Source organism: Acetobacterium wieringae (assembly GCF_023700225.1).
GTDB lineage: Bacteria > Bacillota > Clostridia > Eubacteriales > Eubacteriaceae > Acetobacterium > Acetobacterium wieringae.
Window position 1 is genome coordinate 1 of record NZ_CP097897.1, and the last position, 115,343, is coordinate 115,343.

Annotated in this window: 113 protein-coding genes, 1 tRNA gene, 4 rRNA genes, 3 pseudogenes and 2 riboswitches (1 of these 123 running past the window's edge); of the genes and pseudogenes, 87 read left to right on the forward strand and 34 right to left on the reverse strand. The window is 45.5% G+C overall.

The genetic code is table 11. The features are described from left to right. Positions 1–82: 82 nt before the first annotated feature. From dnaN to CHL1_RS00125, 25 genes are all read left to right on the forward strand, one after another. Positions 83–1,195 carry a DNA polymerase III subunit beta gene (gene dnaN, locus CHL1_RS00005; protein ID WP_070370648.1) on the forward strand — a complete coding sequence of 371 codons (1,113 nt, stop codon included), beginning with the start codon at positions 83–85 and terminating at the stop codon, positions 1,193–1,195. A gap of 221 nt (positions 1,196–1,416) precedes the next feature. Continuing rightward, positions 1,417–1,656, forward strand: a complete 240-nt coding sequence (locus CHL1_RS00010; RefSeq protein ID WP_070370647.1) for an RNA-binding S4 domain-containing protein — start codon at positions 1,417–1,419, stop codon at positions 1,654–1,656. Then, a complete protein-coding gene (recF, locus tag CHL1_RS00015; RefSeq protein ID WP_228881780.1) occupies positions 1,638–2,753 on the forward strand; it encodes a DNA replication/repair protein RecF in 1,116 nt (371 codons plus the stop codon). Before CHL1_RS00010 ends, recF begins: the two co-directional genes overlap by 19 nt. A 16-nt stretch (positions 2,754–2,769) precedes the next feature. Continuing rightward, positions 2,770–4,686: a DNA topoisomerase (ATP-hydrolyzing) subunit B gene (gene gyrB / locus CHL1_RS00020; RefSeq protein WP_070370645.1), complete on the forward strand. Its 1,917-nt coding sequence runs from the start codon at positions 2,770–2,772 to the stop codon at positions 4,684–4,686. A 29-nt stretch (positions 4,687–4,715) separates the two neighbouring features. Beyond that, the gene (gene gyrA / locus CHL1_RS00025) at positions 4,716–7,217 is read left to right on the forward strand and encodes a DNA gyrase subunit A (protein ID WP_276520508.1); all 2,502 of its coding nucleotides are present in this window, start codon (positions 4,716–4,718) and stop codon (positions 7,215–7,217) included. Between the two features lie 216 nt (positions 7,218–7,433). Then, positions 7,434–7,886, forward strand: a complete 453-nt coding sequence (locus tag CHL1_RS00030; RefSeq protein WP_070370643.1) for a PTS sugar transporter subunit IIA — start codon at positions 7,434–7,436, stop codon at positions 7,884–7,886. A 55-nt stretch (positions 7,887–7,941) separates the two neighbouring features. After that, entirely contained in the window at positions 7,942–8,592 is a 651-nt protein-coding gene (gene rpe / locus CHL1_RS00035) for a ribulose-phosphate 3-epimerase (RefSeq protein WP_070370642.1), read from the forward strand. 27 nt (positions 8,593–8,619) lie between these two features. Next, the gene (locus CHL1_RS00040; RefSeq protein ID WP_070370641.1) at positions 8,620–8,904 is read left to right on the forward strand and encodes a PTS sugar transporter subunit IIB; all 285 of its coding nucleotides are present in this window, start codon (positions 8,620–8,622) and stop codon (positions 8,902–8,904) included. Between the two features lie 126 nt (positions 8,905–9,030). Beyond that, complete coding sequence (locus CHL1_RS00045; RefSeq protein WP_250934273.1) at positions 9,031–10,446, forward strand: MATE family efflux transporter; 1,416 nt, start codon at positions 9,031–9,033, stop codon at positions 10,444–10,446. A 231-nt stretch (positions 10,447–10,677) separates the two neighbouring features. Next, complete coding sequence (locus CHL1_RS00050) at positions 10,678–11,436, forward strand: class I SAM-dependent methyltransferase (protein ID WP_250934274.1); 759 nt, start codon at positions 10,678–10,680, stop codon at positions 11,434–11,436. 132 nt (positions 11,437–11,568) lie between these two features. Beyond that, positions 11,569–12,549 carry a M14 family metallopeptidase gene (locus CHL1_RS00055; RefSeq protein WP_250934275.1) on the forward strand — a complete coding sequence of 327 codons (981 nt, stop codon included), beginning with the start codon at positions 11,569–11,571 and terminating at the stop codon, positions 12,547–12,549. An 84-nt stretch (positions 12,550–12,633) separates the two neighbouring features. After that, a complete protein-coding gene (locus CHL1_RS00060) occupies positions 12,634–13,575 on the forward strand; it encodes a LysR family transcriptional regulator (RefSeq protein ID WP_250934276.1) in 942 nt (313 codons plus the stop codon). A 114-nt stretch (positions 13,576–13,689) separates the two neighbouring features. Continuing rightward, complete coding sequence (gene nikB, locus CHL1_RS00065; RefSeq protein ID WP_250934277.1) at positions 13,690–14,628, forward strand: nickel ABC transporter permease; 939 nt, start codon at positions 13,690–13,692, stop codon at positions 14,626–14,628. Then, positions 14,628–15,509 (forward strand): nickel transporter permease, encoded by an 882-nt coding sequence (nikC, locus tag CHL1_RS00070; protein WP_148637015.1) that lies wholly within the window; start codon positions 14,628–14,630, stop codon positions 15,507–15,509. Before nikB ends, nikC begins: the two co-directional genes overlap by 1 nt. Beyond that, entirely contained in the window at positions 15,506–17,062 is a 1,557-nt protein-coding gene (locus CHL1_RS00075) for an ABC transporter substrate-binding protein (RefSeq protein WP_250934278.1), read from the forward strand. Before nikC ends, CHL1_RS00075 begins: the two co-directional genes overlap by 4 nt. Before the next feature lie 26 nt (positions 17,063–17,088). Next, complete coding sequence (locus CHL1_RS00080) at positions 17,089–17,871, forward strand: ABC transporter ATP-binding protein (RefSeq protein ID WP_250934279.1); 783 nt, start codon at positions 17,089–17,091, stop codon at positions 17,869–17,871. Between the two features lie 3 nt (positions 17,872–17,874). Beyond that, positions 17,875–18,630, forward strand: a complete 756-nt coding sequence (locus CHL1_RS00085) for an ABC transporter ATP-binding protein (protein ID WP_250934280.1) — start codon at positions 17,875–17,877, stop codon at positions 18,628–18,630. 90 nt (positions 18,631–18,720) lie between these two features. Then, positions 18,721–19,056, forward strand: a complete 336-nt coding sequence (locus tag CHL1_RS00090; RefSeq protein ID WP_148637017.1) for a metal-sensing transcriptional repressor — start codon at positions 18,721–18,723, stop codon at positions 19,054–19,056. A 189-nt stretch (positions 19,057–19,245) separates the two neighbouring features. Then, a riboswitch (cobalamin riboswitch) is annotated at positions 19,246–19,437 on the forward strand. Then, on the forward strand, positions 19,395–19,550 hold the full coding sequence (locus CHL1_RS00095) for a hypothetical protein (protein WP_250934281.1): 156 nt from the start codon (positions 19,395–19,397) through the stop codon (positions 19,548–19,550). (Overlaps the previous riboswitch by 43 nt.) Positions 19,551–19,650: 100 nt before the next feature. Then, positions 19,651–21,246: a nickel ABC transporter substrate-binding protein gene (gene nikA / locus CHL1_RS00100; RefSeq protein WP_250934282.1), complete on the forward strand. Its 1,596-nt coding sequence runs from the start codon at positions 19,651–19,653 to the stop codon at positions 21,244–21,246. Positions 21,247–21,286: 40 nt separating this feature from the next. Further along, positions 21,287–22,213, forward strand: a complete 927-nt coding sequence (opp1B, locus tag CHL1_RS00105) for a nickel/cobalt ABC transporter permease (RefSeq protein ID WP_148637019.1) — start codon at positions 21,287–21,289, stop codon at positions 22,211–22,213. 1 nt (position 22,214) lies between these two features. Next, complete coding sequence (opp1C, locus tag CHL1_RS00110; RefSeq protein ID WP_250934283.1) at positions 22,215–23,024, forward strand: nickel/cobalt ABC transporter permease; 810 nt, start codon at positions 22,215–22,217, stop codon at positions 23,022–23,024. Positions 23,025–23,103: 79 nt separating this feature from the next. Beyond that, positions 23,104–23,937 carry an ABC transporter ATP-binding protein gene (locus CHL1_RS00115; protein ID WP_070370630.1) on the forward strand — a complete coding sequence of 278 codons (834 nt, stop codon included), beginning with the start codon at positions 23,104–23,106 and terminating at the stop codon, positions 23,935–23,937. Next, positions 23,930–24,694, forward strand: a complete 765-nt coding sequence (locus tag CHL1_RS00120) for an ABC transporter ATP-binding protein (RefSeq protein WP_250934284.1) — start codon at positions 23,930–23,932, stop codon at positions 24,692–24,694. The genes CHL1_RS00115 and CHL1_RS00120 overlap by 8 nt, the downstream gene beginning before the upstream one ends. Positions 24,695–24,959: 265 nt before the next feature. After that, positions 24,960–25,706 (forward strand): TMEM165/GDT1 family protein, encoded by a 747-nt coding sequence (locus CHL1_RS00125; RefSeq protein WP_148637023.1) that lies wholly within the window; start codon positions 24,960–24,962, stop codon positions 25,704–25,706. Positions 25,707–25,800: 94 nt separating this feature from the next. Here CHL1_RS00125 and CHL1_RS00130 read toward each other — a convergent pair whose 3' ends face one another. Continuing rightward, positions 25,801–26,604, reverse strand: a complete 804-nt coding sequence (locus CHL1_RS00130; protein ID WP_070370627.1) for an HAD-IIA family hydrolase — start codon at positions 26,602–26,604, stop codon at positions 25,801–25,803. A 230-nt stretch (positions 26,605–26,834) separates the two neighbouring features. On the opposite strand from CHL1_RS00130, the gene CHL1_RS00135 reads away from it, so the two are divergent. From CHL1_RS00135 to CHL1_RS00155, 5 genes are all read left to right on the forward strand, one after another. Further along, a complete protein-coding gene (locus tag CHL1_RS00135; RefSeq protein ID WP_070370626.1) occupies positions 26,835–27,119 on the forward strand; it encodes a hypothetical protein in 285 nt (94 codons plus the stop codon). A gap of 153 nt (positions 27,120–27,272) precedes the next feature. Then, complete coding sequence (gene thiS / locus CHL1_RS00140; protein ID WP_070370625.1) at positions 27,273–27,467, forward strand: sulfur carrier protein ThiS; 195 nt, start codon at positions 27,273–27,275, stop codon at positions 27,465–27,467. Between the two features lie 77 nt (positions 27,468–27,544). Then, a complete protein-coding gene (locus CHL1_RS00145) occupies positions 27,545–28,309 on the forward strand; it encodes a thiazole synthase (RefSeq protein WP_070370624.1) in 765 nt (254 codons plus the stop codon). Between the two features lies 1 nt (position 28,310). Then, positions 28,311–29,465: a 2-iminoacetate synthase ThiH gene (gene thiH / locus CHL1_RS00150; RefSeq protein WP_084633540.1), complete on the forward strand. Its 1,155-nt coding sequence runs from the start codon at positions 28,311–28,313 to the stop codon at positions 29,463–29,465. A gap of 76 nt (positions 29,466–29,541) precedes the next feature. Then, complete coding sequence (locus tag CHL1_RS00155) at positions 29,542–30,126, forward strand: thiamine phosphate synthase (protein WP_250934285.1); 585 nt, start codon at positions 29,542–29,544, stop codon at positions 30,124–30,126. Positions 30,127–30,193: 67 nt separating this feature from the next. On the opposite strand, the gene CHL1_RS00160 is transcribed toward CHL1_RS00155, so the two are convergent. Next, positions 30,194–33,031 carry a bifunctional diguanylate cyclase/phosphodiesterase gene (locus tag CHL1_RS00160; RefSeq protein WP_250934286.1) on the reverse strand — a complete coding sequence of 946 codons (2,838 nt, stop codon included), beginning with the start codon at positions 33,029–33,031 and terminating at the stop codon, positions 30,194–30,196. Between the two features lie 165 nt (positions 33,032–33,196). Next, a riboswitch (FMN riboswitch) is annotated at positions 33,197–33,312 on the forward strand. A gap of 146 nt (positions 33,313–33,458) precedes the next feature. Between CHL1_RS00160 and ribD the strand changes: the two genes are divergently transcribed. Genes ribD through ribH form a run of 4 tightly spaced genes read left to right on the forward strand, consistent with a single transcriptional unit; the run spans position 33,459 to position 36,927 of the window. After that, positions 33,459–34,547 (forward strand): bifunctional diaminohydroxyphosphoribosylaminopyrimidine deaminase/5-amino-6-(5-phosphoribosylamino)uracil reductase RibD, encoded by a 1,089-nt coding sequence (gene ribD / locus CHL1_RS00165; protein ID WP_476723732.1) that lies wholly within the window; start codon positions 33,459–33,461, stop codon positions 34,545–34,547. Positions 34,548–34,550: 3 nt separating this feature from the next. Beyond that, entirely contained in the window at positions 34,551–35,213 is a 663-nt protein-coding gene (locus CHL1_RS00170) for a riboflavin synthase (protein WP_250934287.1), read from the forward strand. Positions 35,214–35,244: 31 nt separating this feature from the next. Further along, positions 35,245–36,447: a bifunctional 3,4-dihydroxy-2-butanone-4-phosphate synthase/GTP cyclohydrolase II gene (locus CHL1_RS00175; RefSeq protein ID WP_250934288.1), complete on the forward strand. Its 1,203-nt coding sequence runs from the start codon at positions 35,245–35,247 to the stop codon at positions 36,445–36,447. A 12-nt stretch (positions 36,448–36,459) separates the two neighbouring features. Further along, positions 36,460–36,927, forward strand: coding sequence for a 6,7-dimethyl-8-ribityllumazine synthase (gene ribH, locus CHL1_RS00180; RefSeq protein ID WP_070370619.1), 468 nt, complete (start codon positions 36,460–36,462; stop codon positions 36,925–36,927). Between the two features lie 44 nt (positions 36,928–36,971). Here ribH and CHL1_RS00185 read toward each other — a convergent pair whose 3' ends face one another. Beyond that, positions 36,972–37,601: a DUF975 family protein gene (locus CHL1_RS00185; protein WP_070370618.1), complete on the reverse strand. Its 630-nt coding sequence runs from the start codon at positions 37,599–37,601 to the stop codon at positions 36,972–36,974. Between the two features lie 111 nt (positions 37,602–37,712). On the opposite strand from CHL1_RS00185, the gene CHL1_RS00190 reads away from it, so the two are divergent. The 3 genes from CHL1_RS00190 to CHL1_RS00200 all read left to right on the forward strand — a co-directional run bounded on the left by CHL1_RS00190 (position 37,713) and on the right by CHL1_RS00200 (position 40,880). Continuing rightward, on the forward strand, positions 37,713–39,221 hold the full coding sequence (locus tag CHL1_RS00190) for a Sapep family Mn(2+)-dependent dipeptidase (RefSeq protein WP_250934289.1): 1,509 nt from the start codon (positions 37,713–37,715) through the stop codon (positions 39,219–39,221). A 96-nt stretch (positions 39,222–39,317) separates the two neighbouring features. Next, positions 39,318–40,298, forward strand: coding sequence for a biotin--[acetyl-CoA-carboxylase] ligase (locus tag CHL1_RS00195; RefSeq protein WP_250934290.1), 981 nt, complete (start codon positions 39,318–39,320; stop codon positions 40,296–40,298). 12 nt (positions 40,299–40,310) lie between these two features. After that, positions 40,311–40,880, forward strand: coding sequence for a biotin transporter BioY (locus tag CHL1_RS00200; protein WP_250934291.1), 570 nt, complete (start codon positions 40,311–40,313; stop codon positions 40,878–40,880). A gap of 53 nt (positions 40,881–40,933) precedes the next feature. On the opposite strand, the gene CHL1_RS00205 is transcribed toward CHL1_RS00200, so the two are convergent. Then, positions 40,934–42,292, reverse strand: coding sequence for a sensor histidine kinase (locus CHL1_RS00205; protein ID WP_228881858.1), 1,359 nt, complete (start codon positions 42,290–42,292; stop codon positions 40,934–40,936). Then, positions 42,289–43,008 carry a response regulator transcription factor gene (locus CHL1_RS00210; RefSeq protein WP_250934292.1) on the reverse strand — a complete coding sequence of 240 codons (720 nt, stop codon included), beginning with the start codon at positions 43,006–43,008 and terminating at the stop codon, positions 42,289–42,291. Before CHL1_RS00210 ends, CHL1_RS00205 begins: the two co-directional genes overlap by 4 nt. A gap of 146 nt (positions 43,009–43,154) precedes the next feature. Between CHL1_RS00210 and CHL1_RS00215 the strand changes: the two genes are divergently transcribed. The 18 genes from CHL1_RS00215 (at position 43,155) to rrf (CHL1_RS00300) (ending at position 59,767) form a co-directional block, all read left to right on the forward strand. Next, entirely contained in the window at positions 43,155–44,069 is a 915-nt protein-coding gene (locus CHL1_RS00215) for an ABC transporter ATP-binding protein (protein WP_228881861.1), read from the forward strand. Then, positions 44,066–44,818 carry an ABC transporter permease gene (locus CHL1_RS00220; protein ID WP_250934293.1) on the forward strand — a complete coding sequence of 251 codons (753 nt, stop codon included), beginning with the start codon at positions 44,066–44,068 and terminating at the stop codon, positions 44,816–44,818. Before CHL1_RS00215 ends, CHL1_RS00220 begins: the two co-directional genes overlap by 4 nt. A 3-nt stretch (positions 44,819–44,821) precedes the next feature. Then, positions 44,822–45,556 (forward strand): ABC transporter permease, encoded by a 735-nt coding sequence (locus CHL1_RS00225; protein ID WP_228881863.1) that lies wholly within the window; start codon positions 44,822–44,824, stop codon positions 45,554–45,556. Positions 45,557–45,980: 424 nt separating this feature from the next. Then, entirely contained in the window at positions 45,981–46,220 is a 240-nt protein-coding gene (locus CHL1_RS00230; RefSeq protein WP_070370610.1) for a biotin/lipoyl-containing protein, read from the forward strand. A 12-nt stretch (positions 46,221–46,232) separates the two neighbouring features. Further along, entirely contained in the window at positions 46,233–47,099 is an 867-nt protein-coding gene (gene lipA / locus CHL1_RS00235; RefSeq protein WP_250934294.1) for a lipoyl synthase, read from the forward strand. Continuing rightward, a complete protein-coding gene (locus CHL1_RS00240) occupies positions 47,086–48,066 on the forward strand; it encodes a lipoate--protein ligase (protein ID WP_070370608.1) in 981 nt (326 codons plus the stop codon). Before lipA ends, CHL1_RS00240 begins: the two co-directional genes overlap by 14 nt. A gap of 269 nt (positions 48,067–48,335) precedes the next feature. Beyond that, positions 48,336–49,820, forward strand: coding sequence for an arylsulfotransferase family protein (locus CHL1_RS00245; RefSeq protein WP_250934295.1), 1,485 nt, complete (start codon positions 48,336–48,338; stop codon positions 49,818–49,820). A 26-nt stretch (positions 49,821–49,846) separates the two neighbouring features. Continuing rightward, positions 49,847–50,218: an arsenate reductase family protein gene (locus tag CHL1_RS00250; protein WP_070370606.1), complete on the forward strand. Its 372-nt coding sequence runs from the start codon at positions 49,847–49,849 to the stop codon at positions 50,216–50,218. Between the two features lie 105 nt (positions 50,219–50,323). Further along, positions 50,324–50,524 carry a hypothetical protein gene (locus CHL1_RS00255; RefSeq protein WP_070370605.1) on the forward strand — a complete coding sequence of 67 codons (201 nt, stop codon included), beginning with the start codon at positions 50,324–50,326 and terminating at the stop codon, positions 50,522–50,524. Positions 50,525–50,875: 351 nt separating this feature from the next. Beyond that, positions 50,876–51,469, forward strand: a complete 594-nt coding sequence (locus CHL1_RS00260) for a TatD family nuclease-associated radical SAM protein (protein ID WP_070370604.1) — start codon at positions 50,876–50,878, stop codon at positions 51,467–51,469. Continuing rightward, positions 51,462–52,043, forward strand: coding sequence for a peptide arginase family protein (locus CHL1_RS00265; RefSeq protein WP_250934296.1), 582 nt, complete (start codon positions 51,462–51,464; stop codon positions 52,041–52,043). Before CHL1_RS00260 ends, CHL1_RS00265 begins: the two co-directional genes overlap by 8 nt. Next, positions 52,040–52,228: a hypothetical protein gene (locus CHL1_RS00270; protein WP_250934297.1), complete on the forward strand. Its 189-nt coding sequence runs from the start codon at positions 52,040–52,042 to the stop codon at positions 52,226–52,228. Before CHL1_RS00265 ends, CHL1_RS00270 begins: the two co-directional genes overlap by 4 nt. Positions 52,229–52,286: 58 nt before the next feature. Then, positions 52,287–53,087 carry a hypothetical protein gene (locus tag CHL1_RS00275; RefSeq protein ID WP_250934298.1) on the forward strand — a complete coding sequence of 267 codons (801 nt, stop codon included), beginning with the start codon at positions 52,287–52,289 and terminating at the stop codon, positions 53,085–53,087. Positions 53,088–53,137: 50 nt separating this feature from the next. Continuing rightward, positions 53,138–53,254: ribosomal RNA gene (gene rrf, locus CHL1_RS00280) — 5S ribosomal RNA — on the forward strand. Positions 53,255–53,664: 410 nt separating this feature from the next. Further along, positions 53,665–54,507, forward strand: a complete 843-nt coding sequence (locus CHL1_RS00285) for a pirin family protein (RefSeq protein WP_070370602.1) — start codon at positions 53,665–53,667, stop codon at positions 54,505–54,507. Between the two features lie 457 nt (positions 54,508–54,964). Next, a 16S ribosomal RNA gene (locus CHL1_RS00290) occupies positions 54,965–56,489 on the forward strand. 208 nt (positions 56,490–56,697) lie between these two features. Next, positions 56,698–59,561: ribosomal RNA gene (locus CHL1_RS00295) — 23S ribosomal RNA — on the forward strand. 89 nt (positions 59,562–59,650) lie between these two features. Next, a 5S ribosomal RNA gene (gene rrf / locus CHL1_RS00300) occupies positions 59,651–59,767 on the forward strand. The 16S, 23S and 5S rRNA genes sit together here, the layout of an rRNA operon. Positions 59,768–60,108: 341 nt before the next feature. On the opposite strand, the gene CHL1_RS00305 is transcribed toward rrf (CHL1_RS00300), so the two are convergent. The 3 genes from CHL1_RS00305 to CHL1_RS00315 all read right to left on the reverse strand — a co-directional run bounded on the left by CHL1_RS00305 (position 60,109) and on the right by CHL1_RS00315 (position 62,728). Further along, positions 60,109–60,603: a QueT transporter family protein gene (locus tag CHL1_RS00305; RefSeq protein ID WP_070371754.1), complete on the reverse strand. Its 495-nt coding sequence runs from the start codon at positions 60,601–60,603 to the stop codon at positions 60,109–60,111. A 158-nt stretch (positions 60,604–60,761) separates the two neighbouring features. Then, complete coding sequence (locus CHL1_RS00310) at positions 60,762–62,123, reverse strand: DUF2252 domain-containing protein (protein ID WP_070371753.1); 1,362 nt, start codon at positions 62,121–62,123, stop codon at positions 60,762–60,764. Positions 62,124–62,335: 212 nt separating this feature from the next. Further along, entirely contained in the window at positions 62,336–62,728 is a 393-nt protein-coding gene (locus CHL1_RS00315; RefSeq protein WP_070371752.1) for a pyridoxamine 5'-phosphate oxidase family protein, read from the reverse strand. A 126-nt stretch (positions 62,729–62,854) separates the two neighbouring features. On the opposite strand from CHL1_RS00315, the gene CHL1_RS00320 reads away from it, so the two are divergent. From CHL1_RS00320 to CHL1_RS00340, 5 genes are read left to right on the forward strand one after another with little or no spacing between them, the layout of a single operon-like run. Continuing rightward, positions 62,855–63,253, forward strand: coding sequence for a winged helix-turn-helix transcriptional regulator (locus CHL1_RS00320; RefSeq protein ID WP_250934299.1), 399 nt, complete (start codon positions 62,855–62,857; stop codon positions 63,251–63,253). After that, entirely contained in the window at positions 63,246–64,253 is a 1,008-nt protein-coding gene (locus tag CHL1_RS00325; protein WP_250934300.1) for a PLP-dependent cysteine synthase family protein, read from the forward strand. Before CHL1_RS00320 ends, CHL1_RS00325 begins: the two co-directional genes overlap by 8 nt. 37 nt (positions 64,254–64,290) lie before the next feature. Next, a complete protein-coding gene (locus tag CHL1_RS00330; protein WP_148636914.1) occupies positions 64,291–64,767 on the forward strand; it encodes a methylglyoxal synthase in 477 nt (158 codons plus the stop codon). Between the two features lie 12 nt (positions 64,768–64,779). Then, the gene (locus CHL1_RS00335) at positions 64,780–65,034 is read left to right on the forward strand and encodes a TIGR03905 family TSCPD domain-containing protein (protein ID WP_228881885.1); all 255 of its coding nucleotides are present in this window, start codon (positions 64,780–64,782) and stop codon (positions 65,032–65,034) included. After that, positions 65,031–65,234, forward strand: coding sequence for a YwbE family protein (locus CHL1_RS00340; protein WP_228881886.1), 204 nt, complete (start codon positions 65,031–65,033; stop codon positions 65,232–65,234). Before CHL1_RS00335 ends, CHL1_RS00340 begins: the two co-directional genes overlap by 4 nt. Before the next feature lie 63 nt (positions 65,235–65,297). Here the strand turns inward: CHL1_RS00340 and CHL1_RS00345 are convergent, their stop codons facing one another. The 5 genes from CHL1_RS00345 to CHL1_RS00365 all read right to left on the reverse strand — a co-directional run bounded on the left by CHL1_RS00345 (position 65,298) and on the right by CHL1_RS00365 (position 69,086). After that, the gene (locus tag CHL1_RS00345) at positions 65,298–65,771 is read right to left on the reverse strand and encodes a PH domain-containing protein (protein WP_228881888.1); all 474 of its coding nucleotides are present in this window, start codon (positions 65,769–65,771) and stop codon (positions 65,298–65,300) included. A gap of 116 nt (positions 65,772–65,887) precedes the next feature. Then, entirely contained in the window at positions 65,888–66,379 is a 492-nt protein-coding gene (locus tag CHL1_RS00350; RefSeq protein WP_070371746.1) for a hypothetical protein, read from the reverse strand. Next, positions 66,380–67,012: a TVP38/TMEM64 family protein gene (locus CHL1_RS00355; protein ID WP_250934301.1), complete on the reverse strand. Its 633-nt coding sequence runs from the start codon at positions 67,010–67,012 to the stop codon at positions 66,380–66,382. Between the two features lie 144 nt (positions 67,013–67,156). Further along, positions 67,157–68,200, reverse strand: coding sequence for an NAD(P)H-dependent glycerol-3-phosphate dehydrogenase (locus tag CHL1_RS00360; protein WP_250934302.1), 1,044 nt, complete (start codon positions 68,198–68,200; stop codon positions 67,157–67,159). A 40-nt stretch (positions 68,201–68,240) separates the two neighbouring features. Next, positions 68,241–69,086 carry a MurR/RpiR family transcriptional regulator gene (locus CHL1_RS00365; RefSeq protein ID WP_250934303.1) on the reverse strand — a complete coding sequence of 282 codons (846 nt, stop codon included), beginning with the start codon at positions 69,084–69,086 and terminating at the stop codon, positions 68,241–68,243. 302 nt (positions 69,087–69,388) lie between these two features. Between CHL1_RS00365 and CHL1_RS00370 the strand changes: the two genes are divergently transcribed. Genes CHL1_RS00370 through deoC form a run of 3 tightly spaced genes read left to right on the forward strand, consistent with a single transcriptional unit; the run spans position 69,389 to position 72,648 of the window. Then, on the forward strand, positions 69,389–70,441 hold the full coding sequence (locus CHL1_RS00370; RefSeq protein WP_250934304.1) for a galactitol-1-phosphate 5-dehydrogenase: 1,053 nt from the start codon (positions 69,389–69,391) through the stop codon (positions 70,439–70,441). Then, positions 70,442–71,947 carry an FGGY-family carbohydrate kinase gene (locus CHL1_RS00375; protein ID WP_250934305.1) on the forward strand — a complete coding sequence of 502 codons (1,506 nt, stop codon included), beginning with the start codon at positions 70,442–70,444 and terminating at the stop codon, positions 71,945–71,947. A gap of 35 nt (positions 71,948–71,982) precedes the next feature. Continuing rightward, positions 71,983–72,648 carry a deoxyribose-phosphate aldolase gene (gene deoC / locus CHL1_RS00380; protein ID WP_250934306.1) on the forward strand — a complete coding sequence of 222 codons (666 nt, stop codon included), beginning with the start codon at positions 71,983–71,985 and terminating at the stop codon, positions 72,646–72,648. Between the two features lie 244 nt (positions 72,649–72,892). Here the strand turns inward: deoC and CHL1_RS00385 are convergent, their stop codons facing one another. Genes CHL1_RS00385 through CHL1_RS00395 form a run of 3 tightly spaced genes read right to left on the reverse strand, consistent with a single transcriptional unit; the run spans position 72,893 to position 75,404 of the window. Continuing rightward, positions 72,893–73,690, reverse strand: a complete 798-nt coding sequence (locus CHL1_RS00385; RefSeq protein ID WP_070371739.1) for an ABC transporter permease subunit — start codon at positions 73,688–73,690, stop codon at positions 72,893–72,895. Between the two features lie 20 nt (positions 73,691–73,710). Continuing rightward, complete coding sequence (locus CHL1_RS00390; RefSeq protein WP_250934307.1) at positions 73,711–74,508, reverse strand: ABC transporter permease subunit; 798 nt, start codon at positions 74,506–74,508, stop codon at positions 73,711–73,713. Continuing rightward, positions 74,505–75,404, reverse strand: a complete 900-nt coding sequence (locus CHL1_RS00395; protein WP_250934308.1) for an ABC transporter ATP-binding protein — start codon at positions 75,402–75,404, stop codon at positions 74,505–74,507. Before CHL1_RS00395 ends, CHL1_RS00390 begins: the two co-directional genes overlap by 4 nt. Before the next feature lie 196 nt (positions 75,405–75,600). Between CHL1_RS00395 and CHL1_RS00400 the strand changes: the two genes are divergently transcribed. Together CHL1_RS00400 and CHL1_RS00405 are read left to right on the forward strand one after the other, a co-directional pair. Then, positions 75,601–76,275 carry an NAD(P)H-dependent oxidoreductase gene (locus CHL1_RS00400; RefSeq protein ID WP_250934309.1) on the forward strand — a complete coding sequence of 225 codons (675 nt, stop codon included), beginning with the start codon at positions 75,601–75,603 and terminating at the stop codon, positions 76,273–76,275. Between the two features lie 222 nt (positions 76,276–76,497). Beyond that, entirely contained in the window at positions 76,498–78,897 is a 2,400-nt protein-coding gene (locus CHL1_RS00405) for an HD domain-containing phosphohydrolase (protein ID WP_250934310.1), read from the forward strand. An 87-nt stretch (positions 78,898–78,984) separates the two neighbouring features. Here the strand turns inward: CHL1_RS00405 and CHL1_RS00410 are convergent, their stop codons facing one another. From CHL1_RS00410 to CHL1_RS00420, 3 genes are read right to left on the reverse strand one after another with little or no spacing between them, the layout of a single operon-like run. Beyond that, entirely contained in the window at positions 78,985–79,755 is a 771-nt protein-coding gene (locus CHL1_RS00410) for a sensor histidine kinase (protein ID WP_250934311.1), read from the reverse strand. Continuing rightward, positions 79,737–80,201, reverse strand: a complete 465-nt coding sequence (locus CHL1_RS00415) for a hypothetical protein (RefSeq protein ID WP_250934312.1) — start codon at positions 80,199–80,201, stop codon at positions 79,737–79,739. The genes CHL1_RS00410 and CHL1_RS00415 overlap by 19 nt, the downstream gene beginning before the upstream one ends. A 2-nt stretch (positions 80,202–80,203) precedes the next feature. After that, entirely contained in the window at positions 80,204–80,884 is a 681-nt protein-coding gene (locus CHL1_RS00420; protein ID WP_250934313.1) for a response regulator transcription factor, read from the reverse strand. A gap of 166 nt (positions 80,885–81,050) precedes the next feature. Between CHL1_RS00420 and CHL1_RS00425 the strand changes: the two genes are divergently transcribed. From CHL1_RS00425 to CHL1_RS00440, 4 genes are all read left to right on the forward strand, one after another. Beyond that, entirely contained in the window at positions 81,051–81,725 is a 675-nt protein-coding gene (locus CHL1_RS00425) for a polyphosphate polymerase domain-containing protein (RefSeq protein WP_250934314.1), read from the forward strand. Positions 81,726–81,953: 228 nt separating this feature from the next. Continuing rightward, the gene (locus CHL1_RS00430) at positions 81,954–82,625 is read left to right on the forward strand and encodes a DUF4956 domain-containing protein (RefSeq protein ID WP_148636901.1); all 672 of its coding nucleotides are present in this window, start codon (positions 81,954–81,956) and stop codon (positions 82,623–82,625) included. A gap of 13 nt (positions 82,626–82,638) precedes the next feature. Then, positions 82,639–84,678: a CotH kinase family protein gene (locus CHL1_RS00435; RefSeq protein ID WP_250934315.1), complete on the forward strand. Its 2,040-nt coding sequence runs from the start codon at positions 82,639–82,641 to the stop codon at positions 84,676–84,678. A 203-nt stretch (positions 84,679–84,881) separates the two neighbouring features. After that, a tRNA-Ser gene (locus CHL1_RS00440) sits at positions 84,882–84,971 on the forward strand. Positions 84,972–85,128: 157 nt separating this feature from the next. Here CHL1_RS00440 and CHL1_RS00445 read toward each other — a convergent pair. The 3 genes and pseudogenes from CHL1_RS00445 to CHL1_RS18455 all read right to left on the reverse strand — a co-directional run. Beyond that, the gene (locus CHL1_RS00445) at positions 85,129–85,488 is read right to left on the reverse strand and encodes a helix-turn-helix domain-containing protein (protein WP_084633667.1); all 360 of its coding nucleotides are present in this window, start codon (positions 85,486–85,488) and stop codon (positions 85,129–85,131) included. Beyond that, positions 85,481–85,843: a type II toxin-antitoxin system RelE/ParE family toxin gene (locus CHL1_RS00450; RefSeq protein ID WP_250934316.1), complete on the reverse strand. Its 363-nt coding sequence runs from the start codon at positions 85,841–85,843 to the stop codon at positions 85,481–85,483. The genes CHL1_RS00445 and CHL1_RS00450 overlap by 8 nt, the downstream gene beginning before the upstream one ends. Positions 85,844–86,025: 182 nt before the next feature. After that, positions 86,026–86,142 (reverse strand): annotated as a pseudogene (locus tag CHL1_RS18455) (helix-turn-helix domain-containing protein); the annotation flags it as partial. Between the two features lie 662 nt (positions 86,143–86,804). Between CHL1_RS18455 and CHL1_RS00455 the strand changes: the two are divergent. Next, positions 86,805–87,611, forward strand: a complete 807-nt coding sequence (locus tag CHL1_RS00455) for a hypothetical protein (protein WP_250934317.1) — start codon at positions 86,805–86,807, stop codon at positions 87,609–87,611. A 95-nt stretch (positions 87,612–87,706) separates the two neighbouring features. Continuing rightward, positions 87,707–88,333, forward strand: a complete 627-nt coding sequence (locus tag CHL1_RS00460; RefSeq protein ID WP_250934318.1) for a hypothetical protein — start codon at positions 87,707–87,709, stop codon at positions 88,331–88,333. Positions 88,334–88,683: 350 nt separating this feature from the next. Here CHL1_RS00460 and CHL1_RS00465 read toward each other — a convergent pair whose 3' ends face one another. After that, positions 88,684–89,109: a DUF3788 domain-containing protein gene (locus CHL1_RS00465; RefSeq protein WP_250934319.1), complete on the reverse strand. Its 426-nt coding sequence runs from the start codon at positions 89,107–89,109 to the stop codon at positions 88,684–88,686. 442 nt (positions 89,110–89,551) lie between these two features. Between CHL1_RS00465 and CHL1_RS18395 the strand changes: the two are divergent. The 3 genes and pseudogenes from CHL1_RS18395 (at position 89,552) to CHL1_RS00485 (ending at position 91,601) form a co-directional block, all read left to right on the forward strand. Continuing rightward, positions 89,552–90,201 (forward strand): annotated as a pseudogene (locus tag CHL1_RS18395) (SOS response-associated peptidase). A 70-nt stretch (positions 90,202–90,271) separates the two neighbouring features. Then, positions 90,272–90,640: an iron chaperone gene (locus tag CHL1_RS00480; protein WP_250934322.1), complete on the forward strand. Its 369-nt coding sequence runs from the start codon at positions 90,272–90,274 to the stop codon at positions 90,638–90,640. Between the two features lie 97 nt (positions 90,641–90,737). Next, positions 90,738–91,601, forward strand: coding sequence for a hypothetical protein (locus CHL1_RS00485; RefSeq protein ID WP_250934323.1), 864 nt, complete (start codon positions 90,738–90,740; stop codon positions 91,599–91,601). Between the two features lie 186 nt (positions 91,602–91,787). On the opposite strand, the pseudogene CHL1_RS00490 reads toward CHL1_RS00485, so the two are convergent. Beyond that, positions 91,788–91,990, reverse strand: a pseudogene (locus CHL1_RS00490) (type II toxin-antitoxin system antitoxin). A 4-nt stretch (positions 91,991–91,994) separates the two neighbouring features. Beyond that, a complete protein-coding gene (locus CHL1_RS00495) occupies positions 91,995–92,975 on the reverse strand; it encodes an SPFH domain-containing protein (protein ID WP_228877997.1) in 981 nt (326 codons plus the stop codon). A gap of 230 nt (positions 92,976–93,205) precedes the next feature. Here CHL1_RS00495 and CHL1_RS00500 point away from each other — a divergent pair, with 230 nt between their 5' ends. Next, positions 93,206–93,781: an exodeoxyribonuclease III gene (locus CHL1_RS00500; protein WP_250934324.1), complete on the forward strand. Its 576-nt coding sequence runs from the start codon at positions 93,206–93,208 to the stop codon at positions 93,779–93,781. Beyond that, positions 93,711–94,031: an exonuclease/endonuclease/phosphatase family protein gene (locus CHL1_RS00505; protein WP_250934325.1), complete on the forward strand. Its 321-nt coding sequence runs from the start codon at positions 93,711–93,713 to the stop codon at positions 94,029–94,031. Before CHL1_RS00500 ends, CHL1_RS00505 begins: the two co-directional genes overlap by 71 nt. Positions 94,032–94,160: 129 nt before the next feature. Here CHL1_RS00505 and CHL1_RS00510 read toward each other — a convergent pair whose 3' ends face one another. After that, entirely contained in the window at positions 94,161–94,961 is an 801-nt protein-coding gene (locus CHL1_RS00510; protein WP_250934326.1) for a 4Fe-4S binding protein, read from the reverse strand. Positions 94,962–95,066: 105 nt separating this feature from the next. Here CHL1_RS00510 and CHL1_RS00515 point away from each other — a divergent pair, with 105 nt between their 5' ends. The 4 genes from CHL1_RS00515 to CHL1_RS00530 all read left to right on the forward strand — a co-directional run bounded on the left by CHL1_RS00515 (position 95,067) and on the right by CHL1_RS00530 (position 100,657). After that, complete coding sequence (locus CHL1_RS00515) at positions 95,067–95,948, forward strand: helix-turn-helix transcriptional regulator (protein WP_250934327.1); 882 nt, start codon at positions 95,067–95,069, stop codon at positions 95,946–95,948. 111 nt (positions 95,949–96,059) lie between these two features. Then, positions 96,060–97,799, forward strand: coding sequence for an ABC transporter ATP-binding protein (locus CHL1_RS00520; protein ID WP_250934328.1), 1,740 nt, complete (start codon positions 96,060–96,062; stop codon positions 97,797–97,799). Continuing rightward, positions 97,796–99,652, forward strand: a complete 1,857-nt coding sequence (locus CHL1_RS00525; RefSeq protein ID WP_250934329.1) for an ABC transporter ATP-binding protein — start codon at positions 97,796–97,798, stop codon at positions 99,650–99,652. Before CHL1_RS00520 ends, CHL1_RS00525 begins: the two co-directional genes overlap by 4 nt. A 93-nt stretch (positions 99,653–99,745) precedes the next feature. Then, positions 99,746–100,657, forward strand: coding sequence for a helix-turn-helix transcriptional regulator (locus CHL1_RS00530; RefSeq protein WP_250934330.1), 912 nt, complete (start codon positions 99,746–99,748; stop codon positions 100,655–100,657). A gap of 117 nt (positions 100,658–100,774) precedes the next feature. On the opposite strand, the gene CHL1_RS00535 is transcribed toward CHL1_RS00530, so the two are convergent. Continuing rightward, positions 100,775–102,349, reverse strand: coding sequence for a hypothetical protein (locus CHL1_RS00535; RefSeq protein ID WP_250934331.1), 1,575 nt, complete (start codon positions 102,347–102,349; stop codon positions 100,775–100,777). Positions 102,350–102,619: 270 nt separating this feature from the next. Between CHL1_RS00535 and CHL1_RS00540 the strand changes: the two genes are divergently transcribed. From CHL1_RS00540 to CHL1_RS00565, 6 genes are all read left to right on the forward strand, one after another. Then, the gene (locus CHL1_RS00540; RefSeq protein ID WP_228877987.1) at positions 102,620–103,207 is read left to right on the forward strand and encodes a hypothetical protein; all 588 of its coding nucleotides are present in this window, start codon (positions 102,620–102,622) and stop codon (positions 103,205–103,207) included. 246 nt (positions 103,208–103,453) lie between these two features. After that, positions 103,454–104,173, forward strand: a complete 720-nt coding sequence (locus tag CHL1_RS00545; protein WP_250934332.1) for a DnaJ domain-containing protein — start codon at positions 103,454–103,456, stop codon at positions 104,171–104,173. 32 nt (positions 104,174–104,205) lie between these two features. Next, positions 104,206–104,559 carry a hypothetical protein gene (locus CHL1_RS00550; protein ID WP_250934333.1) on the forward strand — a complete coding sequence of 118 codons (354 nt, stop codon included), beginning with the start codon at positions 104,206–104,208 and terminating at the stop codon, positions 104,557–104,559. A gap of 402 nt (positions 104,560–104,961) precedes the next feature. Then, the gene (locus CHL1_RS00555; RefSeq protein WP_228877984.1) at positions 104,962–105,225 is read left to right on the forward strand and encodes a hypothetical protein; all 264 of its coding nucleotides are present in this window, start codon (positions 104,962–104,964) and stop codon (positions 105,223–105,225) included. A gap of 379 nt (positions 105,226–105,604) precedes the next feature. Further along, the gene (locus CHL1_RS00560) at positions 105,605–105,940 is read left to right on the forward strand and encodes a glutaredoxin domain-containing protein (protein ID WP_070371712.1); all 336 of its coding nucleotides are present in this window, start codon (positions 105,605–105,607) and stop codon (positions 105,938–105,940) included. A 25-nt stretch (positions 105,941–105,965) separates the two neighbouring features. After that, positions 105,966–107,675: an FAD-dependent oxidoreductase gene (locus CHL1_RS00565; protein ID WP_250934334.1), complete on the forward strand. Its 1,710-nt coding sequence runs from the start codon at positions 105,966–105,968 to the stop codon at positions 107,673–107,675. A gap of 89 nt (positions 107,676–107,764) precedes the next feature. Here CHL1_RS00565 and CHL1_RS00570 read toward each other — a convergent pair whose 3' ends face one another. Genes CHL1_RS00570 through CHL1_RS00585 form a run of 4 tightly spaced genes read right to left on the reverse strand, consistent with a single transcriptional unit; the run spans position 107,765 to position 108,872 of the window. After that, the gene (locus CHL1_RS00570) at positions 107,765–107,980 is read right to left on the reverse strand and encodes a hypothetical protein (RefSeq protein ID WP_070371710.1); all 216 of its coding nucleotides are present in this window, start codon (positions 107,978–107,980) and stop codon (positions 107,765–107,767) included. 1 nt (position 107,981) lies between these two features. Further along, complete coding sequence (locus CHL1_RS00575; protein WP_250934335.1) at positions 107,982–108,188, reverse strand: hypothetical protein; 207 nt, start codon at positions 108,186–108,188, stop codon at positions 107,982–107,984. A 10-nt stretch (positions 108,189–108,198) separates the two neighbouring features. Next, on the reverse strand, positions 108,199–108,654 hold the full coding sequence (locus tag CHL1_RS00580) for a hypothetical protein (RefSeq protein WP_070371708.1): 456 nt from the start codon (positions 108,652–108,654) through the stop codon (positions 108,199–108,201). 11 nt (positions 108,655–108,665) lie between these two features. Continuing rightward, positions 108,666–108,872: a helix-turn-helix transcriptional regulator gene (locus CHL1_RS00585; protein WP_070371764.1), complete on the reverse strand. Its 207-nt coding sequence runs from the start codon at positions 108,870–108,872 to the stop codon at positions 108,666–108,668. A 337-nt stretch (positions 108,873–109,209) separates the two neighbouring features. On the opposite strand from CHL1_RS00585, the gene CHL1_RS00590 reads away from it, so the two are divergent. Beyond that, positions 109,210–110,691 carry a carbohydrate-binding domain-containing protein gene (locus CHL1_RS00590; RefSeq protein WP_250934336.1) on the forward strand — a complete coding sequence of 494 codons (1,482 nt, stop codon included), beginning with the start codon at positions 109,210–109,212 and terminating at the stop codon, positions 110,689–110,691. Positions 110,692–111,284: 593 nt separating this feature from the next. Here CHL1_RS00590 and fdhD read toward each other — a convergent pair. From fdhD to fdhF, 3 genes are all read right to left on the reverse strand, one after another. Next, entirely contained in the window at positions 111,285–112,085 is an 801-nt protein-coding gene (fdhD, locus tag CHL1_RS00595; RefSeq protein ID WP_250934337.1) for a formate dehydrogenase accessory sulfurtransferase FdhD, read from the reverse strand. Between the two features lie 38 nt (positions 112,086–112,123). Continuing rightward, on the reverse strand, positions 112,124–113,731 hold the full coding sequence (locus CHL1_RS00600) for an FmdE family protein (protein ID WP_250934338.1): 1,608 nt from the start codon (positions 113,729–113,731) through the stop codon (positions 112,124–112,126). Positions 113,732–114,045: 314 nt separating this feature from the next. Continuing rightward, on the reverse strand, positions 114,046–115,343 hold the 3' portion of the coding sequence (gene fdhF / locus CHL1_RS00605) for a formate dehydrogenase subunit alpha (RefSeq protein WP_250934339.1). 1,396 nt of this gene lie beyond the right edge of the window; the window shows 1,298 of its 2,694 coding nt (coding positions 1,397–2,694); the start codon falls outside the window, past its right edge — the gene reads right to left on this strand; its stop codon occupies positions 114,046–114,048.

Below are 115,343 nucleotides of genomic sequence, written 5' to 3' on the forward strand. Positions count from 1 at the left end.
CCCCCTACTACTAATACTATTATTTTATTTAATATTATTAATATATAAAAGGGGTTTTTTAAAAAAATAGGAGGGATTATTTATGAAATTCAATTGTTCAAAAGAAAGTTTAATAGCTGCGATATCCATTGCTCAAAAGGCAGTTTCATCAAAAACAACCATGAAAATATTGGAGGGAATTCTTTTTAGTGCCTCTGATAATAAATTATTATTAAGAAGTACCGATATGGAAATTGGTGTTGAAGTTACGATTCCAGCTGAAGTAGAAAGAAGCGGTGAAATTGTTTTAACTGCCAACATCATTAGTGAATTGATTCGTAAAATGTCCGGTTCTGATATTTTCTTTGAAAGTGATGAGCACCATCAGATAAAAATAGAGTGCCTTTTATCAAACTTTACCCTTAAAGGATTGTCGGATGAAGAATTCCCGGAATTTCCCGAAGTGATCGATGACCATATTTTTACCATCGAAGCAAGTGTTTTAAAAGAACTGATTAAAGGTACCTTATTTTCGGTGGCTACCAATGAGAATATTCCGGTTTTAACCGGTGTAAAAATAGAACTGCATGATGATGACATTCATTTGATTGCGCTTGATGGCTATCGTCTGGCACTCAGAGCCGGGAAAATAAAAAATCCGGTGGCAGAAGACCTTAGTGTCATTATCCCGTCTAAATCGCTTTCTGAAATCAATAAGGTTCTGGTCAATTATAGTGGCGATGTGGTCGTTAAATTTTCAAAAAATCAGATATTTTTTGAAATGGACAATACTCAATTTACCTCCCGACTGCTGGAAGGGGACTTTATTAATTACAAGCAAATTATACCTGGCGAAAAAACGACTCAAGTTAAAGTCAATCGCCGATTATTACTCGAAAGCAGTGAACGGGCAGCGCTACTCGCTCGGGAAGGTAAAAACAACTTAATCAAAATGGATTTTAATCAGGATCAGCTGATTTTAACCTCCAATGCGGAAATCGGGGATGTGTTTGAAGTGATTCCCATCGAAAATCGGGGTGAATCTTTAAAAATTGCCTTTAACTCCAAATTTCTCATTGAAGCTTTGCGGGTGATTGAAGGTGAAGAACTGATGATTGATATGACCACTTCGGTTGGTCCGGGGGTTTTACTGCCGATGACAGGGAATGACTTTATTTATTTGATTCTTCCGGTTCGGATTGCAGAAGAGAATTAAATTATCAATAAGATAAAAATAAATAGTAGTATTAAAAGTAGTTTAAAAAATCAGAATTATGTAAATGATTCATTGAATTTTTAGACTATTTTTTATTTTTATGTTATAATAGTTTGGTTCATAGATAAACATATAAAAATTTAATCAATTTTGGTATAAATAAAGGGGATTCGTGTAATGCTCTTTCATTTTTGTCAAAAATGTAATGGGCGGGGAAAAATATGCAAATAATTGAAATTAACACGGAGTTCATAAAAATTGATCAACTGATCAAATATGCTGGCATTGTCGGTAATGGCAGTGATGTCAAATTGATGATTTTAGACGGCTTGATTCGGGTGAATGGGGAGTTGTGTACCCAGAGAAATAAAAAGATCAGAGATGGTGATCTGGTCGAAATAAAAGATTATGATACCCTGCAGGTAAAAGGGATCGGAAAACCATGTTTATCGAAGAATTAAAACTGATTCATTATCGTAATTATGAAAATGAATTAATTATTCCGAAGCGAGGAATCAATATTATTATGGGCGAAAATGCCCAGGGAAAAACAAATCTTATTGAAGCTATGTTTTTTTTATCCCGGGGTTACAGTCATCGTGCTTCAAATGTGGCAGAACTTGCCCAATGGGATCATGATGATTTTTTTATGAATGCCCGGGTTGTCAGCAAAGAGGTCAAACATACCCTTTCTGCTAAGAGTCACCAGGGAAAACGACAATTTTTACTGGATGGCAAGATCAAGAAAAGAGATAAGATCAATGGGATTTTTAATACCATTCTTTTTGAACCGGATGATTTAAAAATTGTCAAAGAAGGACCGGACAAAAGACGGCGGTTTCTTAATCAGGAAATATCCGGTTTCCGGCCAGAATATCATTATATTTTAAGAGATTATGAAAAAATACTGAATCAGCGAAATTCCCTGTTAAAAAATATTCATTATCAGCCCAGTTTGATTACCACCCTCGATGTTTGGGATGAACAACTGATGCAAACTGGAGTCAGGTTAATGAATCATCGGATTCACTATCTTCATCGGCTCAATCGGGAAGCAAATAATCTTCATCAAGTACTCAGTCATGGAAAAGAAACGCTTTCATTATCCTATCTGAATAATATTATTGATTCTCTGGAAGAACTGTCTGAAATAAAAAACCTTTATAAAAAAAAATTAGCAGCCAGCCGGGAAGAAGAAATTTCACGGGGGGCTACGATTTTTGGACCCCATGTGGATGACATGCTGATTCAAATTAATGGTAAAGATGCCAGACGCTTTGGATCGCAGGGCCAGCAGCGTTCTGCCGCCATTTCCCTTAAGCTATCTCAAATTGAGATATACTATGACAATACCGGGGAATATCCGGTGATCCTTTTGGATGATATCTTTTCAGAATTGGATGAACATCGTCGCAAAAGCATTCTCTCACTTTTAAATAAAACCCAGGCCTTTATCACCTGTACCGAAGATATTGTCAATGAAGGTGATGTTCGACCAGAAAATCAACACATCATCGAGATTGTAAAGGGCCAAGTAAGAAAAATAAATAAACTATAAAAATCAGGAGGAAAACATGCCAGAAAACAAAGCAGATAACTATACCGCTGATCAGATCCAGGTCCTCGAAGGCTTGGAAGCTGTTCAGAAAAGACCGGGGATGTATATCGGCAGTACCGGATCCCGGGGCTTACACCATTTAGTCTATGAGGTGGTCGATAACAGTATTGACGAAGCCCTGGCCGGTTATTGTAAAAATATCAGTGTCACCATCCATCCGGATGATTCCATCACCGTTGTTGATGATGGTCGGGGGATTCCCACCGGGATGAACCATGCCCAGGGTAAAACGGGGGTCGAGCTGGCCTTAACGGTTCTTCATGCCGGCGGAAAATTTGGCGGTGGCGGCTATAAGGTATCCGGCGGTCTGCATGGGGTCGGGGTATCGGTCGTTAATGCGCTATCGGAAAAACTGACCATTGAAGTCAAACAAAAAGGTCAGATCTTTTTTCAAAGCTATGAAAAAGGGAAACCAACTTGTGACCTGACCGTGACTGGAACCACCAATCGCACTGGAACCACCGTTTATTTTAAACCGGATAAGGATATCTTTGATGAAACCGTCTATGACTTTGATATTCTGGAGCATCGTTTAAGAGAGCTGGCATTTCTTAATAAAGGGGTATCGATCACTTTAATCAATGAAAAAGAGTCACCCAAACGGAAAGAAAATTATTGTTATACCGGCGGGATATATTCCTATGTCGAATATATGAATCGCAATAAAGATCCGCTGTATGATAAGATCACCTATTTTGAAAAAGAGCAGGACGATTATGCCCTGGAAATAGCCTTTCAATATACCACCGGTTACTCGGAAAATATTTTTTCCTATGCCAATAATATTAATACCCCAGAAGGCGGCACCCATCTCAATGGCTTTAAAAGTGCCCTGACCCGGACCGTCAATACCTATGCCCGTAAAAATGGCTTTTTAAAAGGGAATGACAAAAATCTCACCGGTGAAGATGCCAGAGAAGGCTTAACGGCGATTGTCAGCATCAAGCTACTGGATCCGCAATTTGAGGGTCAGACCAAATCAAAATTGGGGAATACCGAAGTGAAGGGAATTGTTGAAACCATTGTTGGCGATCAGTTATCAGCCCTGATGGAAGAAAACCCCGGAATTGCCAAAAGCATCATTGAAAAAACACTATCGGCCGCCCGAGCCCGGGAAGCCGCTAAAAAAGCCCGGGAATTCACCCGTCGAAAAAGTGCTTTGGATTCCACAGCCCTACCTGGGAAACTGGCTGATTGCCGGGAAAAAGATCCGGCCCTTTCAGAAATTTATATTGTCGAAGGGGACTCGGCCGGTGGTTCGGCTAAATCTGGCCGGGACTCTAAAACTCAGGCGATTCTGCCGCTGCGGGGAAAGATCCTGAATGTGGAAAAAGCCCGATTGGATCGGATTTTAACGACGGATTCCTTAAAATCGATGATCATTGCCTTTGGCACCGGGGTGGGCGATGAATTTAATGTCGAAAAGGCCCGTTATCATAAAATCATCATCATGACCGATGCTGATGTGGATGGGGCCCACATCCGGACCTTGCTGTTAACCTTCTTTTATCGCTACATGCCTGGTCTGATCGAAGCTGGCTATGTCTATATTGCTCAGCCGCCACTGTACAAAATTACCCGGGGTAAACAGGTGGATTATGCCTATACGGATCGGGATCTGGAGAAGAAACTTGAAGGCGTGGAAGATCGTTCGCGGATTGGTCTGCAACGCTACAAAGGTCTTGGGGAAATGGATGCCCATCAGCTATGGGAAACCACCATGGATCCCAGCGTCCGAACCCTACTTCAGGTTAATATTGAGGAAGCCTCCTATGCTGATGAAATTTTCACCATTTTAATGGGCGATAAAGTTCAGCCCCGTAAAGAGTTTATCGAACGGAATGCAAAAAAAGTCAAGAATTTGGACATCTAGTCAAGAAGGAGTACTGTTAAATGCAAGAAATAATTGAATTTGATCGGGTAAAATCGATTAATATTGAAGAAGAAATGAAAACTTCCTATATTGACTACGCCATGAGTGTCATCATAGGTCGAGCCTTACCGGATGTTCGGGATGGCTTAAAACCAGTGCATCGCCGGATTATCTTTGCCATGAGTGAGCTGGGTCTGACGCCGGACAAACCCTTTCGAAAATCAGCCCGTATTGTCGGGGATGTTTTAGGTAAGTATCACCCCCATGGTGATTCATCGGTTTATGATGCGATGGTGCGGATGGCCCAGGATTGGTCGACCCGTTATTTGCTGGTCAATGGTCAGGGAAACTTTGGTTCAGTGGATGGTGACAGCCCGGCAGCAATGCGTTATACTGAAGCCAAAATGGGCAAAATTACGGTGGAAATGCTGCGGGATATCAACAAAGAAACGGTGGATTTTGGTCCTAACTTTGATGAATCAGAAAAAGAACCGATGGTTTTACCCTCAAAGTTTCCAAATTTGCTGGTTAATGGTTCCTCCGGGATTGCCGTCGGGATGGCCACCAATATTCCGCCCCATAATCTGGGTGAAATCATCGATGGTACCGTGGCCTTTATTGATGACCCGGATATTAGTATTGATGAGCTGATGAAATATGTCAAAGGGCCCGATTTTCCCACTGCCGGAATTGTCCTTGGAAAATCTGGGATTAAAAGCGCTTATCGCACTGGTCGCGGCCGAATCAAAGTACGTGGCAAGGTCGACGTTGTTACCACTAAAAAAGGTAAAAAACAGATTATCATCACCGAAATTCCTTATATGGTCAATAAATCCAAGCTGGTTGAAAAAATTGCCGAGTTGGTTAAAGAGAAAAAGATTGAAGGGATTTCCGATTTAAGAGATGAGTCTGATCTTAAAAAAGGGATGTCAATCATCATTGATTTAAAACGGGACGCCAACGAAACGATCATTTTAAATCAATTATACAAACATACCCAACTCCAGGAAACCTTTGGGGTGATTATGCTGGCGTTGGTCAATAATGAGCCGAAGGTGCTGAATCTAAAAGAGATCCTCTTTCACTATGTCGAACATCAGAAAGAAATCATCACCAGACGAACGATCTTTGAACTCAAAAAAGCCGAAGCCCGAGCTCATATTTTAGAAGGTTTAAAAATTGCGCTCGATCATATTGACGAGGTGATTAAATTAATCCGAGCCGCTGCCGATGGCAAGGCTGCCAAAGAGCAATTGATTGAGCGGTTTAAGCTTTCGGAAATTCAGGCTCAGGCGATTCTGGACATGCGTCTCCAGCGTTTAACCGGTCTGGAACGGGAAAAAATTGAAGAAGAATATAAAGAAATCATGTTAACCATTGCCAAATTAAAAGCCATTTTGGCTGATGGTCAACTGGTTCTTAATATTATCAAAGAAGAACTGATTGAAATCAAAGAAAAATATGGCGACAAACGACGCACATCCTTTGATATTGACGTCGAAGATTTTGAAATCGAAGATTTAATCAAAGAAGAAGAAGTGGTCATCACCATGACCCATATCGGTTATGTGAAGCGCATTACGGCTGACAATTACCGGTCACAAAAACGAGGTGGTAAAGGGATCACGGCGCTGAGCACCCGGGAAAATGATTTTGTCGAACATCTCTTTACGACCACCACCCATCATTATCTGATGTTCTTTACCAACCTGGGTAAGGTCTATCGCTTAAAAGCCTTCGAAATTCCTGAAGGCGGACGAACCGCCCGAGGCACCGCCATTGTCAACCTGCTGCCATTAGAGGAAGGTGAACAGATTGCGACGATGATTCCGGTTAAAGAGTTTACCGCTGATAAATATCTGATTATGGCCACCAAACAGGGGATTATTAAGAAAACCGATCTGACCGAATATGACACCTCCCGTAAAAATGGGATCATTGCCATTAACCTGCGCGAAGGGGATGAGCTGATTAATGTGCGTCTGGTTGAACAGGACGAAGAAATCGTCATGGGAACCCAATGTGGCTATGCGATCCGCTTTAATTCCGAAGAAGTGCGACCAATTAGTCGAACCTCCATTGGGGTTCGGGGGATTGAGCTTCGGGAAGATGATGTGGTGGTTGGTATGGATATTGTCAAAGAAGAACTCTTTGTTCTTTGTGTCAGCGAAAACGGCTATGGCAAGCTGAGTGCATCGGATCTGTATCGTCCTCAGAAACGGGGCGGCAAAGGCGTTCAAACCTACAAGGTCACCAAAAAAACCGGGGAACTGGTGGGCTTTTGCGTGATCAGTCGGGATGGCGAGATTATGATGATTAATAATCAGGGCGTTGTGATCAAACTGGAAGGTAATGATATCAGTGCCGTGGGCCGTAATACCCAGGGCGTTCGTCTGATGAAATTAAGTCCGGATGAATCAATTGCGACGATTTCCAAAGTCTACAAAGAAGATCCGGTTGATGATCTTGAAGAAGATGGAGAAAATGGAGAAAACCAGATGACACTTGTCAATTCAACTGAAAAAGAATAAATTACTCAACACCCTGTTTTGATATTAATTTAAGTAAACAGGGTGTGTTTTTTATTAATTTGAGGTTAAAAAATTGCAAACGTTGTCCAGTGTTAATGGATCGAAAAAAGTGACAAAACGTGGATGGCATGATAAAATAGATCAAAAAAAGGAGAGAACTACGGTGAAAACCATTTTGAATAAAGAAAAAAAGACCGTGCCAGTTGAAAAAGAATAATGGGCTCATTAATCCAAGTCGATCGCATTCAGGTCAGTTGTCTGGTTAAGGATCAATTTGATGCCATTGCCTTAGCAGCCAAACCACTCTTGGAAAAGGGCTGTATTACGGAGGAATTTATTGATGCCGCAATCGAAAGAGAACGGATTTTTCCAACGGGATTACCAACAAAAATCGGCGTGGCGTTGCCTCATACTGAAGCGAAATATGTATTAAAAGAAAGTATTTCAATCTTAACGCTTAAAAACACCATTGTTTTTGCAGGTATGGGTAACCCGAAAGAAAGCATCCCGGTTCAGATTGTTTTTTTACTGGCCATCAGTAATCCTGAAAAACAACTGCGTATATTACAGACAATTATTACCATCATTCAAAATGAAAAAATGCTCAAAAAAATCAGGGATGCCAAAGAACCACGGGATATCTACAATTTAATTAATACATTTTTATAAAAATGTTGTGTGATGATTTATTGTGAAAATAACCAAACAGAGAAAGAGAAACTAAATGAATATAAAAATAGCACCATCGATGCTCAGTGCAGATTTTGCCAATCTGGAACGGGATCTTAAAGAAGTTGAGAAGAGTGGCGCCGACTATCTCCATGTGGATATTATGGATGGTCACTTTGTTCCCAATATTACCATTGGGCCGGATCAGGTGGCGCAGCTGCGAAAAACGGTAGACATTCCTTTTGATGTCCATTTGATGATTAGCGAACCGCTTAAGTATATTGACCGTTTTGCTGATGCAGGAGCAGATATCATTACGGTTCACGTGGAATCGGATGGAGAGATTCAGGCGTGTATTGACGCCATTGTCAATAAGGGTATCAAACCGGGCCTGGTGGTGTCGCCCGATACCCCTTTAGAGGTGATTGAACCCTACCTTGATCAGGTCAGGATGATTCTGATTATGTGTGTTTATCCTGGTTTTGGCGGACAACGTTATCTTCCAGCCAGTACCGAAAAAATAAGAGCGTGTCGCCAAATGATTGGTGAACGAGATATAAAACTTCAGGTTGACGGCGGGATTAATTTTGATACCTTAAAAGAAGTGGTAACAGCTGGAGCCGATGTCATTGTTTCTGGATCGTGTTTATTTAAAGGCGATATGAAAGAGAATATGCGACAATTTAGAAAAATCATTCAGGGATAAATTCTAAAATTGAAAGAGGGAAGTATAATGAAACTTGTTTTAGTTGCGTGTGGAACGGCCCTGGCAACATCAACTGTAGTTGCCAAAAAAATTGAACAAATTGCTCAGGAAAATGGGATTGAATGTCAAACCGTTCAAGCCAAAGCGGTTGATGCTTTTACAAAGTATCAGGAACTGCATCCGGATGCGATTGTCTGTACTTGTCAATTAGAAGGGGACATTGATATTCCAGTGATTAATGGCCGGGCTTTTTTAACGGGAATTAATTTACAAAGTACCATTGATCAATTGATTGAGATATTAAAAAAATAGAATTGACAATTGATAATAATTTAACGTATAATATTTCTGGTTGGATCTAAAAACGAAGAGGATAACATTTTTATTGATCTGAACATCAATAGAAAAAGCCATGAAGGTTAAGTGTGATTAACTTTCATGGCTTTTTTTATTAACAGTTTAAATGGATCAGCAAATAAGGAGGGTAAAGGTATAAAAAACAATAGTTTAACCAAAGGAGTCATTTGGAAGAAGTTACTATTTTTTGCCCTGCCGCTATTGGGAACCAGCTTTATTCAGCAACTTTACAATACCGTTGATCTGATCTACGTGGGTAATTTTTTGGGTAAGGAAGCAGCCGCTGCAGTCGGTGCCAGTACCTTATTTGTCACCTGTCTGGTTGGCTTTTTTTCGGGGATGTCGGTCGGTTCCAGTGCGGTGACCGCTTATGTATTTGGCAGTGGTAAGAGACGTGAATTAAAAAAGGTGATTCATACCACCGTCGGGTTGGCTTTTATCTGTGGTCTGATCATGATGGTGATCGGTCTGATCGGGGCACCCTATTTTCTTAAGATGATTAATACGCCAGATGAGATCATGGGTATGGCGGTCTCCTATGTCCGGGTATACTTTATCAGCATTATTGCAGTGGTCACCTACAACATGGCTTCGGGAATTATCCGGGCCTTGGGCGATTCAAAAACCACCATGCATATCCAATTGATTGGCGGTCTGGTTAATGTAGTGATGGATGCGGTTTTTATTTTCCTCTTTAAAAATGGTGTGGTCGGCGTTGCTCTGGCGACCCTGTTTTCACAGTCGGTGGCCGCCGGGTTGGCGCTTCTTTACCTGATGCGTCTGGAGCCGGAATCCCGGCTGGAGTGGAAAAAGATCCGGGTCGATGTCCAGTTGTTAAGCAATATTTTAAAAATTGGCGTTCCCAGTGGTCTGCAGGCCTTGGTTATTACAGTATCCAATGTTTTTATCCAATTTCATGTCAATAGTTTGGGGGTTGATGCGATAGCGGCCTTTACGGCATATTTTAAAGTTGAGCTCTTAATCTACCTGCCAATACTAGCCTTTGGTCAGGCGATTTCAACCTTTACCAGTCAAAATCTGGGAGCCAGTGAATATGAACGGGTTAAAAAAGGCACCCGGGTCTGTTTGGCCATGGGGATCGGGGTCACTGCCCTTATGAGCGCCCTGGTACTGGCTTTTGGCCGTCAGGCCTTCAGCGCCATCAATAGTGATCCGGGGGTCCTTGATTTGGGGGTTCAGATTATTTCGGTGACGGTACCGTTTTATTTTGTTTACCTGATTCTGGAAGTGCTGGGTGGCACCATTCGCGGAGCCGGTAAAGCGGTGCCCCCGATGGTGATTATTTTAACCAATATCTGTGTATTGCGGACCGTGCTGCTGTTTATGATTATGGCATCCAATCAGAGTATTACCGGGATTGCCATGACCTATCCGATTACCTGGGCATCCACGGCATTGGGAATGGCGATCTATTATTTTAAAGGCGACTGGATGGGTGAATTTAAAAGACTTAAGGCCCTGGAGGGTTTTGAATAAACCATAAAATACAAATTTTTTCTTTCTAAAATTACTATTCTGTAAAATTTGAAGAGGTTTGTCTTAGTTCCCAAAAGAATAGTCCTTGACAGAACAAGAAGATTATGAGAAAATACGGCTAAATTAAATACACGTATATACAAGAAAGTCATGAAGACTCATTTCGATCAGAAGATCGGCTTGTTTCTTTATGGCTTTTTTAATTGTATCAGGCAAAAAAGGGGAATAATAATGGAAAACATTCTTGAAAAAGTGGAAAATTATTGGGATAAACGTTCAGAAGGTTATTCTGAGGTCAATGTGGCGGAGCTGAACAGCTACAAAATGGATGTCTGGAAAGAACTGATCAATCGTCATAAGCCAGCCGTGATTGGCCGTAAGCTTAAAGTTTTGGATATCGGCACAGGCCCGGGTTTTTTTGCCATTACCATGGCCTCCTGCGGTTATGATGTAACAGCGGTTGACTACACCGATGCGATGCTTCATAAGGCTAAACAAAATGCTGGTTATTACCGGAATCAAATCAATTTTATGCAGATGGATGCTCACCACCTAAGCTTTGAAGACAATTGTTTTGATCTGATTGTTACCCGGAACCTGACCTGGAATCTGGAACGTCCCGACGACGCCTATAAAGAATGGCATCGGGTACTGGCTCCCGGCGGACGGATCCTGAATTTTGATGCCAACTGGTATCTCCATCTTTATGATGGAGAAAAACGACAGGAATACTTTAACGATCGGATTAAATCGGAAGAAGCGGGGGTTAATGACCACTATGTCAATACCGATACTAAAGCGATGGAAGAAATTGCCATGAATCTGCCGCTGAGCCGAACCATGCGGCCCCAGTGGGATGCCGCGGTTTTGATTAATACCGGTTTTAATAAGGTCATGGTTGAGCAGGGGATTGGTGCGGTAGTCTGGGATCAGGAAGAACAGATAAATTATGCGTCCACCCCGATGTTTATGATTTTTGCCGAAAAATAAATTGCGCTAAAATAAACTGGTGAGGCCGTAATTCCCAGAACGGAATTACGGTCTCGTTTTTAGATTAGATATTTTAAAAAGCTAAAAATGAGTTTATAAAGTATTTTTTATTTGACAAAAGGAGGAAGGCACTTGGAAGTAGTAATTAATAATCTGGTGGCAAAAAAGGGAACAAAGGTTTCCGGCTACGTGGCGGTTCCCCAAACGGAGCTTAAAATGCCGGTGACCATTATTAATGGCCAAAGTACCGGAAAAACCGTGCTGATTACCGGCGGAGTCCATAACGCCGAATATACTGGCATTGAAACGGCGATTCGTCTGGCTCAGGAAATCACACCAGAAGCAGTAGCTGGCTGCCTGATCATCATTCATCCGGTCAATATCAGCGGCTTTGAAAACCGGACGATGAGTGTGGTGGCCGAGGATGGAAAAAATCTTAACCGGATTTTTCCGGGTGATCCGGACGGCACAACCGGCGATAAGCTGGCGGCTTTTTTAACAGAAATGTTTTTTAAAAAGGCCGATCGCTTTATTGACCTTCATGCTGGGGATGGTTATGAGTCGCTGACCCCTTACGTTTATTATGTGGGTGCGGCCAAAGAGGCAGTCGTCAGTGAGGCTGAGGCCATGGCCGCGGCGGTACTAGTGCCCTATCGGGTTAAATCCTATCTGGCCACCAGCGGCGCCTATAATTATGCCGGTTCGATGGGGATTCCCGGTATTCTGATTGAACGGGGCGACGAGGCCCGTTGGTCTGAAGATGAGATTAAAAAATATCAGGAAGATGTTAAAAATGTATTGCGCTATCTAAAGGTTTTGGCTGAGCCGATGCGCTCGCCTGCAAGCAAACAGTTGGAGGTAGTGGATGTCGTTTATGAAGAGGCCGAAGTCACGGGATGCTGGTACCCCAATAAAAAAGCCGGTGAGTTGTTTTTAAAAGGCGAGAACCTGGGGATGATCAAAGACTATTTTGGCAAGGTGCTGCAAACCTGCATCGCTAAATATGATGGGATCGTTCTGTATCAGGTCAGTTCGCTGACCATTTTAAAAAAGAGCCCGATGATTGCCTATGGAAAAATAAAAAATGACGGGCATCATGCAAACGGGAAATAAAAAAAATAAAATGTGATGACAATTGATTTTAGCAGAAGGATGGTTTTTTAAATGAAGGATAATCACTTCAAAAAGGTGTGTGATATGATTGAACTTAAGCAACTGAAATATTTTGTGGTCTGTGCCGATGTGGGATCATTCAGTAAAGCTGCCGAAATCCTTTATACGACCCAACCCAATGTCAGCAAGGCGATCAAGGCGCTGGAAGAACATCTCGGATTTAGCCTCTTTCATCGCAAAAGTCGGGGGATTCTATTGTCATCCCGGGGGAAACACGTCTATGAGTATGCCTGCAAAGCTATTGAGAACATCGAAATGCTGGCTTCTTTTTCGCAGACGGACCGGATTGAGCAATTGCAGATCGCCAGTAATCCCAGTGCCTGGATGGCTAAGGTATTTGCCGATTTTTATAATCGCTTTCACGTCAAACAATTGCATTTTCAGCTTTATAGCGCCTCGGTGGCAGAAATCATCAAGCGGGTGGCCGGTTATCAGGACGAACTGGGTTTTGTCTATGTGATGGACAGTCAGAATACCGCCTTTCAGTATATCTTGACCAGAAACCACCTGGAATTTGTGGAGCTTAAAAAAACCCAGGTGGTCTTGTATCTGGGTCAGAAACACCCGCTCTATCAGGCCCGAGAGATCAGTGAAGCAGAACTGAAGAAGCTTAAGTTGGTGCAGTGCTATGAAGACGAATTTGATCTCAATAATTACTGGAAAATAACCAATCCACAAGGAAAAGATATGCCCGCCCTGGAGAGTGTGGTGGTGACCAATAGTGATTGTGTTATGCAGCAGCTGCTGCAAACCACTGATCTGGCGAATATCAGCAGTGGTTATCTTACCGATGATGTGGATGAGAAGGAGCTCAACGGTATTCCTCTATTCGAAAAGGAGAATGTGGTGATGTTTGGTTATATCCATAGGCGGCAAGAAGAACACAGTGAATGGGGAAAGCGGTTTCTGGAATTTATTATGGCAAATCTGGAATCGGGGGATCCCGTGAAAGGCCAAATGGAATAAGAAGGTATGCTAAATTGGAATGGCGGAATAACCCCCCATGGAGGTTGTAACGCCATTTTTTAAGTGATAAAATTTTACCGGTAAACGTGTTAATGTGAGAAAGGTTTTGTGTCAATGAAAAAATACGTTGGAAAACGTCTATTACAATTAATTCCGATTATTCTGGGCATCACCCTGTTGTCCTTCACCCTGATGCAGTCAGCCGCCGGGGATGCTGTGGATGCCCTATACGACAACGCCAGTGGCGGCGTATCGGAAGAAGTCAAGGCCGAGAAAAGGCATGAACTGGGGCTCGATCAACCCTTTATTATTCAGTATACCAGCTGGCTGGGTGGGGTATTAACCGGCGATATGGGCGTTTCCTATATTTCCAATAAACCGGTTTTTGAAACCTTTGTGTCAAAATTGCCAGCGACGATTTATCTGACACTGACCTCAATAATACTTACCGTGCTGATTTCGATTCCCTTTGGGGTTTTAGCGGCCGTCCGGCATAATCGTTTCACCGATTATCTGATCCGCTTTTTCAGTTTTATCGGCAATGCCTTACCGGGTTTTTTCGTCTCGCTGCTGCTGATCTATTTTCTGGCCTTACAGCTCAAGCTGTTTCCGGTTATGGGCAATGGCAGTTTAAAGAGCATCGTTTTGCCGACGCTGACTCTGGCGATAGCCATGTCGGCCAAATACACCCGCCAGGTTCGCACCACGGTACTGGAAGAACTCAATAAGGACTATGTCATCGGGGCCCGGGCCAGGGGGATCAGGGAGCCAGTGGTGCTTTTTGCCAGTGTACTGAAAACTGCGATGCTGACCATTGTCACCCTGATGGCGCTGTCAATTGGTTCCTTACTGGGTGGTACGGCAATTGTTGAATCCATCTTTATGTGGGATGGCGTCGGGAAGCTGGCGGTGGATTCGATTATGATGCGGGATTACCCGATGATCCAGGCCTATGTCATCTGGATGGCGATTATTTATGTGGGCGTTAATCTGGTGACCGATATCATTTATCATTATCTGGATCCCCGGATTCGATTGGAACAGGAGGCCTGATGGAAGTAACAGAGCGTACAGCGATTCGGGTCAGAACCCGGAAAATTAAAGAAAATCACACGATGACGAAATTCTATCTTTTTCTGACCTTGGTAATAATTTTATTGCTGGTGGCAGCCCTGGCACCCCAGATTGTTCCCTATGATCCCTATGCTCAGGATCTGATGCAGGCCTTGCAGCCCCCCAGTCCGGAGCATCCGCTGGGGACGGATCGCTATGGCCGGGATATGTTGTCCCGGGTGATAATGGGGGGACAAACCACTATTTATTCGGCACTGCTACTGGTAGCGATCATCACCGGATTTGGAACCCTGGTGGGGCTATTCTGCGGGTATCAGGGTGGTAAAATCGACTCGTTTATCATGCGGGTTTCAGATGTCTTTCTGGCGTTTCCGGGAATGGTTTTTGCCATTGCCGTGGCTGGTATCTTAGGTGGTGGACTGATCAATGCGGTGGTGGCGCTGGCTTGTATTTCCTGGCCTAAATTTGCCCGGTTGGCCAGAGGGCAGGTGCTGGCCATTAAAAATATGCCTTATATCGCCGCCGCCAGGCTTAGTGGTTCCGGTTCGATCAAAATTATTTTTAAGCATATTTTACCGAATATTATTGGCCCGATTCTGGTAACGGCCACCCTTGATATTGGAACCATGATGATGGAACTGGCGGGATTGTCCTTTCTGGGTTTAGGGGCAATGCCCCCAATTGCCGAGTGGGGTTCAATGATGAGTGAAGGGCGCAGTATGCTGCAGACATCGCCATGGGTAATTTTAGCACCCGGTTGTGCTATTTTTATATCAGTAACATTATTTAATTTACTGGGGGATACGGTCAGAGATGTCCTGGATCCCAAGACTAATAAGAGAAAAAAGGAGAAAAAATGAAAGTAAAAAGTAAAATTCTGGCAGTCCTGCTGACCACCACACTGGTTGGCGGGATGTTGACTGGCTGTGCCGGTTCGACCAGCACCAAAAGTGCGGAAGAAAAGGTATTTAATTATGGAACCGTAGCCTATAGTGTCGGTAATTCAAATGTGGGAATGAATCCACATGAATCCTACATCGGTTGGTCAACCCTGCGTTATGGGGTCGGTGAAACGCTCTTTAAGTTTAATGAGAAGATGGAGTTGGAGCCCTGGCTGGCCAAAGATTATGAACAGATTGATGACTATACCGTTAAAATCAATTTACGGGATGACGTTACCTTCTCCAATGGCAAGAAAATGACCGGAGAAGCGGTTAAAGCCTGCTTTGATAACTTGATTGCCGTTCATGATCGGGCCCCCAAAGATTTACAGATTAAGTCAATCACCGCCGACGGACAAAGCATCACGATCGTATCAGATAATAAGGTACCGGCATTGGTAAATTACCTCTGTGACCCCTATGGCTGCATCATCGATATGGAGGCTGGGGTAACGGCGGATAAAAACGTCGTTGGAACAGGACCTTATGTGGCCAAAAATATCACTGAGACCGAAATCAATCTGGAAGCCAACAATGACTATTGGGGTGGAAAGCCAAAGGTTGGAAAGGTAAATATCAAGAGTATTGTCGATGGCGATACCTTAACCATGGCTCTGCAAAGTGGCGAAATTGATGCGGCCCAGGGTCTGCCTTATGCCAGTCTGGAACTGTTTCAAAATAATGATGACTTTACCATCAGTTCCACCAACACTTCCCGGGTTTACCAGGCTGCTCTAAACTATGATTCAGCGGTGATTAAAGACGATGCCGTTCGTAAAGCCATGGCCATGAGCATGGATAAGGACGGTTTTACCACGGTGCTGTTAAAGGGCAATGGAACGCCAGCAGTCGGTCCCTTCCCGGCTAACTTTACATTTGGCGGCGATGTGGTTAAGGACACCGGTTATGACATCGACGGCGCCAAAAAAGTGCTGGAAGCAGCAGGCTGGATTGATTCTGATGGTGATGGGATACGGGAAAAAAATGGCCAGAAATTATCGATCAAGTGGCTGACCTACACCTCCCGTCAGGAGTTGCCGCTACTGGCCGAATCGGTTCAGGCCACCTATAAACAAGCCGGGATTGATGTACAGGTCAACGCCACCGATTCCTACAAGGATTTCCTGAAAGCCGGCGATTATGATGTTTTTGCCAACGCCTTTGTAACTGCGCCCACCGGAGATCCCCAGTATTATTTCACCACCCATGTGGTTGATAATTCTGACTACAACCGGGGACATTACCATAGCGACAAGGTGGAAGCCCTGGTTGCCCAGCTGCGAAGCGAATTTGACACCGAAAAACGGGCAACGCTGGCGGTTTCAATTGCCCAGCAAGTTCTTGATGACAATGCTTATATCTACGCCTCTCATTTAAAAATGTCTTTTGTGATGAAAAAGGGGGTAACCGGCTTTACCGCTCACCCATCAGACTATTATGAAATCACAGCCGATCTGGACATTAACGAATAAGTCGTCCCGATCAGAAGAGAGGGTTTATGCAACAACCATTACTGGAATTTCAAAACGTTGAAATATCCTATGACGGCGAGCCGACGGTTTGGGGGTTTAACTTAAAAATGCAAGCAGGCGAGATCCTCGGGATTGTCGGCGAGTCCGGCAGCGGCAAAAGCACCCTGATCAAGGCGGCCATGGGTCTTCTGGGCCCGGATGGATTGGTCAATCGGGGCGAGATCGTATATAAGGGGAAGCCGGTTCTTGATCTTGATGATGAAGCATTGCGGATGCTGCGGGGACCAGAAATGGGGATGATTTTTCAAAATTGTGGCAGTGCCCTGTGTCCAATCCGGACCATTGGCGAGCAGCTTTATGAAACCATGGCCCAGCATGGCGTCAGTGACCGCCGGCTGGTTCGGGAAAAAGCCACAGCTCTGTTTAAGAAGATTCATTTATATGACACTGAGCGGATTTTAAAGAGCTATCCCTTTGAATTATCCGGCGGGATGAATCAACGGGTCGGGATTGTCATGGCAATGCTGCTGGAACCGGAGCTGCTCTTTGCCGATGAGCCGACCTCGGCGCTGGACGTCACCGTCCAGGCCCAGGTGGTCCGGGAACTGATGGCGATGCGGGAAGCATTTGGAACCGGAATTGTGGTGGTGACCCATAATATTGGGGTGGTGTCATTTATGGCCGATACCGTGGCGGTGATGTGCAAGGGTAAGCTGGTTGAATATGGCAAAGCCCGGGAGGTGATTGATCATCCCCAGCAGGATTACACCCGCCAGCTGATTGCGGCCATGCCCCGGATAAAAAGGTGAGACATGAACAGGATTTTAGCAGTCAGCAATTTAAAAAAAACCTATACCAAAGGAAAAACCACCATTTGTGCGGTTGATGAGATTAGCTTCCATGTCGAAAAAGGCGAATGTCTGGCCCTGGTGGGCGAAAGCGGCAGCGGTAAAAGCACGGTTGCCAAGCTGATCACCGGACTGGAATCGTTGGATGGCGGTGAGATTGTTCTGGATGGCAAAACACTTAAAAACCCTAAGGGAAAAGAACTGAAACGGCTTTACCATCTGGTTCAGATGGTCTTTCAGATGCCGGTGGATTCCTTTAATCCCCGGATTCGGCTGGGGGAAAGTGTCATGGAAGGGCTGATCAATCAGGGTATGGGGCGTCGGGAGGCTAAAAATAAAGCCATTGACTATCTGGAAATCTGCGGCCTTGGCCCGGAATTTGTTAGCCGTTATCCCAGTGAGGTCAGCGGTGGCGAGTGTCAGCGGGCCTCAATTGCCCGGGCACTTGCCCGGCAACCCCAACTGCTCATCTGTGATGAAGCGACCAGCGCCCTGGATGTAACCGTCCAGTCTCAGATTATGGCACTCCTAACACAATTGCGAAAAGATCAGGGGATGTCGCAACTGATGATCTGTCATGATCTGGCCCTGGTGCAGCAATGCTGCGACCGGGTGCTGGTAATGCATCAGGGGCGGGTGGTGGAAGCCGGTACCCCGGATGAGGTGATTGCCAATCCCCGGGAAGCCTATACAAAAAAACTGATCGATTCGATTCTGTAAAATATGAAAGGGCATCTCCCCTTGGGTGGTGTCCTTTTTCTATATCTGTTATAATGGGTTAAACAGATATAGAAAATGAGGTGAACGGAGATGCATAAACATCAGGAAGAATGGAATGATGCCGGACATGATAGTAGCCACGGCGGAGATCACCATCATCATCATGAACATACCCAAACCAAATCCGTGTTGAATCGCCTTTCCCGGGCTGCGGGTCATCTTGAATCGGTGAAAAAAATGGTCGAATCGGGAAGAGACTGTACCGAGGTGCTGATCCAGTTGTCGGCGGTGAAGTCAGCCATTAATAACGTCGGTAAAATAATTTTACAGGATCATATTGAGCATTGTATCGTTGATGCGGTGGAAAATAACGACGAAAAGGCTTTGGAAGAACTCAGAAAAGCAATTGACCGCTTTATGAAATAATGGCTGTGGCTAAAAACCGGGTAAAACGCGACTGGCATGGAACGATATTCCAAAACAGAATATCATTTCCACAAAAGAGACTTGCATAGGTGGTTTAAGCATGTTAAAATGGCAAACAGAAACAATGAAAGACACCTGATTGTGGCATTGTTTCTGTTTTTTAGTGTTTTTTAAAACACCGACAACGAATTAAATATTAATAAAACAGGTGCCGGCAGTAACGAAGGGTTACAGGCCGGTGAAAAGGGAAGAGGGGTGAAAGTCCCCCGCGGTCCCGCCGCTGTAAAAGAAGAGTTCCTCCAGGAATGCCACCAGAAATGGGAAGGCAGGAGGTAATGTTGACGCTTGAGCCAGAAGACCTGCCTGCTTTAATTACTCAGACTCTACGTGCGATAGAGGAGGTGTTTTTTTTTGCAGGCTTTTTGCGACCTCGCTATCTTTTTGGAGATGGTGAGGTTTTTTTATGGAAAAAAGCATCAATATTGCCACAGTGAAGTCTTACATTGTGATAGAGCGGGGTTTCTTTACCAGAATGTGCAATGGTAAAAGCCGAGCAAATCAAATAAATAAGTATTTTTTGAGGAGAAAAAGAAAATGAAATTAAAAAAGGGTTTAGCGGTGGTAATGACTGCCGTGTTGTGTGCCGGAATGTTTGCCGGTTGCTCAGGAGCGTCCGCTAAAAGTGATGTGTCGACTAAAGAAGCGTTAAATTATGCCTGCACCAAGGATATTCGGGATATCAACCCGCATTTGTACTCGGGTGAAATGTCAGCCCAGAACATGGTGTTTGAAGGCCTGACCAAGAATGAAGGCGGAGAAGTGAAGCCAGCTCTGGCTGAAAGCTGGGAAATTTCAGCAGATGGACTGGAATACACCTTTCATTTAAGAAAAGGGGTCACCTTTACCGATGGTGCGCCGTTTAATGCTGCCGCAGTCAAGCTGAACATGGATGCCATTCTTGGTAATGCGGAACGCCATTCCTGGCTGGACATGGTTAATGAGATTAAAGAAAATGTGGTGGTCGATGACCACACCTTCAAACTGGTCTTAAAGCATCCCTACTATCCAACCCTGGTGGAGTTGGGACTGACACGACCCTTCCGCTTTATTTCGCCCAACTGTTTTGTCAATGGCACCACCAAAGAAGGGGTTAGCGGCTATATCGGGACCGGCCCCTGGGTCTTATCGGAGCATGTCGACAATCAGTATGCCACCTTTACGCAGAATGAAACTTATTGGGGTGACAAAACTAAAATTAAAACCATTAACTGGAAGGTCATGCCAGATTCCCAGACGATCCTGTTAGCTTTGCAAAACGGCGAGGTCGATTTACTTTTCGGAGCCGATGGTGATCAGGTTGATCTAGATTCCTATAAGAAGTTGGAAGATGAAGGAGCCTACAAAACCTATATAAGTGAGCCGGTCGCTTCACGAGCGATTCTTATCAATAGTAATTCACCGATTACCAAAGATATTAAAGTTCGAGAAGCCATTGAATATGCCGTAAACAAGGAAAACATCATTCAGGGAATTTTAAATAACTCGGAGGATCAGGCCGATACGCTACTGTCTAAAGATGTTCCCTACTGTGATATCGATTTTAAAACCATCGCCTATAATCAGGAAAAAGCCCAACAGCTGCTCGATGAAGCCGGTTGGAAACCAGGAAGTGATGGGGTTCGGGAAAAGGATGGTCAGAAATGTGAGATTACCCTTTCCTATAATTCCAAGAACGCCCAGGAAGGTACCATTGCCACCTCCATTCAGGCCGATCTGGCAGCCGTAGGCATCAAGATGAATATTCTTGGGGAAGAAAAACAGGCCTTCCTGGATCGTCAGAAAACCGGGGATTTTGATCTGCAGTATTCGCTATCCTGGGGAACCCCTTATGATCCCCAATCCTATGTTTCATCATGGCGAATTCCCGCTCATGGAGATTATCAGGCTCAGGTTGGTCTGGAAAAAAAGCAGTGGCTGGATGAAACCATCACGAAGATTATGATCGAATCAGACGACAGCAAGCGGGCCGACATGTATAAAGAGGTACTGACCTATATTAATGATCAGTATGTCTATGTCCCGATTTCCTATTCAAAAACCAAGGCAGTGGGAATCAAGGGACTTGAAGGGGTAAGCTTTAACGATTCGCAATATGAAATCCCCTTCGAAAAAATGTACTTTTCCAATTAATCACCAATTTTGATTATCGAAAACAAAAGGGAGTAAGACCATGAAGCAATACTTCGTCAAAAGGCTCCTGTGGATGATTCCGATTTTGATCGGAATCTCCTTTTTTGCCTTTATACTGATTAATTTAAGCCCCAGTGATCCCGCTGAGGTGGCAATCCGGGTCAATGAGATCACCCCAACGGCTGAAAATGTCGCCCAGATGCGGGAGCAACTCGGTCTCGATGATCCCTTCTTAACCCGCTACGCTACCTGGCTGGGCAATGCCCTACAGGGTGATTTTGGTCACAGTTATGTCAATAATAAACCGGTAGCACAGGAAATTGCCAAGGCTCTGCCGCCAACGCTCTATCTGGCTGGGGTATCCTTATTGATCATTGTGGTTGTTTCAGTGGGGGTTGGGGTTTTATGTGCGGTAAAGGAAGATAGCCTTAGAGATAAGGCCTTACGGGGGATTGTCTTTGTGGGAACCGCTATCCCCGGTTTTTGGGCCGGGATACTCCTGATGTGGCTATTTGCCGTTAAGCTCAAGTGGTTGCCAACCAGCGGGATGACGGCTCCCGGTGCTGTCATTTTACCGGCAGTAACCCTGGCGCTGGGGTATATTTCCACCTATGTCCGGCTGATCCGCAACACTATGATTCAGAACAAGCGGGAAAATTATGTGCTGTATGGCCGGGTTCGGGGTCTATCAGAGAAGACCATCACCCGGCATGTTTTTAAAAACTCACTGCAAACTTCGCTAACCGCTTTGGGGATGTCAATTCCGAAGTTGATTGCTGGAACCGTGGTGATTGAAAATATTTTTGCCTGGCCGGGTATCGGTAGGCTTTGTGTGACCGCTATTTTTAATCGGGACTTTCCGATGATTCAAGCCTATGTCCTGATTATGGCGGTGTTGTTTGTTTTTTGTAATTTACTGGTCGATATGGGATCGGTCTGGATTGATCCCCGCAGAAGGGAGGCCTGAGATGGTCGGTTTTTTTAAACGTTTCCGTAAAGATAGCCTGGCAATGTCTGTCAGCTTTTTTCTGGGGACGGTGATTCTGCTAGCTGTTCTGGCACCCCTGGTTGCGCCCTATGATCCGACTGCCCAGAACATTATCAATAAATTTCAGGGGCCGTCGCTGGCTCATTGGTTTGGAACCGATCAACTGGGTCGGGACGTCTTTTCCCGGATTTTATATGGTGGCCGGGTCACCATTCTGGTCTCGCTCATGACCATGGCGGTAACGATTTTAATCGGCACGGTGCTGGGGGTGCTTGCCGGTTATTTCCGGGGCCGGCTTGATGATGTGATAATGCGGATTTGTGATATCATGCTGTCTTTTCCCAGTGAGGTGCTGATTCTGGCCATTGTGGGAATCCTCGGAACCGGAATCGCCAATATTGTTCTGGCCACGGTGATTGCCAAATGGGCCTGGTATGTGCGGATGATCCGGGCAATCATCATTCAGTTTATGGATAGTAACTATATCCGATTTGCCAAGGTATCCGGCTGTTCAACCGGACACATCATCAGAAAACATCTGTTGGTTGGAGCGCTGGGGGAGATTGCGGTGCTGGCGACACTGGATACCGCAGGAACAATTCTCAATATATCAGCCCTGTCCTTTCTGGGACTGGGGGTGCAGCCGCCCACCGCCGAGTGGGGGATGATGCTCAACGAAGCCAAAAATGTGATGACCACCAATCCTGGCCAGATGCTGGCGCCGGGCGTGGCGATTTTTATGGTGGTGGCAGCCTTTAATTTTTGGGTGACAGTATTCAGGAAGCGATGAATCCCAAGATCGACAAGGTCTTTAAAACCAGGCGATCATTGTTTGGGGCGATGTTTGGGCGCAAAAAGGCGGTGATCGAATGAGTGTAATTCTTGAGGTGAATAATTTGCGGGTAACTGATTCGCGGGATCAGGATGAAATCATTCATGATATCAGTTTTTCAGTGGCCAAAAACTCTTGTCTGGGAATTGTCGGGGAAAGTGGCAGTGGTAAATCGATGATCACCCGGGCCCTGTTGGGAATCACCAACCCCTGGTTAAAACACCAGGGAAAGGCCGTTTTTAAAACGTCCGGTGAAGCCATTGATTTGCTCAGACAAAACGAAGATACCCTGCGGGAAATCCGCGGAAAACAGATTGCCATGATTCTCCAGGATGCCATGTCGGCCTTTGATCCGATCACCAGAATCGGCGATCAGATGGCCGAAACCTTTGTCGAGAATAAGGGGCTAACAAAAAAGCAGAGTATGAACCTGGCGAAAGAGGCCCTGGCGGTGATGAATATTCGGGAACCGGATCAGGTAATAAAAAAGTATTCCCACCAATTATCCGGCGGGATGCTGCAGCGTTGCATGATTGCCACCGCCCTGGCAATGGAGCCGGAGTTGATTATTGCCGATGAGCCGACCACCGCCCTGGATTCGATTAATCAGGGACAGGTTGTGGAGGAGTTTTTAATCATCCGCCAGAAAATTGGCACCGCCCTGATTTTTATTTCCCATGATCTGGGGGTGGTTAAGCATCTTTCCGATCAACTACTGGTGATGAAAGATGGGGTAGCGGTGGAATATGGCGACGCTGTTGACATTTTTAAAAATCCCCGGCATGCTTACACCCGATATCTGATTGATACCCGACTGGAATTGACACACGCTTTTCAGCGGGCGATGAAAAAAGGAGACCACCATGGCTAATCTGCTGGAAATAAAGGATTTGGAAAAAAGCTATCTGCAGGTAGGAACAAATTTTAAGGGAGCCCGGAATAAAATCCTCAATGGTGTTAATTTAAGCATCACTGCTGGCTCCTGTGTTGGCCTGATTGGTGAAAGCGGCAGTGGCAAAAGCACCCTGGCCCGGCTGGTGATGGGGCTGGAAAAGCCGGAGAAAGGCAGTATTTTATTTGAAGGGCTGCCAGTCAGACAGTGGCTTAAAAATAATAAGGGAAAAATGTCGGTGGTATTCCAGGATTATACCGCTTCGGTCAATCCCCGCTACACCGTAACAGAAACTATTGCTGAACCGCTTTGTGCCAGTGGTGCAGAAAAAGATTTGGATTGGCACATTGAGCAACTGCTGGTGAGGGTAGGGCTGGAGCCAGAGGTCAAAAACCGTTACCCCCATGAACTCAGCGGTGGGCAGCTGCAACGGGTCTGTATTGCCCGAGCCATTGCCACGAAACCCCGCTTTATTGTGCTGGATGAAGCCATCAGTTCACTGGATGTATCGGTTCAGGCCCAGATTTTAAAGCTGCTTCATCAACTGCGGGTAGAGATGAACATCACCTATCTCTTTGTGGCCCACGATCTGCAGGCGGTGGCCCATCTTTGTGATAAGATTGCTTTTTTGTATCAGGGGCAAATTGTCGAAGAAGTAGAAAGTGGGGAATTGGCCCGGGTCAACAATCACTATGCCAGAGCTTTGCTGGCATCGGTTATTCCGTTTGAGGTTTAGATAAAACCGGAACGCCTGCGTAAAAAATAGCATTAAAAAGGCGTTCCGGTTTATATATTGACAAAAGCAGGGATATTGTTGTAAAATAACACTGTTAAAAGGGAGTAGTTGTTATACAAAGTCAACATACTGGTGACGATGGTCGCCTGGCTTTGTAGCCGATTCCGGTAACGAGACTTTTAGCATAGTCCATTTTGTGGTGGGTTATGCTAGGAGTCTTTTTATTTTGGGATGCTTTCAAATTACAAAACAGGAAGGAATACAAATGTACACAGGATTTATTGCTTTTTTAGTAGCGGTAGGAGCCGTGGTGCTGGCTGAAATGGGAGATAAAACCCAGTTGTTGGCGATGGCCTTTGCTACCAAGTATCAGGCCGGGAAGGTGATGCTCGGAGTCTTTATTGCCACCGTCTTTAACCACGCCCTGGCGGTAGCCGTGGGAAACTATATCACCCGCTTTGATGGTGCCCAGATCTGGATTCAGGGGATTGCGTCATTGTCCTTTATCTTTTTTGGACTCTGGACGATTCGGGGGGATAAACTGGATGGCGAAGAGAACCGGACCACCCGCTTTGGTCCGGTGATTACCGTGGCGGTGGCTTTCTTTATCGCCGAAATGGGCGATAAAACTCAGCTGGCAACCATTGCCCTGGCCACCAAATTTCCCGAAAATGCTCTTGGCGTGTTGATCGGAACCACCACCGGAATGCTGATTGCCGATGCCATCGGGATTATCATCGGGGTGGTACTCTGTAAAAAAATACCCGAGCGGACGGTCAAACTGGTATCCGCCGGAGCTTTTATGTTGTTTGGTTTTATTGGTACCTATCAGGTGGCCACCCAGCAGTTGCAGTTGGCGATGACAACCGTGCTGCTGTTGATGTTGGCCTTGCTTATTCTAACAGCCGGGGCATCCTATTATCTGATTAAAAAGGAAAAGGAAGCAGGGCATTCGGATACGTATCCGTCATGTCCAGTGGATCAGACAAAAAAACGATCAGACGACAAATAAAAAGCAGGTAAGACTGTAGCGGTCTTACCTGCTTTTTATTATTGTTGAATGACATAAGCGCAAATACCCGGGGCTAAAGCCAACACAATTATTTTTATTGAAGTCCCAGACCGGCGACAATCTCATCAATACCGGTGAGAATATAGTTGGGACGGTAGGGGAATTGCTTAACCGTGTCCCGGGTTGACACGCCACTAAGGACCAGGAAGGTCGTCAAACCCGATTCAATACCAGCAATAATATCGGTATCCATCCGGTCACCGATAATCAGGGCATCATCACTGTGAACGCCCAGCCGTTTGATACCGGTACGCATCATCAGTGGATTGGGTTTACCGACGTAGTAGGCTTCTTTACCGGTGGCCAGTTCAATCGGTGCCACCAAGGCCCGACAGGCTGGTACAATGCCTTCTTCGGTGGGGCCAGTTAAGTCCGGATTGGTGGCGATCAGTTTGGCACCTTTCTGAATCAATTTGACTGCCCGCATCACGGATTCGTAATTATAAGAGCGGGTTTCGCCGAAAACGACATAGTCCGGATCGACATCATTCATGGTAATTTCGACGTCGTAAAGGGCATTAACCAGACCCGGTTCACCAATGACATAGGCCGAACAGCCGGGGGACTGATCTTTTAAGAATTTGGCAGTGGCCAGAGCACTGGTATAAAAATGGCTTTCATCAATTTCCAGACCCAGTCGAGCCAGTTTTTCTTTTAGTTCAATGGGTGAACGTTCGCTGGAATTTGTTAAAAAGAGGAAGTTCTTATCTTCAGCATAAAGCCAGTTGACAAACTCCTTGACTCCCGGCAACAGTCTGTTACCATGGTAGATGACACCATCCATATCGCAAATAAAGCCTTTTTTATCTTTAATTAATGCTAATAACTCTTCATTCATTTTATTACCTCCGATTAATTTTCACTTATTTACAATATTATACCCCAACAAAACCGGGTTCGTCTTAAAAATTTGGCAATTTTATGTAAAAAACTGAAAATATATGTAAAAAGATCATTAAAAATAAGCATGGCAAAATTTTTTCGTCTTCGCATAGGTATTTGCACGATCAGCTGTGATAAACTGCAATAAAAGAAAAATACGATGCCAGGAAGGCGAGGGGATAAAAAATGGAGACAATCTTAAATAATTATGATGATATGCGGGTGATGCGAATGATTAAAAAACAGTTGATCTCTTGTGAGTCAAACCTGGAACTGCTCCGTAAAGAGTATGAGGAAAAAGACGATCAGCTGTTAGCCCTGGGAATTAAGAAAGAAGTGACCAATCGTCCGGTTGACGAAGCAGAAGTAGCGGAATTAACAGTTCGGCTGGAAGCTTTAAAAAAAGAAATTCAGGAAATTGAAGAAGATAAGAGTAAAATGGCGGCCTACAACGCCTATACCCGTCGTTAGACAAAAACGGTTAAAAGCAGATCTTGACTTTAGTGGGCTGATGTAATAAAATCAAAACAGAATAAATAAAGCACAAAATGGGGTACACCACCGAAAGGGTGTAATCGCATTTTGTGCTTTTTTTGCGTCTGAAACAGCAAAGGAGGAAGTGAGATGCGTGTCAATGGAAAAGAAATGACCCTGGTTAACAATCAGAGTCTGTTACAGTTTTTAGAAATCAATGGATTTGATGTGGCTACTCTGGCTGTCGCCAGAAATGGTGAAATCGTTCCGAAATCGAGCTATGATGCGGTGCTGCTTTGTGAAACGGATACCCTGGAAGTGGTACGTTTCGTTGGCGGTGGGTGATGGTAAGTAGCCGACTAAAGATCACCATGAACGAACAGGGCTTAAAAAACAAGAAATAAAAAACAAAAGGAGAAAAGATGACAGATCAATTAGTAATTGGCGGACACACGTTTAATTCCCGGTTTATCCTGGGATCAGGAAAGTTTTCACTGGAAATTGTCAAGGCGGTGGTTGAAAACGGCGGGGCAGAAATCGTCACGCTGGCCCTACGGCGGGCGAATCACGGTGGGGAAGAAAATATTCTGGATTATATCCCCAAAAACATTACCCTGCTGCCCAATACCTCCGGTGCCAGAACGGCTGAGGAAGCGGTCAAAATCGCCCGGCTGGCCCGGGAAATCAATTGTGGGAATTTTATCAAGGTGGAAGTGATCAGGGATTCCAAATATCTGTTTCCCGATAATTATGAAACCATCAAGGCCACCGAGATTCTGGCCAAGGACGGCTTTGTGGTGATGCCCTATATGTATCCGGACTTAAATGTGGCCCGGGATTTAGTCAGTGCCGGGGCAGCGGCAGTGATGCCCCTGGCATCCCCGATTGGCAGCAACAAGGGCCTTTGTACCCGGGACTTTATTGAGATTCTAGTTAGTGAAATCCCAGTTCCGATTATTGTCGATGCGGGGATCGGGCGGCCGTCCCAGGCCTGTGAGGCGATGGAAATGGGCGTGGCAGCGGTGATGTGCAATACCGCAGTGGCCACAGCTAAAAACATTCCGCTGATGGCCAAAGCTTTTGGTCAGGCGATTGCGTCGGGCCGTAATGCCTATCTGGCCGGTCTCGGCCGGGTCTTAACCCATGGCGAAGCGTCCAGCCCCTTAACCGGATTTTTGGAGGATTAGAATGATAAAAAAACGCACTGATCCAATGGTCTATCAACCTGAGATGGAGAAAATAGACTCCGATATTCGGGATAAAGTCTTAAAAAATGTGGATAAGTATGATGATCAGAAAATTACCGACAGTGATGTGGAAGAAGCCCTAAAAAAAGAACGATTATCCATAAGCGATTATGGAGCCTTATTATCACCGGCAGCGACGCCATATTTAGAAGAAATGGCAAAAAAAGCGATGATCGAAACAAACAAACACTTTGGTAACAGCATCGGTCTGTTTACCCCGCTTTACATTGCCAATTATTGTGAAAATAATTGTGTATACTGTGGATTTAATTGTAAAAATAAAATCCGCCGGGGTAAGCTTAGTCTGGCGGAAATGGAGACGGAACTGAAAGCCATCGCCAAAACCGGATTAAAAGAGATCTTGATCTTAACCGGCGAATCCCGGCATCATTCGGGAGTGGAATATATCGGCGAAGGGGTTAAGCTGGCAGCAGAATATTTTGCCACTGTGGGGATAGAAATCTATCCGCTGAATACCAATGAATATGCGTATCTGCATAACTGCGGAGCCGATTTTGTTTCGGTTTATCAGGAAACCTATGATTTGAGCAGATATGAACAGGTTCATTTAAGTGGGCCCAAGCGGGTTTTTCCCTATCGCTTTGAGGCTCAGGAGCGGGCCTTGCTGGGGGGGATGCGGGGCGTTTCTTTTGGGGCTCTGTTGGGGTTGGGTAACTTCCGGAAGGATGCCTTTGCCACCGGACTCCACGCCTATTTTATTTTGCAGAAATACCCCCATGCCGAAATCAGCTTTTCCACGCCCCGGCTTCGCCCCTTTATTAACAAAGCCGATAACAACCCTAACGACGTCCATGAGAAACAGCTGCTGCAGGTGATGCTGGCCTACCGGTTGCTGATGCCTTTTGCCGGGATCACCATTTCCACCCGGGAACGGCCGGGCTTTCGGGACCATGTCATCGGGATGGTGGCAACAAAAATTTCGGCCGGTGTCAGTGTTGGGGTTGGTGGACATGAGCAGGAAGAAAAAGGCGATGAACAATTTGAGATATCTGATCCCCGCAGCGTTCCCGAGGTCCATCAGATGATTTTAAACCGGGGCCTTCAGCCGGTTTATTGCGACTATATCCGGGTATAATACCTTCACTAAAATGGGTGGTGTTTTTTAGTCGGGATATGATAGACTATAGACAAGAAAAATAAAGGAGCCAAGTATGCTGATTTGTATAACGAACCAGAAACTGTGCCAGGATGATTTTCTCGGTCGCATTGAAGAAATCGCCAAGGGGCAGCCCCATGCCATCATGCTGCGGGAAAAAGAACTCAGCGAGGCAGACTATAGGGAACTGGCCATCAAAGTAAAGGAAATCTGTGATCGGCACCTGATTAAACTGATTATCAATCATAATCTTGAGATTGCCGAGGAACTGAAGGTGGAAGCGGTACAGGTGTCAATTCATGACATTCGGAGAACCTGCGAAGCGATCCGGAACTTTAAGCAGGTCGGGGTCTCGATTCACTCAGTGGAACAGGCCCGGGAAGCCGAAGCCTGGGGGGCCAATTATTTAATCGCCGGTCATATTTTTCCCACTGATTGCAAAAAAGGTCTGCCAGCCCGGGGACTGATTTTTCTTAAAGAGATCTGCAGTTCCGTCTCAATCCCGGTTTTTGCCATAGGCGGGATCAGTCAGGCCAACTATAAAATTGCGATGATGGCTGGCGCTAAAGGCGTTTGCATCATGAGCGAAGCGATGACTACCGATCATCCTGAAACCCTGGCGCAACGATTTATCGTTTAATGAGTGGTTCTTTTATAGCACAACAACAATTGAAGCGGATCGGAGATAAATAAATAAAGGGATAAGGCTATGCCATGTCCCTTTTTGTTTTTTCCATAAAAGTCAGTAGTCGATCCTCATCAAGCGGTTTGGCATAGTAAAAGCCCTGGGCAATATGACAATTATTTTTCAGTAAAAAGTCAATCTGTTCGGGGGTTTCCACTCCTTCGGCAATGACCTGGAGATTAAAATTTGAGGCCAGTTCAATGATAACTTTGGCAATGGTGCCATTGTCATAATGGGGAATCCCTTTAATAAAGGAACGGTCGATTTTGATCTTATCCACGGCAAATTTCTTGAGATAACTCAAAGAAGAGTAGCCGGTGCCAAAATCATCGATGGAAACCTGGATCCCCATCCGGTGAAATTCGCTCAGGATGGCTTCGCATTCGTCTTCATTATCCATCAGAATCCCCTCGGTGATTTCCAGTTCCAGCAGCTCTGGTGGTAACTGGGTGCGGGTTAAAATGGATTGAATCAGTTCCCCGATATAGGGGGCCTTAAACTGAAGCATCGAAAGATTAACCGCAATCGGTATTTGATAACCCAGCGATTGAAGCTTTTTCCCAAACTCACAGGCAATTTCCAGCACCCATTCGCCCAGAGGGGTAATCAGATTCGATTCTTCGGCTATGGGAATAAAGCTCCCCGGAGGAACCATCCCATTGCTGCTGTTCCAACGAATTAAAGCCTCCAGGCCGAGAATCTGATTGGTGGCCATATCCACCTGGGGCTGGTAGTAAAGAACAAATTCCTGATTGCTTAGGGCATTGCGCAGCTTGTTTTGCATTTCGTATTTTTGAATCGAGAGGCTGTTGATGTCCTTATCATAGAACTCAAAGCGCCGTCCCTTGTTGGCTTTGACATTATTGAGGGCAGAAGCGGCAGTCTTTAAAAGCTTGCCATAGTGGTTGGCATCGTTGGGGTAGAGACTGATTCCGATACTGACATCAACAATCAGTTCTTCATCATGGATGGAAATCTGTTTTTCCAGTTCCTTGCTTAAATCCATGATGTATTCATATAAATCTTCGTTGGAAGAAACATACGCTTTCAGTATACCAAACTCGTCATTACCCAAACGGGCCAGCACATCCTGATCGCTGACCAGGGTCTTTAGGCGACTGGCCAGGGCAATCAATACCTTGTTGCCAAAATCAAAACCTTTGGCCTCATTGATAATTCGGAAATCATCGATATTGATCAAAATCAGGGCATGGTTACCGGCAGCGCTGCCGTCTCCACTGATTAATTCCATTCCCGATTCATCCAGAAAGACCTTATTGTTGAGTTTGGTCAGATAGTCAAAATACTTCAGATAATAAATATCTTTTTCGATTTGCTTATGGGCCGTGAGATTGGTGATGTTGCCGATATAATAATCGGTATCGTCGTTTTTCACCTTACTGATCCGCAAAAACAGAAACAGCGTTTCGGAGGAATTTTGAGCATATTCAATTTCGCCGGACCAGACCGGATTCATCTCGAGGCTGTCAATCAGGGGTTGATTGATCAGGATGCCCTTTTCAGAAAGGTTCAGCGCCGGGATTTCAGTTTCCGGAATCCCAATCATTCGGGAAAAGGCGGTATTTTGATAGATACAGAAGAATTCTGCGTTTAAAATAAAAATACCTTCATCGGTACCGGATAAAAGCTCCAGAATCATTTCCAGCTGGGATTGAACAGCCTGGCGTTTGTCAATTTCCTGGTTCAACGCCTGATTGTTGGTTTGAACTTCTTCGATGTATTGGATGATCCGATGGCTCATCATTTTGAGCCCCCGGGATAAAATACCAAGCTCATCTTCCCGGTCATAAAGGGTGCTCGGCAGATTAATTTCCTGATCACCCTGGCTGAAGGTTTCAACGGCACCGGAAATGGTTATAATCGGTTCGGAAATAAGCCGGGTCATCCGCCGGATAAACAGCGCAATCATAAACAGCAGTACCAGGGAAATAAAGAACAGACTAAAAATAAACTGATTCAGCGGGGCCAAAACTTCCGACCGGGGGATGACCGTGACCACAATCCAGTTGGATGACTGGGTGGGCACATAGGCGATGTATTTGGCGTTATTTCCCATTTGGTATTCAATGACACCACTATCACCGGAGGTGATTTGGCTCATATAAAGGTCAAGATAGGCGAAGGGATTAACCCCTCCCGCAGCAAAAACTTCAGGATCATCAGGATGATAAAAAATACTGCCGTCTTTATTGATTAATAGGGTATAGCCGTTTTTGCCGACTTTGTAGGTGCTCATCAATTTGGAAATATCAGTCACCTGCAGGTCAATGCCCATGGCGCCGATCACATTGTTGTTTTTCAGGATCGGGGTCGTAATGGAGACCACCATTTTTTCGGTAACAATGTCAATATAGGGACTGGTGACGGTCACACCCCGGGATTGTAAGGTTTCCATGTACCAGAGTCGTTTATTCAGATCATAGTCTGGTTTGGGATCAAATTCGGGGGTCGAGGAAATCAGATCGTTGGATTTGGTAACCCCGATGTAAGCCAGAGAAATATTGGGATCAGAAGCCTTGATGGCCTGGAGTTCCTGGGTTATCACATTAAACAATGGATGTTGGCGCTTTTCCTCCCGGGTGTTGAGCGCTTCAGTGATAGCCTGATAATCCTGATTGGTTTTCATCTGTTCGACAATAATAATATTCTTCTCGATAAACTTGTCAATTTCAGTGGCAATTTGCTGGGCGTCCTTGGAAATTTGTTCTTTACTGTTGGTTTCAAAAAAACCACTTAACATTTGGATGGAAATGATCCCATAAACGGCAAAGGCAACAAAAATAAATCCAATAACAATTGTTCCCACCCGTCGAATCAGGCTTTTTTTAAACCAGTGCACAATGGGGCCATCCTTTCTCTGAAGGGTCAGTCAATAGTAGATATATGTTAGTTTTATCTTGCTTTTTCATGTTCCTATTATAAACGAAAAAGCGCTGAAAGAAAAATAAATTTTATTCTATTGACAGGAATATTGCGATTATGTTAAAGTTTAATCAATTAAATATGAAGTCTTCAGGGCAGGGATAGTTTCCCTACCGGTGGTATAGCCCACGAGCCGCAAGGTATGATTCGGTGTAATTCCGAGGCCGACAGTTAAAGTCTGGATGAAAGAAGATAATCAAGTTTGCATGTCAAATATCTTTGTTTATTTAGCTCTGAAATGGTAATCATTTCAGAGTTTTTTTATACGAGGATCAGGAAAGCTGTGAACAAAAGTGCCCTGGATGTTTATTCAGGGCACTTTTGTTTTTGAGGGAGGAATACTGGTGGAAAAACAGGATCATTACATGGAAATAGCCATCGATTTGGCTAAAAGAGGTCGAGGTTGGGTAAATCCCAATCCTCTTGTGGGAGCAGTCATTGTTAAAGATGATGTGATTATTGGCAGCGGTTATCACGAAAAGTATGGAGGACTGCATGCTGAGCGTAATGCGCTGGCGGCCTGCAATGAGTCACCGGTCGGGGCGACCCTATATGTGACGCTCGAGCCCTGCTGTCATTATGGCAACACACCACCATGTACCGAGGCCATTATCGAAAGCGGGATTAACCAGGTAATAATCGGTGCGACTGATCCCAATCCGTTAGTTGGTGGCAAGGGAATTGAGATTCTCAGACAGCAGGGGATCACAGTGATAACCGGAGCGCAGGAAGAGGCGTGTCAGGAGCTAAACACTATTTTTTTTCACTATATCAAAACGAAAACCCCTTATGTGTTAATGAAATACGCCATGACTCTGGATGGCAAAATTGCCACCCGTACCGGGAAATCGAAATGGATTACCGGAGAGGCGGCCAGGAACGCCGTTCATCAGACCCGCAATGAAGTGATGGGAATCATGGTGGGGGTTAACACCATTTTACAGGATGATCCCCAACTGACCTGTCGGATTGAAGGCGGCAGAAACCCCATCCGGATTATCTGTGATACCTATTTGCGCACTCCGCTGACAGCACAGGTGGTGACATCGGCCCGGAAAATACCGACCTATCTGGCCACCTGCTCTGAGGATCAGCAAAAAATAAAACGGTTTGAAATCATGGGCTGCAGAATTTTAAAAAGTGCAAAAGACGGGGAGCATCTTGATCTCCGGGAACTGATGGTGCAATTGGGGCAGGAAGGAATCGACAGTATTCTACTGGAAGGGGGCGGTACCCTGAATTTCAGCGCTTTAAAAAGCGGTATTGTGAGTAAGCTCCAGGTTTATCTGGCCCCCAAAATATTTGGTGGTGCGGTACGCAAAACTCCGGTGGAAGGCCTGGGGCTGGCAGATCCAGCCGAGGCCTTCCAGTTCACGGATCGAAAAATAAAAATATTCGGGGATGATATCTGCCTCGAATACACAAAGAGGTAAGACATGTTTACAGGAATTATTGAAGAAGTTGGCAAAATCACTGCGGTCATTAAGGGACAACGATCTTCCCAACTGTGGGTTCAGGGTGCGGTCACGATGGATGATTTAAAACTGGGCGACAGCGTGGCGGTGAATGGAGTGTGCCTGACGGTATCCCAGTTAAGCGGAAATAAGTGGATGGCCGATGTCATGAGTGAAACGCTGAACCGCAGCAATCTGGGCGATCTAAAAGGCGGATCAGCCGTCAACCTGGAACGGGCAATGCCCGCCAATGGCCGTTTTGGCGGGCATATGGTAGCTGGTCATATTGACGGAACCGGTCACATTGTGCAAATCACCAAAGATGATAATGCCGTGATCTTTGAGATTGGTGCACCGCCAAAAATACTCCGCTACATCATCGAAAAAGGGTCCATTGCCATTGATGGCATCAGCTTAACGGTCATCGAAATGACTTCCGTCAGCTTTAAGGTGTCCATCATTCCCCATACGGTGAAGCAGACGATCCTGGGCATTAAGAAACCTGGCGATCCGGTCAATCTGGAAAACGACCTGGTCGGCAAATATATCGAAAAGCTGTTGATGAATCCAGCCGTCAAAACAGATCGCCACCAGGAAAAATCCGCTGGTGTGACCATTGATTTTCTGACTCAGGCAGGGTTTTAATAAAAAAATAATAAGATTAAGAGAGGGTACTATGTTTAAATTTAATACCATTGAAGAAGCACTGGAAGATTTACGAGCCGGTAAAATTATCATCGTGACCGATGATGATGACCGCGAAAATGAAGGCGACTTTGTCTGTGCGGCTGAATTTGCCACCACCGAAAACGTCAACTTTATGGCTGTCTATGGCAAAGGGCTGATCTGTATGCCGATGAGCGAAAAATTGGTCAAAAAATTAGCCATTCCCCAAATGGTTGCGGATAATACCGATAATCATTGCACCGCCTTTACCGTGTCCATCGATCATGTCGATACCACCACCGGTATTTCGGCAGCAGAGCGTTCGGTTACCGCCATCAAGTGCGTCGACGAGAACACCAGACCAGAAGATTTTAGGCGGCCCGGCCATATGTTTCCATTGGTAGCCAAAGAAAATGGGGTATTGGAACGAAACGGCCATACCGAGGCCACCGTTGATCTGGTCAAACTGGCGGGGTTGAAAGAATGCGGTCTGTGCTGCGAAATTATGCAAGAAGACGGCACGATGATGCGGACTCCGGAACTGATCGAATTGGCTCAGACCCATCAACTGAAATTTATTACCATCAAAGATCTGCAAAACTACCGCAAACAAAATGAAAAACTGATCGATTGTGTCACAATCACCAAAATGCCCACCAAATACGGGGAGTTTATGGCTTATGGTTATGTCAACATGCTTAACGGCGAACATCATGTGGCGCTGGTTAAGGGGGATTTAAGTGGTGACAGCCCGGTGTTGTGTCGGGTTCATTCCGAATGTTTAACCGGCGATGCCTTTGGTTCGCTCCGCTGCGATTGCGGCGATCAGTTTGGGGCAGCGATGACCGCCATTGAAAAAGAAGGTCGGGGGGTGCTGCTCTACATGCGTCAGGAGGGCCGGGGCATTGGTCTGATCAATAAATTAAAAGCCTATGCCCTTCAGGATATGGGGATGGACACGGTGCAGGCTAATATTGAGCTGGGGTTTCCGGAAGACTTGCGGGAATACTATATCGGGGCCCAGATTTTAAGAGACCTGGGAATCAAACAGCTGCGGCTGCTAACCAACAATCCGCTTAAAATGGAAGGGTTGTCGGAATTCGGGCTGGAAATGGTGGAGCGGGTACCGATCCAAATGGAAGCATCCAGCCACGATCTGTTTTATTTGAAAACCAAACAGGAAAAAATGGGTCATATTTTAAATTATAACTAAAAGGAGAATGTTATGAACGTATATGAAGGACAATTAGTATCAAAGGGAATTAAAGTGGGGATTGTGGTAGCCCGGTTCAATGAGTTTATTGGCTCAAAGCTGCTTGGCGGTGCGATTGATGGTTTGAAGCGTCACGATGTGAAGGAAGAAGACATTGATGTGGCCTGGGTGCCGGGTGCCTTTGAAATTCCCTTGATTGCGGCTAAAATGGCCAAGCTGAAAAAATATGATGCCATCATCTGTCTCGGGGCTGTGATACGCGGTTCCACCACCCATTATGATTATGTCTGCAGCGAGGTGTCAAAGGGAGTGGCTCATGTCTCTCTGCAGTCAGAAATACCGGTGATCTTTGGTGTGTTGACCACTGAAAACATTGAACAGGCCATCGAACGGGCTGGCACCAAGGCCGGCAATAAAGGCTATGACTGTGCCCTGACAGCCATTGAAATGGTCAATCTGATCAACGAAATAACAAACTAAAAAAACAGGGAGCCGATTTTTGGGCTCCCTGTTTTAGATTAAACCTAAGCTAATTCGTCAAGGGTGACCACGCCATTTTGCAGGGCCAGTTCCTTGAGATCCTGATATTGTCCGGCGATGGCTACATAGAAGTAGGGATTTACATAAAAAATGCCAAGAATTCCAAAGGTCAATCCGTTTAGTAAAAACCAGCCCAGGAAGCTTAGTGACATCATAAAAATTTCGCCTTTGTGGCCCTGGGTTATCCGCATGGAAATTTTAACGGCTTCGGTGGCTGGGACATTAGGGTATTCGGCTAAAATATAAGGGGTGAATGAATAGGCAATTGCCTTGATAATACCGGGTACCACAAAAAGCAGGGACCAGAGAAAAATAAATAATTCCATCCACAGCATTCCCCCCAGTTTTCGACCAAAATCCGAAAAGCCGGTTTTAAACATGTCTTCAATGGTGGGAGCGGGGAGTTCGCCACGGTAAATCCACAGTGAGAAAAATTGCAGACCAACCATCATCGGCGCCCAGACAATCAGACCACCCAGGCCGCCAACGAAGGATGTGACTCCGGAAGCAGCACCAATCACCACAAATGCCAGCACAGTTGCGCCGACGCAGACCCAATAATTTTCGGAAAAGCTCTGCTTGGCCAGGGCTTTTATTTCCTGTCTCGTTTTCATAATAATCTCCTTTTCGTTTATGATTTTAAAGAGAAAGCTTAAGAAAAACATCACTTTCTTAAGCTTCTTTGTATATAATAGCACGACTGATGAAAAGAAGGAAGAATAAAAATGAGTAAAATACTAACGAAAAAAAAGATCCCTCTGGGCCGTTATCGGCATTACAAGGGCAATGAATATGAAGTCATCGGCGTTGCAACCCACAGTGAAACGCAAGAAGCCATGGTGGTTTACCGGCCATTATATGGTGAAGGCGGTTTGTGGGTGCGTCCGGCAGCGATGTGGAACGAAATCCTGGAAAAGGATGGAAAAATCGTCAGGCGCTTTGAATATCTGACTGACAAAAAAGTGGCGACAGAACCAGAATTGGATACAGTGGCCTTATTGCAGGATCTGAAAACGCTGTTGCAGATTAAGACGGTTAATGGCGATGCCGGTGAAATAACCGACGAAGCCCCCCTGGGAACTGGCATCAACGAAGCGCTGAACTTTGTCCTTTTACGGGGCCAAAGCTTTGGCATGCGCACCAAAAACTGCGATGGCTACTGCGGTTATGTAGAATTTGGCCAAGGGTCGGAACTGGTGGCCGTGACCACCCACATCGATACGGTGGCGGTAGGTGAAGACTGGACCGTCCCCCCTTTTGACTTGACCATTGACGGCGACACTATTTATGGTCGGGGGGTGCTTGATGACAAGGGCCTGACGATGGTTTCGCTTTATGCGCTGAAAGCGTTAAAAGAAGCCAAGGTTTCGCTTGGTAAACGGGTGCGCCTGATTATCGGTGGTGATGAAGAAGGCGGCAACTGGGCCTGTATGAACCGCTATAAACAGACCGAAGAAGTCCCGGCCTGCTCGTTTTCACCGGATTCCGGCTATCCGGCCATCTTTGCCGAAAAAGGCATTATGAATATTATTCTGGAAAAAGAACTGGATTACCAGACCCCGGCCCTTGTCTTTAGCGGTGGTGGTCAGATCAATTCGGTGCCGGATGCGGCCCAGGCCGTTTTTAATGGCCGGACTTTTGAAGCCAAAGGAAAATCGGCTCATGCCATGGAGCCGGAAAAAGGGGATAACGCCATCCTGAAACTGGCAGCAATATTGACGGCAGAAGGGATCACCCATCCAATCCTTACGCTCTTGGAGCGGGCTACCACAACCGGGTTTGGGATTGATCTGGCGGATTCGGTGTCGGGAGCGCTGACCTTAAACCCTGCCATTGTTCAGGTGGACGAAAACAAGGCGGTGTTGCGCTGTGATATCCGCTATCCGGTGACGCTAAAAAGCAGTGATGTTGTTGCGGCGATAAAAAAAGCGACAGCTGATCTGGGCTTTTGTTTGGAAATGGATCACGATGTCAAACCCCTCCATGTCGATAAAGACAGCTTTCTGGTAACCACCCTGCAGCAGGTCTATCAGGACTGCACCGGGGATATGGCCGAACCGATGGTTTCCGGCGGCGGTACCTATGCCCGGGCCTTTGACAACTCCGTGGCTTTTGGCGGTGGCTTTCCCGGCGAGGCCAACACCTGTCATCAAACCGATGAGTTCTGGAGCATTGAAAGTCTGGAAAAAAACTTTGAGATTATTGTCAAGGCCCTGGCAGTATTGGCTCAGTAAAAAGAAAACAGCAATGGCGAGAGTTATTGTCAACCAATAGTTCAAAAATGGTTGACAATAACTTTTTTTGTTTAGAATAACCCCAGAGGTGAAGAAATGTCGACAAAATTAAAATTATTAAAAACCTTGGAAGAAAATAGAGAAAACTATTTATCTGGAGAAGTGCTGGCCAGCACCATGAACGTCTCCCGGTCGGCCATCTGGAAGGCCATTAAAGCGTTAAAAGAAGAAGGATACGAGATTGAATCCACCACCAACAAGGGTTACCGGTTAAAAAGTGAATCGGATCTGATGTCGGCGGAAGGAATCCACCCCTGGCTGTCTCCTACCAATCAGGATCTTGAATTGATTGTCTACAAAACCATCGGTTCCACCAATCAGGAAGCCAAAAAATTGGCACTGGAAGGGGCCAAGACGGGAACCGTTATTATTGCCGAAGAGCAAACCCAGGGGCGGGGCCGTATGGGCCGTTCTTTTTACTCACCGCCCAAAAGTGGGATTTATTTAAGTCTGGTGCTGCGCCCCGAGGTGGCCGCCCGGGATGCCGTGCTGTTAACTACCGGGGCATCGGTAGGGGTTTGCCGGGCCATTAAAAAAGTGACGGGGATCGATACTCAGATTAAGTGGGTCAATGATATTTACCGGGACGACCGGAAAATTGTGGGGATTCTCACCGAGGCGGTGACCAATTTTGAAAATGGACAGTTCGAGTTTGTGATCATCGGCATCGGTCTGAATTTCAAGCAGCCGGAAGCGGCTCTGCCTAAGGAACTGGAAGACATTGTCGGGACACTATTTAATGAAAAACCGGATGCCCTGACCCGTAACCGGCTGGCAGCGGAAATTATCAATGAGGTGCTGAGTATCTGTGAAGATTTAACCAACCGGGATTTCCTGGCAGAATATAAAACCCATTCCATGGTTTTAGGAAAACAGATTAAGGTTTTCCGGAACAATGAGTGGGAAGTGGCAACTGCCCTGGATATCAGCGACGAAGGTGGATTAATGATTAAAAATCAATTTGGACAGACAGAAACCCTGAACACCGGGGAAATCAGTATCAGAAAATTAGAATAAAGGATGGAATAAATGCTAGAAAAAAATACAATTAATGTAAGAATGTTAGTACTTTGCGGATTGTTTTCCGCTTTGATCGTGGTCGGGGCGATGATTAAAGTGCCGCTGCCGGGAATCCCCTTTACGCTGCAGACTTTGTTTGTGATTCTGGCGGGATTGCTGCTGGGCTCCCGGGGCGGCCTGATTGCCGTGCTGGTTTATATTTTTCTAGGCCTGGTTGGTCTGCCGGTATTTTCCGGTGGTGGTGGGCTGATGTATGTCTTAAAACCAAGCTTTGGCTATATTGTCGGTTTTGCCCTGGGGGCCTTTGTCACCGGTTGGCTGGCAGAAAAGAACACCAACAACGAAAACCTGCCGATGGTCATTGCTGCCCTGGCCGGAACGGCTGTGATCTACGGGCTGGGGCTAACCTGGTATTATATCATTGCCAATTACTACCTCAACACTCCGGTGGGGGCCGCCACGCTGATGATGACCGGCTTTGTGATGACCCTGCCAGGCGATCTGATTAAGATTGCCATTAGTGTGCTGCTGGCTAAACGTCTGGCCCCGGTGATTGCGCAAGGGATGCTCACAAAGTAATTTGTGTAAAAGCCGCTGGATTGAGTAGCATAGTCATAAAGACAGGATCGGGATTAAGTGCTAAAAAGAAGAGAAGTCGCACAGCCCTGTTGGGGCAAATTCTCAAAAACAATGTTCCCACCATGGATTTTCATGATTCGGCGAACAATGATCAGTCCCAAGCCGTGGTTTCCGAGTAACGGCGATTCATCCAATCCCCCTGAATTTTTAATAAGCTCAGGGGGATAGCCTTTGCCGTTGTCACTGACTTTAAGCACTAACCCATCTGTTGATTTGGTCACCGACAGTTTAATCGCACAGCCCCTGGGATTGTGACGGATGCTGTTGTCAATCAGGTTGGTCAGAGCCCGACGAATCAGGGCCTGGTCACACAGTAAGATGGGACCATTGGCTTCCTCGGGCACATCGACGGAAAGTGAATAGGGCTCGGGGAGACCGTCATTGATGAAATCCACCGCTACGCCCCGGATTAAGGCGGCGGGCGACACACGGGCCAGTTCCATCGGTTGGGCATGGTACTCCAGTTTGGAGGCCAGGTTTAAATCGCTGATTAGGGACTTGATCCGTTGACTCTGTTGACGGATAATCCGGGCCTGATTTTGTTCGGTGGCGGGGAGGCTGGGGTTGCTTTCCAGTTCGCTGGCGTAGCCCATCACCATCGACAGCGGCGTGCGGATATCGTGGGAAACCCCGGCAATCCATTCCGTTCGAGCCTGATCCCGGTGAGCCAGTTGTTGTTCCTGCTGGCTGAGAATGACTGAAGTTTCATTAAGAATCCTTGACACTTCCCCGGTGACACCGCCGGTAGGCAGTGACAGGGGTTCTTTTTTTGGTAGGGCGGTAATGCCGTTATACAATGGTTTTAGCTTATGGTAGAGCCACAGTCCCAGAAACAAGGCCAGCACCAGGGCCGACAGGACGTTCAAGATCAAAAAACCGGTCATCAAACCAGGGACATGGGCAATGGTATCTTCGGTGGAGGTAATATTATATTTCCAGATGCTGTTTTTGGGGTCGCCTAAAACCAGTAAACCGTCGGGATGCTCCCAAACCGAGACCGGATAGTCGTTAAGATACCAACGGCTGAAGGAGGCCACATCGGTAAGGGTGTAGTGCCGGGGAATATCTCCGGGCAGGTTTTTATCCCAGATCACCTGACCATCCCGGCTAATCAGCATCGCCCAGGCATATTGTTCTTCCATCATCGTGGTGGCAGCGGCATTAAGGGTATAAGTTCCATCGACGCTCGAGAGGCCATCGGAAATATCGGCAATGGCGTATTTAAGGGGCTGACTGCCGGAGTATTTAAACATCCAGTTGGTGGTAAAAGCCATATTGATGGCCACCAGAAGCAACGCAATGGCAGCGGTCAGCAGTATCGAACGGGTGATGATTTTTCGCAGACTCTTCATTGCTTGTTTTCCCTGGCCAGTTTATAACCCATACCCCGAACGGTCAACAGGTATTGGGGTTGGGAGGGATCCACCTCGATTTTTTCCCGGAGCCGCCGGATGTGAACCATCAGAGTATTTTCGTAGCCATAGAGATCATCATCCCAGGCGCTGCGACAGAGGCTGTCAGCCGTGACGATATGGCCCTGATTTTCCCAGAGCTTTTTCAGTAGGGCATGCTCTTTGGCGGTCAGGTTTTTTTCACCAGCATCGGTCTTAACAATGCCGCTTTTAAAATTGACGGTCACCGTTCCCAGTACCAGACATTCCTCTGCCGTTGGCTGAGCCTGTCGCGGCTGGTAAACCCGCCGCAGGATTCCGCTTAAACGCAGCACCAGTTCCCGGGGCAAAAAGGGTTTAGTAATATAGTCATCGGCACCCAGTCCCAATCCCAGAAGTCGATTTTCATCCTCATCCCGGGCCGACAAAAAAAGCATTGGCACATTTGATTGCAGCCGCAGCTCCTGCATCAGCGAAAACCCGTCGCCATCTGGCAGGGTTACATCGAGAATCGCCCCATCGGGCTTTTCCAAAGCAAAAAGTGCCCGGGCCTGCTGGCAGTTTTCGGCGCTGAGCACCCGAGCAAAGCCCGCCTGATGGAGGATTGTATTTAATAGAATAGTAATTTCCGGTTCGTCATCGACAACCAGAAGTTTTGCGTCAAAGATTGTTTTCATCCGAATCACCTCTTCGTTATTATACCTGAAAAAATAGTTGCTGTTAGTGGATGACCTTAAAATTAAGGTAAACGTAAGGCCGGGGACAATCCGCCGTAAGGTTCATCGGCTATCATAACGGTATACAAAAAGAAGGAGTGCATATTATGAACAATATTATCGAGACGGAGGGGCTCAGCAAACAATATGGCAATGTTTATCGGGTCAAAGATGTGGATCTGTCGGTTCCGGAAGGGGCGATTTATGGGTTTCTGGGGCCCAATGGCGCCGGGAAATCAACGACGCTTAAAATGATTCTGGGCTTGACCAAGCCCACGGCGGGGGCGATCACCGTTTTTGGAAAACGGGTCAACAGCAAAAACCGGCTGGAAAATCTTAAGCATGTCGGTTCGTTGATTGAATCGCCCAGCTATTACGGTCATTTAACCGGAGCAGAAAACCTGCGGATCTTTCAAACCCTGCGGGGGGTACCCAAACAGAACATTGCTGACGTTTTAAAAATTGTCCGGCTGGAGAACCAGCAGCACAAAAAAGTCAGCCAGTATTCACTGGGAATGAAACAGCGACTGGGGTTGGCCAGTGCCCTGTTGGGTTATCCCAAACTGCTGATTCTGGATGAACCCACCAATGGGTTGGATCCGGCCGGGATTTCGGAAATGCGGGAGCTGATTCAGTCGCTGCCGCAAAAATTCGGGATGACGGTGGTGGTCTCCAGCCACCTCTTAAGTGAAGTTGATCAGCTGGCCACCCGGGTGGGAATCATTCGGGAAGGCGAGCTGGTTTATCAGGACAGCCTGACCAAACTGCATCAGTACAGCAAACAGCATTTGGCAGTGCGCACCTTAAATAATGAGGTAACCAAAGCATTCCTCAGTCAAAACGGCGTGACCTGGGAAGCCGAGGACGATTATCTGATTATCCCGCAGATGAGAGATACGCGGATGGCTGAAATCAGCAAAGCACTGGGACAGAATAATATTGGTTTAGTTCGGATTGAAGAACGTAAAAAAAGCCTGGAGGATATTTTCCTGGAGTTGACTGGAACGGCGGTGAGCTTATGAGCGCCGCAATTTGGATGGAGGTTTTAAAAGCAAAGGGCCGCAAGATCTGGCTGGTGGTGGCGATAATGATGGCGGTTCAGCTGCTCTGGGCGGGCTGGGCTATTTCCAACAAGGATGCCAATGATCTGGCCCAGGGCTGGCTATTTTTTCTCTACCAGTTTCCGATGCTTAACTGCATCATCATGCCGGTGATCGCCGCAGTGGTGGCTTCTCGTCTTAGCGATGTGGAGCATAAGGGCCAAACCTTGAAGCTACTGGAAACCATGATGCCGGTGCGGCGTCTATATGCGGCTAAGTTTATCTGGGGCAGCATCTATATGCTGGGTGCCGCTCTGGGACAACTGGTCATTATAATCGGCATGGGCGTCGTTCTGCATTTTGGTGGGCCAGTGCCTTGGGGGGCGCTGGTTGGGTATCTGTTGTTTACCCTGATGGTGAGTCTGACTATCTATGTCTTTCAACAGGGGGTCTCAATGCTCGTTGCCAATCAGATGGTGCCGATGACATTGGGACTAATTGGTGGATTTATTGGTCTGTTTAGCATGTTTTTCCCCCAGGGATTTCAAAAACTGGTTCTGTGGAGCTATTACGGGGTGTTGATGCAGGTTGGCATGAATTGGGATCCGATCACCCGAGCCACTGATTTTTATTGGAAGGCCATTGATTGGCCGGGGCTCGGCCTGATTTTGGTTTTCTTTGGGCTGATTTATGGCGTCGGCCAGATGTTATTTGTCAGAAGGGAGGTCTGAGCGATGTTGATACGGGCTTTACAAGCAGAAATGATCAAGATGCGACACAGTCCGATGTGGCTGGCTTTTTTACTGATTCCCATTATTCCGGCCTTTATGGGAACCTTCAATTATCTCAACAACCTGAGCATGCTGGAAAATAAGTGGTACAGCCTGTGGACCCAGCATACCCTGTTTGCCTGTTATTTTTTCTTACCGGTATTGATTGGGATTTATGCGTCCTATCTGTTTCGGCTGGAGCATGCCAATCATAACTGGAATGCGGTATTGACTGCCCCGGTTCCGATAACACAGCTATTTATGGCAAAACTGATAATGGGTTGGTTAATGGTGATTTTGACCCAGATCTGGATGGGACTCTTGTTTATCTTTTCGGGATTATTAGCGGGGCTTTCGGATCCGATTCCCCCGGAATTACCGCTCTGGCTGTTATTTGGTGCCTTGGGTGGCATGGTGGTATGCGCTTTACAGCTGAGTTTATCATTGGTGATTCGCAGCTTTGCGGTGCCGGTGGGAATTGCTCTGATGGGCGGGATCGCCGGGTTGGCACTACTATCGCAAGGCTATGGGCTCTACTTTCCCTATGCGCTGATCACCCTAGGGATGCGGGCCAATGATCCGGCGGCACCGATGGCGGTGGGTGAAATTGCCTTTCTGGTTGCCTGCGCTATTTTTACATCGGGGTTTTGTCTATTTGCCATCACTTGGTTAAAACGGCGGGATGTGGTGACGGGTTAATCAATTGAATCCAAGCATAAAGCAAAAATAGGCCTGTGTTGAGCGGTGACGATTATTGCCAAACACTGGCCTTATTGATTTTAGGTTATTTTAAATTGGCGGCGGGGTTTCTTAAAAGGTCAGAAAGATGAATAAATTAAAGTAGACGATCAGGCAAACCTCAGGTAAAATTAAGTCAATCCGGGATGTCAGATATGCGGCAAGCCTGAAATTAAGTAATCGACACGAACAGGCCGGTTTTTGACAGCGTCCATACCGACAGCGATGATCGCTTTGCCGGGAAGAAACGAGGTGGGCGGGCAATCCCCAAAAAGATAGATAATCTAACTAAATATTTTGTGAAATAGGGGTAACTGCGAAACAAAAGCAATGATGACTCTGCGTTTAGTTTTCACAAGAACAAAAAATAAAAAGGAGAAATGGTGTGAAAAAAAATATTCAAATGCCAAAATTAAGTGAACAAATGGAATCGGGAGTCTTGGCGTCCTGGAACAAAGAAGTGGGAGAGGTGGTCGAAAAGGGTGAGGTGCTTTTCGAAATTGAAATGGACAAGGTTGTCAGCGAGGTTGAAAGCATGGAATCCGGTGTTCTGGAAGCAGTTTTTTTTGAAGAAGGCGATGAAATTAAAGCCGATGAAATAATTGCGGTTATCAATTGCGATTGATCAGGGGATAAAATGAAAAAGAAACCAGAATGGTTAAAGGTCAGCTATAATAAAGCGGCTGTCGAAGAAGTGAATGGGCTGATGGCTAAACTGAAACTCAATACCGTTTGTAAGGAAGCCAATTGTCCGAATCTGGGAGAATGTTATAAAAAAAAGACGGCTACCTTTATGATCCTGGGGAGAACCTGCACCCGCAACTGCCGGTTCTGTAATGTAACCAGTGGAGCGGTGGAACCGGTTGATCCCAAAGAGCCTCAGCATTTGGCTGAAGCAGTTAAGGAACTCGACTTAAATCATGTGGTGATCACCAGTGTCACCCGGGATGATCTTAAAGATGGTGGCGCCGGACATTTTGCCGATACCATCAGGGCGGTTCGGGAGCTTAACCCCGGGGTTTCGATTGAGGTGCTGATCCCCGACCTCCAAGGCGTACAGAGGGACCTGGATCGTATTATTGCCGCCAATCCGGATGTGATTAACCATAATGTGGAGACGGTCCGGGAACTTTATTCGGTGGTTCGGCCGGAAGCGGACTATGACCGATCGATGGCGGTGCTTGAGTATGTCAAAAAACAGGCGCCTCATATCAAAACAAAAACCGGGATAATGGTGGGCCTGGGAGAGACCGATGAACAGGTTTACCAGGTCATGGATGACTGCCTGAAAGTCGGCTGCGATATTTTTACCATTGGTCAATATTTGCAGCCATCACCGCAACATCTTGAGGTTAAGGCTTATGTAATTCCGGAAAAGTTTGCGCAGTACAAGAAAATTGGCGAAGCCAAGGGCTTCCACTATGTTGCCAGCAGTCCTCTGGTGCGCAGTTCCTATCGGGCAGAAGAGGCACTTAAGGAAGGGAAAAACAATGATTTATATTGAAAATGATTCCACGGATCCTTTTTTTAATTTTGCATTGGAGTATTACCTGATTACCGAGAAAAATCTGCCGGAGGATCAGATTTTTATTTTCTGGCGAACCGAACCAACCCTGATGGTTGGTAAGTACCAGAATACCATCGAAGAAATCAACCAGAACTATGCCAAAGAAAATGGGATCAAGGTCGTGCGTCGCATTACTGGCGGCGGAACCATTTATACGGATATGGGAGGTTGGCAGTTTAGTTTTATCACCCGTGGTCAGTCTGACACGATCGATTTTAGCAAATATATCAGCCCGGTAATTGAGGGCTTAAAAAAACTGGATGTTCCGGCTGAATTCAATAGTCGCAACGATCTGGTTATTCAGGGTAAAAAGTTTTCTGGCAATGCTCAGTGCATGTTAAATGGATATACCCTGCATCATGGCTCACTGCTATTCAGTACCGATTTTGAACAGATGGTCAAATGTTTGACGGTAGATGATTATAAAATTATCTCCAAAGGGATAAAGTCGGTGAAGGAGCGGGTAACGAATATCTCTGATCATTTAACAAAACCGATTGATACGGATACCTTCAAAAAATTGATGGTCGACAGCATTATGCAAGGATCAAAAGAGCACTATCAACTGACGGATACCGATCTGGCCCGAATCAAGGCCATTGCCAAAGAAAAGTTTGCCAGCTGGGAATGGAACTATGGCAAATCCCCGAAGTTCAACATCACCAAGACCGGTCGATTTGATGGCGGAAAAATGGAATTTAAATTGGATGTCAATAAGGGAAAGATAACCGATTGTCATATCTATGGTGATTTTTTTGGAACCATGGACATTTCGGTTCTGAGTAATGCTCTGATTGGCGCTGATTATGAAAAAGAAAGCATTAAAAAAGCCATCGCACAAGGTGATATTAAGCAGGGGTTTTATAACATCAATGTGGATGAGCTGGCAGATATTATTTGTTGACCATATTAAAAAGGCAATCACCCCATCTTTTAATCAAGGTGGGGATTTTTTATGCCAGTACGATCACGAAACGACCAGGCCTTTACCTTTTTGTGGGAATGCGTTACAATAGTCTGATGAATGGATGGTGAGTCTATTTAAAATGTCAAACAAGATCACATGAAAATTTAAAATAGGTGTGATAGAATCATTCGCATGCTTATAATACAAAGGCGTATTTTAACAAAAACGGCATATGAAATGATTGGGGATCAGAAGGAGATGAATTTATGGATAATTCAAGTAAATTTCTTATTGCATCAGTAAGCGCAGCGGTGCTACTGATTATTTTAGTCAGCTTTACCCTGGCCTACGCAGGGCGGGATAATACTCTGATGTCAGACAAAACGCTGAGCTTTGAAATCAACGGTTTTAATGTGGAACTGCCCCTTTCCGAAAACGATGCAGTGTACGACGCGGTCAGCTTAAGTAGTGTCACTGAAAATAAAATAAAATTAATCAACGAGGTAGGTGCCACCGTTAAAATAGACGGAAAGGGCATCGGTGCGGGCACAACCATGGATTTAAAATTGGATCAGCTTTCTTCAGGCGACCTCATCAAGATTCAGGTGGGCAATGAAAAGGACGAGCGGGTGATTTATTTAAGAACCCTGTCATCCCAGCTACCCGAAATTATTCCCGCCGGAACAAGTAGTTATGATGGAAATTACTTTGCTGCGGTCGCAACCGGGGGGGCAGCGCTATACGAACTGAATGAAAAGGGTGAGGTGGTTTTTTACATCGCCAAATCCCCGGAGCAAGCTAAGGGTGAATCCTATCGGGATTTCAAGAAACATGTTTTGGAAAATGGTACCATTCGCTACAGCTACCAACGGGTATATGGTGACAGCAATGGAATCGGTTATGCGGTGGGAGAACGGGTGATCCTGGATGATCGCTATCAGGAAATTGACACCATTACCCTGGCTCAAAGTGAATTGACAAATGAAGGCGACCCGGTGGATGGTCGGGATTTTATACTGATTGCGGATAATCATTATATTGTTGAGGCATCTCAACTAGTATTGGTTCAAAATTTGCCAGATGGTCTGGGTGCCAATACCATGGGATCAAAGGTAGTGCGAAATCTGATTCAGGAAGTCAAAGATAATCAGGTCGTTTTTGAGTTTACCACGGATTCCCATCCGGAATTTTATGGTCTTAGTGTCAACGACCATGATTACAGCAATACCACCAGCCAGAGTCCGGATTATGCCGGGTTCAATCGGATGATTATAGATCCGGCGGATAACAATCTGATTGTTTCTTTTGGAAACATGAACACCATCATGAAAATTGATCGGGAAACCCGGGATGTAATCTGGAAGTTATCGGGAAATGGTGATGAATTTGGGATGTCGCCGGAACAAAAAACATCGGGTCAAACGGATATCACCATCACCGCCGAAGATGAATTAACAGTGTTTGACAATGCGACAAGTACGGGTCAAACGAGAGTGCTCAAAATAAAACTGGATGAAGTCAACAAGAAGATTTTGAGCTATCAGGAATACAAGATACCAGGAAAAACGACCCTTGCTTATGGTAGTGCTCAAAAAATTGGTGATAATATTGAAGTATACACCATCGGATGGGGGTTGCTCAAAGATGGTAACGTGGCGATTTCGGAAATAGACTTCAACACCGGTAAAAAACTGCTGGAAGTTACCTTGCCGAATGGTGTTGCCAATGACCGGGTGCAGAAGTTTAAATAGACAGTTGATAAGAACGGAGATCAATGATGAAACCACTATTTTTATGCTATCCTAAATGTTCAACCTGCCAGAAGGCAAAAAAGTTTCTGGCCGAAAATCGGATTGATGTGGAAGAGCGGCACATTGTCGAGGAACATCCCCGAAAAGATGAACTGCTGGCATGGATGAAGTTATATCCGGGTGATGCCAAAAAGTTTTTTAATACCAGTGGCCTGGTTTATCGGGAACTGGGCTTAAAGGACAAGGTGAAAACCATGACGCCCGATCAGATGGCTGAAGTACTGGCTACTAATGGGATGCTGGTCAAGCGACCATTGGTTATTTTGGCCGATGCCGTCCTGATCGGCTTCAAAGAAGAACAATGGCAAACGGTATTATTAACCGATAAGCGGGATTAATCCTTAAAGTGGCCGTTATTTTTTCCTATAAATCATTTGTAAGGGCAGCAGGGATGGTCTATAATGAAAAAAGGATTATTAATCGAATACAAAGGAGAAAGTTAAATGTCACGAAAAACCATTGAGAAATTTAGAAAACAACCTGAGACTGATGTGGTGGAAATAGTTGAAATGGAACTGACTGAATATACCTACCCCAAAAGCGGTACGGGGATTTGTCCTCAATGCGGCGGTAAAATGAACGGCCTAGGGCTTGACTGGGAATGTGAAGGCTGTGACTTAAAACTGGTGGGACCGGTATTCTAAAGAAACGAAACCAAATAGAGACGCACAGGAAGCATGTTTACCAATTATGTTGATTGGAAAATGTGCTTTTTTACTGAGTAAGAAAAGTAGTTTGGGGTTGTATAAACATCAGGAAATCTTAAATATTTCCCAATGACAAGAGGAATAATTAGAGATATTCATAGAAAATCATGTTTTTACGTGACATCATGGTTAAATATGGTAAAATGTTGATAACTTTTTATAAGATTTGTTTGAAAGCAATATGTAGAAAAATAATTTACCCACCGATTCCAACGTCCCATAGGTGTTTATGACGAGGATGGATACGTGCGAAAACGAAAGATATACAAATCTCTGGAGGAAAATAAAATGACGATTACCTATGAATTAGGGAAATCTTTATATGTGAACATAACGAATCGATGTAGCAATGCCTGTACGTTTTGCGTAAGAAAAGATGAACCGACAATTAATGGCGTTGATGATCTCTGGTTGGAGATCGAACCGACGCAAGAAGAAATACAAGCAGATATCTTAAGGCGGGATCTGGATCAATATGATGAGCTGGTTTTTTGTGGATATGGTGAGCCAACCTATCGTCTCGATGAAATTTGTGCCATCGCCAAGGAAGTGAAAAAGGTTCATTCCATTCCTATTCGACTCAATACCAATGGCCATGGAAACCTGATCTATAAAAAAGATATGACACCGCTTTTAAAGGATGCAATTGACGTGGTATCGATCAGCTTAAATGCAAAGAATAAAAAAGAATATGATGAATTATGCCGTCCGGTTTTTGAAGATGCCTATGAAGAATTGTTGGAGTTTGCGCGACTAGCAGGAAGATATACCAAGGTGGTGTTAACCATTGTCGATATCCTTCCGATCGAGGATCAGGAAGCATGTCGTCGGATTAGTCAGTCGGTTGGGGCAGAATTGCGAATCCGTTCCTATATTGACTAATGACGAGATGATTAGCGACGGGACAGAAAACGCTGTTGATACAAGTCACTGCAATTTAAAGCCCCGGGGCCTGAACATCGGCGGCAAAGAGATTTGGGTGGTGGATGACCATCAATATGTGCTGCTGATCTGGGGGCGTTTATTTCAAATCCAAAAACAGCCGCTGGTTCTGGTTAGTATTGATTATCATCCCGATACCAACCCGCCGTTTTGGCTATGGGCTTATCAAAAAGCCATGGCCATTGATCCCGAGCGGGAAACCGAGCTGGTGAAAAAATTTCAGAATAGAATGTTGTCTGCCCTGGAGCCGCTTAATTTAAACAGTGTCGAAATGACGATGGATCAGATGCGTAATGATGAGCATATCAATACAGCCATGGAATTGGGCTATCTGAGCAATTACCATATGATCAATTGTATGGAAAAACATGTTTATTCACAGGGACATCACTATCTGGTTCCGGAAAACCAGTTTGGGAGCCTTAAAGATGACATGTTTAAAAATATTGGACTGCCGCTTAAAAAAATCAGTAACGAGGCGTTGATTCTTGATATTGATCTGGACTATTTTTGAGTCCGGAAAATTTTGAGCTGGATCTTAATCAAAACCGCATTTTTGCAGATCTGGTCAAACAGGCTCAGATGATTACCGTGGCCCGTTCAAAAACGTATTTTGATTTTTTAAAAACAGATCCGTTTACAATTGGAAGCTGTGAAGAAAAGCTCATCGACCTGCTGGAAAAAATCATCGGCAAATAAATACTAAAAATGACACAACAAAGCAGAATCTGGAATATGATGATGGGAGAGAGACTTTATGGGAAAACACAGTGAAGAAACCCGAATCATTGAGCAATCTAAAGACCAGTGTGAAGAGCGTTTGTTAGCTTTTGACACCGGTAAATATGAATTGAAGAACCATATCGTAGACAAAGAAGAAAGCCTGCTTGTTCTCCACACAAAAATCGTTTTTGCTGCCAATGGCCAGCGGATTACCATTAAGCTGCAATCGGCGGGTGACCAGATGACCGAAGTGTGCGTCCGGTCAGAACTGATTTCAAATGTGGTGATGAATGATCGTGGTGCAAATAAAAAAAATATCAACTCCATGTTCGGCTATCTTAATGAAGAGAACATAGCGAATCAGCATCGGAAGCCGGATAGCACCAGAAACGATCAGCGCTCCAAACCGAAAAGCAAGCTTTTTTTCTGGGATAAAAACGCCACAGCTTTAAAAATGTCGATGATGGCCAGTTATCTGGGGGGCTACCAGGAATTTGAAAAGCCTCTGAAAGGAACCCTTGAAATTCACCAAGCTGGCATTGACTTTGCCGTAATGGGTCCCAAATTTAGTATTCCGTTTTTGGAGATAAAATCCGTCACCATTGCTTCGACATGGGATATTGTAAAAAATCAGGCCTGGCGGGAGACCTGCTTCAAAGATGAACTCAAAAAAGATAAAACGGATCATGAAAAAGCATCGAAAAACAAACTGGTGGTTACCTATCAGAATGATTCGGGGCAAACGCAGTGTATTTTTAGAGCTGACACTTCCTATGAGGTGGAAAAGAGTGTTGTAAAAGCGCAAATGTTGATCCAGGAATTGATGGAAGATTAAAATTTAAAAAGGGCTTGACAAACCATAATACATGATGTAAACTAATATAGTCTCGTAACGATGGCGGAAGGGCCACACCTGTTCCCATACCGAACACAGAAGTAAAGTCTTCCAGCGCCGAAAGTACTTGGTGGGTAACTGCCTGGGAGGATAGGACGTTGCGGGGCTTTTGAATTTTTTGCCCAAATTTTGCAAAAATTTGGTATGCAGCTGAGCAGAGCGAAGCAAAGGTGCAAAAAAGAACGCAGTTGACGAGGGTTTGATCCGATAAGGATTAAACAAACCCGAGGAAACTACGATCATTTAAAATGAAGCCGTGCAAAAAAATAGATATATAATCATTGATTTAAGTTTACTTAAAAATCAATGGTTATATATCTATTTTTTTATGGGGCGAAGCCCCTAACGGAGGCGCAGCGATAGCTGCGACGGAGTTGCACGGCTTCATTTAGTGGCAGTAATGTTAAGAGCAGCCATCTGGCGACAAATAATTATTTCCCAAACAGGTTTAAATAAAGCTGCATACGGTATAATCCTAATCATAAGTTCAAAAAAGAAGAAGAAAGAAGGCGTTCATATGAAAGAAAGAAAAGTCATGCAAGTCGTTCAGGGTATAAGTGCAGTGGATGGGGCCGGAGTTCATCTGACGAGGGTCTTGTCCCATTCAACCGTAAAAGCATTTGACCCCTTCCTGATGCTGGATTCCTTTGATTCGAAAAATCCTTCAGATTACATCAAAGGTTTTCCAATGCACCCTCACCGGGGTATTGAAACGGTCACCTATCTGGTCGAAGGGTTGATCGAACATCAGGACAGCCTGGGAAACAAGGGTGCCATCGAATCTGGCTGCTCGCAATGGATGACCGGGGGTAGCGGGATTCTCCACCAGGAAATGCCTCAAGCTTGTGAAAGAATGCTGGGCTTCCAGTTATGGTTGAATCTGCCCAGATCCGAAAAAATGACGGAGCCCAAGTATTTTGAAATCAGAAAAGAAAATATTCCTCTGTATAAAGGGGATGGTTTTAATGTTGGGGTTATCTCTGGAATCTACGAAGGTGTAAAAGGTGCAGAACCCCATCACATCCAGGCGATGATTTTAGATGTGGTCGTTGAGCCGGAAAAATCAGTTAGGATTCCAACGCCCAAAGGTGAAACCGCATTCGCGTTTTTAATTGAAGGACAAGGTTTGGTGGCAGGAACCTTATATAAAGAGAAATCGGCGCTGTTGTTTAGCGAGGGCGAATATATTGAAATAACAGCCGATGACAAGCCCCTTCGTTTCGCAGTATTTTCGGCACCGCCGCTAAATGAACCAGTAGCCTGGGGCGGTCCCATCGTGATGAATACCGAAGAAGAATTAAAACAAGCCTTTGCCGATTTGGAAGATGGCAGTTTTATAAAAACACGTCCCCAACTCTAGGGGATGTGTTTTTATTAATTGGGAATGCAAGCGCAGAATGAACACGATGCGGTAGTGTCAAAAAGAAATGAAAAAAACTTTCAAAAACCAGTTGACAGGAGGGTGAAAAGAGCGTATACTAATGAAGTTGTCTCGAGTGAGGCAGCGGACACAGCTGAAACATTGAAATGAACTTAAAAGAATTTCAAAAAACAGCTTGACAATCATAGGAAACGACGATATAATAGAAAAGCTTCTTCAGTCGGAAACGCTGAAAAAACGACGGAGTGGCAACGGTCATAGAAAAGAGAATAGTACCATAAAACCTGTAAAACAGCCAAAACATCCGGAAGGATGAATGAGGCTAAATAGAAACAGAGAGATGAACTCTATAAAACATTAACTCGGTAGAGTATAAAATACGCTTTATTCAAAATGAGACAGCATTTAAAAGCCAAACGGCTTTAAATACAAACTTTTTATTGAGAGTTTGATCCTGGCTCAGGACGAACGCTGGCGGTATGCTTAACACATGCAAGTCGAACGAGACGAGATGGAATGACCCTTCGGGGGAATGAAATCTTAGAAAGTGGCGAACGGGTGAGTAACGCGTGGGTAACCTGCCCTATGGAAAGGAATAGCCTCGGGAAACTGGGAGTAATGCCTTATAATACAGTGAAGTCGCATGGCTTTGCTGTTAAACGCTCCGGTGCCATAGGATGGACCCGCGTCCCATTAGCTAGTTGGTGAGATAACAGCCCACCAAGGCGACGATGGGTAACCGGTCTGAGAGGGCGAACGGTCACACTGGAACTGAGACACGGTCCAGACTCCTACGGGAGGCAGCAGTGGGGAATATTGCGCAATGGGGGCAACCCTGACGCAGCAATACCGCGTGAGTGAAGAAGGTTTTCGGATCGTAAAGCTCTGTTATTGGGGAAGAAAAAAAGACGGTACCCAAGAAGAAAGTCCCGGCTAACTACGTGCCAGCAGCCGCGGTAATACGTAGGGGACAAGCGTTGTCCGGATTTACTGGGCGTAAAGGGCACGCAGGCGGTTTTTTAAGTCAGATGTGAAAGGTACCGGCTCAACCGGTGACATGCATTTGAAACTGAAAGACTTGAGTATTGGAGAGGCAAGTGGAATTCCTAGTGTAGCGGTGAAATGCGTAGATATTAGGAGGAACACCGGTGGCGAAGGCGGCTTGCTGGACAAATACTGACGCTGAGGTGCGAAAGCGTGGGGAGCAAACAGGATTAGATACCCTGGTAGTCCACGCCGTAAACGATGAGTGCTAGGTGTTGGGGAGACTCAGTGCCGCAGCTAACGCAATAAGCACTCCGCCTGGGGAGTACGACCGCAAGGTTGAAACTCAAAGGAATTGACGGGGACCCGCACAAGCAGCGGAGCATGTGGTTTAATTCGAAGCAACGCGAAGAACCTTACCAGGTCTTGACATCCTCTGACAATCTGAGAGATCAGACTTTCCCTTCGGGGACAGAGAGACAGGTGGTGCATGGTTGTCGTCAGCTCGTGTCGTGAGATGTTGGGTTAAGTCCCGCAACGAGCGCAACCCCTGTGGTTAGTTGCCATCATTCAGTTGGGCACTCTAAGCAGACTGCCGTGGATAACACGGAGGAAGGTGGGGACGACGTCAAATCATCATGCCCCTTATGACCTGGGCTACACACGTGCTACAATGGTCTGAACAGAGGGCTGCGAAACCGCGAGGTGAAGCTAATCCCTTAAAACAGATCTCAGTTCGGATTGCAGGCTGCAACTCGCCTGCATGAAGTTGGAGTTGCTAGTAATCGCAGATCAGAATGCTGCGGTGAATGCGTTCCCGGGTCTTGTACACACCGCCCGTCACACCACGAGAGTTGGCAACACCCGAAGTCAGTGAGGCAACCGCAAGGAGCCAGCTGCCGAAGGTGGGGTCAGTAATTGGGGTGAAGTCGTAACAAGGTAGCCGTATCGGAAGGTGCGGCTGGATCACCTCCTTTCTAGGGAATACAGGAAGTCATGGTACTATTTTCTTTTGTATGACTGGTTCATACAAAAAAGCTTAAGAAGGCATCCTCGGATGCATTTTTTAGCGGGATAAATACCCAAACAGTGGTAGGCGTCCAAACGATCATTGAAAACAGCATAGTGTATAAATAAATGAAATACAATTTCAAAATGTTAACAACATTAGAAACGTAATTTTAGGATCAAGAAGAAAAGAGCACAGGGTGAATGCCTTGGCAATCAGAGCCGATGAAGGACGCGACAAGCTGCGAAAAGCTGCGGGAAGGTGCACATAACCGTTGATCCGCAGATATCCGAATGGGGAAACCCGGCTGGTAGAAGACCAGTCACTGTAACGTGAATACATAGCGTTATGGAGGGAACCTGGGGAACTGAAACATCTTAGTACCCGGAGGAAAAGAAAGAAACATCGATTCCTTGAGTAGCGGCGAGCGAAAGAGGAAGAGCCCGGATTACAACAAATTTACTTTATTAGCTGAACGGCATGGGAAGGCCGGACGCAGAGGGTGAGATCCCCGTAAGTGAAAATAGAGTGAGTGGGTAATCGACGAGTACCACGGGACACGTGAAACCCTGTGGGAAGATGGGGGGCCCACCCCCCAAGGCTAAATACTACTGATTGACCGATAGCGGAAAGTACCGTGAGGGAAAGGTGAAAAGAACCCCGGAAGGGGAGTGAAATAGAAACTGAAACCCTGTGCTTACAAGCAGCCGGAGCGCAAGTGACGGTGTGCTTTTTGTAGAACGGGCCAACGAGTTACGGTATGTAGCAAGGTTAAGTACTTCAGGTACGGAGCCGCAGGGAAACCGAGTCTGAACAGGGCGACTAGTTGCATGCTGTAGACCCGAAACCGTGTGATCTATCCATGACCAGGATGAAGCTTGGGTAAAACCAAGTGGAGGTCCGAACCAGTGTCTGTTGAAAAAGGCTTGGATGAGTTGTGGATAGGGGTGAAATTCCAATCGAACACGGAGATAGCTGGTTCTCCCCGAAATAGCTTTAGGGCTAGCGTTGTAGTAAAGAGTGATGGAGGTAGAGCACTGAATCGGCTAGGGGGCGTAAAGCTTACTGAACCGTATCAAACTCCGAATGCCATCCACTTATATACAGCAGTCAGACTGTGTGAGATAAGTCTCATAGTCGAAAGGGAAACAGCCCAGACCATCCGCTAAGGTCCCCAAGTCCAGATTAAGTGGGAAAGGATGTGCAACTGCACAAACAACCAGGATGTTGGCTTAGAAGCAGCCACACATTTAAAGAGTGCGTAATAGCTCACTGGTCGAGTGGTTGTGCGCCGAAGATGAACGGGGCTAAAATCTGGCACCGAAGCGATGGATTATGGTACTACCATAGTGGTAGGGGAGCAATGTCCCAGGGGCGAAGCTTAATCGTAAGGTTAGGTGGACTGGGGACAAGAGAGAATGTTGGCATGAGTAGCGAAAGTGAAGTGAGAATCTTCACCATCGAAAGCCCAAGGTTTCCTGAGGAAGGTTCGTCCGCTCAGGGTAAGTCGGGGCCTAAGCCGAGGCGAGCAGCGTAGGCGATGGACAACAGGTTGAAATTCCTGTACCACCTTTAATTGTTTGAGAGATGGAGTGACACAGAAGGATAAGCGAACCCAGCGGTTGGAAAAGCTGGGCCAAGCGTCAAGGCTTAGTAGGGAGGCAAATCCCCTTACTTTTAAGGCCAAGGCGTGACGGGGAACGAAAAATAAGTAGGGAAGTCGCTGATTTCACGCTGTCAAGAAAAGCTTCTATTGAGAGAGAAGGTGCCCGTACCGTAAACCGACACAGGTAGGCGAGGAGAGAATCCTAAGATGAGCGGGAGAAGTGTTGTTAAGGAACTCGGCAAAATGACTCCGTAACTTCGGGAGAAGGAGTGCCCCTTAAGGGGGGCCGCAGAGAAGAGGCTCAAGCGACTGTTTAGCAAAAACATAGGTCTCTGCTAAATCGAAAGATGATGTATAGGGGCTGACGCCTGCCCGGTGCTGGAAGGTTAAGAGGAGTGCTTAGCGCAAGCGAAGGTGCGAATTTAAGCCCCAGTAAACGGCGGCCGTAACTATAACGGTCCTAAGGTAGCGAAATTCCTTGTCAGGTAAGTTCTGACCCGCACGAAAGGCGTAACGATTTGAGCGCTGTCTCGACAACACACCCGGTGAAATTGTAGTACTCGTGAAGATGCGAGTTACCCGCGACAGGACGGAAAGACCCCGTAGAGCTTTACTGCAATCTGGCATTGAGTTTTGGTAGTACACGTACAGGATAGGTGGGAGGCTGAGAATTTGGGACGCCAGTTTCGAAGGAGCCAACCTTGGGATACCACCCTTGTACTATTGGAATTCTAACGAGTGGCCGTAATCCGGTCATCGGACAGTGTCAGACGGGCAGTTTGACTGGGGCGGTCGCCTCCTAAAAAGTATCGGAGGCGCCCAAAGTTACCCTCAGGATGGTTGGAAACCATCTTTTAGAGTGCAAAGGCAAAAGGGTGATTGACTGCGAGAGAGACATCTCGAGCAGAGACGAAAGTCGGGCTTAGTGATCCGGTGGTTCCGAGTGGAAGGGCCATCGCTCAACGGATAAAAGCTACCTCGGGGATAACAGGCTTATCTCCCCCAAGAGTCCACATCGACGGGGAGGTTTGGCACCTCGATGTCGGCTCGTCTCATCCTGGGGCTGAAGCAGGTCCCAAGGGTTGGGCTGTTCGCCCATTAAAGAGGCACGCGAGCTGGGTTCAGAACGTCGTGAGACAGTTCGGTCCCTATCCGTCGTGGGCGTTAGATATTTGAGAGGAGCTGTTCCTAGTACGAGAGGACCGGAACGGACAAACCACTGGTGCACCAGTTGTTCCGCCAGGAGCATAGCTGGGTAGCTAAGTTTGGAAGGGATAAGTGCTGAAGGCATCTAAGCACGAAGCCCCCCTCAAGATAAGATATCTCACCAGAAATGGTTAAGGTTCCTGATAGACGATCAGGTAGATAGGCTGGATGTGGAAGTATGGCAACATATGGAGCTGACCAGTACTAATCGACCGAGGTCTTGATCCAAGAATTTATACACTGTGCTGTTTTGAATGATCACTGCGTGATCATAAAAGACAATTGATAAATGCAATAATAATTAAATAGTTAATTAATCTCGCGACGATGGCGGAAGGGCCACACCTGTTCCCATACCGAACACAGAAGTAAAGTCTTCCAGCGCCGAAAGTACTTGGTGGGCAACTGCCTGGGAGGATAGGACGTTGCGGGATTTTTTTTTAATGAAGCCGTGCAAAAATACAGACATAAATATTGATTCAAGTTCACTTGGAAATCAATGTTTATGTCTGTATTTTTTTATGGGGCGAAGCCCCAAACGGAGGCGCAGCGATAGCTGCGACGGAGTTGCACGGATTCATTAAGCGGCAGTAACTTTAGGAGATGTTTGAGACGAATGCTTTTTATATTTTAAGGAAGGAGCCATTTGGCGACTGACGCGACGCCTACGTGCCGCATGATCGAGTTAAACGGCTGTTTTTTTAAACGGCTGTCATTAAAAAAACAGGCCACCGGCCTGTCTTTAAGAATCGACTGTACTATCGCACAGATCGCTTTAACTCTGATGAAAAATAACCCGACGCTTGTCCAGGGCAAAGTAAAGAACCGATCCCAGAACAACACAGGAAATCACTTCGCCAATACCCACCGTCGCCATCATGACTGGGATTGGTAAAGGAACACCATAGCTGAATTTTAAAATAAATGGTACCACGATCATATTGGCAATAACTGGCGGAAGGGCAACAACCATAGGGTATTTGTTGTTGCGCAGTTGATAACTGATGATCGCCGCAACGAGAGTTGCCAGACTGCCAAAGACAATATCAATCACGGTACAGCCGGTTAAGAGATTGCTCAGCAGACAACCGAGAAAAAGACCTGGAATAGCTGCCGGTGTAAATGCCGGAAGGATAACAAGCATCTCGGAGAGCCGAATTTGAATTTCACCGCTGGCCAAACCCAACGAGCTGGACACAAAGGTTAAAACCACATACATGGCAGCAATGACCGCTGCCTGGGTAACAAAGAGAACACTGATTTTTCGCATAAAAAAAACTCCTTTAGTTTTGTTTTACGTGTGGAAGGTCACGAACACACGAAGAATAAATGAGATAGATCCCATTATTAACACTATAACGGATATTCGGATAAAAAGCAAGAAAAAATGCCCGGCTTACGGACATTTTCAAGTATTGAAGTGCGGATTTAGTTACTTGCCAGACTTTGCTTATAGATTTCATAATCCCGGTAAACTTGCTCAGAATAGGCCAGGCACCAGTCAAGAACAGCGTGATCAAACCCATCGTCAGTGCCTAAATAGCCATTAATCCAGTTGGCATAAGGGCTTTGGACATGAGCCCGGGCCAGGGATAAACCACAATTAATAACGTATTGTTTAAAGGCTTCAAAATCCAGTTCGGATAGATCGACGGTGCCTTTCATGTCCCGAAACTGACGGACGTAAAAATCCATCCCTTCGGAGGCTGAAAAATAGCCAAGAAAAGGATCTGAAGCGGCCTGAAGGATCTGTTGATGGCTAACGACCCGATAGCCATTGCCAAGGCCATGAGAAAGCGTATCCGGGGTGGTGAAATTTTTCTGATTGTATTGGGTAATCGCCGATTCATTCGCCTGCTTGATCTGTAAAACAAGATGGCTTGCATCTTCACAGGTTAGCACCAGCAGGTAACAGCGGGTACCAATACTGCCAACGCCCACGACGCGCTGGGCAATATCGGTTAACACATGTTGGGATAAGAGCATTTCAATATCTGGACGTACGGTTTTTAAATATTGACGAAAATACTGTTCCACTTCATCAATGAGTTTGGGATCTAAATGGGTGGTAATCGGGGGACTTTCAATAAAAACCCGACGGCCGAACTGGTCTGTTTCGGTCATCTTAGAGATAACCTGATTAGAGGTTCTTTTTTTGGCTTTTTTGATGATTTTTTCAAACTCTTCCCGGGAGGAATCGGAAAAACTTTTCAGAAAAAGTTCCTCATCGCCCAGGATAAAGTAGCGTTCAAGGGAGGTCATATCGGACATCAGGTCAAGACCTTTGCGGTAAAAGGCGGCGGTTTGCAGAATAACCTCACGGATTTTTTTGTTATCAAAGCCCAAGTCATGGGCACAAAGAATCACACTGGTAATCAGTCGTTTCAAATCCCACTCCCAAGGGCCGGGAGCGGCTTCATCAAAGTCGTTGAGATCAAAGATCAGTCGGCGTTCCGGAGAAGCGTAGAATCCGAAGTTGCCAATATGGGCATCACCGCAGATGGTCACGTGAATGCCGGACTGGGCCTGATGGGATAGATCATTGGCCATCAACAGGGCTGTTCCCCGGAAAAAAGCAAAAGGAGATGCCGTCATTTTCTGGTGTCGCAGCGGAATCAGTTCGGGAATCCGAAAATAGTTCTGACTCTCAATGATGGCAACTGGATCACGATCAACAGGGTGAAAAACGGATTGGGCAGAAAATGGAATTCTTTCCCGAATGGCCCGACCGCTATTGCGATTCATTTTTGCCGTAGGAATCTGCTGATTTTTGGTTAAACCGACAATCATTCATTAACCTCCTGGGTTTTAAATCGTTGTTACTGATAAAAAGGTAATTAGATTCAGTATCGTGGGGGGCAGTTAGGGGATTGATGCTTTTTATTTTAGCACGGTTGTTTAAACTTGCATAGCAGAATCCGTCCTGCCAGCATAAAAAAACAGTCTGAGTTGAAGGTCAGACTGCTTAGATAGAGCCGTTTATAAATTGATGATCGGGTAGACTATAAAATAACTTGGTGGTTTTCGCCAGCCATGGAACAGAAATCCGCTACCCCGTTTTCGATGGCAAAGATTTCAAATAAGCCATCGCCAACGGCATACATGCCAGCCAGTCCAGGCATTGCTTCCAGAGCCTTGGCCTGAGATTCAGGTGTTGTACAGAAAACGGCATTGCCTTTAAGGCGGATCCACTTGCCCTCTTTTGAGGCCGAAATTTCCACTGCCGGATTTGCCTTCATTTGAGCATAGCTGGGTTTTTTATTATTGGTGCAGAGACAGAGTTTACCATCATAATCCATCACAAATCCATAGGGACGAACCTTGGGTTGGTCGCCTTCAACGGTAGCGAGAAAGAAAACACCACAGTCAGTTAGAAATTCAATTACTTCGTTCATCTTTACCTCCTGATAAACATTGATTTATTTGGTTTATTTTAGTATGATTATAACAATGCCAGAATAAAAAACAAGTAGGCAGTAAATTATGACTTAGAACTATATTTCTGAGTGTTGGAGAGAAAAATGAAAGACAACCATTGTATAAATGGCGAAACATGCCCGATCAATCAGGTCGATTCGGAGCAGAATCATCCGTGTGTGAAACCGGAGTGCAGTATTAAACAGGCCCTCAAAATGATTGACGGTAAATGGAAACTCCCAATTATCTGTACCTTGGGCGGTCAAACGATGCGGTTTAATGAACTAAAAAGAGAAATCGTCGGGATTACCAGCATGATGCTGACCAGTTCACTAAAGGAACTGGAGGAATGCGGAATCGTCCATCGGGAATCCTATCATGAGGTCCCCCCAAAGGTCGAGTACTCATTGACGGATGGCGGCCTCAGTTTGACACCAATTTTATTTGATTTGGGTCATTGGGGACATAAACTAAATACAACAAAGGATAAGGTAAATGAATAACCAAGAAAAATTTGGAGAACTGGAAAAACTCATCGGGAATACCCCCTTGTTAAAGATCAATTTTTTATATAAGGGGGTATCCCGCAGTGTTTATGCCAAAGCAGAGCATTATAATCTCACCGGCAGTATCAAAGATCGGGTGGCTTTGCATATTCTAAAAAGAGCGTATGAAAAGGGCGAGATCCATGAAGGGGAAACGATTATCGAAGCCACCAGTGGAAATACCGGAATCGCTTTTACGGCCGTCGGCACCTGTCTGGGACATCCGGTTGTGATCTACATGCCGGACTGGATGAGTGATGAACGAAAAAACCTGATCCGCAGTTATGGCGGAGAAGTTCGGCTGGTGTCCAAAGAAGAGGGCGGCTTTTTAGGGAGCATTGCCCAATGCGGGGCTCTGGCGACCGAAGGCAATGCCTTTTTACCCTGCCAATTTTCCAATGAAGAAAATACTCAGGCACAGTATCTGCGTACCGCTCCGGAAATTGAATGCCAACTGGCGGCTTTTGGCGTCATGCCCCAGGCCCTTGTAGCAGGGGTTGGAACCGGGGGAACGGTTATGGGTTTAGGGCGCTACTTTAAAGAAAAGAATCCCGAGATTAAAGTCCATCCGATGGAACCAGTCAGTTCACCAACCATGTCCACGGGCTATAAGGTTGGTAGCCATCGAATTCAGGGTATTTCAGACGAATTTGTTCCGGATCTGATAAAATTAGAAGAACTGGATGATATTATTGCAGTGGATGATGGGGATGCCATCATTATGGCCCAGAAGCTGTCCAAAGAATTGGGACTGGGAGTGGGAATTTCATCCGGGGCCAACTTTATTGCTGCCATTATTGCCCAAGATCTCCTGGAAGACCCCCAAGCAGTGGTGGTCACCGTTTTTGCCGATGATAATAAAAAATATTTAAGTACCGATTATGTTAAGGAAGAAACGGTAAAACCGGAGTTCTTATCAAAAGATGTCAAACTGCTGGATTTTGAAGTAAAAAAATAAGGTGTAAAAATTTAATAGAAAGTGCGTGAGGAATGAAATGGAAACGGAATACATTGATGTAACGATTGAAAAGACCAAGAAAATTGCCTTAATTGCTCATGATGGAAAAAAAGCCGAGTTATTGGATTGGGCCGTCCGGAACAAAGAAATATTACAGAGCCATTTTTTGTGTGGCACTGGCACTACCGGTCGACTGATTCAGGAACGAACCGGGTTACCGGTACAGATTTTTCAAAGTGGCCCATTAGGCGGTGATCAGCAGATCGGAGCTCGGATTGTGGATGGCAAAATTGACATGTTGATTTTTATCTGGGATCCCATGGAAGCTCAGCCCCACGACCCGGATATCAAGGCTCTGCTACGGATTGCCACGGTTTATGATATCCCGGTGGCCAATAATCTGGCGACAGCCGATTTTATTATTCATTCGCGGTTTATGAACGAAGAATATGTCCATCCAATTGAGGATTATGCCAAACAAATGAAAAGTCGACTGGAAAATGTACTAAAGTAGAAAGAGGAAAAAATGACAGTAAATTATAAACCCCAGGGCGTTTGTGTTCGTAATATCCAATTTGAGCTAAGCGATGATGTGGTCAGCAACCTGGTCTTTGAAGGTGGTTGTGACGGCAATCTAAAAGCCCTGGTCAAGCTGCTTGATGAGAAACCGGCGGATGAAATTATCAGTTTGTTTAAAGGGCAGACCTGTGGAAAAAAGCCAACCTCCTGTATGGATCAGCTGGCCATTGCCCTGGAAGAGGCCCGAAAGGAAAAGCAGTGAACGGACAAAAAAGAAGCGACGTAAAGATTGGTGCATTGGTGGAGATTATCTTAAAGGCGGATCAGCGCAGCGGTAAGCTGACCCCGGGTCGGGTAGCCAAACTGCTAACGAAAAGCCCCACTCATCCCCACGGCATCAAGGTTATGCTCACTGACGGACAAGTGGGCCGGGTAGCCAAGATCGTTGAAGATCCCAAATAGTCAAAAGAGCAAAAAAGCGTGCCATCGATGAAGAGGCACGCTTTTTTTAGATTAATATTTTTATCACGGCTGTACAGGAATTAGTTTTTCACTGAAGTTTTTTACAAAATCATCGAATCGATCAGGTCCTAGCAACAGGATCCGGTTGGGGGTTTCCACCAGGATGGCCGTATTGCCGTTTAAAAAGACGGCTGCTTCGGTGCCGTTCTGGAGCAGGAAGATCCCTTCCCGGTAAGCCCGGGTTTCGGTGCCAACCACTTTGGACACAATGGCATACTCACTCTGATCGAGGCTGACTATCTTGGCCGAGAGGATATCGGCTTCAGGGTAGGTCTCAAAGGTGAAGCCCGTGGGCAGTCGCAACGATAATTCATCGTCTTTAACGGTAATTCCGGCGACCAGGGGAACGACCACAAAGATACCCAGAATTAAGACCAGTACAAGGCCGCCGACGGACATTTCCTTAATCGCATTGCGGCGTAGCTCCGGGTCGTCCGGGTAGGTTTTGAAGGTATAGATGGCTTTCCAGAGAAGCAATGCCAGGACCGCTAAAAGTGCAAAAAAAAGTGGATTAATGGTGTGTAAAAGAGAAACAAAATAAGTCATGTGTTAATAAACCACGGTTTAGACCAGGTGGAAACCGTTACCCTTCGTTAAATTAATTTTGTCTTTTCATAGTGTGAAAGTTCCAGACTGAGTTCAGAGGGGACTTTCTTTTTAATTGTTCCGATCTGGACACTGAAATAATAGTAGTTATAGTATTCGATCATCGAAAAAGCATAAAGGATCAGGCCAAAAATATTCATTGTCATAAAAAAAGCATCCGGCTGAAAAATTAGCAGATAAAGCAAATACAGGGGGTATAGCGCGAATAAAGCCAGATCCAACTTTTTCAGCATCGAAAAAACCGGCATTACCCAGTCCATCGGATTGCGGGGGTCCTCCAGTAGCTGATAGCGATAATACCAATAACCGGCGCTTTGGAGGATGATAAAAATCAGTACCCCACCGGGTATCAGCAGACGCAGATCCAGGGGCTGACCGGTGGAGTCGGTGAGCAGATACATCAGCATACCGCAGACCAGGGCGGTGAGCAGTTCACTCATATACAAACGATTCAGTTCTTTTTTTGTTTTCTCGGTCATTTATAACTCCTTGTCAAGACTTGGCGGTGAGGGAAGTTCGGCTACCCTGTTTTTACTGTGATCAATAAAAGCATCCAGGCGCTTTCGGTTAAAATAAAGAACCGCAATCAATACCGCATAAATAGATACCGCTATGATAAACTGGGTGGGGTTGTCATCCATAATACCAGCACCGATCATGGTATTGATAAAGACACTGGGAGTTCGGGCCAACATAATAATCAGGACAAAGGTTTTTACCGGCATCGGCGAAAGACCGGCGATAAAACACAGCATGTCATCAGGAAACAGTGGAAACAGAAAAATCAGAAAAAGAACCGTATTGAGCCGGGATTCTTTAATATGATCGTATTTTTCAACGAGTTCCGGGCTGACAAAGCGCAGCACAAAGGGTCGGCCGAAGCGTTTGGCCAAAACAAAAACGATAATTGAGCCGATCAGTGTGCCAGCAGCACTAATTAAAAAACCGCCGATGGTGCCAAACAGGGCGCCGCCGACCAGTCCCACGGTTCCACCAGGAATGGGGGCAATAATAATCTGGAGCAGCTGCAATAAAAAAAATGCCAGTGGGGTCCAGATGCCAAATTGTAAAAGAAAGCTCTGCAAGGTGTCAAGTGTTGAAAAAATTTCCATTTCTTACCTCGATTTCTTTTAATCATTTTAGCATAAAACCGGCAGATCCACACCATCTTTTGGGGATCTGCCGGGAAGGAAAATAATTATTTAAGAAATCGTCGGGATTGACACAGACGCTGATAATGAAGCAGGATCAGCAGCTTAATATTTCTCCGTCTCAAAAGCGGCCCAGGGGATCGCCACGGAGGCGCCGTTGTTGATGATGTTGTCAACGTGTATCAGCAGGGGGAAGTCTTTTAATTTAACCAGGCCCCGTTCAGCCAGGCGTCTTACGCAACGGGCGGTGCGGGTGGCAATGACGATGGATTCCAGGGTTACGCCTTCCAGTTCGGTCATAGCTTTTTCAAAAGACCAGCCCCGACCCAGCAGGGTACCGATTTTGCGGGTGCGTCCGCCAAAAATAGTGACGTAAAGATCGCCAGCGCCGTAGATAATATTTTCGTCACCGCCGCCGACAAGGGTCAGCAGCTGTTTCATTTCTTTGACGCTCTGGCCGAAGAGGGCAGCCTGGGAATTATAATGTTCGCTGCCCGTGCCGTCGGGACCAAGGGCCAGACCAACCGCCAGGGAAACCCCCAAGGCATAGGCGTTTTTCAGGGCAACTGCACATTCAACACCGATCACATCAGTGGACAGACTGATGTGATAATAGTCAGTGGCGAACAATTTCTTAAAGCGTCGCAGGATTTCCATATCGGTGCCGCAAAAAGCCACGGTCGAGTGATCCTTGTCGGCCAGTTCATAGCTGGTGCAGGGGCCGCCGATGGCATTAATGGAGAGCTTTTTTTCAGCGGGCAGTTTACTGATAAAGTAATCCGGGTAGGTAATCATCGTTCCGTCTTCCTGATCGATCATGCCTTTGGTGACTGACAGAACCGGAACCGTATCGGGGATCAGTGGTAGGATTTGGTTACAGAACCAGTCCACCCCAAAGCTGCTGACACCGCACAGCACAGCATTGGTGCCATCCAGGGCCAGCTCGACATCTTCGATCTGATAATACTTGATCCCTTCTTTGGGCAGCTGGCGTTTCAGGGTTGGGTGAAAGCCAGTCAGTTCAGCGGAATCGATAATGTCCCGATCGAGGTGGGTGCCCACCAGGCGGACTTCATGGCCGTTTTCGGTGGCCGGAAAGGATAGGGCCGAAGCCATCTGACCGGCGCCTACAAAGGTTATAACACTCATAATCAAGCTCCTTTTCTCATTTTTACACGTGACTTAAGAATCAGGTTTTATTCAGACCGACGGCATCCCGGGAAGCCGAGAGGGCCTCGTAAAAGACCGCTTCGTTTCGCATAAAGGCGCTTAAGTAGAGGATGTCGATGATGGTCAGCTGGACAATGCGGGAGGCCATCGCTTCAGAATGGTATTTTTTATCATTGGTGGAACTGGATAAAAAGATATCCGCCTGCTCGGCCAGGGTTGAATTTTCAAAACTGGACAGGGCGATGATCTTGGCCTGGTTCTTTTTGGCGATGGCGACGGTGCTTAGCACTTCCAGGCTTTCACCGGTATGGGAAACCGCAAACAAGACGTCGTCGGCGCTGGCATGGGAGGCAATAATATTCATAAAATGGGGATCCGGATAACTGCAGACATTGAGACCGATTTTTCCGAACTTATGCATGGCATCCATGGCAATCGAGGCCGAGGCGCCGACGCCGAAAAACAGCACCCGCTTGGCCGCCAGCAGGAGCTTCAGGGCGGCTTCAATGACCTCGTTCTTCAGGGAATGTTCCAGGTCATTAATGGCGGTGATGGTATGACCGATCACTTTTTTCTTGATGGTATTGATGTCATCATCTCCGAGAATCTCCTCAATGATGCTTTCTGAGGGCGTATCCGAAAACTCCTTGGCCAAATTAATGCGAAAAATCTGATAGGAACTGTAATTAAGTTTTTTTAACAGCCGCATCACCGTGGTTTCGCTGGTCTCGCATTTTTTAGCCAGCTCAGTAATCGACAGCAGCGATACCGTATCGGGATGGTCTAGGATGTAATTGGCAATCACCTTTTGGGTGCTTGAGAACAGGTTGTACTTGGTGCGTATTTCAGTTAGCAGTGACGTCAAAGAAATGGCCTCCGATCTATTTTCTTAGATTATTATACGTCAAAAAAGGCGGTTTGACAATTGCTGGGGCTCAATAAAGTTAATAATTAACGCAAAGAGTATTGACAGCGTTAGTTTATGGTGGTAGAATGAGTTCAAATTCAACGGTCATAATTGATATATAGTAAATTTCAAACGGACCGACATTTTAATCAGCAGTCAGAACAGCTGCCGATATTTTTTTAGGCGATAAGAAAAGGGTTACATCAACCCCGATCAGCCATTTTTAGTTCACACCAAAGGTTTTTATTAAGGAGGAAAGAATGAAAGCAGTATCGATGTATAAACCTGGCGATTTGCGGGTGGAAGAAGTGCCCCGACCAATTGTGCAGCCTGATGAGGTGATGGTCAAGGTTTGGGCGGTTGGTCTGTGCGGATCGGATATTCCCCGGGCCCTGACCTATGGCGCCCATGTTTCGCCGATTATTATCGGCCATGAATTTTCCGGTGAAATCACGGAGCTGGGGGCGGATGTTAAAAGCTTCAAGGTTGGCGATCGGGTCGTGGTACCGCCACTGATTCCCTGTTTTGAATGTGAATGGTGCCAAAAAGGCATTTACTCCCTCTGCGAGCATTATGACTATTATGGTTCCCGCCGCAATGGTGCCCTGGCTGAGTATGTGGCCGTGAAAGAAGGCAATCTACTGAAAGTGCCAGATAATGTTTCCTATGAAGATGCCGCTACCCTCGATCCCTGTGCCAATGCTTATCACGGCTTGGCCCGGGCTAATTTTGCTCCGGGCGATTCGGTTTGTGTGGTGGGGACTGGACCGATCGGCTTGTTTGCCGCGCAATACGCCAAACTGGCGGGGGCAACCCAGGTGATTGCGGTGGATGTCTGGGATGAAAAACTGGAAATCGCTAAAAAAGTCGGCGCTGATGTCATCATCAACTCATTAAAAGAAGATGCGGTGGCCGCAGTCATGAAAGCTACCAATGGAAAAGGCGCCAACATTGTCATTGATTTTTCCGGGGTACCGACAGCCCAAAAACAATGTATTCTGATGGCCAGCAAAATGGGCCGGGTGGTTTACCTGGGGATCTCCCATAAAGGTTTGGATCTCAGTGAAAAAGAACTGGATACCTTAATGCGAAGCCAGCTGAGCCTGATCGGTTCCTGGAATTCGTTTACCAAACCCTATCCCGGTGAAGACTGGACCGAATCCTTAAAAATGTTTGCCGAAAAAGGCATGACAGCCAAAGACATTATCAGCCATCGTTTACCGCTCGATGAAGTGCCCAAGGTTTTTTCTGAAATAGCCAAAGGTGGTTATTTCTACAATAAAATAATGTTTTATCCATGGGGGGAAAATTAAATGAACACGGAAAAGTATTTTATGGGTGTTGACACTGGAACACAGAGTGTCAGAGTTGTTGTGACAGATATTAAGGGTCAGGTGATTGCTGGCGATGAACGGGTTTACGAAACCTTCTATCCTCAGGCGGGGTGGGCCGAGCAGAAACCAGCCGACTGGTGGCGCTGCTTTAACGAAGCGGTTAAAAATGTAATGTCTTCATTATCAAAGGAAGTGAGACACAATATTCAGGCGGTCAGCGTCTGCTCCACCTCATCAACAGTTATTCCCGTTGATGAAAATGGCGACCCATTAACGGATGCCATCATGTGGATGGATACCCGGGCGAAAAAGGAAATGAAAGTCATCAACGCGACCAAACATCCGGTGCTGGCCTATTCCGGTGGCGAAGACTCAGTGGAATGGATGATCCCCAAGGTTCTGTGGATCAAAAACAATCAAAAAGATATCTATGCAAAAAGCCATAAAATCATTGAACAGCTGGACTGGATGAACTATCAGCTGTGCGGCGTCTATGCGACCTCGATCTGTAACTCAACCTGTAAATGGAATTATATTGAGTGTGAAGGCGGCTGGAATGGCGAATTCTTCAAACAGGTAGGACTGGAAGATTATGCTGAAAAACTGGTGCTGGATGTTAAGCATGTGGGTGAATTAGTCGGTACCATCAACCGTTCCTTTGCCGATCAGTACGATATCAACCCGGACATGAAGGTGGTTCAGGGCGGGATCGACGCTCATATCGGAATGCTTGGTTTAGGTGTAGCTAAAGAAGGTAAACTGGCGATGATCATGGGGACCAGCTTTGTGCAGCTGGCCTTCTCAGAAAAGAAACTCAATCTCAACGGCATCTGGGGCCCTTACAACAACGCCATCGTGCCCGACCAATGGTTGCTGGAAGGCGGTCAGATTTCGGCTGGTTCGATCATTAAGTGGTTTATGCGGGAGTTTGACATGAGTGCCCACGAAAACCCCTATGCCTATATGAATGAACGGGTCGCCAAAATCCCGGCTGGTTCCGAAGGCCTGGTGGCCCTTGATTTCTTCCAGGGCAATCGGACCCCTTACAAAGATGCCAATGCAAAAGGGGTGATCTACGGCTTAACCTTGAGCCATACCAAAGCCCATATTTACCGGGCCCTGCTGGAATCGGTAGCGCTGGGCACCAAGAATATCATCGATAACTTTGAAGCCCAGGGCTGCCCCATCAACATCATTGTGGGCTGTGGTGGGGTCACCAAAGATGCCACCTGGATGCAGATCATCGCCGATGTCACCGGCAAGCCCATTGTGGTTACTGAAGACGCCAGCGCCAGTGTTCTTGGTTGCGCCATCGTCGCGGCGGTCGGTTCCGGTGCTTACGAATCCTTTGATGCCGCAACCACCGGCATGGTCAGAGAAGCCTATTCGGTTCAGCCCAACAAAGACCTCTACACAACCTATCAGGGCGTCTTTGACACCTATACCGAAATCTATGAAAACCTCAAAGACACCATGGCCAAATAAGACACCATTGAGTTACGAAAATTAGGAGAATGAATATGACAAACAAGGAAATTTTAAGCCACATTGACCACACCCTGTTAAAACAATTTGCAACTTGGGAAGAGATTAAGGTGATCTGTGACGATGCCATCACCTATGAAACGGCATCGGTATGCATCCCGCCGTCTTATGTTAAAAAGATCAAAGAAACCTATGGCGAGCAGTTGAATATCTGCACCGTGATCGGTTTTCCGCTCGGTTACAATACCACGGCCGTTAAGGTTTTTGAAGCAGTTGATGCGGTTAAAAACGGTGCCTCAGAAATCGATATGGTCATTAATATCACCGCCCTGAAAAACAAAGACTATGACCTGGTCCAAAATGAAATTTCCGAAATTAAACAGGCCATCGGTGACAAGATCCTCAAGGTGATTGTCGAAACCTGTTTTCTGACTGAGGCTGAGAAGGTCAAGGTCTGTGAGCTGGTGACCAATGCCAAAGCCGACTACATCAAAACCTCCACTGGGTTTGGAACCGCCGGGGCAACCATCACAGACATCCGTTTATTTAAAGCCAACATCGGCCCAGACGTAAAGATGAAGGCCGCCGGCGGGGTAAAATCCGTGGATGATCTGATCGCCTTTATCAACGAAGGCTGTGCCCGCATCGGCACCAGCTCCGCTGTTAAACTATTAAAAGGCGAAGCCGTCAGCGGTTACTAAGCCGAATAAAGCCATTCAAAAAGCATCCAACGCTTTTTGGATGCTTCAGACTATCAAAAAAGATAACCCAGTACCGACAATTGTTACATCATGTTGTACGCATCGGAGCGGACACGGCATCGCCTGTCCGATTCCGCGGCGAACAACAGATTAACAATTGGTCGGTACGGTATTTTATCGACAACAAAAGCATCCAGACAAACTGTTTGGATGCTTTTGTTGTATTGGGAATGATCACCAGAACCTAGGTACTTAAATCCCGCCGGTTAAAGGCCACAAAGGTCAAAACGAAAAAGACCAGCGAGACAACCAGTAAAATGGCAGCAGAATTGAAGGATAGCTGATCATTAATCATCAGGGTGGCGCCTTCAAAATACTTAAAGGGAGTGAAGATTGCAAGAAAGTCCAGCTTGTCATATAAATCCACTGCCACCGATAAGATGAAAAACCCCATCACCAGCCCGGAGGCAGCGGCAGTCGCCCGCTTGGTGTTTTTTAAAACGGCACCAAACATAGATCCCAGCGCCAAAAAGAACAGTTGCAGGATAAAGAGTGCCAGCATTGTCAGGGATACTTTGTCGATCAGGCCGTTGCCATCGTTGTGCTGGGCAATGAAAAATACGGAAGCACAAAAAGTAACAATATTAAAAATTAGAATATTGATGAGCCCGGCCAACAACTTGGGCCAGATCACCTGAAACCGACGAACCGGTTTGGTATAGACAAAATCAGCACAGTGATCCCGTTCTTCCTTGGACACCGCCACCGCCCCGAACATTACCGCATGAACAGCGGCCAGCAGCATAAAGTAGAGAAAGAACACCGAATAAAAACCGGCGACTTTGGTAATATCCACCGAGCCGATCCCAAAAACGACCATGATTTCTTCGGGAAAGGCCGCAAACAGGGCGTTGACGTCCACTTGGGAATCGGCAAAACCCTGGTACTTCATCATTCCGGCAAAGATAATGAAAACCTGGGCACAACACCAGATGATCAGCGATTTAATATTGGCTTTCATTTCTTTTTTAAATACATTCATGGATAACGCCTCCTTTTAGGCTAGATCGACGGCAGATCTTTTCGGGCAAACAGTTTGAAGGTCAGAAAAGTAAAGAGGCCGACTAAAACAAACCATAACAGCAGGTACAATGAATCGTAATTCATATTCATGGAGATTTCAGTCAAATTGAAATAATCAAAGGGGGAGACCAGCCCCAGTTTGTCATCGTTTAAGGTTTCATTGAGCAGATGAATAATATAAAAAATAAAGACAACCCCCATACTGATGGGTAGAACGGTGCGGATCCGTCTTAAAAAAACGGACACAAACAGCCCCAGGCTGGCAAAGAAAATCTGGATAAAGAGTAGGCTCAGGGTAAACAGGGTAAACAGCTTAAGGTTGTAGGCGGCGTCACTGAGCAGGGTAACCATGAGTAGGGAAGCTGTAAAAACAACAGCATTGGTAATCAGAATTTGAACCAGCACCGCCAGGATTTTCATGGCGACGACCCGGTTACGACTGACCGGTTTGACAAACAGAAAATCGCCAGTTTTTTCCCGGACTTCGGCGGAGAGGATCGAAACCCCCATATTCATGGCTTGGATGGCCCCGGCCAGCAAAACGTACATCAGGGCAAATTGATAAAAGCTTAAAATACTGGCAAGCTCCAGATCAGCCACCCCGAAAGCCTGTTGGAATTCAATCGGGAAGCTTTCAAAGACCCTTTGGAAGTCCTCCAGTTGACTGGCAATGGAAGGATAGAGCAACATAAAGAGGCTTAATACCCCAATTAGTGAGATGCACCAGATGATCAGGGTTTTTCGGCCCATTCGCAGTTCCAGTATTAAAATGTTCATGGTTGGGCCTCCTTTTCCTCCTTTTGGTAATAATGCATAAAAATTTCCTCAAGCGAAGGTTCTTCAACGAGCAGATTTAAAAGATACTGGCCCTGCAGGCGCTCAACCATCCGATTGATATCACCCTTAAATAAAAAATGCAGGCTGTTTTCATTGACCGTTAAATTCGTGACCCCTTCCAGATTAAAGTGTTGAACATCCATCACGCCTTTGTAGTCCAGGGTGAATTTTTTATAATTGTGTTTTTGCATATCCCGGATATTTTCAACCCGAACAATGGTGCCGTCTTTAATGATGGCCACCCGGCCACACAGCTTTTGTACTTCAGAAAGAATGTGCGAAGAAAATAAAACGGTGGCACCTTTTTTGTTTTCCGCCCGGATCAGGTCAAAAACGTTTTGCTGCATCAGGGGATCCAGACCGCCCGTTGGTTCGTCAAGAATGATCAGTCGGGGTTCATGGAGCAGGCCCTGAATAATGCCGACTTTCTTTTTATTGCCATAGGAGAGGTCATCAATGCGCTTATTTAAGTCAAGATTCATAACCTCCGCCAGGCTGGCAATCCGGCTAGTATCGACATTATCATAGAAGCTGGCCGAATAATTGAGTACCTCCTTGACCTTCATGTGTTCGTAATAAAAGACTTCCGAAGGCAGGTAGCCAATATCCCGGCGAATTTCGCTGCCGTATTTAATGCAGTCTTTCCCAAAAATGGTGGCTGAGCCACTGGTGGGATGGATCAGCGACAACAGCGCCCGGATGGTGGTGGATTTACCGGCGCCATTGGGACCGATAAAACCAAAGATCTCGCCTTCTTCCACAGAAAAGGATACGTTTTCAATGCCTCGATGTTTTCCATAATATTTTGTCAGTTGATTGATTTCAATTACATTCATGCAGATCCCCTTCTTTCAAATTCGATTCAAATAATTCGGTGTTCTCCAATTAATTTACCCTGATCAAGTAAAAATAAACAATGATTTGATGGGGATAAATGAGGGCGAAAAGAAAAAAATAATAACATGTCATGTTTGAGTGATTTTTCAAAGGGAATATACTAAAAGATAATAAAAAATATGGGAGGCCATCAAGATGAAAAAAGAAGAAACTCGAAACCTGATTCTGAATATATTTAACAATCGCTACACCTGCAAAGGTTATGATGCCAATAAAAAGGTCAGCGATGAAGATTTTGCTGTGATCATGGAGGCGGCCCGGCTCTCACCCAGCTCGATGGGGCTGGAACCCTGGAAATTTGTGCTGCTCAATAACCGGGAGCTTCGCGAAAAAATAAAACCCTTCGCCTGGGGCGCAGAAGTCAGTCTCGATGGTGCCAGTCATTTTGTCCTGATTTTGGCCAGAAAACCAGTTGATTTAAAGCCGGATTCTGACTATGTGGAGTACATTATGAACGATATCCAGCATTTCACTGACGACTTGCGAGCCGCCCGGAAAAATAAATTGAAGAGCTTTCAGGAAGACGATCTGAAAATCGCTGGAAATGACCGGGCTTTTTTTGACTGGGCCTGCAAACAAACCTATATTCCGCTGGCTAATATGCTGACGGCTGCCGCCATGCTGGGCGTGGATTCCACCCCAATGGAAGGATTTAATACCGCAAAGGTCGAAGCTGTGCTGGTGCAGGAGAAAATACTTGATCCCGTCCACTTTGGATTATCCTGCATGATTGCCTTTGGTTATAAAAACCGGGATCATCGTCCGAAAACGAGACGAAAAATTGAGGAAATTCTGGAAACAATTGAATAAACCCCGTGAGTATTTGATTGAATTTGGAATATTGTGGTTAATAACAATATTAAATAAAAATAGTGTTTTTTTTTGATAAAAAAATAGGAATTAATTTAATTTTGTTATATAATAATGAAATCAAGAGTAAGAAGAAAACCTTTACAAGTGGAAAAATAAGATTTTGATGCTTTATATAAGAGTCTAACATGAGTGGAAAAGGTTGGATGAGGAGATAAAAGGATGGAACCAGCAGCGGCAGATAGTCTATTGATTGTTGGACTTGTGATTGCAGTCGGAATTCTATTGCTATTATTAGTTCGAACGAATAAAAAATTGAAGAATACCAAGACGGAGACAAAAAGCATTAAGAATATTTGTGAAACCTTCATGAACGGTCATGAAACGGTCATCTATTTGAAGGATGAACAATTGAACTACGTCTTTATTAATCAGGCTGCGGAGCCCCATTATCAGAAATCGATACCGGAAATTATTGCTCAGGCCGATCCAATTCAGGATGTCGAAGCTTTAGGCCCGTCAATTATTGAAACGGATCAGCAGGTTATCACGACTCGAGAAGCGACTGAATATGAGGAAAAATATAAAAACCGGATTTATAAAATAAAAAAATTTCCGGTCGAATTAAAAAATAACCGGATTGGGGTCGGCGCTTTTATTCGAGAAATCACCGATGAAGAAAAATTGATAAAAAAACAGGAGCGGGTACTCTTTCGCAACAAAATTCTGGTGAACGTTTTAAGCAAGAAGTTCAGGAATGATCAAAAGCAGCTGGACTATGTTTTGCACGAAGCCCTGAAACTGACTGATAGCAACAGCGGCTTTATCTGTTTTTATGATGAAAAGAAACGGCAATTTACTCTCAAAGCCTGGTCTAAAGGCCTGATTAAAGGGGCGGATATGACGCGTCCAAAGCAGAGCTACCAACTGGAGGAAGTCGGGCTGTGGGGGGATGCGGTACGGCAGCGCAAGCCAGTCATCATAAATAACCAAGTCGACAACTTAGCATCAGAATGGGGACTTCCCGGGGGATCGACGATTACCGGCAATTTTATCGCCGTTCCCATTTTTATTGATGAAAAAATCACAGCGGTGGTGGGCTTCGCCGGTAAAGTTGACGAATATGGCGATAATGATGTGTATGAAATAACCGTATTAATGAACGGGGTCTTAACGAATGTGGAGCGGCGGAATATTCAGAATAAATTGTTTGCCGAACGCAGTAAATATTTCCAGACCCTGATTTCCATTGGCGATGGGGTAATGGTGGTGGATCCCCAGGGTAAGATCGAAATGCTCAATAAGGTGGCCCAGCAACTGACCGGTTGGACCAATGAAGATGCAAAAGGGCGGCATTATCGGGAGGTTTTTGTTTTATCGCACGAAGATAGCCATCAGGAAATTGCAGATACCATCATTGCGGCGATGGCGACTGACCAGACCCAGGAACTTAAAAATCATGCCGTTTTAACAGCCAAGGATGGATCGGTTTTTCACCTGGAAGACAGTGCGGCGCCGATTAAAAATGAAAAGGGTGAAACGGTGGGGATTGTGCTTGTTTTTCGGGATGTTTCCGAGAAAAAGGAGCAACGTAAAGAGATTGAATACTTGAGTTTTCACGATGCTCTGACCGGGCTTTATAATCGTCGTTTTCTGGAAGCGGAGTTATTACGATTGGATACCGAAAGAAATTTGCCGATTTCGATTATCATGGGGGATGTCAACGGCTTAAAGCTGACCAATGATATTTTCGGCCATGCTCACGGAGATATTTTTCTGAAAAAAATAGCCGAAGTGATGCGTCGGGTCTGTCGGTCTGATGACATCATTGCCCGCTGGGGGGGCGATGAATTTGTGATTCTGCTGCCAAAAACCACCATTGAGCAGGCGAAACAGATTAAAAAGCGGATTAAAACCGAATTTGCCCAGGATAGCGTCAAGCTCATCCGGGGAAATATTTCACTGGGCTGTGCGGCTAAAACAGCGATGAACCAGAGTATTATGGAATGCCTGGAATTCGCTGAAGAACGAATGTATGCCATCAAGGTGCTGGAACGGGATGATTTTAAGAGCTCAACCCTGGATTCAATCGTCACCAGCCTGCAAAGTGATTGTCCCCAGGAAGAGGAACATGCCCAGCGGGTTAGTCAATGGTGTCATGATCTGGGAGTGTCAATGGAACTCCCCCATGTTAAAATCAGACGGCTGAAACTGGCCGGTTATTTTCATGATATCGGCAAGATTGTTTTGCATAAAGATTGTCTGCAAGAGCGGAGTGAACTTACCGAGGCAGAAAGGACTGAGATCAGGAAGCATCCAATTATGGGGTATCGGATTCTCAATGCTTTTGATGATACCATGTCCCTGGCCGATGCGGTGCTGCATCATCACGAACGATGGGATGGGTCTGGCTATCCCAAGGGTTTAAAGGGTGAAGAAATTCCTTTTATTGCACGGGTTGTTGCTGTGGCCAGTTATTATGATCGCCTGACCTCGGCCCAGGCGGGTGAGGCCCTGGGAGCAGAGCAAAATCCCCTGAACCAGCTGGAGCAATTGGAAGGGCATTTTGATCCGGAAATTAAACGTGAATTTATCAACATGATCAGAAATATTTCCAACTAGTAGCTCGCAGTCAGAACATCAACAAGCCATCTGGATCAAAAGATCCGGATGGCTTTTTTCAGGTGCTGTTTTTGGGGCTGCAGCAGTTTAGAGGATCACACTAAACCGGGCCCAACGACCGACTTCGCTGCTTACTTTAATTTTGCCCTGATGCTCGCAAACAATCGCTTTGGCAATGGCCAGCCCCAGGCCATAGCCGCCGGTAGCCTTGGAACGGGATTCATCGTAGCGGTAGAAGCGCTCAAAAATCTTATCCCGCTGATCGTAAGGAATTCCGGCACCGGTATTAAATACCTCAAGATGGATTTTATCACCAATGCGCTTAAGAGTGAGCTCAATTTGCCCATCATCATTGGTATGTTTAATGGCATTGTCAATCAGGATGGCGGCAACCTGTTTGATCTGATTGGCATCACCCTGATAGGTGATCCCGTCCTCAATTTCGAGAGCATAGTTTTTATGCGCCTCAAAGGCAATGCTCTCGAAACTTAAGGCAATGCTTTTTATGGCTTGGCTCAAATCAAAGGTTGAGGTAACCCCGTGCGTTTTGTCGGCGTCCAGCCGGGCCAGTGTTAGCAGGTCATTGACCAGGGTATTCATCCGGTCGGTTTCAGATTGGATATAGCCAAGATGTCGATTTGTTCCGATGTCTCCGGCTAAAACATCGGCGTTGACGCTGATAACGGAGAGGGGTGTTTTGAGTTCATGACTGGCATCCGAAATAAACCGCTTCTGTTTTTCAAAGGCGTCGGCCACGGGTTTAACCATCAGGTTGGCCAGAAAAAGCGAGACAAAGAAAAGCACCAGCAGGGTGATGCTGCCAATGATCAGGGAGGTGGTTAGCAGCCGATCCGCCATCGCATTGGAAATCCGTTGATCGACAAAAACCAGCAGTTGTCCATAGGGTTTGTCAACAACCAGATAGCGGTAACCGTTAAGGGCGCCGGAAACTTTGTTTTTGCGAGCATCTGATTTGCCAGATCCAGAACCTCCTGAGATACCTGGCTGGTATCGCTGCTGCCATTGATGGTGAAGAGGTTAGTCGCTGCATTAACCTTAACCGAGTAGGTTTTTTCCCGCTCAAAAATATCTGGTGGCAGGGGATTAGCCGCCCCTGGAGTTCCCGGAGTAGCCGGAGGAATCACCCCATCATTGTCGGCCAGCACTGATAACAGAGAAATACTCTGACGTTCACTGGACTGGTAGTTGAAATAGTTGATGGAACCAAGAATCAGGGCAAAAACCAGCGATAGGATAATCATAATCGTTGCCACAAAGCGGCGTTTCAGGTTTCTGATCATCATGCTTACCCTTGTACCGACAACTCCAGATAATAACCGATCCCCCGGTTAACCTTAATCTGGACCTGAGATCCCACAAAACTGATCTTTTTTCGCAGAAACGAAATATAGACCTCCACATTATTATACTCAGCTTCGCTGTCAAAGCCCCAAACCTTTTCAATCAACTGTTCCTTGGAAATGATCTGGCGGGAATGGATCATCAGGGTTTCCAACAGCAAAAATTCCTTCAAACCCAGTTTTACCGTCGTATTGCCACAGCAAAGCTCCCGGTTTTTTTGTCGTAAGGTCAGATCGCCCCAGCCCGGATCATTCGTCACCACCTCACCTTTGCGTCGGGTCACCGCCCGGATTCGGGCCAGCAGTTCCCCGGTTTGAAAAGGCTTGGTGAGATAGTCATCCGCCCCCCGATCCAATCCGGCAATTTTATCGTTCAGCTCGGCTCGGGCCGTCAGCATCAGCACCGGAGTTTCAATTTTAGCCTTGCGCAGCTCCTGTAAAACCGCCAGGCCGTCTTTACGGGGCAGCATAATATCCAGAATAATCAGATCATAAATCCCGGTCAGGGCATTATCCAGACCACTTTCGCCATCCATGCAAATATCCACGCCATAATTTTCTTTGGTAAAAATTGCTCTCAGGGCTTCGACCAGTCCCCATTCATCTTCCACCAGTAATAGCCGCATGCTAAAAACACCTCCTCGTCCCAATCGCTATTTTTTATTATAGCATCTTTAATTGAATGAAGCTTGAACTCCAGCTTAAGAGATTCTTGCTTCAATCTTTATTCAAGCTAGCCTCACTATCATAGGTTTTGTTAAGAACGTGTTAAATCACAAAAGGAGGTACGACATGCAATTTCGGCATGAACACAAACATTATATTAATTATCTGGATTACCTGGTTCTGCGCAGGCAGCTAAAAGCCGTGATGCAGCCCGACGTCAATACCGATGAAGCAGGCGAATACCAGATTCGCAGTTTGTATTTTGATAATTATCGGGACGTGGCGTTGCAGGATAAGATCAGTGGGATCAACCATCGGGAAAAATTCAGAATCCGCTGTTATAACAAAGACTTTGCCTTTATCAATCTGGAAAAAAAGAGCAAGATCAATGGCCTTTGTGCCAAGATCAAGGCCAATATTACCAGGGAGCAGGTTGAAGCGATTCTGGCCCATGATACCGACTGGATGGCTACAAGTTCAGAACCCCTGGTGGTGGAGCTCTATTCCAAAATGAAGTCGGGACAGCTAAGGCCCAAAACCATTGTCGATTATAAACGGGAGGCCTTTGTTTATCGACCCGGAAACGTCCGGGTTACGATTGACCGGGACATCCGCACCGGTCTTTTCAGCACGGATCTGTTTAATCCCGACTTACCCACCATTTGTGCCGGGGATCAGCAGCTGCTGCTGGAAGTGAAGTATGATAACTTTATTCCCGCCGTGATTGCCGATCTCATCCAGCTGGATGGCCGAAGACAAACGGCTTTTTCAAAATATGCAGCCAGTCGGATTTACAGCTGATTTTTTGTTTAACAAATTCAATCAAGAAAACTAGGCATTTGCGAAATTAAAAAACACCGAACAATAATTGCTTTGTGTGCAGTTTCCACAAACAATTTTGTAACGTGTAGGCGGACAGTTCAGAGAACTGTCCGCCGTACAGTGTAAAAATTGTTTCGTGCGAAACTGGGCGCAAAGCTCACGGCAGTTTCGCAATTACCTATAACGCAAATCAACAAGGAGATCTAAATGAGTTTTAACGATATTTTTAAGTCAAATTTTCTGGACAATGTCACATCGGTATCGATGATCGATATCGCCATGGCCATGATTCTGGCCTTTGGGATTGGCGTATTTGTCCATCTGGTTCATAAAAAAACCTATAAGGGGGTGATGTATTCATCCGGCTTTGGAGTTACCTTAATTGCCCTTTGTATGATCACCACCTTTGTGATGCTGGCGATTACCAGCAACGTGGTACTGTCCTTGGGGATGGTCGGGGCGCTTTCGATTGTCCGGTTTAGAACGGCGGTCAAAGAACCCTTGGACATCGCCTTTGTTTTCTGGTCGATTGCTGCCGGGATTGTCCTCTCGGCCGGGATGATTCCCCTGGCGATTCTCGGTTCGGTATTGATCGGGATCATTTTGCTGGTGTTTGTCAACCGCAAACCCAACGAGATGCCCTATATTATCGTGGTTAACTGTAGCGATCGGGAAGCTGAAGCAGAAGTGAAAAAATTCATCGATGCCAGTGTTACCAAAAGCATTATCAAAAACAAAACGGTTTCCCGGGAGGGCATCGAACTGAATATCGAGGTGCGACTCAAAAATGATAACACCGACTTTATTAACCAGGTGGTTGAGTTGAAAAATGTCAATCATGCCGTTCTGGTCAGCTATAATGGCGAATTTATGAATTAAGCGAGGTGACCCGATGGCCGATCACAAAAATATTGAACGGATTTGCATCATCATTGGTATCATCACCCTGATGTTCGGACTGGTTTTCGCCTATTTTGGCGAAAGCCTGGGGATCACCGTCAGTGGCAGTACGGACTTGAGTTATGCAACGACATTATTTGACGACAGCATGGTTCATACCATCGACATTGAGATTGCTGAATCGGATTGGAACAATCTGCAGGAGAATGCCGCCGATGAAGAATATCAGCTTTGTACCATTACCGTTGATGGCGAAACCCTTGACAATGTGGCGATTCGGCCCAAGGGCAATTCATCGCTTACCAGCGTGGTCTCGTCGGATTCGGAGCGCTATAGCTTCAAGATTGACTTTGACAAATACAGTGACGGTTTAACCTATCATGGTTTGGATAAGCTCAATTTAAACAATATCATTTCGGACAATACTTATTTAAAAGAATACCTCAGTTATGACATGATGGCTTATATGGGAGTAGCGGCACCGCTAGCGAGCTTTGCAAAAGTGTCGGTAAATGGTGAATATTTTGGTCTCTACCTGGCCGTGGAAGGGGTGGAAGAAGCCTTTGCCCAGCGCAATTACGGTTCGGATTATGGCAATATCTACAAACCCGACAGCATGCAAATTGGGGGTGACAAAGAAATGGGCGATGGTGAAAAGCCCGATATGAGCCAGATGCCGGAACGGCCGCAGGGAACCGCTGACAGTCAGACAACGACCGACCAAAACGGTGCTTCCCAAACTGCTGATGGGTTTCAACCACAAAACATCGGTACACCTCCGGAAATGAACAGCGAGACGACCGGTCAGCCCGATCAAACGGCCGCCAATGCTGGTCAGTTTCCGGACATCGGCCAAATGGGAATGGGCGTTAACTCGGGAAATGATGTGGCACTAATCTATTCCGATGATGAACTCTCCAGCTACGAAAATATCTGGGAAGGGGCCGTTTTTGATGTCACCACCAGCGATAAAGAACGACTGATTGATTCCATTAAACAGCTTAATGCCGGGGAAAATCTGGAAACGGTGGTGGATGTGGAAGCGGTACTTAAATATTTCGTGGTGCATAATTTCATCGACAATTTTGACAGCTACACTGGCAGCATGAAACATAACTATTATTTACGGGAAGATCAGGGCCAATTATCAATGATTGCCTGGGATTATAATCTGGCTTTTAGCAATTTCAGTGGTGGCGGCATGGGTGGCGGGACAACAACAACGGCTACCAGCACCGATGAAGCAACAACCCTGGTGAACAATCCCATTGATACCCCGGTATCGGGAACCACCATGGACGAGCGTCCGCTACTGGGTGTCTTGCTTTCCAATGAAGCGTATTTAGAACAATATCATCAGTATTTTCAGGAATTTATTTCCGGCTATTTTGAGAGTGGTCAATGTACCGAGACCATCGATCAGGCTACGGCTCTGATATCGGATTATGTAAAAGACGATCCGACGGCCTTCTGTACTTATGAAGAGTATCAGGCCGGGGTTGCTGTACTTGAGCAATTTTGTACCCTCCGGGCCGAAAGCATCAGCGACCAGCTGGACGGAACCATTCCGGCGACCACCGAGGGACAGGCTGCTCAGCCAACGGCGCTGCTCGATGCCAGCAGTCTTGACATTGCGGCCATGGGCAGCGGTATGGGTGGTGGTATGGACCGGGAAATGACAGCACCGACTATGCAAGGGACCGATCAAACGGCCAATGCCGATGCTACCAGTGAGCAGTCAGCAACGGCTCTGCAGTCCGCCAAAGGGCAACCGCCAAACCGACCCGATGCGGATACGACCACGGCGGCAACCAATACGCAATCAACGGCAGAGAGCGATTTGGCTGCTGGTGAAAATCAGACCGGGAATGGGCAAACCGAGTCAGAAAATGCAACAAATCAGCCAGAGGAGCGCACCAGGCCCAGTGATACCACGGCAAGCACGATGGATCTCCCATCCCTGATGCTTCTGGGAGGCTCCTGTCTGGTACTGCTGTTGGGGATTCTGGTGGCAAAGCGTTATAAACGATAAAAAACAGCTTTGCTAAACCAACAAAGCGATAAGTTAAAAGCGACGGGTGCCAGTAGGTAACCGCCGTTTATAAAATAATTGGCGCAATGAAGCGGTTGGTTTAGAAAAAAAGGGGTTTTACAAAGAAAAGATTGACTTTTAGGGTCAATTACCGTATAATCAACAAGCATGAAAAAATTGAATAATTTTTTTGTTCTACCTGAGGAGAGATGTCTGAGTGGTCGAAGGAGCACGCCTGGAAAGCGTGTGTACGTGAAAGCGTACCGAGGGTTCGAATCCCTCTCTCTCCGCCATTTGAAATTAATAAAGAAATCGAATAATACAGCCGTTTGTGGCTGTTTTTTTATACTCTTTGCAGGGTTGACCCCTAAGGTTACCCCAAAGAGATTTTTTGACCCCTAAAGACTCTTGATTAATGCGTCCATTCTTTCAAAACTTTAGGCTCATTGGCTAGCCTCTTTTTATAGGATGTTTACCGCCATTTTTAGAAAGATTGAGTTCAAACGGCGGTTTAAGACGCATGCGTTTTTCCTTTATGGGCACAATCGTCAAAGTCATTCCTAACGGTTCCAAAATTTTCAGGACTGTTGTTAATTTGGGATCGGTAGAACCTCTTTCCATTCTGGCAATCACTGGCTGTCTGACACCACTTAATTCTTCAAGCTTTTTCTGGCTAATCCCTTTATCATGGCGTGCTTTAATGATTTCACCCATGAGAGCAACCCTTAAATCTGATTCCAGAATTTCTTCAGGTGTAAAAATTTCTTTTCTGACATCGGTCCAGCTACTACCAATTGCTTTATTATTCATTATTTTCACCACTTTCTTTTAAGAATGCCAATTCTCGTTTGGCTTGTTCGATTTCTCGTTTAGGGGTCTTTTGTGATTTCTTTATAAATTGGTGTAGCAATACATAACTACCATCTACCCAGGCGACGAAGAAGATTCTATTTCTTAAGGGCCTGATCTCCCAGATTTCGCTCTCTAAATGTTTGATGTATGGCTCACCGATCTTTGTACCGTATTTACTGAGCATTTGGATGTAATCATTGATCTTATTGAGATTAACACGGCTGTCCTTATCGTTTTTTTTGCTTAATTCTCTGATGAAATCCAATACTGGCTCATTGCCTTTTGGGTCTTTATAAAAAAGTATTTTGTGCAAACCTCACACCCCCTGTTTATATTATAATAACTCGCGAGTTATTGTTTGTCAATTGCTAAGCACGGTCTGTTTTAATTAATTTTATGGGTTTAAACTATTTACATCACGGTTTATAAATTAATTTACGCCATTAATGCCACGAACCAGAAAATAAAAAAAGAGGGCGTCCTCTCCTGATAGGCCTATAAAGATGTGCCCAATTTTCGGCCAATCTTTTGCGGCTCTGGTTCCTCTTCCAGGTATTCAATGATGACGCCCGGCTGGCATCGCAGGGCCTTACAGAGCTTATCAATGATGTCAGCTTGAAAATCTTATCATTTCTGAGTTTGGTCATTGTAGGGGGTGATATTTCAGCTTTTTTCTAAGGTCTGCGTCTTTTATTTCCCTATCTACCAGTAAGTGAAACATTTTTTTATAAGTTATCATTATGGGCACATCTTTGGTTTTTACATTAAACTACAGAAGTCTAAAAAAATAAGGCGATCGCTTAATGTTTAAAATGAACTTTAATAGAAAGGAGCCCCCCTCACTATGTATAAGCTATCAGAAATCGCAAGAACCGCCAATAGACTGGCCACCACTGGCTTAACAACAAAAGAATCTGGAAGCTGCTAAAGTAAAACCCTTGTTGTTAAAGGTGTCATCCAGGGGAAACGGCAAACAGCAATTAATCATATGAAACATTATGACCCATCAGAAGTAACCATCAGTCTGAAAAGTAACAACAGCGGATATTTTTTAGACTGTTATTGTTTAGGATTGGACATTAGCGAGTTTGTCAGGATCGCATGGCAGGCATTTGGAATTGCGGTCAGGGCTTGCTAATTTGGAGGTATTATATCCAGTGCAAAGGATGTTGAGTGTATGAGGTAAGTGAAAAAAAAGTGTTTTTAGGTGTACTTATTGTAATTTTTCTCATGCGGGAGTATAATTATTAAAAAACTGTGTGAGAGGTTTTAAAATGGACGTAATAAAATATGTTATATTATTGGATACAACAGGTGGAGGGGTTAGTGCTACAAATATTATTACTTTAATTGCTGCGATGGTTGCTGCAGTGGCTTCATTTGGTGGCGCGTGGATGGCGTATCGTAGTAACAAAAAGGCTTTAAAACAGCAGAGAGAACTTGCAGATGAAAATATGGAGCAAGCAAGGAAAGATAATGAGAGATTACTACAACAGCAAAAGGAGCTTGCGGAAAAAAATATACAGTTAACAGAAACTAATAACAATAGCACCCTAGAACAACAGAGAATGATCGCAGACAAGAATTTTGAAATTACAAAAAAACATAACGCTGATTCATTGAAACAGCAAAGAGAAATTGCTGCGAATAATATTCAAGCTGACGTGGTATCAAAAGCTAGAATAGACTGGATACAGAAAGAAAGGGACTATTTGAGTGACTATATGTCATTAGCTTCTAATATGCAATCTTATTTTGCTGTTTGGCTAGCCGACGTGAAGAGAGATGAAAAATACAAGACAACAGAAAGCTTTTTAAAATACTGCGAGCATCCAGTTAAATTTCAAAATTTGAAAAATATTCTTATAATGAGCTTAGGACCGGATGATAAAAAAGAAGAATATAACAACGAAAAATTTATAGAATTAATAGAAAATGTGTATGCTAAAACTGAAAAAATGGCGGAGGCTTTAGTACAAGAAACTGATACAATGGCACTGCGTGAGGAGTTGAAAGAATTAACTAAATTTGCCAGAAACTATTTCAAAAATGAATGGAATAAAGCGAAAGATGGGAAATAGAATTCTTGTGGCTCTATTTTGGCTCTAAAAAATTAAAGAAATAGAAAAATAAATGTTAAAACAACCCATAAGTAAAGACAAAGTGAGAAATATGTATGGATGAGAAGATAAAAAAACGTATAAATAAAAAATTCGATTATTCTAAAGTATGTCAAGATTTAAAATACTATGATAATTTGAATACGGTTGAATTAGAAAAAGAAAAGATGTATTTAAAAATCGAAATAGAAACTGAGAAAAAATACAATCGTGAATTTTTTTTTGCTATAGTTGCAATAATGGTTGCTGCAATAAGTATAATTATAACTAGTGTTGGAAATTTAATGACCGTTTCAGAAAAATTAGTTTCACTCACTGAAATAATGAGCGAAGGTAATGAAGAAATGTTAACATTATATCATGAAGCTTTAAAAGCGTATGCAGAATCAATTTCACAAAATGTTGAATCTAATAAGCTTTATTTGATTATTATAATATGTATACTACTGTTTTCATTATATTTATGTTTTACTCATATAGGTAAATGTAGACAATATGGAATTAGAGTAGCAATATATGAGAAGGAATTAGAATATGTAGGAAAATTGATTGAAGAAAAAATGAAAATTGCAAACCAAAAGGTAAAAGCTGGTACTGAGAAAGATGAAAAAAATGTTAACGGATGGGGAATGATACTTATTTCATTAATTTCTTATTTTCTTATTAAAAAAAATGATAGATAAAATTAAGTATCTTTTATATAATTTGCTGGCGTGCATGAGTTGAACAAAAGCAAACCGTATTTTCTGCCCCGACTACCCCAACTAGAATATTTTAGAAGGGCTTAACATTTTTTTGAGATTGCTTGTAAATGGCTTTGTTATGGGGTTTTATTGACTTGTTTTGTTTGCGGTTTATGCGATTTTTCACTTATACAATAATTCGAATCCCTCTCTCCGCCATTTGAAATGCCGTATTGCAGCCGTTTATGGCTGTTTTTTTATACTCTTTGCAGGGTTGACCCCTAAGGTTACCCTTTAGCGATTAAAACCTCCGATCAGGAAAGAAGCAGAGCCGTACATCCCGACCATCACTATTTCGGTCGAACTCGGATCTGAATCAGGTTTTTTACATCTTCAAGAATCTGTTCTGAGGTAACGGGGATCATCAGCCAGCGGCCTCCGGCAGCAAAGGGGGTTTTTTTAAACAGGACCTGAATTTCTGGGCTGGCTTGAGGAAGGTAGGCTTCCGTTTCGTTAAGTTCTTTGTTTCCAATTACGACCAGGGCAATAAAATAGCCATCCATGGGGTAAAGGACACAAAGTGATTTGCTGCTTTTGCGGTACTTCAGATTCCAGCCGCGCTGGGCGGAGCAACGGCTGTAATTCATGACCGGTTGGATATGATAGGTGGTTTCAATAAAGCTTTGCAAATCAACCCAGAGCGGATTATTGACAAAATTGATCATCTCGGTCAGGGTTGGTTCATGATCCTGTTCAAAAGATTGACTCCATTCCATGGGGAACCTCCAATATTTTCAGGTAATTGTAGAAAGGATAACCGCCGGGCAGTTACAGGCCCGGAGTACGCTCCCAATTACCGGTAATCTCATCATTAAATCTATCACCATCAGCCAGACCGGTCAAGTCAATTTGACAAAAAATAAATCGTTTAGAGGCGGAGGTGCGCTTTATTTCGGGGTTGGAGGTTGAGATAGTCGGGATTATATGGCAACAAAAAGGAATATAAAGAATCAGCGAGGCGAAAAGATGAAAATCTCATCGATTTTTGAGGGCGACAGGCGTATAATATTAACAGCGATATCAAATCGAATAGACAAATGATACCGGTGCAGGTCTAAAAAAGGGTGCGACTTGCTACCGCCGCCATCCCCACCGGGGATGCGGTAATACCGTGACTTTTGTCAAAGGGCAAAGAGAATTGAGAAGGGGGGGTAAAAAATGTGTGGTCGATATATTCTATACTCTGAGAAAGAGGAAAGCGCGATCAAGGCGATTGTTGAGGAAGTCAATAAAAAACACCATGGGGCGATAAAGAAAGGGGATATTTATCCAACCGATCTGGCCCCGGTTTATGTGTCCGGTCCGGATAAGCAGGGCACCGCACTTCGGCTTCTGAAGTGGGGGTATAATCGACATTATCAAAAAAAGACCCTGCTGATTAATGCCCGCTCCGAAACGGTGCTGGAAAAAGTGGCTTTCCGGGATGATTTTATTAAGCAGCGCTGCCTGATTCCAGCAGTGGGTTTTTACGAATGGAATGAAAAAAAGAGCAGTTTCGTTTTACCAGTGGTGATGAGCTTTTCTATCTCGGGGGCTTTTTTCATCGCCAGGCAGAGGGCATTGATGAGTTTCTGATTATGACAAAAGCACCAATCAAACTGGTGGCGGAAGTTCACAACCGGATGCCAGTAGTGATCTCCGTCGATCAGGGCAGGGAGTTTCTGGATTCCCCGGAAACAGCGATGAAAATCATCAGCGAAAATCAGGTAGTTCTCAAAAAAGAGTTGATTCAGGGTGAAAAGCAATGTAGCTTCATCGATCTGTTAGCCAATGATGCACCGCAAATGAGTGATTATGATGGGCAGTGACGAGTGATCCGGAAAAGAAACTGAAAACGGCATAGCTGTTATAAATGCGCATGAAAGGAAGTGAACAACCATGACTAAAATTGTTGAGGTCAACTCTATTGAGTCCTATATTGGTCAATTCCCGGCAGAAGTTCAGCAAATCCTTCGGGAGATCCGCCAGGTTATTAAAGAAGCGGCCCCCGAAGCGGAAGAAAAAATCAGTTATCAGATGCCGACTTTTTATCTGAACGGCAATCTGGTTCATTTTGCGGCGTATAAAAATCATATCGGGTTTTATCCCGCCCCATCGGGTATCGAAAAATTCAAGAAAGAATTGTCAAAATATAAAAGTGCCAAAGGCTCGGTTCAATTTCCCCTTAATCAGCCAATTCCCTTTGATCTGATCGAAAAAATCGTTAGATTCAGAGTGGCAGAGAATCAGGCGCTTAGAGAAAAATGATTTGAATTTGGTCTATCTGGAAAAATTATCAAAGGTGTTTAAGGATAGTATGAAGAAAAGTATAAAAACGGGGATCTTTTTCAATCGGAGGAAATAAATGTCAGAAAAAAAGATACAGACACGAACAGGAATTAAAGGGCTATTGATACTTCTGTTTCTGATCAGCTCGCTGTTGGTACTTTCGGGTTGTGCCGAAAAGAAAGCAGTGCTTATTGGAAATTGGGAATTAGTGCCCAGTGAGGGGGAGTTAAACGATACTGCAATGACGGGTTATGTCTTTGGCGAAAATGGGTCTGTCACTTTTTATAACGGTTATGATGGAAAACTGACGATTTCGGAAGGTCAGTGGCAGATCAGTGGTATTAACAAAAACTATCTGGAGTTATTTTTAGATGAAGTTGACACACCAGAGCGGAATATCCGGTTTAAAGTAGCGGATGAAACCTTATATTTCTTTTCGGATTCCGGAGAAGGAAAAACCACGTATGATAGCTGTTATAAAAAGACGGATCAGTTTAGTTTTGAAGCATTAATCGCAGCGGCTAAAAAACAGAAAGCAAAAGAAAAACAGGATGCTCAACTGTTTTGCACCTTGTCACCGACGGAAATCATCGAGCAGCTAAAAGCAGCGGGACAACCGATTGGGCAAGTTGTGGTTTATACCGATCCTGACTATGCAACGGGTTTATTAAAACAGCCCAATCTCCAATTGGCCCAGGCCGCCCGCTTTGAAGATACCTCCATTGAGCAGGCGGAAAATCAGATTGAGCCCATCGGCGGATCGGTGGAAGTTTATAAAGACTATGCGGTAGCGAAACAGCGCTATGATTATTTGACGGTCTTTTCTGATGCGGCAGGATCCACCTATCAGATTGGAAATGTACTTTTACGGCTTGATAATGCCTTGCAATCAGAAAAGCGGGCGCCATATGAAGACGCATTTTTGAGGATTGTAAAATAATCCGAGCCACCGAATGGAATTACCGAAACAATGGGGAAAAGAAAGATAAAACGATCAGTGGCTGTAATTCATGACTGGCTGGATATGATAGGTGGTTTCACTAAAGCGTTGTAAATCAACCCAGAGCGGATTATTGGCGAAACTGATCGTCTCGGCCAGGTTTAAAAAAGGAAACATGTTCCTTTTTTAAATATCCAATTCGGGCGGGATGTCTATTTCATCCGAGACATATTTCCCGTTTTTTTTCCGTTGCCGTACGCATTCGGATAAGAGGTATTCGATTTGGCCATTAACGGATCGAAAATCATCCTCGGCCCAGGCGGCATGATGGCATCATAAAGTTTTGGGGAAAGCCGGAGGGGGATCTGTTTTTTTTTGTTATCGGCCATGATCCTAATAAAGACTCCCTGAATTTATAATTGGCTGGGCATCATGATTACCGCATAAAACGACTAAGAGGTTTGACACCATGGCGGCTTTCCGTTCTTCATCAAGCACCACCACTTCATTTTCATTCAGACGGGCCAAAGCCATTTCCACCATTCCGACAGCACCATCAACAATCATTTTACGGGCATCAATAATGGCTGAGGCCTGTTGTCTTTGCAGCATGACGGCGGCAATTTCGGGGGCATAGGCTAGGAAGGTGATGCGGGCATCCACCACTTCAATCCCGGCTTCATCGACCCGACTCTGAATTTCTTCTTTGATTCGTTTAGCCACGGTTTCACTGGAACCGCGCAGGCTGCCCTCGTCGGCAATCCCGTCGCCGGTGGTATCGACATTGGTGGTCACATCGTAGGGATAAAGTCGCACAATGTTTCGCAGGGCGCTGTCGCACTGCAGGGATAAGTATTCTTTGTAATTGTCAACATTAAAGACAGCCTTGGCGGTGTCGGTAATGCGCCAGGTAACGGCAATGCCGATATCGATGGGGTTACCAAGACAATCATTGATTTTCTGGCGACTATTATTAAGGGTCATAATCTTTAAGGAAATTTTACGTGAGGCGGGTTCGGCCGCTGCCGCATCTTTATCCCCCTTCACATCACCGCTTTGGATTAAACGGGTTTTGGCTGCCGGATTAACGGCGCTACAGAATGGATTGACAAAATAAAATCCCGGTTCCCGGATGGTACCGACATAATGACCAAAAAGGGTCAGCACCAGAGCTTCCTGAGGTTTAAGTACTTTCAGCCCCGGCCAGAGCAGCCAGGTGGTGCAAAGCAAAATAAGACAAATAACAATCACAATGCCACTACCGTCAGTGGCAATTGTGGCGATAAGACCGACAAGGGCTGCGGCATAAATGAGCAGCGAGATCAGGAATACCAGCATACCATGCTTTTTGCCATGGAGAATTTTCTCGTCCATAATAAATACCTTCTTTCAATATGATATCAAAATAATATCATAACGATATTTATTAAGCAATCTTTTTTTGAGAAAAATGACGCCCTGAGAAAAGAAATTGGCATAGCGATTAAGAAAAATTATTGTTTCGACAGCGATATTATGAGATGATGAGACATAAATTATAAAGAAAAAACAAGCAATTTCGGCAATGAAAGAATTTTTTAAGCTAGGATACGAGGAGAAAAAGCGTGAAGTTTATATCATGGAATATTGATTCATTAAATGCGGCATTAACCGGAGAGTCACCCCGGGCGCAATTATCGCAGCAGGTATTGGAAAGGATCGCCACACATCAGCCCCAGGTGATTGCCATTCAGGAAACAAAACTGTCGGATAAGGGGCCAACGAAAAAACACTTTGAAATTCTGAGTGACCGGTTCTCAGATTATGAAATCGTCTGGAGCAGTTCCGTCCAACCAGCCCGTAAGGGCTATGCCGGAACCATGTTTTTATACCAGAAAGATCTGACCCCAGCTGTTACAAGGCCAGTCATTGGCGCACCAGGTACCATGGATGCAGAGGGTCGGATCATCACCCTGGAATTTGATGATTTTTATCTGACCCAGGTTTATACCCCAAACGCTGGAGATGGCTTGAATCGTCTGGCTGATCGTCAAATCTGGGACCAGAAGTACGCCGATTATTTGGCTGCTCTGGATCAGAAAAAACCGGTCATTGCGACCGGTGATTTTAATGTCGCCCATCAGGAAATCGATTTGGCCCATCCGGAAAATAACCGTCGCCTCCGCTGGCTTTACCGATGAGGAACGGCAGGGTTTCAGCCAGCTCCTGGCCAGAGGTTTTACCGATAGCTTTCGTTTTTTGCATGGCGATGTGACCGGCGTTTATTCCTGGTGGGCGCAACGGGTTAAGACCAGCAAAGTCAACAATTCGGGCTGGCGGATTGATTACTGGTTGGTCAGTGATCGGATTGCTAACCGCATTGTCAAATCGGAAATGATTGATTCAGGGCCACGACAGGATCACACACCATTACTGTTTGAACTGGACTAGTTTTTAGTGATTCAGGGTTTTACGGTAGCGGCTTAGGCGACAAATAGGTCATTTGGGCATTTGTCAGAAAGGGCAACGGTTGTCAGCGGACACCAGTCGATACGAACAAGGGTGAAAGCGATGCTGCTGCTAATAAAAAAGTTCTGGTTGCTTGGGAGCTTTGAAATTAGTGTGAAGCCGGTTAGCAGCGTCATGAACCGGCCCCGGCTTAATTGATCGGGCTTGGGTGGGACATTTTTTAATACAGGCGCAGCAGGTGATGCATTTTTTATGATCAATCTGACGGCTATCCTGGGGATTAATGACAGCGGTGGGACAGATGCTTGAGCAGCGTTGACAGTTGTTACAGGCAGGGCTGACAGCGATAAAATCAACATCCCAAAGGGTCGTTTCGCCACGATAGGGTATCTGGCCCGGGGGCGAGATCAGGCAATTGCGGTCAGGGTTTGGGTGTGTAAGCAGCTTATCCTTAATTTTTCGACCAAAGCTTTCGGCCAGCGCCAGATCACTTGGATTGGGTCGGTCGGCGGCAATGGGTGTTTCGGAACTTGAAAAAGAGTGTTCGCCAATAAAAGCTCCGGCGGCAATGGGCAGACAACCATTGCCGATGATGATGTCCCGCAGTTCCAGCAAGGCATCATCATAGACGCGATTGCCATAGACTACCACACAAATCGTCGGCGTGTTTGTGGCATGAAGCGTTTTTAACCAGGGGCCAATCACTTCCGGGACACGCCCCATGTAAACGGGGACGCCGATGAGCAGGATGTCATCAGTGGCGAGTAGAAGGGGTTGGCTCCGTTGTTTCGGTCGGGTGATATCGATCGTGATCAAATCGCCGGGATTAAAACCTTGGGCAATGGCATTCAGAATTTTTTCGGTGGTACCGGTCGGTGAAAAACTGACCAGTTTAAGGGTTTGGTAGTTCATGATTTGCCTCCAATAATAACTTTTTAATCAGAATACAATAAATGCGATCATGTTACCAGAAGAGTAATTATACTAGTATCAATACTAACAGGAAGGAGCAGGGAAATGGATGGTGAACAGCGAAACAGAGAACTGGGTGATTTTCTAAAAAAGCGCAGACAAAGCATGACACCAGTGGGACTTGAGCTTGAAGCGCTTGCACGGGGCAGGACACCGGGACTAAGAAGAGAAGAAGTGGCGCAAATGGCGGGGATCAGTTTAACCTGGTATACCTGGCTTGAGCAGGGGCGACCCATTCAGGTGTCGACTTCGGTGGTGGAGAGCCTGACCCGGGTATTGCAGCTTAATGAGGAAGAGCGAACTTATCTTTACCGCCTATCCAACCAGCCTCTTCCGTCGGAAAGTTCCAAACGTCAGCATCTGATCAGTCCGGCATTGCAACATGTTCTGGATAGTCTTTGCCATTGTCCGTCGTTGATCACCGACCAGCGATGGAATGTCATCGGTTGGAACGATGCGGCTGGCACAATCTTTGGTGATTTCGATGAGATGAATGAGCTTGAGCGAAACATCGTCTGGGCCATGTTTACCGATGCAAAATATAAAACCATGTTTGTCGACTGGGAACACCATGCCAAAGGGATGGTGGGACGCTTCCGAGCAAGCTGCGGAAAATTTGTTGATGATCCCTGGTTTAAACAGTTTGTTGAGGACCTCAAAGCCGCAAGTACCGATTTCAATTGCTGGTGGCCACTCCATGAGATAAAAAATAATGGCGAACTCTATAAACAATTGATACATCCCATTGTTGGCCGCCTGGATTTTGAAATTAGCAATTTTGATGTAGCGGATCATTCCAACCTCAAAATGGCCGTGCATATTCCCGAACCTGGCACCGATACCGATGACAAAATGGCCTATCTGTTGAAACTAGCCAGGGAAAAAAGTGATGCCTGCTATACGAAAGGTGAAAAAAAGCAAGGCTGATTCTCTGTTCGTGATTAAAACCTAAGAAACCAGGTCTAACAATTGTCGAATCTCGTAAAAAGCAAGAATACACCGACATAACGATTCACAACAACTTCGGAGGGCAGAAAGATGACATATTTGATTAAATTTTTAAAAACAAAAAAAGCGCTGTTGTTTTTAATCATACTGGCCACGGTAATCCAGTCCTTTAGTATGCTGGCGGTGCCCTATTTTGCGACCAAAATGATTGATGATGGGATTCTCAAAAATGATCTGATGGCAATTGTGCGATTGGGCTTGCAGATGCTGGCAGCGGTTGGGTTATCAGCCCTGATTTCCTTATGGGCCAGCTATATGAGTGCCGATTTAGCCGCCCTTTCAGGAAAATACCTGCGGGATCGGATTTTTGACAAAACCCAGATTTTATCAATCCGTGACTTTAATCACTTCAGTACCGCTTCAATGATTACCCGGGCAACTGGCGATATCACGGTGATCCAACAGACGGTGATTATGCTGGCCCAAATGGTTTTGCCGGCACCGATTATTGCGGTGACGGCGATTATTATGACGATCGCCGTGAGCCCCAAATTGGTAGCGATTCCGATTTTGGCCATGGTTTTTTTCATGTTGGGTATCTATGTAATTTTTATCAAGGCCAGTCCGATCTCCAAAACCATCCAAATGCGACTGGATAGCATTAACCGGATCATGGGCGAAGCGATTACCGGGGTGCGGGTCATCCGGGCCTTTGATAATTCCGAATTTGAGAGAAATCGAACCAATGCGGCCTTTTTAAATTACGCCAATAACGTGATTAAACTGAATAAGACCTTTGCGGTATTCAGTCCGCTGATCTGGTCAGTTGTGGGAATCAGTTTGGTAGCGGTGTTATGGTTTGGCAGCTTTCTGGTGCTCAATGGCGAAATACAGGTTGGCGGCATTACCGCCGTCTCAGAATATACCATTCTTTTGCTGATCGCTCTGATTATGTCGTCGATGGTTATGGTTATGTTGCCTAAAATGAAGGCTTGCCTTGATCGTACCCAGGAGGTATTGGATACGATTCCGGAAATAAACGATGTGACCGTACCGCAATCCAGAAGAAATCCGGCTGATCCCTTCAAAATTGTTTTTGATCAGGTTAGTTTTTCCTATCGGGGTGCCGAGGAGGCGGTTCTTAAGGAAATCAGTTTTGCCTGTGAGCAGGGAAAAACAACGGCCATTATCGGTGGCACCGGTTCGGGCAAAAGTACCATTGCCAGTCTGATGCTGCGTCTTTATGATGTCGCCAGCGGCACCATCACACTCGAAGGGGTGGATATCCGCCAGATTTCTCAACATGAGCTGCGGGAAAACATCAGTTATGTACCCCAAAAAGCGCTCCTTTTTAGTGGCACCATTGCCGATAATCTGCGGATGGGAAACAGTCAGGCCACTCAGCAGGAACTGGAACAGGCGGCCCAAACCGCCCAGGCCCATGACTTTATTATGGAGACTGCCGAAGGCTACCAGCGATCGGTGGCCCAGGGTGGCACCAATTTTTCCGGCGGCCAGAAGCAGCGGTTATGCATTGCCCGGGCGCTGGTAAAAAAAGCCCCGGTTTATATTTTTGACGACAGTTTTTCGGCACTCGATTTTAAAACCGATGCGGCGCTGAGACAAGCCTTAAAAAAAGAGATGGCTTCGGCAGCGGTGGTGATCGTCGCCCAGCGGGTCAGCACGATTATTGATGCTGACCAGATTATCGTGCTGGAGGCCGGTCGGATGGCTGGTATTGGTCGGCATGCTGAACTGATCAATACTTGCCTGGTCTATCAGGAAATTGTGGCATCGCAGCTGTGCGAAAAGGAGGTCGGCAGTTTATGAGGAAACGGCGAAAAAAACCACAACAGCAAAAGAAGCAGGCGTTTAATCCCGAAGTAAAACCGGAAATGGAAGATATTCCGAAAAATACCAAGCTGGCGGGAAAACGCTTGATGGGGTTGTTGCTGCAACAAAAATGGGCCTTGCTGATCATTTTGCTGGCGGCAGTAGTCAGCAGCGGACTCTTTGCTGTTACCCCGATCATCATGGGCAAAGCCCTGGATCAGCTGATTCAGGCCATTCGTGCAAATGGCCTGGGTGGCAGTTATGAACAGCTGGCAAAAATTGTCGGGTTGCCGCTGCTCTTGTTGGCGCTGGCCTATCTGATTGGGGCAGCGGTGGCCTTTGTTCAGGAGTATACCATGGCCAGTGTCGGAGAAAAGCTGGCCTTATCGATGCGGGAGAAAATAAGCGAAAAAATTACCCGGTTGCCGCTTCATTATTACGATGCCAATGAAACCGGCGAAATATTAAGCCGCACCACCAATGATCCCGATAAGATTGCTGAGATCTTAAAAACAGGGGCCTTACAGTTTGCCAATGCCCTTTGCAACCTGGTTTTCAGTGTGGTGATTATGTTTGCACTGAGCCCGATTATGGCGGTGATCATCATTGCGACGATGTCGCTTAGCGTTTTTGCCACCAAAGCGATTTCCCAAAAAACATTGGCAATTTTCGCTGAAAATCAGAAAGTGTTAGGGGAACTTAACGGAAAAATCGAAGAATATTATACCGGCAATCTGATTATCAAAAGCTTTAACCAGCAGGATATGGTCACGCAAACCGAACGGGAGTTAAGTGAACGACAGTATCAGGCCAACAAAAAATCACAATTTGTGATCTATGCCATCTATCCGGCGATCCGTTTTCTGACACAACTCAGTTTTGTGGTGACGGCCATTGTTGGCGGGATCTTTGCCATTAACGGCAGTATGACCATTGGAACCGTGCAGGCTTTTTTGCAGTATGTTAACCAGATTGCCGATCCGATTACCCAGGCATCTTATTTTATCAATTCAATGCAGGCGGCGCTGGCCTCAGCCGAGCGGGTTTTTGAATTTCTGGACGAAGCCGAAGAGCTGCCGGAAACCAGCAACCCCATAGCGATCACAGCGCCAGACGGGGCGGTGGCCTTTGAACATGTCCGCTTTGGTTATAAACCCGGGCAATTGTTGATGCAGGATGTCAGCTTTACCGTCAGACCCAATGAGATGGTGGCCATTGTCGGGCCCACTGGTGCCGGTAAGACCACGTTGGTTAATCTGTTGATGCGCTTTTATGAGCTGGAAGGCGGAACCATCTCAGTCGATGGCATTGATGTCAAGAAACTGTCAAAAAGTGGGCTGCGCAGGATGGTGGGGATGGTACTTCAGGATACCTGGCTTTTTAAGGGTACCATTGCAGAGAACCTTGCTTACGGCAAAATGGATGCTAGCCGTGAAGAAATCATTGCGGTCGCCAAGGCGGCCCGCTGTGACCATTTTATCCGAACCTTGTCAGAGGGCTATGATACAGTGATTTCCAATGAAGAAGGAACGGTTTCCCAGGGTCAAATGCAGTTATTAACCATTGCCCGGGCGATGCTGGCCAATCCGGCCCTGATGATTCTTGACGAAGCGACATCCAGCGTTGATACCAAAACCGAACTGGAAGTCCAGAAAGCGATGGTTCAGAGCATGAAGGGCAAAACCAGTTTTGTGATTGCCCATCGGCTGTCCACGATTAAGTCCGCCGATCTGATTCTGGTAATGAATAACGGTACCATTGTTGAAAAAGGAACCCATCAGGAGTTGTTGGCTGCGGATACATTCTATGCTGATTTGTATAACAGCCAGTTTAATCATCTGGTGGGGTAGTGGCTACCCGGGTGCTAGAAAATGGTTGTTTCGCAAGGCATGTCAAGAACGGTTTGAAGTTCTGGTCTATAATCAAGTCAGGAGGTGAGAAAAATGGAAGAGGCACAGGTTATTCAGGCGGTGCAGCGGATGCAGGAGTATATCGAAACGAATCTCCACCGCAAGATCACCTTGAAAGAACTGGCCAATGTAGCCGGATATTCGCCCTGGCATGCGGCCAGGCTGTTCAAAGAGGTTACGGGAAAACCGCCTTTTGACTATATCAGGGCCCTGCGTCTGACGCAGGCAGCACTTCTTTTGAGAGATGAGGAGGTGAAAATCATCGATGTAGCCATGGATTTTGTCTTTGACTCCCATGAAGGCTTTACCCGGGCATTTTCCCGGGAGTTTGGAATGGCCCCCAGCAAATATGGTCGTCAGACGCCGCCAATCAAATTGTTTATGCCTCAGAAAGTTTTTGATACCTACCAGTCGATGCATAAAGGAGAGAATAAAATGAGCGAAAAAAAGGAAACCAAAACGGTATTTGTTCAGGTAATTGAGCGACCAGCCCGGAAGCTTTTGTTAAAGCGGGGTGTCAAAGCAACCGAGTATTTTGGCTATTGTGAAGAAGTTGGTTGTGAGATCTGGTCGGTGCTCACCAGCGTCAAGGAAGCTTTATACGAACCCATCGGGATGTGGTTGCCCAGCCATCTGATCCGGGAAGGGACATCCCAATATGTACAGGGGGTGGAGGTACCGCTGGATTATGCCAATTTCATTCCGGAAGGATACGAGCTGATCGAGCTGCCGCCCTGCACGATGCTGGTTTTTCAGGGCGAACCCTATGACGACATCGATTTTATGGCTGAAATCGGTGCGATCTGGGAGCATGCTAAACGCTTTGATCCAACCGTTTACGGCTACCAATGGGCACCCGAAGCAGCACCGCGATTCCAATTGGCACCGATGGGCTACCGCGGCTACATTGAGGCCTATCCGGTTAAAGCCATTAGCAACAGCTAGTCTGATCGACAACCAACACCAGACAAGCCGGTTCAAAGCGGAAGAAAAATCTGTCTGCTTTGAACCGGCTTTTTAGCGCAGGTGTCAGGGTAAAGTATAAAAGAATGGCCAGGTTTGTTATTCCACCGGTTTCCATTCCGAATTCATGCTGAGCTTAAAGTCATTCCACATAAAGGTCATGGTTTTCCAGACAACCCGCTTGGGAATGATTTCTGTCATTCCGGCGCCATAGAATTCATATTGGGACTGGCCTTCCCGATTGGGCTTATATTCATTGTGAATATAGTCACTTAAGGTGCCTTCAGCGTAGAGGTCATCTTCAAACGTGTTCATGCCAATTTCAGTGAGATCACCATCGTATAGAATCGTTCCGTCGTTATTGGTGAGCATGAAGTTGACATCTTTGCCGATACTTTCCAGATTGGTCAGATAGGCCGCAAAATCATAGAGGCGTACCTGGGTCACAATATATCCGGCAATCTGACCATCCTTTTCAACGGGGGTTACAAAGGCCAGCAGCTGCATCGAGGGAGACTGATGATCGGCAAAGGTCAGGTCGGTGATAAAAGGCTGTTTTTGCTGGCTGATGGCTGGAATGTTCTTATCATAAAGATCAAAGGAAATACCCTTAAAATAAGTGGGATAGGCGTTGGTAATGAGGTTTTGATTATTGACAAAGGCGACATTTTTGGCAATTGGGCTTTCTTTGGCAATGGCGGCTAAGGCGCTGGAGAAAGCGTCGCTATTTTCACCGGATTGTTGATAGGCAGTCACAGCTGCCTTGGTGAGGTTTTCGAGCGTTGTGAATTCACTATAGATAAAGGTGCTGGCGGTATCCAACCAGGATAATTCCTCGTCAGTAAACTGGCGCAGGTCACCTTTGCTGGTTGTGGATTCACCTGTACCAGGTTCGGAATTGACATAAATCCGCAAATCCGAGCCAAAGGCGCTAACAGTGTCCCATTTTACTTGTTTTTGCACGGGGTCATTCGTGCCGACGGCATTATAGGTATAGGTTCCTTCGCCCTGGGCATTGGGGATCATTTTATTTTTGATCAGAGTTTGAAGCTCAACAAAACTGCTGTAAATGGGATCAGTTAGAATATTTTTGCCAATTTCGGTCATATTGCTGGTGTAGACATTGGTTCCGTTGGTGTCGATGACGCCGAGGTCGAGATTCTGTCCAATGGTCAGTTTACTGAGTTCGGCCCCAAAGCTATAAGGATCGATGTAGGCGATTACCCAACCACCGTTTTTGATCGGTACTGAAGCATAGAGGTAAGGGGTGTCATCAGTGGAGGTGTGGGGTTTGATAACCATCGCCGGGGTATCGACAAATAGTTCAGGATGGCGGTTGATGCTTTTTAAATTGAGACCAATAAAAGGGCTGTCCATTTTCGTAGCGACCTGGGTCACATTGGAATCGGCATCACAGACCAGGATATCAAAGAAATAGGTTTTACTGTTGAGTTGTTTGTTCATCAGTGAATAGGCTTTCTCATCACCGGCCGGGCTTTTCCCGACGGAAGTTCCGATTTCTTCCAACATCGTCTGGATCTCGTCCATTTCCGTCTGTAGTGCAGCTGTTGCATCAGAAAGGGTATCGGGATTACCGTTGCTGGATTTGGTTGTTGCACAGCCACTTAACAGTAGAGCCAGGATAAGTAATAAGGGCAGCAGTTTTCTTTTCATTGGGTGACTCCTTTAGTTTATTTTGCTTTTGCAAATGTTTTGCAAAAGCTGGTAAAATCATTTTATCACAGAGTTTATTTACATAAAATAAATATTTTTAAATTCGGCAAAGATATGCTGACAGATTTTCATTTGGTAGGGATCGCAATGGGTCGTCACAATGAGTTTGGATAGAGAAACATAATTTACAATAAAAAGTTTACTCTTATTTAATATTTTAATGAAGAATGGGTATATTTAAAACAAGTCAAAAGATTGGAGAATGTAAAAATGGAGTTTAGAATTTTTGAGAAATTTCCCTTTAATTACGATATGGAAACCCTGGACAAAGAGCTGCACTTAAGAGGCAATGAAGCAATGTTGGATATTCTTGAGCCTATTTACGAAGTGGTGGAACAGATTGCCCGGCCCAAGGCGATTTACTTTCAAGCTGAGGTTACCGAAAAAACCGATGAATGGGTTAAAATCAACGGAGTGCCTTTTGAAAGCACACTGCTCCGGGGCTATGTCGACCAGAGCGAGCCGGTTTTTCCCTATATTGTCACGGTCGGTACGGAGCTGGATGATTATGCCAAAACTTTGAAAGACTCCATGGAGCTTTTTATGATTGATGAGGTCATGAATCTGCTGGTCAATACCGGTAAGGTCTTTGTTGCCGAGGCGGTTAAAGCTGAAGCTGGCTGGTCAGCGGCGCAGGATTACGTTCCCGGAAACGGGGAAGAATGGTCAACGGTGGAACAGAAACGACTGTTTGACATGTTTGCTGGCGAAACCGCCAAAATTGGCGTGACCCTGGGCGATAATTATTTTGTGCTACCGGGGCGATCGACGATCGGAATTTTGTCACAAAAACGCTGAATGATAGGTAATTAGTATTTTAAATGCCGTGAGCAGATGAGATCTTCATCGGTTGGCGGTGTTTTTTTAGGGCATGAACAAAAAAGAATTTTTTTAAATAATCTCGCAAGAAACAAAATTATCAGGCTATTTACATAAATCTGAAATGCTTTTATTCAATTGTTTAAACAAAACCTAAACATTAAGGGGTACAATCGTTCCACGATTAAATTTTCAAATAAATTTGCAGATAAAGGTGGAATAACCATGAATTTGGATCCCTATCACATTTTGGGGGTTCCTCACGATGCCAGTGATGAGGACGTCTCAAAAGCATATAAAAAACTGGCGAAGCAATACCATCCCGACTTGAATCCAGGTAATCCGGAAGCCGCCCGAAAAATGAGCGAGGTCAATGCGGCCTATGATCTGATCAAAAGCGGTCAGGCCAACTATGCTTATGGCAATGCTCATGGCAATGCCAGTCCCTATCAATCAGGTCATCCGGGACAAACCAGAACCTATACCTATCGATATAGCAGCAGCGATGGCCGAACCGGTCAGGCTGACCCCTTTGAAGGCTTTGATCCCTTTGAATGGATTTTTGGAGCTTTTTACAGCCAGCGGCGGAGCTTCAGTTTTGAAGCCGCCGCTGACCAGATTAATATGAACAACTACGAAGAAGCGCTTAATATTCTCAATCATATCGCGGATCGTAGCGCTAAGTGGCATTTCTATAGTGCCATTGCCAACTATGGCCTGGGTTACCGGGACGTAGCCCGGGAACATGCCCGCATGGCCGTTGAGATGGAGCCGGATAATGCCGAGTATCAAAACCTGCTGAGTCAAATGAGTGGCCGACGCAGCTGGTTTGGCAGCACCAGTCGACGCACCTCCAGTTTTTCCCCACTGGGTACGATTGTTAAGCTGTTTATTGGTTTTTATGCAATCCAGTTTTTGCTGTCGTTTTTGGGATTAATATTTTAGTATCGATGGTTAACGGATGAAGGAGACAACAAATGGAAAGTATAAAAAATAAGCTGATCCGCTTTATGACGGGCCGTTATGGTATTGATCAGCTTTATTACGCTGGCTTATTTCTGGCTTTGGGACTGATGATGATCAATATGATGGTCAATTCAACGATCCTGATGGTCATTTCAAACGGTTTGATTCTGCTGATGGTGTTACGGGGTTTTTCCCGAAATATCAGTCGCCGACGGAGTGAAAACGAACAATTCCTGAAACTGTGGAACCCCGTCAAAAAATCAGGCCGGATATTTTTGCGGCAGGATCAAAGAAATCCGGGTTCATCGGTATCGGAAATGTCCCCATTGCAGGAAGACCCTGAAACTGCCGATCAAACGGGGTAAACATATGGTTAAATGTCCGTCGTGTAAAGAATCCTTTGCGGTTCGGGTGATTGTGTAAAGAAACTAGTAGTCAAATAAAAAATCCCCCCTGAATTAGTGAGATGACTGAAAAGAGGGGGGATTTTTTTGCAGATCAGATTATCGAATTGTTTTTTGGTGAAGACGGATCATTCGGTATTAAAATTTATCGGTTTAGCAGAAAGATTCTTTAAAAAAGATTAACCACCAAAACAGATAACGTTTCCAATAGTTATTTATTTAACAATCATTGGATTTTGTGTTATAATTCAGAAAAGATGATATTTTACAAAAATCGGCCAGAGCGTGGCGACGGTCCCGGTAAACAATGGCGGTGTCGTCGAGGTCAATCTGTTTCTGAGTAAAGGTTTTGGAGGCGAATCAATGAGCAAGACATATTTAGAAAACGAAAAAGTGAAAATTCCGCAAGAGGATAGGATCAGCGAAATTAAACTCACCTGTAACAGCTGCCCCCGTCAATGTGAAATGACCTTGCTGATGGAAGGGCTTTCGGTTTTGATGGTCAAGGATGATGGCTGTAAAAAAGGAACCAAGTTTGCCTATAAGGAAATGAAAAACCGTAAAAAAACCGAATTAAAGAAAGTGGCGTATTGTTGTGAAATGGATCGGATTGAAGAAGCGGTCTGAAACAGAGCGTGGTTTGATAAAAATGAGAAAACAGTCACAGACTGTTCAGACTGTCAAAAAAGATAACCTAGTACCGACAATTGTTACATCATGTTGTCCGCATCGGAGCGGACACGGCATCGCCTGTCCGATTTCGCAGCGGACAACAGATTAACAATTGGTCGGTACGGGAGTTTATCGACAACCTCAACAGTCACAGACTGTTCATTCTGAATAAAACAATCGGGAAAACAGAAGTTTCCGGTTGTTTTATTTTTTTGTCAATTTTAACTCCTATGTGATGAAATCACAGAGAATCGGGTACAAATCTGGTAGGATGAATTACGTTAATTTATAAACAAACAAAGTCATAAATAAAAAAAGAAATCAGGTGAGAGTAATGAAAGATGTAACCTTATTTACCACCCAGACCTGCCCGCATTGCAAGACCGCAAAGGCTTTTCTCAGGCAGAATCACATTCAATTTGTTGAGAAGGACGTTAATGTTGATGTCGCGGCCCAAGAGGAAATGGCCCGCAGGGGCATTCGTGGCGTACCGACCTTTATCATCGGCGATGATGCCGTGATCGGTCTGGATCAGGCCAAGGTACTGGAACTGGTCGATCATCGGGTGGTGACATGTCCGAATTGTCAGACCAGAATGCGGGCCCCCAGTAATAAGGGCAAAATCACCATCCGCTGCCCTAAATGTAAAACCAGCTTTGAAACCAAATAATAAATAGCAAGAAGGAGATAACCCAATGAAAAAAATACTAATTGTCGGTGGTGTCGCTGGCGGTGCCACCGCAGCCGCCAGACTTCGACGTTTAAGTGAGGAAGATCAGATCATCCTGTTTGAACGGGACGAATATATCTCATTTGCCAATTGTGGATTGCCCTATTACATCGGCGATGTGATTACCGATCGTCAGAAACTGCTGGTTCAAACGGTTGGAGGGATGTCCAAACGGTTTAACCTGGATATCCGCAATTTCAGTGAGGTAACCGCCATCGATCCGGATCAAAAAACCGTGACGGTAAAAAACCATCAAACCGGTGCATCGTATACCGAGAGCTATGATAAGCTGATCCTCTCGCCGGGAGCCAAACCGATTGCGCCACCGATTCCGGGATTGGCGGAAGCAAAAAATATCCTGACGCTGCGCAACATTCCTGATACCGACAAAATTAAGGCGGTGGTCGACAGCGGCCAGGTTAGCCGGGCCGTGGTCATTGGCGGCGGTTTTATCGGTGTTGAAATGGCTGAAAACCTCCAGGAATTGGGAATCAATGTGACTTTAGTGGAAAAAATGAACCAGGTCTTAAAACCGCTGGATTTTGAAATGGCCCAGCTGGTTCATCAGGAAATCAATGCCAATGGCGTTAATCTGATTCTCGAAGATGGGGTTGATCATTTCCAGAACGAGGGCCATGAAGTGGTGCTCGAAAGCGACCAGGTGCTTAAAGCCGATCTGGTTATTCTGGCGATTGGGGTGGTGCCGGAAAATGCCCTGGCCAAACAGGCTAACCTGAAAGTGGGGCCCCGGGGACATATCGTCACGACCCCCAATTATGAGGTCTTTATCGGCGAAAATGATGCCGTCAATCCCGATATTTTTGCCATCGGCGATGCCGTGGAAGTGGTCGATTTTGTCAGCAAAACGCCGACTGCCATTCCCTTGGCCTGGCCGGCTAATCGTCAGGGACGGTTGGTAGCCGATTATATCAACGGCAAAAAAATCGCCAATGTCGGGATTCAGGGAACGGCCGTGGCCAAGGTGTTTAATCAGACCATTGCCGCCACCGGCAATAATGCTGCCCTGCTGGATCTCAAAAAAATCCCCTATCAGGTGGTAGTGGCTCACCGCAGCAACCATGCCGGGTACTATCCCAATGCCACCAATATTGCCTTAAAACTGCTGTATGACCCGCAAACCCTGAAAATTCTTGGCGCCCAGGCGGTTGGCCAGGAGGGCACTGAAAAGCGGATCGATGTGATTGCCACGGCGATGAAATTGGGTGCCACGGTACTGGATCTGCAGGACTTTGAACTTTCTTACGCGCCGCCGTTCTCATCGGCGAAAGATCCGGTGAATATTCTGGGCTATATCGCCGAGAATATTATCGATGGCGTTTATCAAACCGTTCAGTGGCATGAAATTGACCAGATTATCGCAGCTGGCGGATTTCTACTGGACGTCCGCTCACCGATGGAAGTCCGGGCAGGTGGGATTAAGGGTGCCGTGAATATTGAGCTGGATAGTCTTCGGGATCGGATTGGTGAAATTCCAATCGCCAAAGATGCCCCGATTTATGTAAGCTGTCAGGTGGGACAACGGGCGTATCTGGCGATCCGGATTCTTAAGGGCCATGGTTTTACCAATATTTACAATCTGGCTGGCGGCTACAGTACCTATAAAACCGCCCATTATCAATTGGCCGCACTTCAGTTTGAGACGACTGCAAACTAAGTTTAAAAAAGACGGTTGCAGAAGTAGCCGATAAAATTAATAATTTCACAACAAAACCCTCAACAATTCTCGGTTGTTGAGGGTTTTATTTATAAGTTCTTTTTTAATTTTTTCAGTTTTGTGTAAGTGGTTTCCGGTAAGATACCGATAATCGTCTCGCAAAACGCCAGCCCGGCCAGCCCACCGAGGATAAAGTGCAGGGCCGGTACTTCTGGGAACAGGTTATTGGTGAACAAATTGACGAGATTAAATAGGGCAAATAGTATAAGTCCGATTTTTAGTTCTTTTCGCATGGTTGCTTTCATATTAAAAACTCCCTTTCTTTTTATTGATGGTTTTGCTAATTTTTATCCGGGAATAAACCAGAACCGGCAAGTCGGCCAGCATCAGCAGGCCAAAGCTGCGAACGCTCCAATCTGGCAGGGGCAGGATCAGCCAGTTAACGACCATGACGCCCAGACAGACAATCAGGATCGTGATAGTCACTGGAAACAAACGATTATTTTTCATCATCGTCCCCCCTTCACATGGTTTTCATACAATAAAGCTTGACCACGGCACTGACTGACAGTTGGGTAGCTACAGCAATGATCAGGGTATAAAAAACGGTGATATTAATGTACCCGGCAATAATAGCGGCAATAATCAGCAACACTGAGGTGACAGCAATCAGCGGCATCCCCGCTTTGCTGCGGATGGCTTTCATGCGTTCGTCATGTTCTTTATTGTATAATAGCTTCAGTTTGGTCTCGTCCTTAATCGTCAGGCTCAGCTTGATGATGTCAATCACCGAGAGTACCAGAATGCTGACAATCAGACCAAACTGGAATCCTGCCACAAAACCGTCAGAATGGGTAGCTGTTGAGATATCTGCGGTAATGATTGAGTAAATGCTATAAGCCCCCAAGACCAGGGCCAACAAGGCCATTCCTGAAGAAATGGTAATTCTTCGTTTAACCGTTCTTTTAAATTTTTCCATGATCCTGCCTCCTAAAATTCATTTTCTTCTGAAAAGTCAAAAACTTCTTCAATGGTCAGCCCGAAAAAACGGGCAATTTTATAGGCCAATACCAGCGAAGCCGTATATTTACCCACTTCAATGGAGGTAATGGTCTGTCGGGTTGTGCCCACCGCCAGGGCCAGTTCTTCCTGGGAGAGTTTTCGTTCTTTTCGTAATTCTTTGATTCGTGTTTTCATATGACACCTTCTAATAATCTGCATAGCATACTTTGCATTTTTAGTATAGTTTGCTTTGCATAAAATGTCAAGCAAACTTTGCAAAAAAGAAATGGCCAGAATTGTAGACTTAGAATAGTGCTGATGATACAAAATAAAAGGCGGTCTTTCAATAAAAAAACAGCCGTTATCCATATAGCCGTCACATAATCCGCCTATAATAAAAAAAGCGAGGCGGGCACCTTAAAATGATCAAGAGATTCTCATTTACTACAAAGTCTATCCCTGATTATGTGAGAATATTGCCGATATAAAAACGCCTCATAAAGTCTAACAGAAAAAGAGAGGAAAGAATTCAATGAAAAGATTAAAGAGGATGATACCATTTTTATTAGTGATAATGGTATTTTTGGGCGGTTGTAGTTCAAATTCACAGACGACAACGGCTGAAAGCACCGCCGAGGCAGTTACTGAAACGACTGCTGTTTTAAGCGCCGTGGTGTCACCAACATCAACGGTTGTTGTCGATCCGGAATTTACCGATCGTGACCTGGAAACAAGCTATGATGACGCCACTGCGGTTCAGGTCACTCTGGATGGCAGCACTATTCAGGTAACCGGAGACGGTGCCACGGCCAGTAATGGGGTTCTGACGATTACCAAAGAAGGGACCTATGTGGTCACCGGTAATCTGTCTGATGGACAGATTGTTGTGGCTGCCGCCGATACCGATAAGATTCAGATTGTGCTAAATGGTGCGACCATCAATTGTGCCGACAATGCCCCAATCTATGTGAAAAGCGCCAATAAGGTGTTTATTACCCTGGCAGCCAACACCGTCAATACCTTAACCGATGGTAGCGCCTACGTCCAGACCGATGATAATACGGTCGATGGGGTGATTTTCAGCAAGGCTGATCTGACTCTCAATGGCGAAGGGACCCTGAATATAACCGCAAATTATAAAGATGCCATTGTTTCAAAGGATGATCTGGTGATTACTGGCGGTACTTACACGATCAATGCGGCCAAAAATGGTCTGAGTGCCAAAGATGCGGTAAAAATCAAAGATGGCACGATCACCATCACTGCACCAAACGGGAAAGCGATCACCTCCCAAAATGATGAAGATGCAACCAAAGGTTATGTTTATATCGCTGGCGGAACCATCAAAATCACAAATAGTAACGAAGGGATCGAAGGCACTGCCATTGTGGTGGAAGGTGGTACCATCGATCTGATTTCCAAAGATGATGGTTTTAATGCCGCCAGTCCCGGGGCAGCCGAGACTGAATCCGGTGGCCGAGGCGCCGGTATGGAGGCAGACAGCAATGCCTATCTGTCAATTGCCGGTGGCACCATTTTTGTCAATGCCTCCGGGGATGGCTTGGACAGCAACGGCAATGTCTATATCTCAGGTGGTACAGTAGAAGTCAGCGGCCCGACCAATAATGGCAATGGAGCCCTTGATTATAACGGCACTGCTGATGTCAGTGGCGGAACGGTTGTGATTGCCGGTAGCACTGGAATGGCTCAGTCGTTTTCCGAAACCTCGACCCAAGCATCCCTGCTTTACAATCTGACCTCGAGTTGTGCAGCCGGGACAGAAATAAAACTGACCGATGCCAGTGGCAAAACGGTGGTTTCCTATACGCCGGATAAAACCTATCAATCGGTCGTGATCAGCACGCCGGATCTGGTGCAGGGCTCAACCTATACCCTGATCTGCGGCAGTCAGACCGTCGAAATCCCCCTGACCGGGATGGTCACCAGTAATGGACAGACAGGCATGGGCGGACCGGGCCAGGGTCAACCCCAGGGCGGTCAAAAACCGCAATAGTGGTACAGCCTGCTTGATAAAGAACCGCAAATCAGGAAAAAGCATGTCCTTCTCATCAAAGGGCATGCTTTTTTATTTAGTTTGGTGAAAATGATTAAATCAGTGGGAATGAAGGAAAAATGAAATTTAGGCCCTTCGCCAAAAGGTCACCGTAACAGGAACGGATCGTTCCATAAACTATTTTTATCCTGGCACCGGGGTAATTTGCCATTTTGACACCACTTTTTGCTGCTAATCGGGTGCGGTCGGTCAGAACTGCATCCGTTATAAACTTCGGGTTTGTTAGATAAATATACAGTTTAGCATTGGCAAAAAGATTGCTATCGGCGTTTTCCATGGGCTTCCGGGAATTGATGAGTCATCAAAAATGACTTCAAACATCCATTTGGGTTTGCGTAACACCCCCGGTTTGTTTTTAATTGGGAGGTTTATCTGTTAAATGATCCTGCAGGTTGATATGTTGGCGAGATCAAAAACGGCGACCCCTTCCAGGCGAAGGGCTATCTTTTGGCGATAGCCAGAGATAGCTTATTAAAGAATGGCTTATTTTTGCAGCCACGAATTATATCATTTTAGAAAATTGATTATGTTAATCACAGTGCCAGTCGCTCTGGACTGGCATAGACATAGCCTTTGTTGCCTCTGACATAGCCTAATAAGGTCATATTATATTGTTTGGCCAGCCGGATGGCAGCGGTGGTTGGGGTCGACCGGGAAACCAGAATCGGGGTTCCCAGGCGGACCGCCTTGGTCATAATCTCTGACGAAATCCGTCCGCTGACAAATAGAATACTTTCTGACGCCAAGTCAAGGCGGCCAGCTTTTAATAGAATCCCGATGATCTTATCAAAACAATTATGACGGCCAATATCTTCGTTTAAAATCTGATAGTCGGGGTGATAAAATAACACACTGTGAACCCCGCCGACCTCCATAAATATTTTAGACGATGTTAAAAAGTCATTCATCACCTGCAAAATGGTATTCAACGAAAAGGTTTTTTCGGTTTCAATCGAACAATACTGGCTTTGTTTCAGGGGATTAATATAGGTATAACACTTGCCGCAGCCAGAGGTAATGCTGCGCAAGCTTTCCTGTCGATTAATCAGAATATCCTTTTTTAGGGTGATAATCACCGCAAACAGCATGTCGTTATAGCTGATCGATTCAACATCAGAATAGGTGTTGATCACCCCTTCACTATACAAAAATCCCAAAGCCAGTTCTTCCGGACACTGATTCAAACATAAGAGCGAGACCAGTTCTTCACCGTTGACCATAACTTTTAATGAAATTTCGGTAATCACCTTTTTGGTGGTTTCTGTTAATTTGCAAACTTGATCGACTTTACTGATTTCTAATATTTCATAGTTTTCATAGATAAGATCTTCCATGTTTCTCCCTACTGCAACTGCTCTTAAACAGCACGTCATTATTTATAAAACAACCCGCCATTGCCCAATTTGGCCAAATCACTGGTGGTGATGTCCAGATCGGCCAACAGCCGGGGGAACAGCAAATCAAAACTGAATCGGTCATTATAAATGCCGCATCCTGGGACGCCGACGATTTGGACATCATCGATTTTGGCGGTAACCAGCATTGAACCCGGCAACACCGGTACCCCATAAAGCAGGTCTTTGGCCCCAGCGTTAATAATTGCTTCCAGCGTCATATCATCAGGATCAACAGATAGTCCGGCAGTGGTAATAATTAAATCAGCCCCGGATTGAATCATCTGATGAATTTTGTCACTGATGGTGGCAACGTTATCCGGTGCCATTTCTCGGGCCACCACCTCACAGCCATAGGCTTCCACCTTGGCCTGCATGATCTCGGTATACTTGTCTTCAACCAGGTTTTCAAAAACTTCGGTGCCAGTGATTAAAATACCAACTTTGGCTTTCTTCAGGGGATGGACAGCAAAGACAGTTTCCTTTTTCAGGCAGTTTAGGGCTTTTAAATAGTCTGTATGTGAAATATATAAGGGAATGGCCCGGGTAGCGGCTACCACCTCGCCCTTTTTAACCACTGTATAATTGGGTAGGGTCGCACAAATAACCCCAGGGGATTCATTAAACAGCTGGAGCTGGGCTTCGTCGGCGACAAAGATCCCATCGCTTTCGGCGACCAGATTGATCCGGCCTTCTTTGGGGATCGGGTTATAATTCATATTTAACCCGCACATCTGGTCTGCAAAAGCCAGAGCGGCCTCATCTTCGTGGACATAACCTTTGACAAAAGGATTATGCTCGGCCACAAATAGATTATTTTTTCCCAGTTCCCGGAGCATCTGGACATTTTCGGTGGTGATTTCATGGCCTTTTTTAAATGCCACCCCTTTTTCTTTTTTATAAATAATGCGGGTCACATCGTGAAGTAAATGCATCCCCACTGATTCGGCAACCGGAGTTTTGGTTAATAATACTTCTGTTGGATTATTAGCCGGATCATCCGCCGTTTGATCAGCTTGAATTAAATCGTAGGGTAAATCGCTGGCGCAGCCCCGACAGATGCTGCCGTGTTTCGCCGGATAGGTTTCATTGCAAATGGGGCAGGTGGTGGTTTTGCCCATTTTTTCTTTTTTCAGGTAGTTTTGATGGACTTTTGCCGGTGTCATGCTAAAAACTGAAGTACCGGCTTGACGCATTTGGGTAAACAGTAAGTCAGAATCCTGATCGTGTTTGGGTTTGAGTTTTAAAAACCAGGTATGGATCTCGCCCCATTTTTCAAGTTCGCTTTTATCAATGGTAATGCGGATGCCGACACCGGTGTACTTGTCATAAAAGATCGCCGCATAGCGGCCGTGATCCAGGACTTTTAGCCAGCCATTGCCAATTGAGCAGGGGGTCAGCAGCTGAATGGCATCCGGTAAACAGGTTTTTGTTTCGCAGATGACATCATAGAAACCTTCTTTAGGAAGATTTTCCATGGCCAGATTGACCATAAAGCCCCCCAGCAGGATACCCGGTGCCACCGTGCCATGAAAAGCCTTAATTTTTTGGGTATAGTCATCATAAGTTAATTCGCCAAATTTCATTTTTCACCTCTAAAATATGTAATATCTCAATCTATCAAATAAATTTATATTTATTTCTAAAAAGCATTGGCTAAATAACAATGCTTTTTAGAAATAGTAATAGTTAGTGCAGATGTTAAAAAAGGGGGTGTTAAAGTCAGAACTCTAAGATAATGTAGTACCGACAATTGTTACATCATGTTGTACGCATCGGAGCGGACACGGCAACGCCTGTCCGAGTCCGTAGCGAACAACAGATTAACAATTGGTCGGTACGGGAGCTCACCGAAAACCTGATGGTATTGGGTGTAACACTCCCGTTAATAAGCTATTGTTTATTGAATTTTTTCTATCGCAACAGCGCAGGCTTTGTATTCAGGGGTTTTTGTGATGGTATCACCAGACCGGGTGGTTAACCAGTTGGCATTATTTTCAAAGTAATGCATGGCCATCCAGACAAGTCCTTCCGGAATCCGTTCTGACACCTGGGCTTTAACTTTTACCGTTCCACGACGGGATTTGACAACAATCATTTCGCCATGTTCGATTCCCAGCCTCGCTGCATCCACTTCGGAAATATCAGCATATTCTTCAGGCAACAATTCATTAAGACCTTCACAGCGACCGGTTTGAGTCCGGGTGTGGTAGTGGTACAGACGTCGACCGGTACTTAAGGTGAAAGGATAGTCAGCATCTGGCACTTCCGCCGGTGGGGTCCAGTCAAGGGCCATTAAATGACCTTTGCCATGGGTGAAATTACCGTCTAAATGAAGGATCTGGGTGCCGGGATCTTCTGGCGTTTTACAAGGCCATTGAATTCCACCCTGATCAAGTTTGTCGAAGGTCGCTCCGGCAAAGACGGGCGCAAGTGGGGCAATTTCATTATCCCATAATTCCTGTCCGCTGTCGGCTTCCCAGGTCTGGCCAAAACGTTTGGCGATTTCCCGGAAGATCCACCAGTTTGGTTTGGCAATACCGGGTGCTTCTTTGACTTTGCGAACCCGACTGATGCGGCGTTCACAGTTGGTGAAAGTACCTTCATCCTCACTCCAGGCAGCCGCTGGTAAAACAACATCGGCATATTGGGTGGTTTCGGTCTGGAAGATATCATTACAGACCACAAATTCAGCGGCTTCCAGGCATTTGATAACGTGGGAAATATCCGGTTCGGTTCCGACAACATTTTCACCAAAGATGTAGATCGCTTTCATTTCTTTGGTTTCCAGTTTTTCAAACATATCGGGAATCATCAGACCCAGTGTGTCCGGCAGGCCTTCGACATTCCAGGCCTGTTCGAATTTTGCTTTAGCAGCAGGATCGGTAACGCTCTGGTAGCCATGGTAGGTGTTTGGCAGCGCTCCCATATCGCAGGCACCCTGAACATTGTTCTGGCCTCGCAATGGGTTGACACCGGTATTTGGTTTCCCCACATTGCCCAGCAGCATCTGCAGATTGGCAACGGACATAACATTATTGGTTCCGCAGGTATGTTCGGTGATACCCAGGGTGTAGATGGCCATACCCGGTTTATTGTCAGCCAGCATATGGGCAATACTGATAATCTGCTCTTCGGACACACCGCTGATTTCAGAGGCCCGTTTTGGAGGGTATTCCAGCACTTTTTCTTTTAATG

Coding starts and splice junctions, on each gene's coding strand:
- CHL1_RS00445 (WP_084633667.1), bottom strand. CDS start 85,488: ATGAATAATAAAGCAATTGGTAGTAGCTGGACCGATGTCAGAAAAGAA.
- CHL1_RS00220 (WP_250934293.1), top strand. CDS start 44,066: ATGAGCGCCGCAATTTGGATGGAGGTTTTAAAAGCAAAGGGCCGCAAG.
- CHL1_RS00010 (WP_070370647.1), top strand. CDS start 1,417: ATGCAAATAATTGAAATTAACACGGAGTTCATAAAAATTGATCAACTG.
- CHL1_RS00325 (WP_250934300.1), top strand. CDS start 63,246: ATGAATAACCAAGAAAAATTTGGAGAACTGGAAAAACTCATCGGGAAT.
- nikB (WP_250934277.1), top strand. CDS start 13,690: ATGAAAAAATACGTTGGAAAACGTCTATTACAATTAATTCCGATTATT.
- CHL1_RS00030 (WP_070370643.1), top strand. CDS start 7,434: ATGGGCTCATTAATCCAAGTCGATCGCATTCAGGTCAGTTGTCTGGTT.
- recF (WP_228881780.1), top strand. CDS start 1,638: ATGTTTATCGAAGAATTAAAACTGATTCATTATCGTAATTATGAAAAT.
- CHL1_RS00590 (WP_250934336.1), top strand. CDS start 109,210: ATGAAAAGATTAAAGAGGATGATACCATTTTTATTAGTGATAATGGTA.
- CHL1_RS00275 (WP_250934298.1), top strand. CDS start 52,287: ATGGGAAAACACAGTGAAGAAACCCGAATCATTGAGCAATCTAAAGAC.
- CHL1_RS00505 (WP_250934325.1), top strand. CDS start 93,711: ATGTCGCCCATCAGGAAATCGATTTGGCCCATCCGGAAAATAACCGTC.
- CHL1_RS00090 (WP_148637017.1), top strand. CDS start 18,721: ATGCATAAACATCAGGAAGAATGGAATGATGCCGGACATGATAGTAGC.
- CHL1_RS00395 (WP_250934308.1), bottom strand. CDS start 75,404: ATGAATGTAATTGAAATCAATCAACTGACAAAATATTATGGAAAACAT.
- opp1C (WP_250934283.1), top strand. CDS start 22,215: ATGGTCGGTTTTTTTAAACGTTTCCGTAAAGATAGCCTGGCAATGTCT.
- CHL1_RS00175 (WP_250934288.1), top strand. CDS start 35,245: ATGTTTAAATTTAATACCATTGAAGAAGCACTGGAAGATTTACGAGCC.
- lipA (WP_250934294.1), top strand. CDS start 46,233: ATGAAAAAGAAACCAGAATGGTTAAAGGTCAGCTATAATAAAGCGGCT.
- CHL1_RS00200 (WP_250934291.1), top strand. CDS start 40,311: ATGCTAGAAAAAAATACAATTAATGTAAGAATGTTAGTACTTTGCGGA.
- CHL1_RS00370 (WP_250934304.1), top strand. CDS start 69,389: ATGAAAGCAGTATCGATGTATAAACCTGGCGATTTGCGGGTGGAAGAA.
- deoC (WP_250934306.1), top strand. CDS start 71,983: ATGACAAACAAGGAAATTTTAAGCCACATTGACCACACCCTGTTAAAA.
- thiS (WP_070370625.1), top strand. CDS start 27,273: ATGCGTGTCAATGGAAAAGAAATGACCCTGGTTAACAATCAGAGTCTG.
- CHL1_RS00600 (WP_250934338.1), bottom strand. CDS start 113,731: ATGAAATTTGGCGAATTAACTTATGATGACTATACCCAAAAAATTAAG.
- CHL1_RS00425 (WP_250934314.1), top strand. CDS start 81,051: ATGCAATTTCGGCATGAACACAAACATTATATTAATTATCTGGATTAC.
- CHL1_RS00460 (WP_250934318.1), top strand. CDS start 87,707: ATGGATGAGAAGATAAAAAAACGTATAAATAAAAAATTCGATTATTCT.
- CHL1_RS00535 (WP_250934331.1), bottom strand. CDS start 102,349: ATGAAAAGAAAACTGCTGCCCTTATTACTTATCCTGGCTCTACTGTTA.
- CHL1_RS00485 (WP_250934323.1), top strand. CDS start 90,738: ATGTCAGAAAAAAAGATACAGACACGAACAGGAATTAAAGGGCTATTG.
- CHL1_RS00355 (WP_250934301.1), bottom strand. CDS start 67,012: ATGGAAATTTTTTCAACACTTGACACCTTGCAGAGCTTTCTTTTACAA.
- CHL1_RS00130 (WP_070370627.1), bottom strand. CDS start 26,604: ATGAATGAAGAGTTATTAGCATTAATTAAAGATAAAAAAGGCTTTATT.
- CHL1_RS00115 (WP_070370630.1), top strand. CDS start 23,104: ATGAGTGTAATTCTTGAGGTGAATAATTTGCGGGTAACTGATTCGCGG.
- CHL1_RS00315 (WP_070371752.1), bottom strand. CDS start 62,728: ATGAACGAAGTAATTGAATTTCTAACTGACTGTGGTGTTTTCTTTCTC.
- CHL1_RS00250 (WP_070370606.1), top strand. CDS start 49,847: ATGAAACCACTATTTTTATGCTATCCTAAATGTTCAACCTGCCAGAAG.
- CHL1_RS00455 (WP_250934317.1), top strand. CDS start 86,805: ATGGACGTAATAAAATATGTTATATTATTGGATACAACAGGTGGAGGG.
- CHL1_RS00405 (WP_250934310.1), top strand. CDS start 76,498: ATGGAACCAGCAGCGGCAGATAGTCTATTGATTGTTGGACTTGTGATT.
- CHL1_RS00435 (WP_250934315.1), top strand. CDS start 82,639: ATGGCCGATCACAAAAATATTGAACGGATTTGCATCATCATTGGTATC.
- CHL1_RS00190 (WP_250934289.1), top strand. CDS start 37,713: ATGAGTAAAATACTAACGAAAAAAAAGATCCCTCTGGGCCGTTATCGG.
- CHL1_RS00350 (WP_070371746.1), bottom strand. CDS start 66,379: ATGACCGAGAAAACAAAAAAAGAACTGAATCGTTTGTATATGAGTGAA.
- CHL1_RS00080 (WP_250934279.1), top strand. CDS start 17,089: ATGCAACAACCATTACTGGAATTTCAAAACGTTGAAATATCCTATGAC.
- CHL1_RS00060 (WP_250934276.1), top strand. CDS start 12,634: ATGATTGAACTTAAGCAACTGAAATATTTTGTGGTCTGTGCCGATGTG.
- CHL1_RS00385 (WP_070371739.1), bottom strand. CDS start 73,690: ATGAATGTATTTAAAAAAGAAATGAAAGCCAATATTAAATCGCTGATC.
- CHL1_RS00335 (WP_228881885.1), top strand. CDS start 64,780: ATGACAGTAAATTATAAACCCCAGGGCGTTTGTGTTCGTAATATCCAA.
- rpe (WP_070370642.1), top strand. CDS start 7,942: ATGAATATAAAAATAGCACCATCGATGCTCAGTGCAGATTTTGCCAAT.
- CHL1_RS00040 (WP_070370641.1), top strand. CDS start 8,620: ATGAAACTTGTTTTAGTTGCGTGTGGAACGGCCCTGGCAACATCAACT.
- gyrB (WP_070370645.1), top strand. CDS start 2,770: ATGCCAGAAAACAAAGCAGATAACTATACCGCTGATCAGATCCAGGTC.
- CHL1_RS00085 (WP_250934280.1), top strand. CDS start 17,875: ATGAACAGGATTTTAGCAGTCAGCAATTTAAAAAAAACCTATACCAAA.
- CHL1_RS00195 (WP_250934290.1), top strand. CDS start 39,318: ATGTCGACAAAATTAAAATTATTAAAAACCTTGGAAGAAAATAGAGAA.
- CHL1_RS00420 (WP_250934313.1), bottom strand. CDS start 80,884: ATGCGGCTATTACTGGTGGAAGATGAATGGGGACTGGTCGAAGCCCTG.
- CHL1_RS00530 (WP_250934330.1), top strand. CDS start 99,746: ATGGAAGAGGCACAGGTTATTCAGGCGGTGCAGCGGATGCAGGAGTAT.
- CHL1_RS00580 (WP_070371708.1), bottom strand. CDS start 108,654: ATGGAAAAATTTAAAAGAACGGTTAAACGAAGAATTACCATTTCTTCA.
- CHL1_RS00520 (WP_250934328.1), top strand. CDS start 96,060: ATGACATATTTGATTAAATTTTTAAAAACAAAAAAAGCGCTGTTGTTT.
- dnaN (WP_070370648.1), top strand. CDS start 83: ATGAAATTCAATTGTTCAAAAGAAAGTTTAATAGCTGCGATATCCATT.
- CHL1_RS00045 (WP_250934273.1), top strand. CDS start 9,031: ATGGCTTTTTTTATTAACAGTTTAAATGGATCAGCAAATAAGGAGGGT.
- CHL1_RS00545 (WP_250934332.1), top strand. CDS start 103,454: ATGAATTTGGATCCCTATCACATTTTGGGGGTTCCTCACGATGCCAGT.
- CHL1_RS00245 (WP_250934295.1), top strand. CDS start 48,336: ATGGATAATTCAAGTAAATTTCTTATTGCATCAGTAAGCGCAGCGGTG.
- CHL1_RS00075 (WP_250934278.1), top strand. CDS start 15,506: ATGAAAGTAAAAAGTAAAATTCTGGCAGTCCTGCTGACCACCACACTG.
- CHL1_RS00050 (WP_250934274.1), top strand. CDS start 10,678: ATGGAAAACATTCTTGAAAAAGTGGAAAATTATTGGGATAAACGTTCA.
- nikA (WP_250934282.1), top strand. CDS start 19,651: ATGAAATTAAAAAAGGGTTTAGCGGTGGTAATGACTGCCGTGTTGTGT.
- CHL1_RS00310 (WP_070371753.1), bottom strand. CDS start 62,123: ATGATTGTCGGTTTAACCAAAAATCAGCAGATTCCTACGGCAAAAATG.
- CHL1_RS00145 (WP_070370624.1), top strand. CDS start 27,545: ATGACAGATCAATTAGTAATTGGCGGACACACGTTTAATTCCCGGTTT.
- CHL1_RS00285 (WP_070370602.1), top strand. CDS start 53,665: ATGAAAGAAAGAAAAGTCATGCAAGTCGTTCAGGGTATAAGTGCAGTG.
- CHL1_RS00170 (WP_250934287.1), top strand. CDS start 34,551: ATGTTTACAGGAATTATTGAAGAAGTTGGCAAAATCACTGCGGTCATT.
- opp1B (WP_148637019.1), top strand. CDS start 21,287: ATGAAGCAATACTTCGTCAAAAGGCTCCTGTGGATGATTCCGATTTTG.
- CHL1_RS00120 (WP_250934284.1), top strand. CDS start 23,930: ATGGCTAATCTGCTGGAAATAAAGGATTTGGAAAAAAGCTATCTGCAG.
- CHL1_RS00135 (WP_070370626.1), top strand. CDS start 26,835: ATGGAGACAATCTTAAATAATTATGATGATATGCGGGTGATGCGAATG.
- CHL1_RS00430 (WP_148636901.1), top strand. CDS start 81,954: ATGAGTTTTAACGATATTTTTAAGTCAAATTTTCTGGACAATGTCACA.
- CHL1_RS00495 (WP_228877997.1), bottom strand. CDS start 92,975: ATGGACGAGAAAATTCTCCATGGCAAAAAGCATGGTATGCTGGTATTC.
- CHL1_RS00410 (WP_250934311.1), bottom strand. CDS start 79,755: ATGGCGGATCGGCTGCTAACCACCTCCCTGATCATTGGCAGCATCACC.
- CHL1_RS00320 (WP_250934299.1), top strand. CDS start 62,855: ATGAAAGACAACCATTGTATAAATGGCGAAACATGCCCGATCAATCAG.
- CHL1_RS00560 (WP_070371712.1), top strand. CDS start 105,605: ATGAAAGATGTAACCTTATTTACCACCCAGACCTGCCCGCATTGCAAG.
- ribH (WP_070370619.1), top strand. CDS start 36,460: ATGAACGTATATGAAGGACAATTAGTATCAAAGGGAATTAAAGTGGGG.
- CHL1_RS00215 (WP_228881861.1), top strand. CDS start 43,155: ATGAACAATATTATCGAGACGGAGGGGCTCAGCAAACAATATGGCAAT.
- CHL1_RS00565 (WP_250934334.1), top strand. CDS start 105,966: ATGAAAAAAATACTAATTGTCGGTGGTGTCGCTGGCGGTGCCACCGCA.
- CHL1_RS00330 (WP_148636914.1), top strand. CDS start 64,291: ATGGAAACGGAATACATTGATGTAACGATTGAAAAGACCAAGAAAATT.
- CHL1_RS00210 (WP_250934292.1), bottom strand. CDS start 43,008: ATGAAAACAATCTTTGACGCAAAACTTCTGGTTGTCGATGACGAACCG.
- CHL1_RS00125 (WP_148637023.1), top strand. CDS start 24,960: ATGTACACAGGATTTATTGCTTTTTTAGTAGCGGTAGGAGCCGTGGTG.
- CHL1_RS00525 (WP_250934329.1), top strand. CDS start 97,796: ATGAGGAAACGGCGAAAAAAACCACAACAGCAAAAGAAGCAGGCGTTT.
- CHL1_RS00480 (WP_250934322.1), top strand. CDS start 90,272: ATGACTAAAATTGTTGAGGTCAACTCTATTGAGTCCTATATTGGTCAA.
- CHL1_RS00255 (WP_070370605.1), top strand. CDS start 50,324: ATGTCACGAAAAACCATTGAGAAATTTAGAAAACAACCTGAGACTGAT.
- CHL1_RS00240 (WP_070370608.1), top strand. CDS start 47,086: ATGATTTATATTGAAAATGATTCCACGGATCCTTTTTTTAATTTTGCA.
- CHL1_RS00225 (WP_228881863.1), top strand. CDS start 44,822: ATGTTGATACGGGCTTTACAAGCAGAAATGATCAAGATGCGACACAGT.
- CHL1_RS00185 (WP_070370618.1), bottom strand. CDS start 37,601: ATGAAAACGAGACAGGAAATAAAAGCCCTGGCCAAGCAGAGCTTTTCC.
- CHL1_RS00205 (WP_228881858.1), bottom strand. CDS start 42,292: ATGAAGAGTCTGCGAAAAATCATCACCCGTTCGATACTGCTGACCGCT.
- CHL1_RS00570 (WP_070371710.1), bottom strand. CDS start 107,980: ATGAAAGCAACCATGCGAAAAGAACTAAAAATCGGACTTATACTATTT.
- nikC (WP_148637015.1), top strand. CDS start 14,628: ATGGAAGTAACAGAGCGTACAGCGATTCGGGTCAGAACCCGGAAAATT.
- CHL1_RS00360 (WP_250934302.1), bottom strand. CDS start 68,200: ATGAGTGTTATAACCTTTGTAGGCGCCGGTCAGATGGCTTCGGCCCTA.
- CHL1_RS00375 (WP_250934305.1), top strand. CDS start 70,442: ATGAACACGGAAAAGTATTTTATGGGTGTTGACACTGGAACACAGAGT.
- fdhD (WP_250934337.1), bottom strand. CDS start 112,085: ATGGAAGATCTTATCTATGAAAACTATGAAATATTAGAAATCAGTAAA.
- CHL1_RS00260 (WP_070370604.1), top strand. CDS start 50,876: ATGACGATTACCTATGAATTAGGGAAATCTTTATATGTGAACATAACG.
- CHL1_RS00155 (WP_250934285.1), top strand. CDS start 29,542: ATGCTGATTTGTATAACGAACCAGAAACTGTGCCAGGATGATTTTCTC.
- CHL1_RS00585 (WP_070371764.1), bottom strand. CDS start 108,872: ATGAAAACACGAATCAAAGAATTACGAAAAGAACGAAAACTCTCCCAG.
- CHL1_RS00510 (WP_250934326.1), bottom strand. CDS start 94,961: ATGAACTACCAAACCCTTAAACTGGTCAGTTTTTCACCGACCGGTACC.
- thiH (WP_084633540.1), top strand. CDS start 28,311: ATGATAAAAAAACGCACTGATCCAATGGTCTATCAACCTGAGATGGAG.
- CHL1_RS00400 (WP_250934309.1), top strand. CDS start 75,601: ATGAAAAAAGAAGAAACTCGAAACCTGATTCTGAATATATTTAACAAT.
- CHL1_RS00550 (WP_250934333.1), top strand. CDS start 104,206: ATGGAAAGTATAAAAAATAAGCTGATCCGCTTTATGACGGGCCGTTAT.
- CHL1_RS00305 (WP_070371754.1), bottom strand. CDS start 60,603: ATGCGAAAAATCAGTGTTCTCTTTGTTACCCAGGCAGCGGTCATTGCT.
- CHL1_RS00415 (WP_250934312.1), bottom strand. CDS start 80,201: ATGATGATCAGAAACCTGAAACGCCGCTTTGTGGCAACGATTATGATT.
- CHL1_RS00515 (WP_250934327.1), top strand. CDS start 95,067: ATGGATGGTGAACAGCGAAACAGAGAACTGGGTGATTTTCTAAAAAAG.
- CHL1_RS00465 (WP_250934319.1), bottom strand. CDS start 89,109: ATGGAATGGAGTCAATCTTTTGAACAGGATCATGAACCAACCCTGACC.
- CHL1_RS00540 (WP_228877987.1), top strand. CDS start 102,620: ATGGAGTTTAGAATTTTTGAGAAATTTCCCTTTAATTACGATATGGAA.
- CHL1_RS00555 (WP_228877984.1), top strand. CDS start 104,962: ATGAGCAAGACATATTTAGAAAACGAAAAAGTGAAAATTCCGCAAGAG.
- CHL1_RS00390 (WP_250934307.1), bottom strand. CDS start 74,508: ATGAACATTTTAATACTGGAACTGCGAATGGGCCGAAAAACCCTGATC.
- CHL1_RS00575 (WP_250934335.1), bottom strand. CDS start 108,188: ATGATGAAAAATAATCGTTTGTTTCCAGTGACTATCACGATCCTGATT.